At 70.4% G+C, this 111493-nt stretch carries 111 protein-coding genes (2 of these 111 cut by a window edge); 48 read left to right on the top strand and 63 right to left on the bottom strand.

The window, feature by feature from the left end; all coding sequences use genetic code 11:
- A protein-coding gene (locus tag A3CE_RS0128120) for an NAD(P)H-quinone dehydrogenase (protein ID WP_020643435.1) crosses the window boundary here: on the bottom strand, window positions 1–921 show its 5' portion. 480 nt of this gene lie to the left of the window's left edge; only the first 921 of its 1401 coding nucleotides appear in the window; its start codon is at window positions 919–921; its stop codon lies beyond the left edge, outside the window.
- Between the two features lie 128 nt (window positions 922–1049).
- Between A3CE_RS0128120 and A3CE_RS0128115 the strand changes: the two genes are divergently transcribed.
- Complete coding sequence (locus A3CE_RS0128115; RefSeq protein ID WP_185839836.1) at window positions 1050–1502, top strand: gamma-glutamylcyclotransferase family protein; 453 nt, start codon at window positions 1050–1052, stop codon at window positions 1500–1502.
- 67 nt (window positions 1503–1569) lie between these two features.
- Here A3CE_RS0128115 and A3CE_RS0128110 read toward each other — a convergent pair whose 3' ends face one another.
- The 6 genes from A3CE_RS0128110 to A3CE_RS0128085 form a co-directional block, all read right to left on the bottom strand.
- Complete coding sequence (locus A3CE_RS0128110; RefSeq protein ID WP_020643433.1) at window positions 1570–2403, bottom strand: endonuclease domain-containing protein; 834 nt, start codon at window positions 2401–2403, stop codon at window positions 1570–1572.
- Window positions 2404–2609: 206 nt separating this feature from the next.
- Entirely contained in the window at window positions 2610–3911 is a 1302-nt protein-coding gene (locus A3CE_RS0128105; RefSeq protein WP_026468942.1) for an amidohydrolase, read from the bottom strand.
- A gap of 196 nt (window positions 3912–4107) precedes the next feature.
- On the bottom strand, window positions 4108–4416 hold the full coding sequence (locus tag A3CE_RS0128100; protein ID WP_020643431.1) for a hypothetical protein: 309 nt from the start codon (window positions 4414–4416) through the stop codon (window positions 4108–4110).
- A 50-nt stretch (window positions 4417–4466) separates the two neighbouring features.
- On the bottom strand, window positions 4467–5450 hold the full coding sequence (gene meaB, locus A3CE_RS0128095; RefSeq protein WP_020643430.1) for a methylmalonyl Co-A mutase-associated GTPase MeaB: 984 nt from the start codon (window positions 5448–5450) through the stop codon (window positions 4467–4469).
- A gap of 3 nt (window positions 5451–5453) precedes the next feature.
- The gene (scpA, locus tag A3CE_RS0128090) at window positions 5454–7640 is read right to left on the bottom strand and encodes a methylmalonyl-CoA mutase (protein ID WP_020643429.1); all 2187 of its coding nucleotides are present in this window, start codon (window positions 7638–7640) and stop codon (window positions 5454–5456) included.
- Complete coding sequence (locus A3CE_RS0128085) at window positions 7637–9472, bottom strand: methylmalonyl-CoA mutase subunit beta (RefSeq protein WP_185839835.1); 1836 nt, start codon at window positions 9470–9472, stop codon at window positions 7637–7639. The genes scpA and A3CE_RS0128085 overlap by 4 nt, the downstream gene beginning before the upstream one ends.
- Window positions 9473–9586: 114 nt before the next feature.
- Between A3CE_RS0128085 and A3CE_RS0128080 the strand changes: the two genes are divergently transcribed.
- On the top strand, window positions 9587–11350 hold the full coding sequence (locus A3CE_RS0128080) for a serine/threonine-protein kinase (RefSeq protein WP_020643427.1): 1764 nt from the start codon (window positions 9587–9589) through the stop codon (window positions 11348–11350).
- Here the strand turns inward: A3CE_RS0128080 and A3CE_RS0128075 are convergent.
- Entirely contained in the window at window positions 11347–11985 is a 639-nt protein-coding gene (locus A3CE_RS0128075; RefSeq protein WP_026468941.1) for a MerR family transcriptional regulator, read from the bottom strand. The two genes, A3CE_RS0128080 and A3CE_RS0128075, sit on opposite strands and share 4 nt — an antisense overlap.
- Window positions 11986–12095: 110 nt before the next feature.
- Here A3CE_RS0128075 and A3CE_RS0128070 point away from each other — a divergent pair, with 110 nt between their 5' ends.
- From A3CE_RS0128070 to A3CE_RS0128060, 3 genes are read left to right on the top strand one after another with little or no spacing between them, the layout of a single operon-like run.
- Window positions 12096–13055 (top strand): hypothetical protein, encoded by a 960-nt coding sequence (locus A3CE_RS0128070; protein WP_026468940.1) that lies wholly within the window; start codon window positions 12096–12098, stop codon window positions 13053–13055.
- Window positions 13052–13471, top strand: coding sequence for an ABA4-like family protein (locus tag A3CE_RS0128065; protein ID WP_020643424.1), 420 nt, complete (start codon window positions 13052–13054; stop codon window positions 13469–13471). Before A3CE_RS0128070 ends, A3CE_RS0128065 begins: the two co-directional genes overlap by 4 nt.
- Complete coding sequence (locus A3CE_RS0128060; RefSeq protein ID WP_020643423.1) at window positions 13468–14247, top strand: purine-nucleoside phosphorylase; 780 nt, start codon at window positions 13468–13470, stop codon at window positions 14245–14247. The genes A3CE_RS0128065 and A3CE_RS0128060 overlap by 4 nt, the downstream gene beginning before the upstream one ends.
- A gap of 118 nt (window positions 14248–14365) precedes the next feature.
- Here A3CE_RS0128060 and A3CE_RS0128055 read toward each other — a convergent pair whose 3' ends face one another.
- Complete coding sequence (locus A3CE_RS0128055; protein WP_026468939.1) at window positions 14366–15517, bottom strand: glycosyltransferase; 1152 nt, start codon at window positions 15515–15517, stop codon at window positions 14366–14368.
- Window positions 15518–15589: 72 nt separating this feature from the next.
- Between A3CE_RS0128055 and A3CE_RS0128050 the strand changes: the two genes are divergently transcribed.
- The 9 genes from A3CE_RS0128050 to A3CE_RS0128010 all read left to right on the top strand — a co-directional run bounded on the left by A3CE_RS0128050 (window position 15590) and on the right by A3CE_RS0128010 (window position 24411).
- Window positions 15590–17191 carry a phospho-sugar mutase gene (locus A3CE_RS0128050; protein ID WP_376741633.1) on the top strand — a complete coding sequence of 534 codons (1602 nt, stop codon included), beginning with the start codon at window positions 15590–15592 and terminating at the stop codon, window positions 17189–17191.
- A complete protein-coding gene (locus A3CE_RS0128045; protein ID WP_020643420.1) occupies window positions 17191–17643 on the top strand; it encodes a flavodoxin family protein in 453 nt (150 codons plus the stop codon). The genes A3CE_RS0128050 and A3CE_RS0128045 overlap by 1 nt, the downstream gene beginning before the upstream one ends.
- A 355-nt stretch (window positions 17644–17998) precedes the next feature.
- Window positions 17999–18403, top strand: coding sequence for a helix-turn-helix domain-containing protein (locus tag A3CE_RS0128040; protein ID WP_020643419.1), 405 nt, complete (start codon window positions 17999–18001; stop codon window positions 18401–18403).
- Window positions 18400–18921 (top strand): hypothetical protein, encoded by a 522-nt coding sequence (locus A3CE_RS0128035; protein ID WP_020643418.1) that lies wholly within the window; start codon window positions 18400–18402, stop codon window positions 18919–18921. The genes A3CE_RS0128040 and A3CE_RS0128035 overlap by 4 nt, the downstream gene beginning before the upstream one ends.
- A complete protein-coding gene (locus A3CE_RS0128030) occupies window positions 18918–20027 on the top strand; it encodes an MAB_1171c family putative transporter (protein WP_020643417.1) in 1110 nt (369 codons plus the stop codon). The genes A3CE_RS0128035 and A3CE_RS0128030 overlap by 4 nt, the downstream gene beginning before the upstream one ends.
- Before the next feature lies 1 nt (window position 20028).
- Entirely contained in the window at window positions 20029–21195 is a 1167-nt protein-coding gene (locus A3CE_RS0128025; protein ID WP_020643416.1) for an amidohydrolase family protein, read from the top strand.
- Between the two features lie 150 nt (window positions 21196–21345).
- Window positions 21346–21735: a hypothetical protein gene (locus A3CE_RS0128020; RefSeq protein ID WP_020643415.1), complete on the top strand. Its 390-nt coding sequence runs from the start codon at window positions 21346–21348 to the stop codon at window positions 21733–21735.
- 23 nt (window positions 21736–21758) lie between these two features.
- Window positions 21759–23048, top strand: coding sequence for a histidine--tRNA ligase (gene hisS, locus A3CE_RS0128015; protein WP_020643414.1), 1290 nt, complete (start codon window positions 21759–21761; stop codon window positions 23046–23048).
- A gap of 58 nt (window positions 23049–23106) precedes the next feature.
- Window positions 23107–24411, top strand: a complete 1305-nt coding sequence (locus A3CE_RS0128010) for a HEAT repeat domain-containing protein (protein WP_020643413.1) — start codon at window positions 23107–23109, stop codon at window positions 24409–24411.
- Window positions 24412–24553: 142 nt separating this feature from the next.
- Here the strand turns inward: A3CE_RS0128010 and A3CE_RS0128005 are convergent, their stop codons facing one another.
- The 8 genes from A3CE_RS0128005 to A3CE_RS0127970 form a co-directional block, all read right to left on the bottom strand.
- The gene (locus A3CE_RS0128005) at window positions 24554–25747 is read right to left on the bottom strand and encodes a sensor histidine kinase (RefSeq protein WP_020643412.1); all 1194 of its coding nucleotides are present in this window, start codon (window positions 25745–25747) and stop codon (window positions 24554–24556) included.
- Complete coding sequence (locus tag A3CE_RS0128000; RefSeq protein ID WP_020643411.1) at window positions 25744–26391, bottom strand: response regulator transcription factor; 648 nt, start codon at window positions 26389–26391, stop codon at window positions 25744–25746. The genes A3CE_RS0128005 and A3CE_RS0128000 overlap by 4 nt, the downstream gene beginning before the upstream one ends.
- A 64-nt stretch (window positions 26392–26455) precedes the next feature.
- The gene (locus A3CE_RS0127995; protein WP_020643410.1) at window positions 26456–27736 is read right to left on the bottom strand and encodes a cation:proton antiporter; all 1281 of its coding nucleotides are present in this window, start codon (window positions 27734–27736) and stop codon (window positions 26456–26458) included.
- Window positions 27733–28989 (bottom strand): cytochrome P450 family protein, encoded by a 1257-nt coding sequence (locus A3CE_RS0127990; RefSeq protein ID WP_020643409.1) that lies wholly within the window; start codon window positions 28987–28989, stop codon window positions 27733–27735. Before A3CE_RS0127990 ends, A3CE_RS0127995 begins: the two co-directional genes overlap by 4 nt.
- Complete coding sequence (locus A3CE_RS0127985; RefSeq protein ID WP_020643408.1) at window positions 28986–30056, bottom strand: alpha-hydroxy acid oxidase; 1071 nt, start codon at window positions 30054–30056, stop codon at window positions 28986–28988. Before A3CE_RS0127985 ends, A3CE_RS0127990 begins: the two co-directional genes overlap by 4 nt.
- Window positions 30056–31591 (bottom strand): NAD(P)-binding domain-containing protein, encoded by a 1536-nt coding sequence (locus A3CE_RS0127980; protein WP_020643407.1) that lies wholly within the window; start codon window positions 31589–31591, stop codon window positions 30056–30058. The genes A3CE_RS0127985 and A3CE_RS0127980 overlap by 1 nt, the downstream gene beginning before the upstream one ends.
- Before the next feature lie 224 nt (window positions 31592–31815).
- Window positions 31816–32739 (bottom strand): aldo/keto reductase, encoded by a 924-nt coding sequence (locus A3CE_RS0127975; protein ID WP_185839837.1) that lies wholly within the window; start codon window positions 32737–32739, stop codon window positions 31816–31818.
- A gap of 50 nt (window positions 32740–32789) precedes the next feature.
- The gene (locus tag A3CE_RS0127970) at window positions 32790–33191 is read right to left on the bottom strand and encodes a MerR family transcriptional regulator (protein ID WP_020643405.1); all 402 of its coding nucleotides are present in this window, start codon (window positions 33189–33191) and stop codon (window positions 32790–32792) included.
- Between the two features lie 83 nt (window positions 33192–33274).
- Here A3CE_RS0127970 and A3CE_RS0127965 point away from each other — a divergent pair, with 83 nt between their 5' ends.
- A complete protein-coding gene (locus A3CE_RS0127965; RefSeq protein WP_020643404.1) occupies window positions 33275–33892 on the top strand; it encodes a TetR/AcrR family transcriptional regulator in 618 nt (205 codons plus the stop codon).
- Here the strand turns inward: A3CE_RS0127965 and A3CE_RS0127960 are convergent.
- Genes A3CE_RS0127960 through A3CE_RS0127940 form a run of 5 tightly spaced genes read right to left on the bottom strand, consistent with a single transcriptional unit; the run spans window position 33865 to window position 37493 of the window.
- Entirely contained in the window at window positions 33865–35130 is a 1266-nt protein-coding gene (locus tag A3CE_RS0127960) for a hypothetical protein (protein WP_020643403.1), read from the bottom strand. The genes A3CE_RS0127965 and A3CE_RS0127960 overlap by 28 nt on opposite strands.
- Window positions 35127–35696: an RNA polymerase sigma factor gene (locus A3CE_RS0127955; protein WP_026468936.1), complete on the bottom strand. Its 570-nt coding sequence runs from the start codon at window positions 35694–35696 to the stop codon at window positions 35127–35129. The genes A3CE_RS0127960 and A3CE_RS0127955 overlap by 4 nt, the downstream gene beginning before the upstream one ends.
- Before the next feature lie 5 nt (window positions 35697–35701).
- Window positions 35702–36616, bottom strand: a complete 915-nt coding sequence (locus A3CE_RS0127950; RefSeq protein ID WP_051183939.1) for a pentapeptide repeat-containing protein — start codon at window positions 36614–36616, stop codon at window positions 35702–35704.
- A 32-nt stretch (window positions 36617–36648) separates the two neighbouring features.
- Window positions 36649–37272 (bottom strand): uracil phosphoribosyltransferase, encoded by a 624-nt coding sequence (gene upp, locus A3CE_RS0127945; RefSeq protein ID WP_020643400.1) that lies wholly within the window; start codon window positions 37270–37272, stop codon window positions 36649–36651.
- Window positions 37273–37277: 5 nt separating this feature from the next.
- On the bottom strand, window positions 37278–37493 hold the full coding sequence (locus tag A3CE_RS0127940) for a hypothetical protein (protein ID WP_043791104.1): 216 nt from the start codon (window positions 37491–37493) through the stop codon (window positions 37278–37280).
- A gap of 93 nt (window positions 37494–37586) precedes the next feature.
- Between A3CE_RS0127940 and A3CE_RS0127935 the strand changes: the two genes are divergently transcribed.
- Together A3CE_RS0127935 and A3CE_RS0127930 are read left to right on the top strand one after the other, a co-directional pair.
- On the top strand, window positions 37587–38456 hold the full coding sequence (locus A3CE_RS0127935) for a helix-turn-helix domain-containing protein (protein WP_020643398.1): 870 nt from the start codon (window positions 37587–37589) through the stop codon (window positions 38454–38456).
- Window positions 38453–38638, top strand: a complete 186-nt coding sequence (locus A3CE_RS0127930) for a DUF397 domain-containing protein (RefSeq protein ID WP_020643397.1) — start codon at window positions 38453–38455, stop codon at window positions 38636–38638. Before A3CE_RS0127935 ends, A3CE_RS0127930 begins: the two co-directional genes overlap by 4 nt.
- Here the strand turns inward: A3CE_RS0127930 and A3CE_RS0127925 are convergent.
- Window positions 38613–39044, bottom strand: coding sequence for a protein-tyrosine phosphatase family protein (locus A3CE_RS0127925; protein WP_020643396.1), 432 nt, complete (start codon window positions 39042–39044; stop codon window positions 38613–38615). The genes A3CE_RS0127930 and A3CE_RS0127925 overlap by 26 nt on opposite strands.
- 85 nt (window positions 39045–39129) lie before the next feature.
- Here A3CE_RS0127925 and A3CE_RS0127920 point away from each other — a divergent pair, with 85 nt between their 5' ends.
- From A3CE_RS0127920 to A3CE_RS0127905, 4 genes are all read left to right on the top strand, one after another.
- Window positions 39130–39744 carry a DUF1707 SHOCT-like domain-containing protein gene (locus A3CE_RS0127920; protein ID WP_051183938.1) on the top strand — a complete coding sequence of 205 codons (615 nt, stop codon included), beginning with the start codon at window positions 39130–39132 and terminating at the stop codon, window positions 39742–39744.
- Window positions 39745–39828: 84 nt separating this feature from the next.
- Window positions 39829–40803, top strand: coding sequence for a deoxyribose-phosphate aldolase (deoC, locus tag A3CE_RS0127915; protein WP_026468934.1), 975 nt, complete (start codon window positions 39829–39831; stop codon window positions 40801–40803).
- Window positions 40803–42236, top strand: a complete 1434-nt coding sequence (locus tag A3CE_RS0127910; protein WP_020643393.1) for an aldehyde dehydrogenase family protein — start codon at window positions 40803–40805, stop codon at window positions 42234–42236. The genes deoC and A3CE_RS0127910 overlap by 1 nt, the downstream gene beginning before the upstream one ends.
- Window positions 42229–43095 (top strand): aldehyde dehydrogenase family protein, encoded by an 867-nt coding sequence (locus A3CE_RS0127905; RefSeq protein ID WP_020643392.1) that lies wholly within the window; start codon window positions 42229–42231, stop codon window positions 43093–43095. The genes A3CE_RS0127910 and A3CE_RS0127905 overlap by 8 nt, the downstream gene beginning before the upstream one ends.
- Before the next feature lie 63 nt (window positions 43096–43158).
- On the opposite strand, the gene A3CE_RS0127900 is transcribed toward A3CE_RS0127905, so the two are convergent.
- Together A3CE_RS0127900 and A3CE_RS0127895 are read right to left on the bottom strand one after the other, a co-directional pair.
- On the bottom strand, window positions 43159–44025 hold the full coding sequence (locus A3CE_RS0127900) for a GH12 family glycosyl hydrolase domain-containing protein (protein WP_020643391.1): 867 nt from the start codon (window positions 44023–44025) through the stop codon (window positions 43159–43161).
- Between the two features lie 85 nt (window positions 44026–44110).
- Window positions 44111–44749 carry a TetR/AcrR family transcriptional regulator gene (locus tag A3CE_RS0127895; protein ID WP_020643390.1) on the bottom strand — a complete coding sequence of 213 codons (639 nt, stop codon included), beginning with the start codon at window positions 44747–44749 and terminating at the stop codon, window positions 44111–44113.
- A gap of 179 nt (window positions 44750–44928) precedes the next feature.
- On the opposite strand from A3CE_RS0127895, the gene A3CE_RS0127890 reads away from it, so the two are divergent.
- Genes A3CE_RS0127890 through A3CE_RS0127880 form a run of 3 tightly spaced genes read left to right on the top strand, consistent with a single transcriptional unit; the run spans window position 44929 to window position 47582 of the window.
- On the top strand, window positions 44929–46149 hold the full coding sequence (locus A3CE_RS0127890) for a cytochrome P450 (RefSeq protein WP_020643389.1): 1221 nt from the start codon (window positions 44929–44931) through the stop codon (window positions 46147–46149).
- 10 nt (window positions 46150–46159) lie between these two features.
- Window positions 46160–47350 (top strand): cytochrome P450, encoded by a 1191-nt coding sequence (locus A3CE_RS0127885; RefSeq protein WP_020643388.1) that lies wholly within the window; start codon window positions 46160–46162, stop codon window positions 47348–47350.
- 37 nt (window positions 47351–47387) lie between these two features.
- Window positions 47388–47582: a ferredoxin gene (locus tag A3CE_RS0127880; RefSeq protein WP_020643387.1), complete on the top strand. Its 195-nt coding sequence runs from the start codon at window positions 47388–47390 to the stop codon at window positions 47580–47582.
- Between the two features lie 61 nt (window positions 47583–47643).
- Here the strand turns inward: A3CE_RS0127880 and A3CE_RS0127875 are convergent, their stop codons facing one another.
- From A3CE_RS0127875 to A3CE_RS0127860, 4 genes are read right to left on the bottom strand one after another with little or no spacing between them, the layout of a single operon-like run.
- Window positions 47644–48477: a carbohydrate ABC transporter permease gene (locus A3CE_RS0127875; protein WP_020643386.1), complete on the bottom strand. Its 834-nt coding sequence runs from the start codon at window positions 48475–48477 to the stop codon at window positions 47644–47646.
- Window positions 48474–49406 carry a carbohydrate ABC transporter permease gene (locus A3CE_RS0127870; protein WP_020643385.1) on the bottom strand — a complete coding sequence of 311 codons (933 nt, stop codon included), beginning with the start codon at window positions 49404–49406 and terminating at the stop codon, window positions 48474–48476. Before A3CE_RS0127870 ends, A3CE_RS0127875 begins: the two co-directional genes overlap by 4 nt.
- A complete protein-coding gene (locus A3CE_RS0127865; protein ID WP_020643384.1) occupies window positions 49406–50746 on the bottom strand; it encodes an ABC transporter substrate-binding protein in 1341 nt (446 codons plus the stop codon). The genes A3CE_RS0127870 and A3CE_RS0127865 overlap by 1 nt, the downstream gene beginning before the upstream one ends.
- Window positions 50733–51737 carry a zinc-dependent alcohol dehydrogenase family protein gene (locus A3CE_RS0127860; RefSeq protein ID WP_020643383.1) on the bottom strand — a complete coding sequence of 335 codons (1005 nt, stop codon included), beginning with the start codon at window positions 51735–51737 and terminating at the stop codon, window positions 50733–50735. The genes A3CE_RS0127865 and A3CE_RS0127860 overlap by 14 nt, the downstream gene beginning before the upstream one ends.
- A 128-nt stretch (window positions 51738–51865) precedes the next feature.
- Between A3CE_RS0127860 and A3CE_RS0127855 the strand changes: the two genes are divergently transcribed.
- Window positions 51866–52849, top strand: a complete 984-nt coding sequence (locus A3CE_RS0127855; protein ID WP_026468931.1) for a sugar-binding transcriptional regulator — start codon at window positions 51866–51868, stop codon at window positions 52847–52849.
- Between the two features lie 175 nt (window positions 52850–53024).
- Here the strand turns inward: A3CE_RS0127855 and A3CE_RS57480 are convergent, their stop codons facing one another.
- Both A3CE_RS57480 and A3CE_RS0127845 read right to left on the bottom strand, forming a co-directional pair.
- Window positions 53025–53171: a hypothetical protein gene (locus A3CE_RS57480; protein WP_020643381.1), complete on the bottom strand. Its 147-nt coding sequence runs from the start codon at window positions 53169–53171 to the stop codon at window positions 53025–53027.
- 82 nt (window positions 53172–53253) lie between these two features.
- Complete coding sequence (locus A3CE_RS0127845) at window positions 53254–55758, bottom strand: DEAD/DEAH box helicase (protein ID WP_020643380.1); 2505 nt, start codon at window positions 55756–55758, stop codon at window positions 53254–53256.
- 151 nt (window positions 55759–55909) lie between these two features.
- Here A3CE_RS0127845 and A3CE_RS0127840 point away from each other — a divergent pair, with 151 nt between their 5' ends.
- On the top strand, window positions 55910–57172 hold the full coding sequence (locus A3CE_RS0127840; RefSeq protein ID WP_020643379.1) for a hypothetical protein: 1263 nt from the start codon (window positions 55910–55912) through the stop codon (window positions 57170–57172).
- Between the two features lie 261 nt (window positions 57173–57433).
- On the opposite strand, the gene A3CE_RS0127835 is transcribed toward A3CE_RS0127840, so the two are convergent.
- Both A3CE_RS0127835 and A3CE_RS0127830 read right to left on the bottom strand, forming a co-directional pair.
- The gene (locus tag A3CE_RS0127835) at window positions 57434–58645 is read right to left on the bottom strand and encodes an MFS transporter (protein WP_043792627.1); all 1212 of its coding nucleotides are present in this window, start codon (window positions 58643–58645) and stop codon (window positions 57434–57436) included.
- A 111-nt stretch (window positions 58646–58756) separates the two neighbouring features.
- Entirely contained in the window at window positions 58757–59851 is a 1095-nt protein-coding gene (locus A3CE_RS0127830) for an adenosine deaminase (protein WP_026468930.1), read from the bottom strand.
- A gap of 213 nt (window positions 59852–60064) precedes the next feature.
- Between A3CE_RS0127830 and A3CE_RS0127825 the strand changes: the two genes are divergently transcribed.
- A complete protein-coding gene (locus A3CE_RS0127825) occupies window positions 60065–61189 on the top strand; it encodes a coiled-coil domain-containing protein (RefSeq protein WP_020643376.1) in 1125 nt (374 codons plus the stop codon).
- Between the two features lie 331 nt (window positions 61190–61520).
- Here A3CE_RS0127825 and A3CE_RS0127815 read toward each other — a convergent pair whose 3' ends face one another.
- The 8 genes from A3CE_RS0127815 to A3CE_RS0127780 all read right to left on the bottom strand — a co-directional run bounded on the left by A3CE_RS0127815 (window position 61521) and on the right by A3CE_RS0127780 (window position 72480).
- Window positions 61521–62798, bottom strand: coding sequence for a thymidine phosphorylase (locus A3CE_RS0127815; RefSeq protein WP_020643374.1), 1278 nt, complete (start codon window positions 62796–62798; stop codon window positions 61521–61523).
- Complete coding sequence (locus A3CE_RS0127810; protein WP_020643373.1) at window positions 62795–63187, bottom strand: cytidine deaminase; 393 nt, start codon at window positions 63185–63187, stop codon at window positions 62795–62797. Before A3CE_RS0127810 ends, A3CE_RS0127815 begins: the two co-directional genes overlap by 4 nt.
- Complete coding sequence (locus tag A3CE_RS0127805; protein ID WP_125592061.1) at window positions 63187–64416, bottom strand: ABC transporter permease; 1230 nt, start codon at window positions 64414–64416, stop codon at window positions 63187–63189. The genes A3CE_RS0127810 and A3CE_RS0127805 overlap by 1 nt, the downstream gene beginning before the upstream one ends.
- Before the next feature lie 32 nt (window positions 64417–64448).
- Window positions 64449–65540 (bottom strand): ABC transporter permease, encoded by a 1092-nt coding sequence (locus tag A3CE_RS0127800; protein WP_020643371.1) that lies wholly within the window; start codon window positions 65538–65540, stop codon window positions 64449–64451.
- Entirely contained in the window at window positions 65537–67108 is a 1572-nt protein-coding gene (locus A3CE_RS0127795) for an ABC transporter ATP-binding protein (protein WP_020643370.1), read from the bottom strand. Before A3CE_RS0127795 ends, A3CE_RS0127800 begins: the two co-directional genes overlap by 4 nt.
- A gap of 81 nt (window positions 67109–67189) precedes the next feature.
- Complete coding sequence (locus tag A3CE_RS0127790; protein WP_020643369.1) at window positions 67190–68332, bottom strand: BMP family lipoprotein; 1143 nt, start codon at window positions 68330–68332, stop codon at window positions 67190–67192.
- Between the two features lie 288 nt (window positions 68333–68620).
- Window positions 68621–70477 (bottom strand): glycoside hydrolase family 97 protein, encoded by a 1857-nt coding sequence (locus A3CE_RS0127785; RefSeq protein WP_026468928.1) that lies wholly within the window; start codon window positions 70475–70477, stop codon window positions 68621–68623.
- Between the two features lie 11 nt (window positions 70478–70488).
- On the bottom strand, window positions 70489–72480 hold the full coding sequence (locus tag A3CE_RS0127780) for an NPCBM/NEW2 domain-containing protein (RefSeq protein WP_084641814.1): 1992 nt from the start codon (window positions 72478–72480) through the stop codon (window positions 70489–70491).
- Between the two features lie 394 nt (window positions 72481–72874).
- Between A3CE_RS0127780 and sdhC the strand changes: the two genes are divergently transcribed.
- The 5 genes from sdhC to A3CE_RS55405 all read left to right on the top strand — a co-directional run bounded on the left by sdhC (window position 72875) and on the right by A3CE_RS55405 (window position 77411).
- The gene (gene sdhC, locus A3CE_RS0127775) at window positions 72875–73318 is read left to right on the top strand and encodes a succinate dehydrogenase, cytochrome b556 subunit (RefSeq protein ID WP_063714214.1); all 444 of its coding nucleotides are present in this window, start codon (window positions 72875–72877) and stop codon (window positions 73316–73318) included.
- A 1-nt stretch (window position 73319) separates the two neighbouring features.
- Window positions 73320–73733 (top strand): succinate dehydrogenase hydrophobic membrane anchor subunit, encoded by a 414-nt coding sequence (locus tag A3CE_RS0127770; RefSeq protein ID WP_020643365.1) that lies wholly within the window; start codon window positions 73320–73322, stop codon window positions 73731–73733.
- Between the two features lie 18 nt (window positions 73734–73751).
- The gene (gene sdhA / locus A3CE_RS0127765; RefSeq protein ID WP_020643364.1) at window positions 73752–75506 is read left to right on the top strand and encodes a succinate dehydrogenase flavoprotein subunit; all 1755 of its coding nucleotides are present in this window, start codon (window positions 73752–73754) and stop codon (window positions 75504–75506) included.
- Window positions 75506–76276, top strand: a complete 771-nt coding sequence (locus A3CE_RS0127760) for a succinate dehydrogenase iron-sulfur subunit (protein ID WP_020643363.1) — start codon at window positions 75506–75508, stop codon at window positions 76274–76276. The genes sdhA and A3CE_RS0127760 overlap by 1 nt, the downstream gene beginning before the upstream one ends.
- Before the next feature lie 229 nt (window positions 76277–76505).
- On the top strand, window positions 76506–77411 hold the full coding sequence (locus A3CE_RS55405; protein ID WP_245589601.1) for a hypothetical protein: 906 nt from the start codon (window positions 76506–76508) through the stop codon (window positions 77409–77411).
- 78 nt (window positions 77412–77489) lie between these two features.
- Here the strand turns inward: A3CE_RS55405 and A3CE_RS0127755 are convergent, their stop codons facing one another.
- Window positions 77490–78881, bottom strand: a complete 1392-nt coding sequence (locus tag A3CE_RS0127755; RefSeq protein ID WP_026468926.1) for a S8 family peptidase — start codon at window positions 78879–78881, stop codon at window positions 77490–77492.
- A 63-nt stretch (window positions 78882–78944) separates the two neighbouring features.
- Entirely contained in the window at window positions 78945–79181 is a 237-nt protein-coding gene (locus A3CE_RS0127750) for an SCO4848 family membrane protein (protein WP_020643361.1), read from the bottom strand.
- A gap of 41 nt (window positions 79182–79222) precedes the next feature.
- Here A3CE_RS0127750 and A3CE_RS0127745 point away from each other — a divergent pair, with 41 nt between their 5' ends.
- On the top strand, window positions 79223–80467 hold the full coding sequence (locus A3CE_RS0127745) for a D-alanyl-D-alanine carboxypeptidase family protein (RefSeq protein ID WP_020643360.1): 1245 nt from the start codon (window positions 79223–79225) through the stop codon (window positions 80465–80467).
- Here A3CE_RS0127745 and A3CE_RS0127740 read toward each other — a convergent pair.
- The 6 genes from A3CE_RS0127740 to A3CE_RS0127715 all read right to left on the bottom strand — a co-directional run bounded on the left by A3CE_RS0127740 (window position 80464) and on the right by A3CE_RS0127715 (window position 85346).
- Window positions 80464–80916, bottom strand: a complete 453-nt coding sequence (locus A3CE_RS0127740) for a winged helix-turn-helix transcriptional regulator (RefSeq protein WP_020643359.1) — start codon at window positions 80914–80916, stop codon at window positions 80464–80466. The genes A3CE_RS0127745 and A3CE_RS0127740 overlap by 4 nt on opposite strands.
- Window positions 80913–82037: an acyl-CoA dehydrogenase family protein gene (locus A3CE_RS0127735; protein WP_020643358.1), complete on the bottom strand. Its 1125-nt coding sequence runs from the start codon at window positions 82035–82037 to the stop codon at window positions 80913–80915. The genes A3CE_RS0127740 and A3CE_RS0127735 overlap by 4 nt, the downstream gene beginning before the upstream one ends.
- A gap of 31 nt (window positions 82038–82068) precedes the next feature.
- Window positions 82069–83076, bottom strand: coding sequence for an inner membrane protein YhjD (gene yhjD / locus A3CE_RS0127730; protein ID WP_020643357.1), 1008 nt, complete (start codon window positions 83074–83076; stop codon window positions 82069–82071).
- Between the two features lie 65 nt (window positions 83077–83141).
- Window positions 83142–84173: a tryptophan--tRNA ligase gene (gene trpS / locus A3CE_RS0127725; RefSeq protein WP_020643356.1), complete on the bottom strand. Its 1032-nt coding sequence runs from the start codon at window positions 84171–84173 to the stop codon at window positions 83142–83144.
- A 46-nt stretch (window positions 84174–84219) separates the two neighbouring features.
- The gene (locus tag A3CE_RS0127720; protein WP_020643355.1) at window positions 84220–84600 is read right to left on the bottom strand and encodes a hypothetical protein; all 381 of its coding nucleotides are present in this window, start codon (window positions 84598–84600) and stop codon (window positions 84220–84222) included.
- A 245-nt stretch (window positions 84601–84845) separates the two neighbouring features.
- Window positions 84846–85346 carry a MarR family winged helix-turn-helix transcriptional regulator gene (locus A3CE_RS0127715; RefSeq protein WP_020643354.1) on the bottom strand — a complete coding sequence of 167 codons (501 nt, stop codon included), beginning with the start codon at window positions 85344–85346 and terminating at the stop codon, window positions 84846–84848.
- A gap of 80 nt (window positions 85347–85426) precedes the next feature.
- Between A3CE_RS0127715 and A3CE_RS0127710 the strand changes: the two genes are divergently transcribed.
- A complete protein-coding gene (locus A3CE_RS0127710) occupies window positions 85427–85918 on the top strand; it encodes a cupin domain-containing protein (RefSeq protein WP_020643353.1) in 492 nt (163 codons plus the stop codon).
- On the opposite strand, the gene A3CE_RS0127705 is transcribed toward A3CE_RS0127710, so the two are convergent.
- Complete coding sequence (locus A3CE_RS0127705) at window positions 85915–86733, bottom strand: exodeoxyribonuclease III (protein WP_020643352.1); 819 nt, start codon at window positions 86731–86733, stop codon at window positions 85915–85917. The genes A3CE_RS0127710 and A3CE_RS0127705 overlap by 4 nt on opposite strands.
- 589 nt (window positions 86734–87322) lie before the next feature.
- On the opposite strand from A3CE_RS0127705, the gene A3CE_RS0127700 reads away from it, so the two are divergent.
- Together A3CE_RS0127700 and A3CE_RS0127690 are read left to right on the top strand one after the other, a co-directional pair.
- Window positions 87323–87904, top strand: a complete 582-nt coding sequence (locus A3CE_RS0127700; protein WP_043791098.1) for a TetR/AcrR family transcriptional regulator — start codon at window positions 87323–87325, stop codon at window positions 87902–87904.
- A 79-nt stretch (window positions 87905–87983) separates the two neighbouring features.
- Window positions 87984–88532: a hypothetical protein gene (locus A3CE_RS0127690; RefSeq protein WP_020643350.1), complete on the top strand. Its 549-nt coding sequence runs from the start codon at window positions 87984–87986 to the stop codon at window positions 88530–88532.
- Window positions 88533–88562: 30 nt separating this feature from the next.
- Here the strand turns inward: A3CE_RS0127690 and A3CE_RS0127685 are convergent, their stop codons facing one another.
- Window positions 88563–88862 (bottom strand): hypothetical protein, encoded by a 300-nt coding sequence (locus A3CE_RS0127685; protein ID WP_020643349.1) that lies wholly within the window; start codon window positions 88860–88862, stop codon window positions 88563–88565.
- Between the two features lie 193 nt (window positions 88863–89055).
- Window positions 89056–90279: an NADP-dependent isocitrate dehydrogenase gene (locus tag A3CE_RS0127680; RefSeq protein WP_020643348.1), complete on the bottom strand. Its 1224-nt coding sequence runs from the start codon at window positions 90277–90279 to the stop codon at window positions 89056–89058.
- Between the two features lie 253 nt (window positions 90280–90532).
- Here A3CE_RS0127680 and A3CE_RS0127675 point away from each other — a divergent pair, with 253 nt between their 5' ends.
- The 3 genes from A3CE_RS0127675 to A3CE_RS0127665 all read left to right on the top strand — a co-directional run bounded on the left by A3CE_RS0127675 (window position 90533) and on the right by A3CE_RS0127665 (window position 92204).
- Entirely contained in the window at window positions 90533–91042 is a 510-nt protein-coding gene (locus A3CE_RS0127675) for a hypothetical protein (RefSeq protein ID WP_026468924.1), read from the top strand.
- Between the two features lie 127 nt (window positions 91043–91169).
- Window positions 91170–91550: a DUF2203 domain-containing protein gene (locus A3CE_RS0127670; protein WP_020643346.1), complete on the top strand. Its 381-nt coding sequence runs from the start codon at window positions 91170–91172 to the stop codon at window positions 91548–91550.
- A gap of 9 nt (window positions 91551–91559) precedes the next feature.
- On the top strand, window positions 91560–92204 hold the full coding sequence (locus A3CE_RS0127665; protein WP_020643345.1) for a class I SAM-dependent methyltransferase: 645 nt from the start codon (window positions 91560–91562) through the stop codon (window positions 92202–92204).
- On the opposite strand, the gene A3CE_RS0127660 is transcribed toward A3CE_RS0127665, so the two are convergent.
- Entirely contained in the window at window positions 92179–92592 is a 414-nt protein-coding gene (locus A3CE_RS0127660) for a DUF2000 domain-containing protein (protein WP_020643344.1), read from the bottom strand. The two genes, A3CE_RS0127665 and A3CE_RS0127660, sit on opposite strands and share 26 nt — an antisense overlap.
- 49 nt (window positions 92593–92641) lie before the next feature.
- Between A3CE_RS0127660 and A3CE_RS0127655 the strand changes: the two genes are divergently transcribed.
- From A3CE_RS0127655 to A3CE_RS0127645, 3 genes are read left to right on the top strand one after another with little or no spacing between them, the layout of a single operon-like run.
- Window positions 92642–93418: a helix-turn-helix domain-containing protein gene (locus A3CE_RS0127655; RefSeq protein WP_020643343.1), complete on the top strand. Its 777-nt coding sequence runs from the start codon at window positions 92642–92644 to the stop codon at window positions 93416–93418.
- A 21-nt stretch (window positions 93419–93439) separates the two neighbouring features.
- Window positions 93440–93943, top strand: a complete 504-nt coding sequence (locus A3CE_RS0127650; protein ID WP_020643342.1) for a DUF2165 domain-containing protein — start codon at window positions 93440–93442, stop codon at window positions 93941–93943.
- 4 nt (window positions 93944–93947) lie between these two features.
- Window positions 93948–94529: an HhH-GPD-type base excision DNA repair protein gene (locus tag A3CE_RS0127645; protein ID WP_020643341.1), complete on the top strand. Its 582-nt coding sequence runs from the start codon at window positions 93948–93950 to the stop codon at window positions 94527–94529.
- Between the two features lie 74 nt (window positions 94530–94603).
- Here the strand turns inward: A3CE_RS0127645 and A3CE_RS0127640 are convergent, their stop codons facing one another.
- Complete coding sequence (locus A3CE_RS0127640) at window positions 94604–95038, bottom strand: TrmH family RNA methyltransferase (RefSeq protein WP_020643340.1); 435 nt, start codon at window positions 95036–95038, stop codon at window positions 94604–94606.
- A 196-nt stretch (window positions 95039–95234) separates the two neighbouring features.
- On the opposite strand from A3CE_RS0127640, the gene A3CE_RS0127635 reads away from it, so the two are divergent.
- Window positions 95235–95423: a DUF1918 domain-containing protein gene (locus A3CE_RS0127635; protein ID WP_026468923.1), complete on the top strand. Its 189-nt coding sequence runs from the start codon at window positions 95235–95237 to the stop codon at window positions 95421–95423.
- Here A3CE_RS0127635 and A3CE_RS0127630 read toward each other — a convergent pair.
- The gene (locus A3CE_RS0127630) at window positions 95420–96595 is read right to left on the bottom strand and encodes an MFS transporter (RefSeq protein WP_020643338.1); all 1176 of its coding nucleotides are present in this window, start codon (window positions 96593–96595) and stop codon (window positions 95420–95422) included. The two genes, A3CE_RS0127635 and A3CE_RS0127630, sit on opposite strands and share 4 nt — an antisense overlap.
- Window positions 96596–96704: 109 nt before the next feature.
- Between A3CE_RS0127630 and A3CE_RS0127625 the strand changes: the two genes are divergently transcribed.
- Both A3CE_RS0127625 and A3CE_RS0127620 read left to right on the top strand, forming a co-directional pair.
- Window positions 96705–97028 (top strand): ArsR/SmtB family transcription factor, encoded by a 324-nt coding sequence (locus A3CE_RS0127625; RefSeq protein WP_026468922.1) that lies wholly within the window; start codon window positions 96705–96707, stop codon window positions 97026–97028.
- A gap of 183 nt (window positions 97029–97211) precedes the next feature.
- Entirely contained in the window at window positions 97212–98399 is a 1188-nt protein-coding gene (locus A3CE_RS0127620; protein WP_020643336.1) for an MFS transporter, read from the top strand.
- On the opposite strand, the gene A3CE_RS0127615 is transcribed toward A3CE_RS0127620, so the two are convergent.
- Window positions 98396–98719, bottom strand: a complete 324-nt coding sequence (locus tag A3CE_RS0127615) for a DUF3017 domain-containing protein (protein WP_020643335.1) — start codon at window positions 98717–98719, stop codon at window positions 98396–98398. The genes A3CE_RS0127620 and A3CE_RS0127615 overlap by 4 nt on opposite strands.
- Window positions 98719–99573: a bifunctional methylenetetrahydrofolate dehydrogenase/methenyltetrahydrofolate cyclohydrolase gene (locus tag A3CE_RS0127610; RefSeq protein WP_026468921.1), complete on the bottom strand. Its 855-nt coding sequence runs from the start codon at window positions 99571–99573 to the stop codon at window positions 98719–98721. Before A3CE_RS0127610 ends, A3CE_RS0127615 begins: the two co-directional genes overlap by 1 nt.
- A gap of 223 nt (window positions 99574–99796) precedes the next feature.
- Here A3CE_RS0127610 and A3CE_RS0127605 point away from each other — a divergent pair, with 223 nt between their 5' ends.
- Window positions 99797–102637, top strand: a complete 2841-nt coding sequence (locus tag A3CE_RS0127605; protein WP_020643333.1) for a glycohydrolase toxin TNT-related protein — start codon at window positions 99797–99799, stop codon at window positions 102635–102637.
- Between the two features lie 55 nt (window positions 102638–102692).
- Here A3CE_RS0127605 and A3CE_RS0127600 read toward each other — a convergent pair whose 3' ends face one another.
- Window positions 102693–103280 (bottom strand): pentapeptide repeat-containing protein, encoded by a 588-nt coding sequence (locus A3CE_RS0127600; RefSeq protein WP_020643332.1) that lies wholly within the window; start codon window positions 103278–103280, stop codon window positions 102693–102695.
- A gap of 24 nt (window positions 103281–103304) precedes the next feature.
- Window positions 103305–103526: a hypothetical protein gene (locus A3CE_RS58070; protein WP_211231859.1), complete on the bottom strand. Its 222-nt coding sequence runs from the start codon at window positions 103524–103526 to the stop codon at window positions 103305–103307.
- A 12-nt stretch (window positions 103527–103538) separates the two neighbouring features.
- On the opposite strand from A3CE_RS58070, the gene A3CE_RS0127590 reads away from it, so the two are divergent.
- The gene (locus tag A3CE_RS0127590; protein WP_020643330.1) at window positions 103539–104261 is read left to right on the top strand and encodes a class I SAM-dependent methyltransferase; all 723 of its coding nucleotides are present in this window, start codon (window positions 103539–103541) and stop codon (window positions 104259–104261) included.
- A gap of 1 nt (window position 104262) precedes the next feature.
- Here A3CE_RS0127590 and A3CE_RS0127585 read toward each other — a convergent pair whose 3' ends face one another.
- From A3CE_RS0127585 to A3CE_RS0127570, 4 genes are all read right to left on the bottom strand, one after another.
- Window positions 104263–107574 carry an error-prone DNA polymerase gene (locus A3CE_RS0127585; protein WP_020643329.1) on the bottom strand — a complete coding sequence of 1104 codons (3312 nt, stop codon included), beginning with the start codon at window positions 107572–107574 and terminating at the stop codon, window positions 104263–104265.
- Complete coding sequence (locus tag A3CE_RS0127580; RefSeq protein ID WP_020643328.1) at window positions 107575–108111, bottom strand: hypothetical protein; 537 nt, start codon at window positions 108109–108111, stop codon at window positions 107575–107577.
- Window positions 108112–108113: 2 nt separating this feature from the next.
- Window positions 108114–109676: a DNA polymerase Y family protein gene (locus A3CE_RS0127575; protein ID WP_026468920.1), complete on the bottom strand. Its 1563-nt coding sequence runs from the start codon at window positions 109674–109676 to the stop codon at window positions 108114–108116.
- 289 nt (window positions 109677–109965) lie between these two features.
- Window positions 109966–110706 carry a hypothetical protein gene (locus A3CE_RS0127570; RefSeq protein ID WP_020643326.1) on the bottom strand — a complete coding sequence of 247 codons (741 nt, stop codon included), beginning with the start codon at window positions 110704–110706 and terminating at the stop codon, window positions 109966–109968.
- A 302-nt stretch (window positions 110707–111008) separates the two neighbouring features.
- Here A3CE_RS0127570 and A3CE_RS0127565 point away from each other — a divergent pair, with 302 nt between their 5' ends.
- Window positions 111009–111493, top strand: partial view of a GNAT family N-acetyltransferase gene (locus A3CE_RS0127565; protein ID WP_020643325.1) — the 5' portion only. Its footprint extends 22 nt past the window's final position; only the first 485 of its 507 coding nucleotides appear in the window; its start codon is at window positions 111009–111011; its stop codon lies off the right edge, out of view.

Genomic DNA, 111493 nt, shown 5'->3' with positions numbered 1-111493 from the left:
GATCCCGGGAACGGAGGTGCGCGAAACGCGGTCGACGGTGATGAACCCGCCGGGGCCGGGCGAGATGCCGACCTTGTCGAGGCCGATGTCCTTGGTGTTCGGGACCGACCCGACGGTCATCAGCGCGTGGCTGGCTTCGATCACGCGGCCGTCGGCGAGGTGGATCTCGACGCCCTTCTCGGTGCGCTCGACGCGGTCGGCGCGCGCCTGCTTCGCGACGGTCGTGCCACGCTGCGAGAAGACCTCCTCGAGCACCGCGGCGGCGTCGGCGTCCTCGTGCGGCAGCACGCGGTCGCGGCTGGAGACGACGGTGACCTTGACACCCATCTCGGTGTACGCGGACGCGAACTCGGCGCCGGTGACGCCCGAGCCGATCACGGCGAGGTGCTCGGGCAGCTCGTCGAGCTCGTAGAGCTGGCGCCAGTCGAGGATGCGCTCACCGTCCGGCACCGCGCCGGGCAGGACGCGCGGGGTGGCGCCGGTGGCGATCAGGACGACGTCGGCGGGCAGCTTCTCGGTGCCGTCCTTCGTCGTGACGGCGACCTTGTGGGTCGCGAGGCCGGGCTCTTCGTCGCAGAAGCGGGCTTCGCCGATGACGACACGGACGCCTTCGCGCTGGACGCGGGCGCGGATGTCGGCGGACTGCGCGAGCGCGAGCCCCTTCACCCGGCCGTGGACGGTCGGGAGGTCGACGCGCGTGTCGGCCATGTCGGTGTTGATGCCGAGCTCGCCCAGGTCGTGCATCTTGGCCAGCGCGCCCGAACTCGCGATGAACGTCTTCGACGGGACGCAGTCGTAGAGCACGCAGGCGCCACCCAGGCCGTCCCGCTCGACGATCGTGACGTCGGCGCCGTGCTGGGCTGCGACCAGCGCGGCTTCGTAGCCGGCCGGCCCCCCGCCCATGATCACGATCCTGGTCACCTGAGTCCTCCTCGAAGTGCGTGCGTGCGGTGGTCTCACCGTACGCGGCGAAGGTGACCGGACACTGAAGTGGGCGAACACGGCGAGTGCGTCCACTCGGGTGAGGAAGGTGTCGCTACGCTGTCGGCGTGCCGTTGTATGCCGCGTACGGATCGAACATGGAGCCCGCCCAGATGCTGGAGCGCGCGCCGCACTCTCCGATGGCCGGCTCCGGCTGGCTGGAGGGGTGGCGCCTGACCTTCGGCGGCGAGGACCTCGGCTGGGAAGGTGCCCTGGCCACGATCGTCGAGGACCCGGGATCCCGGGTGTTCGTCGTCCTCTACGACGTGACGTCGCTGGACGAGACCGGGCTGGACCGCTGGGAAGGCGGCGAGCTGGGCATCCACAACAAGATCCGGCTGAGAGTCCAGACCATGGACGGCTCGGTCCTGGCCTGGCTGTACGTCCTGGACGCCTACGAAGGCGGCCTGCCCTCAGCGCGTTACCTGGGAGTCCTGGCCGACGCCGCCGAAGCCGCCGGCGCCCCCGCCGACTACGTCGACGACCTGAGAACCCGCCCCTGCACCGGCATCACCGGCTGACGAGTTCCGCCTCCAATCACGCGAGTTACGTCTCCAATCACGCGGGTGACGGGCTCGAACACGCGAGTTACGCGGCTCGTCTGGCGAAGTGTGTCTCCAGCTCGGCGAGCACGCGGCTGGGATCTCGGAGGTCGGCCGCCGTCGCCCGGATCGTGGCCCATCCTCGACCGGCCAGCCGCTGGTCCCGCACGGCATCGCGTTCGTGCCGCTCCTCGTGGGCCGCGTAACCGTCGTACTCCAGTGCGATGCGCAGCGTCGGCCAAGCGATGTCGAGCACGTACAACTTGCGGCCGTCGATGTCGGCGATCTCCAACTGCGCCTCCGGCACGGGGAACCCGGCCTCGACCACGATCAGCCGGAGGACGCTTTCCGGCGGTGATTCGGCCTTGCCGGTGGCAAGCGCCAGGAGCATCTGCGCCCTGTGGATACCTCGCTTGCTCCGGCGGTCCAAAATCCGGTCTCGGACGTTGTCCCGAAGCCTCTGGCAGTGGTCGGCCGCGAGCCCGCGCATGGCCTCGTCGAGCGCGGCGAAAGCCATGCGCTTGTCCCCGTCGCAGAGGAAATCGGCGAGGGCGAGGTCGAGTGAGAACGCCGCCAGCCCCTCGAGTTCGATCACATCGTGCGGCATGAATTCGGCCCGGTGGATGACCAACCCCGGCCTCGACTCCACCCGGCGGGCATAGGGCACGGTGAGGTGCACATCGGTGTCGCTGACAGCCGAAATCCCGTGCAAGGCAAGGGAAGTCGCGCCGGACAGGGCCGCAGGCGGACCGACCGCGATCAGTGCGGCCTGAGCTCGTGTCGCGAGATTGAGCGCGTCGGCCGCGTGAATGACCACGCCACGCCAGGGCTGTGCGAGGACGCCGGTCGCCAGCCCCTCGAGTACCGCTCGTCGCCCCAAGACCTTGTCGGCTTCACGGCGTGAAACAGCTCCATGTCGTCCTCCCCAAGTGATCACATAGTCGAGGATGAGGCCCTTCGACGATCAAGGGAAGAGCCTCATCCTCGGCCTGTGGATAACTCGGCCAGCCTGTGGACAACTTGTGTGCGGAAACCCGGAACTCGCGTGATTGCGGCCGGAACTCGCGTGATTGGAGCCGGAACTCGTCAGGCGAGGGTGGTTAGGGCTGTGTGGACCAGGGTTCGGACTCCGCACAGCAAGGCGCGTTCGTCGAGGATGAACGTGGGGCGGTGGATGTCCGATTGGGGGACTGAGGGGCCGGACCAGACGCCCAGGCGGGCGAAGGCTCCCTGGACGTGCTCCAGGTACCAGCCGAAGTCCTCGCCGCCGGAGGACTGTTCCGTGGGGGCCACCGCGCCCTCGCCGAGGGCGGCTTCGACGCCCGCGCGCATCAGGGCCGTCGAGTCCGGGTCCGAGACCACCGGGGGGACGCCGCGGCGGTAGTCCAGCGAGAAGCCGACGCCGGTGGGGGCCAAAAGCGACTCCACCGAGGACGCCACCAGCGGCTCCAGCGCCGTCCAGACCTCGTGGTCCGCCGTGCGCAGGGTGCCGCGCAGGACGCCGTCCTGGGGGACGGCGTTGGCCGCCTGGCCCGCGTGGACCGCGCCCCACACCAGGACCGTGCCGGAGCGGGGGTCGACGCGCCGGGAGAGCAACGCGGGCAGCGACGTGATGACCGTGCCCAGCGCGTGGACCAGGTCCGCCGTCAGGTGCGGCCGGGACGTGTGGCCGCCCGGCGACGTCAGGCGCAGCTCGATCAGGTCCGCGGCCGACGTCAACGCGCCGACGCGCATCCCGACCGACCCCACTTCGAGACGCGGGTCGACGTGCAGGCCGTAGATCCGCTCGACGCCGTCCAGCACGCCCGCCGCGATCATGTCCAGCGCGCCGCCGGGCATGACCTCCTCGGCGGGCTGGAAGATCAGCCGGACGCGGCCGGGCAGTTCCGGCGCGCCGGCCAGGGCGCGGGCCGCGCCGAGGAGGATCGCCGTGTGGGCGTCGTGGCCGCACATGTGCGCCGCGCCCTCCACGGTCGAGGAGTACGGCAGGCCGGTCGCCTCCGTGAGCGGCAGCGCGTCCATGTCCGCGCGCAGCGCCACGCACCGCTCGCCGCTGCCGATGTCGCAGACGACGCCGGTGCCGCCGGGCAGCACCCACGGCTTGAGCCCGACCGAGCGCAGCAGCGTGACGACCAGTTCCGTGGTCGCGAACTCGTGCCGCGACAGCTCCGGGTGCGCGTGGATGTGCCGCCGCCAGGCGAGCACGTCGGTCGCGTTGGCGCGCAGCCAGTCGTCGAGCCAGAACGGGCCGCGGCCCGCGCCAAGGTCTTCCACGGGAGCCATGCTTACGCCGGCTTCGGAAATGAGCGCCTCGGGCCCCTCCATGGGGTTGATGATGCGCCCTTGGGGGTCGCCTGGAACGTCCGGTCGTGAGTCGAGCACCGTCACGCCGCACCTCCTCCCGCAACACGGGCAACCCGCGCAGCGGCTGGGGTCACGCGTCGTGCCGATCGATCTGTCGTACGCATTTGCAGACGATCGTGCACCATGCAGGCGGCAAGCCGCGCCTCGAAATCAGCGGTCCTAGATGGCCGGTACCGGATCTGCGTTGAACGGTGTGCGCCAGTTCGGCAAAGCCGAAACCTCAGGACTTCTTGGCTTTCTTCGAACGGATCTTGCGGCCCCAGATCACCGTGCCGAGCAGGACGGCCGCGATGAACCCCGCGATCAGCTTGTTCTTGGTCTTCTCGGTGTTCGCCTTGTCGGTCTGGGCCGGGTCGAGGACCGGGCCGGGCGGCTGGGTCTGCGCCGGGACCAGCACCGGGGAAGCGTGCGCCACGGTCATCGTGACGACGGCCGGCCGCACCGGCTCGGCGAAGGCGGACGCCGGCGAAGCGGTGAACAGCACCGCGCCCAGCACTCCGACCAGGACCAGACCCCGCAGTTTCCCCATGTCATCCTTTCGCCACGACCAGGCATTCTGCCCGCGGAACCCCGCGCCCGTCAGCCACCGAACGCGTCGAGGATCCGCTGAGCACCGAGGGTAGCCGTCAGTTCACCGTCCCGCACCGCCCGCTCGACGTCGGGAACGACCGTTCGCACGTCCGGATGCACCGCCAGGCGACTGAGCAGCTGCTCACGCACCATCGCCCACGTCCAGTCGACCTGCTGCCGGCGCCGTCGCGCGTCGAGCTCGCCGGACGCCGTGAGTGTGTCGCGGTGCTTCTCGATGGCGCCCCAGACCTCGTCGAGGCGCAGGTTGTGCAGGCCGCTGCAGGTCAGCACGGGTGGTGTCCACGACGCTTCGGGCCCGTAGAGCATCCGCAGCGCGCCGGCCAGCTCCCTCGCAGCCCGCCGCGCGTCCCGCTCGTGATCGCCGTCCGCCTTGTTGACGGCGATCACGTCGGCCAGCTCCAGCACGCCCTTCTTGATGCCCTGGAGCTGGTCGCCGGTGCGGGCCAGGGTCAGGAACAGGAAGCAGTCGACCATGTTGGCCACGGTCACCTCGGACTGCCCGACGCCGACCGTCTCGACCAGCACGACGTCGTAACCGGCGGCCTCCATCAACACGATCGTCTCGCGCGTCGCCCGCGCGACGCCGCCCAGCGTGCCGGACGTCGGCGACGGCCGGATGAAGGCACGCGGGTCGACCGCCAGCCGGGCCATCCGGGTCTTGTCGCCGAGGATCGACCCGCCCGTGCGCGTCGACGACGGGTCGACGGCCAGCACGGCGACGCGGTGCCCGGCCGCGGTCAGGTCGGTGCCCAGCTGGTCGATGAATGTCGACTTGCCGACACCGGGCACGCCGGTGATGCCGACACGCCGCGCGCCACCCGAAGCAGGCAGCAGCTCGACCAGCAGCTCCTGCGCCGAAGCCCGGTGGTCTTCACGCTGCGATTCGACCAGCGTGATGGCCTTCGACAGCGTCCCGCGGTCCCCGGCGAGCACTCCCTCGGCGTACGCGGTGACGTCGATCTTGCGTGGCAAGGGTCAGGACTCCTGCGCCGACAGCTGGCCGAGGAGGTCGATGGCCGCGTCCGCGAGCACCGTGCCGGGACCGAAGATCGCCGCCGCGCCGGCCTCACGCAGCGCCGGGTAGTCCTGCGGCGGGATGACGCCGCCGACGACGACCATGATGTCCTCGCGGCCCAGCTCGGCGAGCTCGTGCCGCAGCGCGGGCACCAGCGAGAGGTGCCCGGCGGCCAGCGACGAGACTCCGACGACGTGCACGTCCGCCTCGATGGCCTGCCGCGCCACCTCGCCCGGGGTGGAGAACAGCGGGCCGACGTCGACGTCGAAGCCGAGGTCGGCGAAGCCGGTGGCGATCACCTTCTGGCCGCGGTCGTGGCCGTCCTGGCCCATCTTCGCGACGAGGATGCGGGGACGGCGGCCCTCCTCCGCGGCGAACTCTTCGACCAGCTGACGGACCCTCTCTATGTGCTGTGTTTTTCCCGTCTTCCCCACCTCCTCGCGGTACACCCCCGAGATGGTCCGGATCTGGCCCGCGTGGCGGCCCCAGATCTTTTCGAGCGCGTCGGAGATCTCGCCGACAGTGGCCTTCGCGCGGGCCGCGTCGATGGCCAGTTCCAGCAGGTTGCCGTCGTTCTGCGCGCCCTCGGTGAGCCGCCGCAGCGCGTCTTCCGTCGCCGAAGAGTCGCGCTCGGAGCGCAGCCGCCGCAGCTTTTCCAGCTGCTGCGCCCGCACCCCCGCATTGTCCACTTTTCGCACTTCAACTGCGGCATCGTCCACGTCACCGGTGACCTGGTACTTGTTGACGCCGATCACCGGCTGGCGCCCGGAGTCGATGCGCGCCTGGGTGCGCGCGGCGGCCTCCTCGATGCGCAGCTTGGGGATGCCCGCGTCGATCGCCTTGGCCATGCCGCCGGCCTGCTCGACCTCGGTGATGTGGCCCCACGCCTTGCGCGCGAGGTCGTAGGTCAGCTTCTCGACGAACGCGCTGCCGCCCCACGGGTCGATGACGCGCGTGGTGCCGGACTCCTGCTGCAGCAGCAGCTGGGTGTTGCGGGCGATCCGCGCGGAGAAGTCGGTCGGCAGCGCCAAGGCCTCGTCCAACGCGTTCGTGTGCAGCGACTGCGTGTGCCCCTGGGTCGCGGCCATCGCCTCGACGCAGGTCCGCACGACGTTGTTGTAGACGTCCTGCGCGGTCAGCGACCAGCCGGACGTCTGGGAGTGCGTCCGCAGCGACAGCGACTTCGGCGACTGGGGGTTGAAGCCCTTCACGAGCTTCGCCCACAGGAGACGCGCCGCGCGCAGCTTCGCGACCTCCATGAAGAAGTTCATGCCGATCGCCCAGAAGAACGACAGCCGCGGCGCGAACTTGTCGACGCCCAGTCCGGCGTCGACTCCGGCGCGGAGGTACTCGACGCCGTCGGCGAGCGTGTACGCCAGCTCCAAGTCGGCCGTCGCCCCGGCTTCCTGCATGTGGTAGCCGGAGATGGAGATCGAGTTGTACTTCGGCATGTGCTGCGAAGTGAAGGAGAAGATGTCGGAGATGATCCGCATCGACGGCTGTGGCGGGTAGATGTAGGTGTTGCGGACCATGAACTCCTTGAGGATGTCGTTCTGGATGGTCCCCGCGAGCTGCTCGGGTTTGACACCCTGCTCCTCGGCCGCGACGACGTAGAGCGCCAGCACCGGCAGCACAGCGCCGTTCATCGTCATCGACACCGACATCTTGTCCAGCGGGATGCCGTCGAAGAGCTGCCGCATGTCGTAGATCGAGTCGATCGCCACGCCCGCCATGCCGACGTCGCCGGAGACGCGCGGGTGGTCGGAGTCGTAGCCGCGGTGGGTGGCCAGGTCGAAGGCGACCGAAAGCCCTTTCTGCCCGGCGGCGAGGTTGCGCCGGTAGAACGCGTTGGACTCCTCGGCGGTGGAGAACCCGGCGTACTGGCGGACGGTCCAGGGCTGGTTGACGTACATCGTCGGGTACGGCCCGCGCAGGAAGGGCGCGATCCCGGGGTAGGTGGCCAGGAAGTCCACATCGGACAGATCGCCGGCGGTGTACACCGGCTTGACGCCGATGCCCTCGGGCGTCTCCCAGGCCAGTGCGTCCGGGCCCTTGCCGGTGGCGTCCTCCACCGCACGGGCCCAGGTGGCACGGTCGCCCGGCGAAGGCGTGCCGAGGTCGAGGTGGGCGAAGTCGGGGATGGTCACAGCGCAACTCCCAGCTTGGCGTGCAGGCCGTTGAGGACTTCCAGGGCGTCGCAGCCGGTGAAGATGGTGGCGTCGACGCCGTCGTAGGACCCCTTGCCCGCCAGGAGCACGTACTCGGCGCCGAGCGACGCGGCGACGTCGGCCGCCTGCGCCTCGTACGCCGAGTCAGAGCCGCAGAGGCAGGCGATGCGGGCGCCGGACGCGCGGAACGCGCCCGGCAGGTCGTCGGTCGCGCCCGGGTTGACGGCTTCGAGCCCGCCCGCCTGGAAGAGGTTGGCGGCGAACCCGGCTCGCGTGGTGTGCGCGGCGACCGGGCCCAGCGTGGCCAGGAAGACCTTGGGACGCTCACCGTGCGAAGCGAGGTACGCGTCCGACGCGTCTCGCAGCGCTTCGAAGCCTTCGGCGTACCGGTGCCGCGGCAGCCCACCTTCCACAGTGGACTCCACCGGCGTCCGGACGACCGGCTTCTCGGTCAGGTTCGGGAACTCGCTGACGCCGGTGAGCGGGTCGCGCCGGGTGGCGATCCGCGACGAACGCTTCTCCCACGTCGCCGCGAGCCGTCCCGCGAGCGCGCCGGACGCCAGCTCGGCGACCAGGCCGCCCGCCGCCTCGATCGCGGTGAACTCGGCCCAGGCGGCGTGCGCGAGGTCGTCGGTGAGCTTCTCGACGTACCAGGAGCCGCCCGCCGGGTCGGCCACGCCGGCCAGCTTGGACTCCTCCAGCAGCACGGCGTGCGTGTTGCGGGCGATCCGCGCGGAGAAGGCGTCGGAACGGCCGATCGCGGCGTCGAACGGCAGCACGGTGACCGCGTCCGCGCCGCCGACGCCCGCGCCGAAGCAGGCCACGGTCGTGCGCAGCATGTTCACCCACGGGTCGCGCCGGGTCAGCATCGCCGGTGACGTCACGGCGTGCTGGCGCATCGGCGAGGAGAAGCCGCACACCTCGGCGACGCGGGCCCACAGGCGGCGCGCGGCCCGCAGCTTGGCGATGGTGGAGAACTGGTCGGCGGTCGCGGCGAGCCGGAACTCCAGCTGCCCGGCCGCGGCCTCGACGGCCAGCCCGGCGTCGGTCAGCGCCCGCAGGTAGGTGACGCCGGCCGCGACCAGCGCGCCCAGTTCCTGCGCGTCCGAGCCGCCGGCTTCGTGGTACGGCAGGCCGTCGGCGACGACCGTGCGCACTTTCGGGTACTTCGCGGCGACACGCACGGCGAGCGCGGCGGCCGGTCCGAGGTCGACGGCCGAGCCGGTGCGCGCCGCGAGCCCGATCGGGTCGGCGCCGAGCACGGCGGTGGCTTCGCTCGCCGGGATCTCGCGCTCGGCGAACAGCGCCAGCAACTCCGAAGCGGCGGCTTCGTACGCAGGACCCGCGTCCAGCACGACGGGCGCCAGGTCGACGTACACCTCGTTCAGCGCGTCGGCCAGGGATGAAGGCGGCACCGAGAGCCAGATCGACGTCACGCCGCCTTCGAGGTCGGCGAGGATCGCCTTGTTGACCTCGCGGGCGTCGTCGCCGGTGAACCGGGCCCGGACGTCCCAGCCCGTGCTGACCTGGCCTTCCGGACGCGCGCCGCGCACGAACGGCGGCAAACCCGGGAAACCGACGTCCCACGGCACGTCTTCCGCCGTGTAGAGCGGCTGGATCTCGATCCCGTCGTAGGTCCGTGTGACGAGCTTGCTCTCCGGGGCGCCCGCGAAGTCCTCCGGCAGTTTGCCGCTTTTGCGCAGCACCCCGGCGACCAGCTCCTGCCACTGCTCACGAGTCGCCTGGGGAAACTCGGCCGCGAGGTCGAGTTCGGAGATCGGCGCTGACTCCGGACCGGCCACTTCAGTCATACCCAGTGATGGTAGAGGCACTCGCCGCGTCCGACCTGTGAGTCTGGTCGCCCTCGCGGCCGGTACCCGCACGCTGCGTCGGGGACTGTCGGTCGCGTACGCCACAATTGACGCGTGCCCCCCTCCAGCGAAGAGACACGACTGGTCGCCGGTCGCTACCGGCTGCGTTCGGTGCTCGGCTCCGGGTCGATGGGCACCGTCTGGTCGGCCTACGACGAGTTCCTGCACCGGCAGGTCGCCGTCAAGGAGATGAAGGTGCCGCCGGGCATCCCGGCGTCGCAAGCGGACGAGCTGCGGGAGCGGACGCTGCGCGAGGCGCGCGCGATCGCCGTGCTGTCCCACCCGAACGTGATCATCCTGCACGACGTCGCCCGCGAGGACGACCAGCCGTTCGTGGTCATGGAGCTGCTGCCCTCGCGCAGCCTGGCGCACATCCTGCGCGACCACGGTCCGCTGACCGTCGAGCAGGCCGCCGCCGTCGGCATCGCCGTGGCGTCCGCGCTGGAGGCCGCGCACGCCGCCGGGATCACCCACCGCGACGTCAAGCCGGGCAACGTCCTGGTCGCCAGCGACGGCCGGATCAAGCTGACCGACTTCGGCATCGCCCGCAACGTCTCCGAGGCGACCATGACCCGCACCGGGATCATGCTCGGCTCGCCCGCCTACATCGCGCCGGAAGTGGCCTCCGGCGGGGCCGTCACGCCGTCCGCGGACCTCTGGGGCCTCGGCGCGACGCTGTTCGCCGCGGTCGAGGGCGCGCCGCCCTACGACGCCGACGGCGATCCCCTGGAGACCGTCGGCAAGGTCGTCAACGGCAAGGTGCCCCAGCCGAAGGCCGGCCCGCTCGCCGACGTCATCGGCGCGCTGATGAAGAAGGAGCCCGGCCGGCGGATCACGCTGCGCGAGGTCCGGCACCGGCTGTACCCGCTGCAGACCAAGACGCCGCTCGACCTGTTCGGGCACGAGCTGTTCCACACGCCGGACGGCAAGAAGACGTCCGCGCAGCCGGACGCGACCGACACGCAGGTGATCAAGACCGTCCTGCCCGCGAAGGACAGGCCGGAGAAGAAGGCCGAGGCGTCGAGCAGCGAGCTCGCTACCGACCCGGGCCCGCTGCCGTTCCTGCGCCCGCCCGGCCCGGCGCCGGCGCCCGCCACCGAGCCGCCGACGTTGTTCGTGCCGCCGCCGCCGCGGCCCGCGCAGCGCAGCGCGGCGGCCACGGCCGTGCTGCTCGTGGCGGCGATCCTGCTCTTCCTCCTCGCCGCGGGCGGCGGGTTCGCGCTGGCCAGGACGGTCGGCGGGGAGTCGCTGCTGCCCCCGGCCGCCGAACCGGGCGGCACCACGAACGAGCCCACCAACGTGCCGCCGCCCGAGCTGGTGCAGCAGTCCGGCGACGCGAGCTACGCGACCGGCAACGGCGGGCAGTTCGGTCTGGCCGTGCCGAAGGGCTGGCAGAAGTTCGTCGCCCCGCACAACACCAACAAGTTCGGCGCGAGCGTCGCCGTGCAGTACGTCTCGCCCGACGGCCGCCGGTCGCTGCGGGTGGAGCGCCTGGTGAACTACTTCACGCAGTACCCGGACGACGCCGAGTACATCGTCTGGCTGAAGCAGACCTACTCCGGCGAGGGGTCCGTGTTCTTCCCCCCGACGCCGCTGCCGGACGGCAAGGGCACCACGCTCACGTACCGCATCCCGGAGAGCGGGCTGCTGCCGGGCAACAACGACGACCACCGCATCGCGCGGTCGACGTTCACGAACCTGGTCCGGGCGGGGACCAGCCTCTGGATCCTCTCGCTGACCGTGCCGATCGAGCAGGAGATCGCGGCCCGGCGGGACGTCTTCGACCCCGTCGCGTCGAGGTTGAGCGTGCAGGACTAGTCGCGGGGCAGCCCGCCGAGCACCTCGCGGGACACCTGCTCCTGGGCGAGGTGGCGCAGCCCGGCGAAGATCCGGTCGCCGAGCACGGTGGTGACCAGCCCGGCCTCGATGATCTTGTCCACCGACTCCCACCCGGCCAGCACCTCGACGTCGATCGCCGCGACGCGCATCGCCAGGTCCGCCTGCTCGTCGAGCCGTTCGACCAGTTTCTCGTGCCCGAGCTCCTTCGCCGTGGCCAGCGCGGCGATCAGGTTGGCGACCGCCCGGTTCTCGGGCGCGTGCCACTTCCAGCCGGTGCGGCGGACAAGGTCCTCGAGCCGTCCGGACGCCCACTCCGCGGCCTCCTCGGACACCTTCGGCGCGGGCCCGGCCAGCTCCTGCTGGACGACGCCCATCGTCCGGTGCGGGGTCTCGTCGCCGTCGATCGCGCTCAGCACGACCCCGATCGAGGCCAGCGACAGGCCGCCGACCTCGGCGAGCGCCTTGATCAGCCGCAGGCGCTGGACGTGCGCCGCGGAGTACCGCGCCTGGTTCGGGCTGGTGCGCTCGCCGGGTGGCAGCAGGCCTTCGCGCAGGTAGTACTTGACGGTCGCGACCGGCACCCCCGACTCGGCGCTCAGTTCGGCCATCCGCATGCACGCACTCCGATCCCAGGGTCGGTTCCGGGGCGACCCTGAAGATTTCTCAGCATGGATAGTTTAACTTCCCATAACGGAGAGCTTGACTATCCATTCTGGGAGGAACCATGACCATCCTTGCCGATCTCCGGAGCAGAACGAACAGGTGGCACCGGCCGTCCGTGCTCGCGGCCGCCGCCCTGGGGGTGGTGGCGGTGCTGTGCATCGCCGCCATGCTCCTCGACCAGCGGACCTTGGCGGGCGCGCCGATCTGGGCGAAGCCGTTCAAGTTCGCGGTGTCCGGCGCGCTCTACTTCGCCACCTGGAGCTGGCTCGTCTCGCTGCTGCCGCGGTTCCGCCGCACAGCGGGGTGGCTGACGAACCTCCTGGTCGTGATCTTCGGCGCCGAGTACGTTCTGCTGGTGTTCCAGGCAGCCCGCGGCCGCGCGAGCCACTTCAACACGGCGACCCCGCAGGACGCCGCGATCTTCGGCACCATGGCCGTGATGATCGCCGTGCTGTGGGTCGCCACCCTGGCTCTCACGGTGCTGATGCTGTTCACGAAGGTGCCCGACCGCGCGTCGTACTGGGCGGTGCGGACCGGGGCGGCGCTCTCGCTGGTGGGGCTCACGCTCGGCCAGCTGATGACCAGCCCGACCGCGCAGCAGCTCGCGCAGTGGAAGGCCGGCGGACGGCCGGACATGGTCGGCGGGCACACCGTCGGGCTCGCCGACGGCGGCCCCGGCCTGCCGATCCTCGGCTGGAGCACGGTGGCGGGCGACCTGCGGATCCCGCACTTCGTCGGGATGCACGCGCTGCAGGCGCTGCCGCTGCTGGCCATCGGGCTCCTGGCGCTCACCTCGCGATTCCCCCGCCTGCGCGACGACGTCGTCCGCGCGCGGCTCGTCCTGGTCGGCGCGGCCGGGTACGCGGGACTGATCGCGCTGGTCACCTGGCAGGCGCTGCGGGCACAGTCGATCGCGCACCCGGACGCGACGACGCTGGGGGCGTTCGCGCTGCTCGTCGCGGCGGTCGCACTGGGTGCACTGGCCGTCGTCCGCACCCAGGACCGGCCGGCGATCCGATGACTCTCTTCGCACTGGCCTTCCCGCTGGCGGCGCCGTTCTGGGCGCTGATGATCCTGGCGCCGAAGTGGCGGTGGACGGCGCGGGTCATGGCGTCGCCGTGGGTGCCGCTGTTGCCGCTGGTCTGCTACTTCGTGCTCGTGCTGCCGCACTTCGGCGAGTGGGGGCGGGCGATGCTCCAACCCGACCTCGGCGTCCTGCAGACGCTGCTGGCCACGCCGTGGGGTGCCGGGCTCGTCTGGGCGCACCTCATCGCCTTCGACCTGTTCATCGCGCGGTGGATGTACTTCGAGGGACGCGCGGTGGGATTGTCGCCGTGGATCGTGAGCCCGATCCTGGCGCTGACGATCTTCCTGTCGCCGTTCGGGCTGGTGGCGTTCCTCGTGGTGAGAGCCGTCCGGATACGCTCCCTCGCATGAGTGAACACGAGGCCGCGGCCGCCATCGCCCACCGCACCGGGGTGGACGCGCACGACATCGCGGTGGTCCTGGGGTCGGGCTGGCGCCCGGCGGCGGACGTCATCGGGGACTGCGAGACGGAGATCCCGTTCGCCGAACTGCCCGGCTTCACCACGCCCGGCGCGGTGGGCCACGGCGGCACCATCCGCTCGCTGAAGATCGACGGCAAGAACGTCCTGGTCATGCTCGGACGGACGCACTTCTACGAGGGCAAGGGCATCGACCCGGTGGTGCACAACGTGCGCACCGCCGCGGCGGCCGGCGTCCGGACGGTGCTGCTGACGAACGCCGCGGGCGGCCTGCGCGAGGGTTTCCAGGTGGGCCAGCCGGTGCTCATCTCCGACCACCTGAACCTGACCGCGCGCTCGCCGATCGTCGGCGCGAACTTCGTCGACCTGACGGACCTGTACTCGAAGCGGCTGCGGGACATCGCCCGCGAGATCGACCCGTCGCTCGAAGAAGGCGTCTACGCGGGCCTGACCGGGCCGCACTTCGAGACGCCGGCGGAGATCCGGATGCTGCGCACGCTGGGCGCGGACCTGGTCGGCATGTCGACGGTCCTGGAGGCGATCGCGGCCCGCGCGGCCGGCGTCGAGGTCTTCGGCCTTTCGCTCGTGACGAACCTCGCCGCGGGCATGACGGGCGAACCGCTGAACCACGAAGAGGTCCTGGAGGCCGGTCGCGCGGCCGCCACGAGGATGGGCTCCCTGCTGCGCGAACTCGTCACCCGCGCCTGACATCGTGTCGACCCTTCAATCACGCGTGTCGACGCTCCGCGCACGAGGTTCGTGTGCGGAAAACGCCGACTCGCGTGATTAGAGGGTCGACACGCGTGGTTAGAGCGACGACACGGCGTCAGGCGAAGGTGGGGAGCTGGACGGCGACGTCGGCCGGGGACGGCATTGCCGCGACTTCGGCGGCCAAGGCCTGGGCCGCGTCGCGGACTGAGGTGTCGGTCAGGAGCGTGCGGGCTTTCGTGGCGACGGCGTCGGCGGTGACTTCGGCGCCGAGCAGGCGGTCGCCGGCTCCGGCCGCCAGCACCGCCGCCGCGTTGCTGAACTGGTCAGCGCCCTGCGGCAGGAGCAGCTGGGGCAGGCCCGCGCCGAACGCGCCGAGCGTCGTGCCGCTGCCGCCGTGGTGGACCACCAGGTCGACGTGCGGGAGCAGCGCTGCCTGCGGGACCCACGCTTCGAGCCGGACGTTCGGCGGGACCTCGCCCAGCGCGTCGTCGGCCAGGGACGGGCCGGTGGCGACCAGGACGTCGACGTCCAAACCGGACAGACCGGCGATCGCCTCGGTGAGCACGCCCGCGTGCCCCATCGCCGTGCCGAGCGTCAGGTAGACCAGCGGCCGCGAACGGTCCAGCACGCCCGGCGGCAGTTCGCCCGGCTCGCTCCAGCCGACCGGGCGCAGCGGCACCCGATTGGTCCGCGCCATGAACCCCGGTTCCTGCACCGACTCCGGGCAGATGTCGATGAACGGGCCGCCGAACGTCAGGTCCTCGCTGATCTCGATGCCCAGCTCCGCGCCGTGCGCGCGGATCACGTCGCGGATCCTCGTGGCCAGCGGGTCGCCGGTCGACACCCGGCCGAAACCGTGCGCCACCACGGGAAGCCCGGCCTTGAACGCGGCGAAGACACCCCCCGAATTGGCAGACTCGCTCACGACCAGGTCGGGCCGGAAGTGCTCGAACAGCGGCAGCAGGTCGGCGATGAACCGCCCTGGCATGAGCTGCCCGAACACCTTCGCGACGATCGGCAGCATGACCTCGAACGGGATGTCGCCGGGCGGACCGGGCGGACCGGACTCGCCGAACGCCTGGCCGAAGGCGTCCTTGATGCCGAGCCCGGCGGCCGCTGTCTCGAGCCCCGCTTTCGTCAGCTGGGGCAGGAAATCTTCCGAGGTGGCGAAGACGACGTCGTGGCCCGCGTCGCGCGCGGCGACCGCCAGCGGGACGAGCGGGAACGTGTGACCGAAGGACCCCAGAGAGGTGAAGAGCAAGCGCACTCACCCGACCCTAGCCCGTAGGCTGGCGCGGTGACAGTGAACTCCACCCTTCGCGACGCCGCGTTCCGCTGGATGGCCGACGACCCCGACGACGGCTCCCGCGCCGAACTGCAGGACGTCGTGGCGAAAGCGATGGGTGGCGACGCCGATGCCGCCAACGCCGCAACTGAACTGGCCGACCGGATGGCGGGCCCGCTGGAGTTCGGCACCGCCGGCCTGCGCGGCCCGGTGCGCGCCGGGCCGAACGGGATGAACGTCGCCGTCGTCACCCGCACGACGGCCGGCGTGGCGGAGTGGTTGAAGGCGCACGGGCACGCCGGCGCGCTGGTCGTCGTCGGCCGCGACGCGCGGCACGGCTCGGAAGCCTTCGCGACCGCCGCCGCCGAGGTGCTCACCGCGGCCGGTTTCGACGTCAAGGTGTTCGCCCGGCCGCTGCCCACGCCAGTACTCGCGTTCGCCGTCGGCAGGCTCGGCGCGGTGGCCGGGATCCAGATCACCGCGTCGCACAACCCCCCGGCGGACAACGGGTACAAGCTCTACGACGCCACCGGCGGGCAGATCGTGCCGCCGTCGGACGGCGAGATCGAACGCGCCATCGAGGCCGCGCCCGCCGCGGTGAGCGTGCCGCGGGCGCCCGGCGCCGAGGTCGCCGACCTGCTGGACCGCTACCTCGACGAGGTCGCGGCGCTGCCGTTGGGCCACGAGCGGGCGGTGCGGGTGGCCGCGACGGCGTTGCACGGCGTCGGCGCCGACACGCTGCGCGCGGCGTTCGAGCGGGCCGGGTTCACCGATCTGCACCTGGTGGACGCCCAGGCCACGCCGGACCCGGACTTCCCGACGGTGTCCTTCCCCAACCCGGAGGAACCGGGCGCGACGGACCTGCTGCTGGCGCTGGCGTCCGATGTGGACGCCGACCTGGCGATCGCCCTCGACCCGGATGCCGACCGGTGCGCGCTCGGCGTCCGGGAACGGGACGGGCGGTGGCGGATGCTGCGCGGTGACGAGACCGGCGTGCTGCTCGGCTCGTACGTCCTGTCCACAGTGGATCGCACGCTGCTGCCGGACCCGCTGGTGGCCACCACGATCGTGTCGTCGTCGATGCTCGGCGAAATCGCGAAGGCCGAGGGTGCCCGCTACGCCGAGACGCTGACCGGCTTCAAGTGGCTGGTGCGCGCCGGTGACGGGCTGGTGTTCGCCTACGAAGAGGCGCTCGGCCTGTGCGTGAACCCGGGCTTCGTGCGCGACAAGGACGGCATCGCCGCCGCCACGCTGGCCGCGGGGCTGGCCGCACAGCTGAAGAAGCGGGGCCGCACGCCGCTGGACGTGCTCGACGATCTGGCGCAGCGGCACGGCGTCCACCTGACCGACCAGGTTTCGCTGCGCGTCACGGATCTGGCCGTCCGCGGGCAGCTGATGGCGAAGGTGCGGAAGACGCCGCCGTCACGGCTCGGCGGGGTCGAGGTGGTTCTCGAGGACCTGCTGCCGGACGCCGACGTGGTGCGCCTGACCGGCGACGGCGTGCGCGTGGTCGTGCGGCCGTCCGGGACCGAGCCGAAGCTCAAGGCGTACCTGCAGGTGGTCGCCCCGGTGCCGGATTCACTGACCGACGCGCGCGGCGCGGCGCAGGAACGGCTGACGGCGTTGCGGGCGGACGTCGAGGAACTGCTCGCCTGATGCCCAGACTGCTGATCGTGCACCACACGCCGTCGCCGTCGACGCAGGCGCTGTTCGAGGCGGTACTGGCGGGCGCGACGCACCCGGACATCGAAGGGGTGGAAGTGGTCCGTCGCGCGGCGCTGGCGGCCACGGTCCCCGACGTGCTCGAAGCGGACGGCTACCTGCTGGGCACGCCGGCGAACCTGGGCAGCATGAGCGGTGCCCTGAAGCACTTCTTCGACACGATCTACTACCCGTGCCTGGACGCGACGCGCGGTCGCCCGTTCGGGTACTGGATCCACGGCAACAGCGACACTTCGGGCACGGAACGGCAGCTGCTGGCCATCACGACGGGCCTTTCGTGGGCAAAAGCGGCCGAACCCGTCATAACGACCGGAGATCCGGACAAAAAGACGCTGGAAGCGTGCACGGAATTGGGTGGCACCCTGGCGGCCACTCTGCTGAACTGAAGCCGCTGAACTGAAGCCGCTGAAATGCTGAGCCGCCCCGAATTAAAGAGGCCTGTCACCGGAAGCCCTGGGGGTCGACCTCCGGCAACAGGCCGATACCAAGGGTTCGCCTCGAGGGCGATCGACCTTGGCTCATGAAGCGTACTACAGACGGCCGATCATGACGAGCCGGAGGCACGACAAGCCTCTCGCCCTGGCCGTTCCGTACACCCCCAGGGCACGGACCGCCAGGCGAGAGGCGAGCCAACTGTAAACCACTGCATACGCGCGCTGTCAACATGTGCGTACAGTGCTTCTTGGGTGCGGCGGAGATTCCCGGCTAGAATTTTCCGGGTCGGGAACCCAGGGGGCGGATATGGCACGGGAACGCACCTTCGCGGAGCGTCTGAGCACCCTGATCGAGGCCGCTCGGGTGAATGGCCGCGCACCGCACAGCTACCGGGAGATCTCCACCGCCGTCGAGCGGGCGGGCGGCCCGGCGATGTCGCCCGCCTACCTCCAGCAGCTCGCGACGGGCAAGCGGGTCAACCCCAAGATCCACTACGTCGAGGCGCTGGCGAAGCTGTTCGGCGTGCCGGTGACGTACTTCTTCGACGAAGAGGCCGCCGCGGCCCCGGCGGGCGAAGCCCAGCTGATGGCGATGCGGGCGCAGGAACTTTCGCCGCAGGGACGGCGGCAGGTGATGGACCTGCTGGAGCTCGTCGAACGCTACGAACGGGCCGAACGCGAGGGCCGGGGCCCGGGGGACACGGCGCGATGAAGGAGCGGGAACTGCGCAGCCGCTGCCGGAAACTGCTCAAGGAACTCGACATCGGACCGCCGCTGGACGTCGAAGTGCTGTGCGCGCGGCTGGGCGAGCGGCGCGGGAAGCCGATCCGGCTGATGGCGTACCCGCTGGAGGTGCCGGGCCCGTTCGGCTGCTGGATCGCGACGTCGTCCGCGGACTACATCTTCTACCAGGCCGAAACGACGAAATCGCACCAGGACCACATCATCCTGCACGAACTCGGCCACATGCTCGCCGACCACCACCCGCACGGCGACGCCGAGCCCGCCGACTTCCTGCGCGGCCCCACTCCGGATCTTGACCCGGATGCCGTACACCGCGCCCTGCGCCGCTCGTCCTACGATGACGCGCACGAGTGGGAAGCCGAAACGGTCGCGACGATCATCCTCGAATGGGCGTCCGTCCTGAACTACACGATCCCCCGGCGCGCCGCTGACCGGGATCTCCGCCGGATCCAGGGGGCGCTCGGCGATCACCAAGGGTGGTTGTGAGCACACTTTTCAGCCCCATCAACCTGATCGCCATGGTGCTGTTCGCCGCCGCGCTGGCGTGGCGGATCTACCAGGTGACGCGCGCGCCGACGGTGCCGAACTGGGCCGTGACGGCGTGCGTGGCCGGCTTCGCGGCGGCGTTCCTGCTGCAGCAACCGGTGATTTCCGGTGAAGTGGACGCGCTCCTCGGCCGGGGCGCGGCGCGAGTGGCGAACAACGCGCTGCTGGCGTGCGGCCTCTGCGCGCTGGTCGTCTTCTTCCTTCGCTCGGCGCTGGGCCCGCGCCGGAACCGCCGCGTGGCGATGGAGCTGGTGCCGCTGGCGGCGGCGATCGCGCTGATGGTCGTCGCGATGGCGCTGACGCCACCGGAGCTGCGCGGGCTCCCGCTGGGGCCGGCGACGATCCACGACAGCGGCGTCGCGGTGTTCTACCTCGGCGCCGGGTTGTACCTGATCTACGGTCTCGTCGCCTGCACGGCCTGGATCGTGCGGTATCTGCGGGTGGCCGACCGGAACCTGCGGATCGGCCTGCGGATCGGCGCGATCGGCCTGGCCTGCGCGGCGGCCGGCAGCATCTCCCGCGCGCTGTACATCGTGGTGGCGTGGGTGTTCGGCCCGCTGGTCAAGGTCCTGCTGCTGCTCGGCGTGCCGTTCGTGATCGTCGGCACGATGTTGTTCCTCGCCGGCGTCACCTACCCGGGGATCCGGGCGCGGATCGCGGCGCTGCGGCGGCGACGGCAGCACCGGCGCGAACACGAGGCGCTAGCTCCTTTGTGGACGGTTCTGGTCCAGGCGTTCCCCAGCATCGTGCTGCGGACACCGCCGCGACAGCGAGGCGGTGCCCACCGCGGGCACTACCGCCGGGTGATCGAGATCCGGGACGGCCTGGTGCAGCTGTCGCCGTACCTGGACGCGGACTTCGGCGAAGTCGTCGCCACCGATCCCGGCGCCGCGGCGGCCGCGTTGAAGACGGCGCTGGAGCGGCACGCGGCGGGCGAAGAGAACGACCGCCGCGCCAAGCAAGTTCTGCCCGCGGGGGCCGACGACATCGAATCCGACGTCCGGCCGCTGCTCGCGCTTTCGGCCGCGATGACGAACGGGGCGTGACGTGGACATCCTGATCACCGCCGGCCGGGTGCTGCCGCGGCCGTCGGCACCGGTGCGCGACGGCGCCGTGCTGGTGCGCGACGGCGTGATCGTCGCCGCGGGCCCGCGGGCGGACGTCGTCGCGCAGGCCGCGCCGGACGCGCGGCGGCACGACTTCCCCACCGGCACCGCGCTGGCCGGGCTGTTCAACGTCCACGTCCACCTGGCGTTCGACGCGACGCGCGAGATGTTGCCCCACTTCGAAGCGGACCCCTCGCCGTTGGAGGGCGCGCGTTCGCGAGTCCGGCAGCTGCTGCGCAGCGGCGTCACGACCGTGCGGGACCTCGGCGACCGCGGGCACCTCGGCGCCGCCGTGCGTCGCTCGTTCGAAGGTTCCGCGGCACCGCGGCTGCTCGTGTCGGGCCCGCCGATCACCGTGCCGGGCGGACACTGCCACTTTTTCGGTGGCGGAACGGCTTCCGACGACGAAATCCGGGCCCTGATCGACGCGAACGCGGCCGCGGGTGCGGACGTGATCAAGGTGATGGCCAGCGGCGGCCAGATCACCGAGGGCGGCGCCGACATGTGGGAGTCGCAGTTCGACGCCCGGCAGCTGTCCTTGATCGTCACGCACGCGGCGTCACACGGGCTGCCGGTCGCCGCGCACGCGCACGGCGCCGACGCGATCGAGGCCGCCGTCGAGGCCGGCGTGTCGACGATCGAGCACTGCAGCTTCATGACCGGGCCGCGGTCGTTCGACCGCCGCTCGCACGTGGCGAAGCGGATGGCCGCCGAGGGCGTCTCGGCGTGCTCGACGAGCAGCCGCAACTGGCGGACGATCGTCGAGCGGCTCGGCGAGGAACTCGGGCTGGCGATCTACGGACGGCTGCCGTGGCTCGAGGAGCAGGGCGTCCGGCTGCTCGCCGGGACGGACGCGGGCCTGTCCGGCTCGGTGTTCGGCGACCCGGCGGGCGCGCTGGAGCTGTACGAATGGCTCGGCTTCTCCCGGCGCCGGATCCTGGAGATCGCGACCGAGGACAGCGCGGCCGGCCTGGGCCTCGCCTCGGTGACCGGCCGGCTCGCGCCCGGGCTCGCGGCGGACGTCCTGGTCGTCGAAGGCGACCCCCTGGCGTCGCTCGCCGCCCTGCGCAACCCACTGCTGGTGCTGGCCCGGGGCCGCGCCGCCTAGGCTCTCCCGAGGTCCGTGAATGGCACATTGAGGGACTTAGAGTCCCTCAATGTGCCATTCACGGACCTTCACGATCGGGGAATGCCGAGTTGGGTGACAGTGTTTTAAAACAGTGTTACAGTCGCGGCAACCCCATCGAAGGAGTCCCCGATGCACGGACCCACCCAGCTGTTCACGGTGATCGCCCTGGTCTCCCTGCCGACCGTGATGTACGGCGGCTACGCGCTGATGGGCGTCATGCGCGACCGCAAGCTCACCGAGCACCAGCGCGCGATGTTCCGCGCCGGCCACGCCCACGCCGGCGTCCTGCTGATCCTCGCCCTGGTCGCACTCCAGATCCTCAGCCGCACGACGCTGTCCGACACGACGCTGTGGATCACCTGCTTCCTGCTGCTGTTCGGGATCCTCGCCCAATCCGGCGGGTTCTTCCTCCACCTGATCCCGAACCGCGGCAAGCTCGCCGGGCGCGTGACGTCGGTCGGCGCGGTGCTCCTGGCGGCGGCCACGCTGCTCACCGCGTACGGGGTCGCCTTCGCCTGAGCGCCGGTCGTTAAGCTGACGACGTGCCTGAATACCTGCCGACCGCGCCCTACAAGGGGACCCGGGACTTCCTGCCCGCCGAAATGTCCGTGCGTACCCAGGTGTTCGGTCATCTCTACGACGTCCTCGAGCGCCGCGGCTTCCTCCGCTACGACGGCCCGATCCTCGAGTCGGCCGAGATCTACGAGCGGAAGTCCGGTCAGGAGATCGCGGACAAGCAGCTCTACACCCTCACCGACAAGGGCGGGCGGCGGCTGGCGCTGCGGCCCGAGATGACGCCGTCGGTGGCGCGGATGATCGCCGGGAGCGCCAAGTCGCTGTCGTTCCCGGTGCGCTGGTACAGCCACCCGAACTGCCACCGGTACGAGGCGCCGCAGCGCGGCCGCGTGCGCGAGCACTGGCAGATCAACGCGGACATCTTCGGCTCGGACAGCGCCAACTGCGAGATCGAGATCTTCGAGCTGGTGCACGACATGATGGCCGCGCTGGGCGCGACGCCGGACATGTTCGTGCTGCGCGTCAACGACCGGAACCTGCTGACGTCGGCGCTCACCGACGTCGCCGGGGTGTCGGAGGACCACCTGAGCCAGGTGTTCGCGCTGGTCGACCGCTGGGAGAAGTACCCGCGGGAGAAGCTGGCCGAGAGCGCCGGGGAGATCGGGCTCTCGGACAAGCAGTTCGACAAGCTCGCCGAGACGCTCGACGCGGGCGAGGCGCTGCTCGACGAGCTGCCGGCCGAGGTGCGGGAGCAGTCGAACCTCGTGCGGGTGCTGAACAGCAGCGCCGGTTCGCTGGTGAAGTACGAGCCGATCATCGTGCGCGGGCTGGCGTACTACACGTCGACCGTGTTCGAGGTCTTCGACACCTCGCCGGAGAACCGCCGTGCCCTGTTCGGCGGCGGCCGCTACAGCGACCTGGCGTCGATGTTCACCCCGCAGCAGATCCCGGGCATCGGGTTCGGCATGGGCGACGTCACGCTGATCGACTTCCTCGACACGCACGGCCTGACGCCGTCGCCGCGCAGCGAGGTCGACGTCATGGTGATCCCGGTGACCGAGGACCTCTCGGACGCGGCCCGATCGGTCGCGCGTTCGCTGCGCGCGGCGGGCCTGCGGACGTCGACGCCGATCGAGCACCGCAAGCTGGGCAAGGAACTGACCCGCGCCGACAAGGCGGGCGCGGCCGCGGTGGTCATCATCGGCCAGGACGACTGGGCCGCCGGGAACGTGACCGTGCGCAGCCTCGCGACGCGGGAGCAGAACCCGGTCGCGATCGCCGACGCCGCGTCGGCGGTCCAGGCGCTGCTGGCTTAATCGGCTCGACTCCCCCTCGGCGCCCGGGCATCCTTGGGCGCCGAAGAGGGGGAAGCCGATGTTCGAAAGAGAGATGCCCGATCTCGACGCGTTCGCCGCGGGTGACGTCCGGCGGTGGGCGGAGTTCGACATCGAGGTCCGCACCGCGTGGTGGGCGAACCAATCGTGGTACCTCTTCCGCGGCCACGAGTCGCGCGATCTCGGCCGGAGCCCGTCGCGGGAGGTGCTGGCCGAAGCCGCGTGCCACGGCAACGGGCGCATGCGCGAGGCCGCCGTCGAACGGCTGGCGGTCAGTACCGATCCCGAGGCGGTGCCCCTGCTGCTGGTCCGGTGCGTGGACTGGGTCCGGCCCATCCGGGACATCTCGCGGACGCTGGTTCTGCCCAAATTGGACGAATCGGCGTTCCGCGCGATGCTGCCGCTGATCGGCGTGCTGCGGCGGCGCGAGGTCGACGACTGGATGACCACGCTGTTCCGGCGAGCACTGACACCGCGGCTGCTCGACGACGCGTTGGCACTGGAGGACCGGGAAACCCGCCGCTGGGTCCACGCGGAGGCGGTCGGGCTTCTGTCGCGCGAGCGGCTGCTGGAGATCGCGTCCACGCACCCCGACTTCGTCGTGCGCGCGATCTGCGGCAACGCGCTGCTCGACCGCGGCGAATGCGCCGAGGAGCTGCTGGCGGCCGGGGCGCCGAAGATCCGGATGCGGGCGTTGACGCTCCTCGGTCTCGACGCCGCGGTGGCCCACCTCGCGGACCGTGCGTCGGCGGTGCGGTCGATGGCGCAGGCGCTGGTGCTCAAGGCGGGCGGCGACCCGGCGGCGCACTACCGCACGCTGCCCGTCTCGTTCGGCATGCTCGCCGGACTGGGTGAAACCGGCACGGCCGCCGACGCTCCGCTCCTGGAGCGTCACCTGACCGACGAGCGTCCCCAGATCCGGCGGGTAGCCATCCGCGGCCTGCGCCGGGTGGCGCCGGAGTCGGCGGCGGTGTGGCCGCTGCTGACGGACCCGTCGCCCGCGGTGGCCCGTCAAGCGGTGGAGTTCCTGCGCGGCAAGCCGGCCCTGGTCGACGTCCCGGCGCTCCGGGAGCTGCTGGCGCCGGAACGCCCGGTCCGGACGAGACGGGCGGCCGCGGCGTTGCTGCGCGACCAGGACACCTGGCTGCGTCTGCACACCAACCTCGCCCTGCTGTCCGACCCGGACCTGGCCGCCGGCGCCCGTCACGACTTCCGCGCCTGGCTCCAGCACTCGGCGGCGATCTACACCACGCCGTCCCCGAGCCTGGCCGCCGAAATCGAGGCACTCCTCCCCCGCGTACCCCCGAAGGAAGCCCGCGAAATCCGCTTCGCCCTCCCCCGCTGACGTGCGGGAAGGGTCGACACGCGTGATTGAGAAGCCGACACGCGTGATTGGAGGGTCGACACGACGAAGCCAGCGCCGCCTCGCCGTGTCGTCTCTTCAATCACGCGAGTCGACCCTCCAATCACGCGAGTTGACCTACTGATCACGTGGGGTCGGCGCGGAGGAGGCGGAGGGTGAATGTTGCGCCGGCTCCGGGGTGGCCGGCGGCCGCGATCGTGCCGCCGTGGCCCGTCACCACTTCGCGGACCAGGGCCAGGCCGATGCCGAAGCGGCGGCCGTCGCCGTCCGGGCCGCGGGCGAACCGCTCGAACAGGCGGTCCGCGTCGGCCGCCGGGAAGCCGACGCCCGTGTCGCGGACGCGCAGCTCCACGTGCCGTTCGTCGGGCACGCCCAGCCACACCTCGATCGAACCGCCGGGCGGGGTGTGGCCGAGGGCGTTGTCCAGCAACGCCGACAGCACGCGACGCAACGCCGTCGGGACGCCCTGGACGACGTACGGCCGCCGCTCGCGTGTCACCGCCAGCCGGACCCGGCCCTCCCCCGCGCGCACCGCTTCCGCCGCGACCGCTTCCTCCGCGAGCAATCCGAGTTCGACCGGTTCCAGCGACGGCCGTTCCCCGCACGCCCGCGCCGACAGCAGCAGATCCTCGACGACCTCGCCGAGCTCCCGCGTACCGCGCACCAGCTGGTCGAGGTCCTCCGCGTCACGTCCCGAAGCCCGCCGGGCCAGCAGCTGCGCGCGCGTGTGCAGCCGGGTCAGCGGGGCGCGCAGCTCGTGGGACGCGTCGGCGACGAACGTCCGCTGCCGCCGCAGCGCGTCCTCCAGCGGCCGGATCGCCCGTGTCGCCAGCACCCGCCCGCAGAGCACGGCCCCGAGCAGGGCGAGCACTTCGGCGACGCCGAGCCCGAACACCAGCGACGAACGGTCCTGGATCTGGTACCGCTCTTCGAAGAACGCCTGCGAGACGACGCCGCCGCGGTTCTCCACCCGGATCGTGTACGTCATGCCGCCGAAGGAGCGCCGTTCGGTGTGGACGTCGCCGGGCGAAGGCACCGTGCCGTCCAGGGCGGGCAGCGGCATCCCGGCCGGTGGCGGCCCCGCCGGCGCGTGCGCCCCCGGCGTGAACAGCCAGACGCAGCCGGGCGGGATCGTTCCCGGGCCGAGCTGGATGGTCCGGGCGAGCGTCCGGTCGGCGTCGGCGTGCTGCCCGGACAACAGCATCCCGTACGCGATCGCGCCCGCGAGGGCCACGAGCAGCGAAACCACGACGGCGATCTGCGCGGTGATCGCCCACCGCGCCCGCCACAGGGCCCGCTCTTCGGGGGCGGGCCTCATACCGCGCCGATCTGGTAGCCGAGGCCGTGCACGGTCCGCACGACGTCCCGGCCGAGCTTGCGCCGCAGGTAGTAGACATACGTGTCCACAATGGACTCACCGGTCGAGTCGGCGAACACGCGCGTGCGCAGCGCGGCCCGCGGGTGGATGGCCTTCGGCCGTTGCGCCAGCGTCCTGAGCAGCTCGAACTCCCGCCCCGACAGCGTGATCCGCTCGCCGCGCGGCAACACGACCTCGTGCCGCAGCAGGTCGAGAGCCGCCGCACCGAGCGGAAGGCTCTCCGCCCCTTCGAGGTCACGGCGGCCCAGCGCGCGCAGCCGGGCCAGGAGCTCCTCGGCCTCGAACGGCTTGACGAGGTAGTCGTCGGCGCCGGCGTCGAGCCCGGCGACGCGGTCGGCCACCTCGCCCAGCGCCGAGAGCACCAGGACCCGCGTGGTCACCGCCCGGGCCCGCAGCCGCCGGAGCAGCTCCAGGCCGTCGAGCACGGGAAGCCGCCGGTCGATGATCATCACGTCGTACTGCCCGGTGAGCCCGAGGTGCAGCCCGCGCTGACCGTCGTGGGCGGCTTCGGTTTCGTAGCCGGAATCGGCGAGCAGCTCCGCGAGCATGCCCGCCAGTTCCCGGTCGTCTTCGACCAGCAGCACTCTCGGTTTCGTCGCCGCATCGCGCACGACTCCATACTGGCAGTGATTTTCCGAAATTGAAGAATCAACTTTTCCCGGTCACCGGAACGGCTTCGGCCGTCAGGAGTATCTCCGTGCTCCCCTTGCGGGCATCGCGGCGGTCGAGCCAGCTGAGCGCCGGCGCGGTCATGATCGTGGTGACGAGGGCGACCAGCACCAGCACGGTGAACAACGCCGGCGAGACGATTCCCGCGGCGAGCCCGACGTTCAGCGCGATCAGCTGCATCAGCCCGCGCGCGTTGACCAGCACCCCGACGCGCGAGGCGATCGACGGCGGCTCCCCCGCCAGCCGGGCCGCGCCCCAGGACGCGCCGAGCTTGCCGATGATCGCGACGACCACGCACAACACCGCGAACGCGAGCAGCTTCGGGTCGGCGAGCAGCGCGAACCGCGTGTTCAGGCCGGAATAGGTGAAGAACAGCGGCAGGAACACGATCCGCCCGATCGGCATGATCTTCGCGAGCACGGCGTCGGCGGCGGGCGTGCGGGGAAACGCGATCCCGACGCAGAAGGCGCCGAACACCGCGTACAGGCCGATCACGTCGGTGAACCAGGCGGCGGCGAACAACGTCATCGCGGTGACCAGCACCCGCTGGTCGACACCGAGCCGGTCACTGCTCATCGCCCTCGCCAGCAGCCGCCGACCGACGACGAACACCAGCCCGGCGAACAGCACGCCACCGCCCAGCGCGAGCGCCACCGGCCCGGCCGACCCGGCGTGCATGCCCAGCACCACGGCCAGCAGCAGCCACGCCAGGACGTCGTCGAGCGCGCCGCAGGCCAACGCCAGCGAGCCGAACCTCGTGGCGGCGATCCCGCGCTCGGTGATGATCCGCGCCAGCATCGGGAACGCCGTGATCGCCAGCGCCACGCCGACGAACGCGGCCGACGTCACCGGCGAAACACCCTCCTTGCCGATGCCGATCCACGCCGAGCCGAGGACCGCGACCCCGACCCCGAGCGTGAGTGGCACCAGCGTCCCGGCCGACGAGATCGCCGCGACCGACTTCCGCGACTGCTTGATACTGCCCACGTTGAACTCGTACCCGGCACCGAACATGTAGATGACCAGGCCGATCTGGCCACCGACGTAGAGCAGCGACCGGATGCCGTCCGGGAACAGCGCCGCCTGCACACCCGGAAGCAGCAAGCCGAGCAGTGAGGGACCGAGCAGCACGCCGGAGATCATCTCCCCGACCACCGGCGGCTGGCCGAGCTTCACCGCGACCAGGCAGACCAGCCGGACCGCCACGAGGATCACCACGACGGCAAGGAAGAAAACGGGCGCCGCTTCGGACGGGCTCATCGATTACCTCCGGCGAAGTAGGTCGAGCAAAGGGCCTGGCGACGGGCATCGAGAACCATGTAGGTGCCGAAGACGAGCTGCGCGAGGCTGCGCCAGACGTCTTCCCAGCGGTCACGCACCGCCAGCCACACCAGTGGCAAGCGCTTGCGCCGGGCACCGCGCCGCGTGAGCAGCGCCGGGCCGCGGTTGGGGATCGAGCGGGTGTGGCCGGCCGTCGAGGCGAGGCTGAAGCGGCGCAGCACTTCCCGCGTCACGACCCGCATGGTCAGCGGGGCCAGCCCGCGAGCCGGGCACGCGCGGTTCTGCGCGACCCCGAACGGGATGAAGTCGTCCTTCCCGGACTGGGCGGCGAAGTCCGGGTAGCTGAAGCACAGCACCGTCCCGGCCGGGATCGTCAGGTCCGCCAGTTCGATGTCCGCGGTGGAAATCCGGTGCGCGATGCCGAACAGCGGGTACGCGCGCAGCCCGTCGTCGATGACAAGGTCGATATCCTCCGGGTGGTCGACGAGCCGCTGCTGGATGTCGGCGTTCTGCGCGATGATCATCAGCAGGTGCGCCATCGCTTCGGACATCTGCACGACGGCGGTGTTGAAGAACGTGCCCTGCAGGTAGTAGGCCTGTTCCTCGGGGGTCAGGGATTCCGGCAGCGGATGCGGGACGTCGGCGAGCCGCCGCCGCAGGTACTTCGTCAGCCGGGCCCGGCGCCGCATGTTCCGCGGCCGCACGCACTTCAGCGCCGAGACGACGTCGTCCGCGTGCGCCACGATCAGCTCCCGCGCCTCGGGCGGGCACGGCTCGTCGAAGACCAGCTCGTGGTACAGCTCCGCCCAGATCGGCATCATCGCGTCGCGCAGCCGGACGAGCCCGGGTTCGAGACCGTCGAGGACGTGCGCGGCCACCCGCCGGGTCAGCTCCTCGGAGTCCCTTTTGGACCGGACGAGAATGTGCCGGGTGCACTTGGCGACCTCGTCGTAGCGCGGCCCCGGTTCGAGGTGCTCCTGGTGCACCTCCGGCCCCGGCGCGAGCCAGTACCAGAACAGGTCCGACAGCGCGGCGCCGCGGCTGCGGCCGTTCGCCGCCGGGTCGGCGTAGACGCGCCGGAAGTCGGCGGCGCCGACCTGCTCGCCCGGGACCGTCACCGCGTCCTGGCCGTTGACCAGCGCGAAGATCTTCATCCGCAGCGCCACGACCCGGCCGGGCAGCCAGACCGGCGCGGCCGCCACCGCCGTCGCGGCCAGTACCTTGCCGATCATCGCCGCACCTGGTCCGGGGTGAGGTCGGCCGGCTGCCGGCCACCGCACATGGCCAGCGCCTGGTCGAAGTCCGCCCGCAGCAGTTCGAGCACCTCCGAGACACCCTCGCGCCCGCCCGCGGCCAGCCCCCACACCACCGGGCGGCCGACGCCGACCGCGTCCGCGCCGAGGGCGAGGGCCTTGACGACGTCGGTGCCGCGGCGGATCCCGCCGTCGAGCAGCACCGGCATCGCCCCGCCGATTGCGGCCGCGATCTCGGGCAGCACGTCGATGGTGGCCGGCACGGTGTCGAGCTGACGGCCACCGTGGTTGGACACGACGATCCCGGCGACGCCGTGGTGCACGGCCAGCCGCGCGTCCTCGGCGTGGAGCACGCCCTTGATCAGCACCGGCAGTTTCGTTTTCGACTGGAGCCAGGCGATGTGGTCCCAGTTCAGGCCGGCCGACATGACGATGTCGCGGACATGGCTGGCGTTGCCGCCGCTGCGGTTCTCACCGATGTTACGGAGGTTTTCCACGGCCAGCCCGGGCGGCAGGTCGTGGAAGTCGTTGCGATCGTCGCGCTCGCGGCGGCCGAGCACGGGCGAATCGACGGTCACGACGAACGCCTTGACGCCCGCGTTTTCGGCGCGGCGCACGATCGCCTCGGTGAACTCCAGGTCCGGCTGCAGGTAGAGCTGGAACCACAGGCCCGGGTCCGGCGCGACCTCGCGGGCCGCCGCGGCGATGTCCTCGATGGCCGTGGTGGCGGCCATGCTGACGATCATGATCGTGCCGGCCCGCGCCGCCGCGCGGGCCGTGGCGAGCTCGCCGTCGGCGTGCGCGAGCCGGTGGAACGCCGTGGGCGCGATCAGGATCGGCATGGATGACGGCGTCCCGAGCAGCTCGATGCTCAGGTCCCGTTTGTCGCTGCCGCGCAGCACCCGGGGCACCAGCCGCAGCCGTTTGTAGGCGCTTTCGTTCTCCCGCAGAGTGATCTCGTCCTGCGCGCCGCCCGCGAAGTAGTCGTAGTGTGCCGGGTCGAGGCGTTGCCGGGCGGCCGCCTCGAACTCCGCGACCGTGCGCATCACAGCTCCCGGGTGAAGAACGCGGTCAGCGGCTCGACGTGCACCTCTTTGTCCCACTCGTTCTCGAGGTTCTCGGTGACGTGGTGGGTCGCGACGAGCTCGCCGCGGCGGTAGTGCCGGACGATCGGGTGCAGGTAGTGGCCCTCGCCGTGGTCGTTCGCCTTGTCCTGCGCGGCCCGGGCGACGAAGTCGAACGGGTCGACCTTGTCGTGGTCGGGGCCGTAGTCGAGGGTGACGGCGAAGGCGTCGTCCGGCGGGTCTTGGAGGACGCGGTCGACCGGCACTTCCTCGAAGTAGCGGGCGGTGTCGCCGTCCACGACGACGACGTCGGCGAGGAAGCCGAACTGCTGGTACAGCGCGGAAGTCCGGTTGATCCGGGTGATCACGGCGTCGGTCAGCGCGTCCGGTTTGGCGGGCAGCTCGGCGTGCGGCCACGGGACGTCGTGGTAGCGCTCGCCGAGGATCTTGACCAGCGCGCGGGCGCCGTAGCGGAAGCCGTGGATGAACGCGCTGGTGGCCTTCTTGAAGTCGCGGACCTGGGTGATCGTGCCGGCGAAGTAGAGGCCGGGCACGTTGACCGACTCCCAGCTCGGCGTCTGCGCCGGGAAGCGGTCGTTGATCGTGAGTTCCGGACGGCAGTCGTCGTCGAACAGCGACGCGTCGAACCGGAAGCCGGTGCAGCAGATCACGCGGTCGTAGCGGACCTCCTTGAACACCTCGTCGGCGCGGGCGAAGGCGAACTTGACGTGGTAGCCGTCGTCGTCCTGGCGGATCTCGCGGACGTCGCCGTCGAGGATCGCGTGCTGCAGCTTGAGCTGGTACATGTCGAGGATGCCCGCGTTGTACGCGCGGAGGTGGCCGACGAAGTGCGTGCGCCAGGCCAGCTTCACCGGCCGCGGGCCACCGACGTGCACGACCGCGGCCGTCTCGATCAGGTTGTCGGCGGTTTCGAAGGCGGAGTTCCCCTTGCCGAGCACCAGGACGCGCCGGCCGGTGAAGCTCTTCGGGTCGACGTCGACGTCCACGTACTGGTCGATCAGCTCTACGCCGGGGAACTGCGGGATGTGCGGTTTGGTCACGCCGGTCGCCATGATCAGCCGGTGTGCCCGGTATTCGGCGTCACCGGCGGTGAGGACGAAGATCTCCTGCTCACGGCGGATGCGCGTCACGCGGGTGCCGTAGCGGACTTCGACTTCGTGCTTCGCCGCGTAGTCGGCGAGGTAGCGGAGGAGGTCCTCGGCGTCCGGGAAGAGTTTCTCGCTGTAGTCCGTGAAGAGCAGCGGGTCGGCGTCGCCGTCGGCGAGGATCGAGTTCCAGTCCATCCGGAGGTTCAGCTCCGGGTCGGTGTACCCGGTGTGCTTCTTGTTGATGGAGATGAGGGTCCGGTGCCGCGGGAAGGTCTCGAAGAAGTGGCCGGGTGCGGAGCCGCCCTCCAGCACCAGGTACCGGTGCCCGGCGCGGCCGAGGAACTGCCCCAGCTGCAGCCCGGCCGGCCCGGCCCCGACGACCAGATAATCGAGCACTTCCTCCGCCACGACGACCTCCTGGGGCTCGGCACCGATCGCATGATCGGCGCCGAGCCTGCTCCGGAGATCTCAGAAAAGCCTCAGAAGTAAGTTACCGGCCGGCTCGCGTGCTCGAAGCCGGAAGTCGCGTGAGCAGAGCCGGAACTCGCGTGATGGGAGCCGTGACGGCCCGGATCACGCGAGTTCCGGCTCCCATCACGCGAGATACGTCTTCGATCACGCGAGATACGGGCTTACCGGCCGGCGGCGCGGGCCAGACGCTCCGGATAGCGCTCTCCGGCGATCGCGTCGGCGGGCGCCGCGGCCGCGATGGCCGCGAGGTCGGCTGCGGTCAGCTCCAGCGAAGCCGCCGCGACGTTCTCCTCGAGGTACTTGCGGCGCTTGGTGCCCGGGATCGGCACCACGTCCTCGCCCTGGGACTGGACCCACGCCAAGGCCAGCTGCCCGGCGGTGACGCCCTTGTCCGAGGCCAGCTTGCGCAGCGCGTCGACGATGGCCATGTTCCGCTCGAAGTTGCCCTCGGCGAACCGCGGCAGCCCGCGGCGCATGTCGTCCTCGGGCAGGTCCGCGACCGACTTCACCGCGCCGGTCAGGAACCCGCGGCCCAGCGGGGAGAACGGCACGACGCCGATGCCCAGCTCCCGGCACGTGTCCAGGATTTCGCCCTCGATGCCGCGCGTCCACAGCGACCACTCGCTCTGCAGCGCCGTCACCGGGTGCACCGCGTGCGCGGCGCGGATCGTCGCGGCGCTCGCCTCCGAAATCCCCGCGTACCGGATCTTCCCGGCCTCGACGAGGGAAGCCAGCGCGCCCCACGTCTCTTCGATCGGCGTGTCCGGGTCGACGCGGTGCTGGTAGTAGAGGTCGATGTGGTCGACGCCCAGCCGTCGCAGCGACTCGTCGCAGCTTTGCCTGACGTACTCGGCGTCACCGCGGGCGCCCATCACGCCGTCGTTCCACACGATGCCGAACTTCGTCGCGAGCACGACCTCGTCGCGGCGGCCGGCGATCGCGCGGCCGACCAGCTCCTCGTTGACGCCGTTCGCGTAGACGTTCGCGGTGTCCAGCAGCGTCACGCCGAGGTCGAGAGCCTTGTGGACCGTCGCGATCGACTCTTCGTCGTTGTCGCGGACGCCGTAGGCCTGGCTCATCCCCATGCAGCCCAGCCCCTGAGCACTGACTTCCAGTTCGCCGAGCTTCCTGGTCTTCACGCGGAAATCTCCTCCATACCGGGTTCCACGCCGAGCACCTTCCGCTCGACCTGGGCGTAGTTCTCGATCTTGTAGTCGAGGACGTCGAGGCAGCCCTGCAGCTCGGCGATCCGTTCGGCGACCGACCGCCGCTGCTCCACCAGCAGCGCCTTGCGGCGGCCCGCGCTCGCGACGCCGTGACGGCGCAGCGACGCGTACTCGCGCATGCTCTTGATGGGCATGCCGGTGGTGCGCAGCTTGGTCAGGAACCCCAGCCAGCCGAGGTCGTCGTCGGAGTACGCCCGGCGGCCCGCGGCGTCCCGGGCGGGCGGGTCGAGCAGTTTGATGCGCTCGTAGTACCGGAGGGTGTCGATGGACAGCCCGCTACGTCGAGCGGCTTCCGCTATCGAGTAGCTCATGGTCTCGACAGTACGACCTGGAGTGCACTCCAGGTCAAATCACCGAGGCTGCAAAAATAACAGCGTTGTACTACGCTGGGTAGATGGCGCGACCACGCACGCACGACGAGGCGCTCCGGCTCAAGCTGCTCGACCGGGCCGGGGAGCTCATCGCCGCCGACGGGCCGAAGGCGCTTTCACTGCGGAAGCTCGCCGCCGACGCCGGGACGTCGACCACCGCCGTGTACTCGCTCTTCGGCAGCAAACCCGACCTGGTCAACGCGCTCTACACCGAAGGCTTCCGCCGCTTCGGCGCCCGGATGGCCCACACGCCACTGACCGGCGACACCGTCGAGGACCTCGTCGCGCTCGGCAGCGCCTACCGCGCGAGCGCCCTGGCCGACCCGCACCTGTACGGGATCATGTTCACCAGGTCGGTCCCCGGGTTCGAGCCGAACGAAGCCGCCGAGAAACTCGCCCGCGAAACGCTCAAGCCCCTGGAACTGATCATCCGCCGCGCCATCGCCGACGGCGTCTTCCTCGACGTCCCGCCCGAGACGATCGCGGTCGGCTGCTGGGCCATCGTGCACGGCCTGGTCTCGCTGGAATTGACCGGCAACCTGCCGGAGGAGTTCGACGTCACGAGCTCGTACGAGCGGGCCCTGCGCGCGAACGCCTCCGGCTGGCTGAGTCCTCAGGCCAGCGGCAACGACCCGTCGTAGAGGATCGCGCCGAGCGCGTCCCGGACCACTACGTGCACCTTCACGTCCGGGACGACACCGAGTTCCTTCGGGATCCAGGTCAGGGCCATGCCGTCGGCGACTTCGGCTTCGACAGCAGTCCCGACGCCGAAGTCGATGGTCGTCTTCGCCGCGTTCACGGGCACCGCGACGGCGTACGGCGTCCGCGACTTCCCTGGCTCGCCGCCCGCTTCGGTCGCCCCCAGGGTGCTCACCCTCAACAGCCGCACCGGCGCGACCGGCCGCGGGACGAAATCGGGGTACACGCGCGACTTGGTCTTCCCCGGCCGCTGGTAGTCGGGCTCGGTCGTGCAGACGACGACCCGGTCACCGCGGCGGCCCAGGACCACCCGGTAGCCGCCGGTCTCGAGCAACGGCCCGGGCACGTAGGCCGTGGCGTCGGGGAGCACCTCCTCGGCCGCGGCCAGGCACTCGCCCAGCGCCCGCCCCGCCGGGGACGTCCGGTCGGCGGCCACCGGCCGGTCGACGACCGAAAGCAGGGGCGGCGGCGCCTCGGGCAGCACGAACCCCTTCGGTTCCGGAGGATTGGCGAGGGTGAGCGTCGTCCGCGCCGGGTCGGTCCGTGTCATCACCACGAACTGGCGGGAGACCGGGGAGAACTTGATGTCCTGGGACGAGGAGTCCCCGCCTTCGGTGTGCGACGCGAGGAAAGCGCCCTCCGTCCCGGGGCCGAGGATCCCGCCGACCGTGCCGGTGGCACTGTGGAACAGCAGCTCGAAGTTCGCCCCCGGCACCGTGGTGGGTTCGAAGCTCGGATCCGACAACGTCACGGTCGTTTCCGTGGTCTCGCAGAACAGCGGCTTGCCGTCCGCCGTGGCCGCGACCACCGAATCCCCCTCCTGGACCTGGGTGAACAGCGGGACCCATTCCTCGTTCACGAGGTAGCCCGCCCGGTCCACCGACTTGTTCGCCGCTTTGAAGGCCGCCCGGCAGCGGTCGAGCGACGACTTCGCCACGCGGGCGTCCAAGGTCAGCCCGCCACCGGCGACCGGCGCGGGGCCGACGTCGGCGGGCTGCCGGAAGACCTGCGTCGCGACGACCGCGCCCGCGGCCAGCACGACGACGGCCGCCGCGGCGGCGTACCAAACCCGAGAGGACGGCCGCCGCTTCGCGATGCCCCGGCGGAGTTCGGCACGCAGCAGCTCACGGACGTCGTCCGGCAGGGCGCGCCGGGGCGGGAGACCGAGGTCCTCGCTCATTTCTCCTCCAGCAACGTGCGCAGCCGGGCACGGGCCCGGGACAGGTGGGCGCGGACGGTGACCTCGGCGACCGTCAGCAACGCGGCGGCGTCGGCGACGCTCACGTCCCCGAGCAGGCACAGCTCGACGACGTCCCGCTGCGACTTCGGCAAGGTCCGGACGGCGTCGACGACCTCGCGCAGCCGCTGCTCGCCGTCGAGCCGCTCGGCCACCGCGTCGGCGTGATCGGACACCACCGGCGGGTCCGGGATCTTCCGGAGCAGCCGCAGCCGCCGTCGCGCGCCGCGGTATTCGTCACGGGCGGCGTTTCCGGCGACCGTGTAGAGCCACGGCAGGGCGCTGTCCCGCACGAGCGTCACGTCGGCGCGGCGGCGCCAGGCGGTCAGGAACGTCGTCGACGTCAGGTCTTCGGCGCCGGCCCACGAGCCGGTCAGCCGGTAGGCGTGGTTCCAGACGGCCTCGGCGTGCCGCTCGAAGAGCTCGCTGAACGCCGCCTCGTCGCCGCCGGAAGCCCGGTCCCACAGTGCCCGGTCGTCCACCGGCGCCCCCGTCGCATGGCTGGTCACACTCCTCAGTGGCCGGCATCGGCCGGGACGTTGCCGTCCGGCGGGAACTGCGCGTCCGCCAGGTCGAGCTCCTGGTGGTCGCCGCCCTCGAAGTGGGCTCCCTCGTCGAAGACCGCGCGCGAGAACTCGAACCGGCCCCCGGATCGGACCCGGGTGAAGCGGACATCCGCGGCGAAGTGTGCCCGGGAGAAGAACGCGCCTTCCTCGAAGACCGACCGATCGAAGTTCACGATGTCGCGGAAGTCCGTGCCGTAGAACCCCGCCTGGCGGGTGAAGCGCGTGCCGCGGATGTGGAGCTGACCGATGAACCGGGCGCGGCTGAAGTCGGCGGCGGTCACAGTGCACCCGCTCAGCCGGAAGTCGACGAGAGTGGCTCGCTGCAGATCAATCGACATCCCCGGCCAGTAGCCTCCGGCGTCGTGGCTCAGGTGCGTCTTGAGCATTTCCTGCACGGCCAGCCGGACGAGGAGTTCGCTCTCCTCGGGGTCGTCGGCCAGGTCGAGGGCCGCGCTGCCCCTGAGCCCCACGACCGGGGCCTTGAACGGCATCCGCAGGTACGCGCACCACACGTTGACGATCGTCTGGCGCTGCTTGGGGTTGTCCTGCCCGAGCCGCTCCAGCGCGTACAGCCCGCCCAGCCGGACCGGCGCCTTGTCGCTGCCGAGCTGCTCGACGGCCTTCGTGTACAGCTCGGTGACCCGGCGTTCCTCCAGGTCCCGCGTCGTCTCGGTCAGCTGCAGTTCGAGGGTGCGCTGGCGGCGCGTCGCCAGCCACAGCGCGAACACCCCGCCGGCGCCCGCGCCGACGCCGAACGCCGTCTTGACCGCGTCGATCCGCACCGGCGCGGTCGGCTCCCCGGACCAGGCGAGGAACAGCCACAGCAGCCCGGCGGTGACGGCCGCGACCGCGGCGGCGGTCACGGCGATCCACCGCCACTTCAGGACCGGCAAGGCTAGACGGCGCCGTACTGACGGTCACCCGCGTCGCCGAGGCCCGGCACGATGAAGCCCGAGTCGTTGAGGCGCTCGTCGATGCTCGCCGTCACCACCCGCACCGGCAGGCCGGCCTTCTCCAGGTGGGCCAGGCCTTCCGGCGCGGCCAGCGCGCAGATGGCCGTGACGTCGTCGGCGCCGCGATCGGTGAGCAGCCGGATCGTGTACTCCATCGAGCCGCCGGTGGCGAGCATCGGGTCGAGCACCATGACCGGCCGGTCGGCGAGCGATTCCGGCAGCGACTCCAGGTACGGCGTCGGCTTCAGCGTCTCCTCGTCGCGCGCCAGGCCGACGAAGCCCATCTGCGCGTCCGGGATCAGCTTGTGGGCCTGGTCGGCCATGCCCAGCCCGGCCCGCAGCACCGGTACCAGCAGCGGCGGCTTGGCGAGGGTGTAGCCGTCGGTGCGGGCGACCGGCGTGTGGATCCGCGCGGTCTTCACCGGCAAGTCGCGCGTGGCTTCGTAGACCAGCATGACGGTCAGCTCGTGCAGCGCGGCCCGGAACGCGGCGCTGTCGGTGCGCGCGTCACGCATCGTGGAGAGCCGGGCCTTCGCGAGGGGGTGATCGACGACGTGCACATCCATGCGGGTCAACTTAGCCGGTGGAGCTGTTCCGCGTCCCTTCCGAGTTCGTAGAGGTTGACGGATTCGAAGAAGTGCTCGACGACCGGGGCCAGCTTCTCCCCGGGCCACTCGGGCACGTCGTAGGCGTACTCGCCCGGCTCGATCACGATGGTGAGCTTCCAGTTCGCATACACACCGTCGAGCGTCCAGGTCCGGTCCATGCGCTTGTCCTTCTCGAGCATGACCAACCCTGGGTTCTTGCCACGGACGCACGCAACTGTTCAACCGGGTGAGCGATCTTCCTTGCCTCGGTGGCAAGCGGTGAAGGTGTCCGCATGGCCAAGAACAAGCGGGTGTCGGTGCGGCAGCGGAGGGTCTCGGCGGAGCTGCGGACCCTCCGCATCGCAGCGGGCCTGACCTGCCTGGACGTGGCGAAGGCGCTCGACTGCTCGGAGAGCAAGATCAGCCGGATGGAGACCGGCGATCGGGGTCTGTACGCGGACGATGTATCGGCGATCCTGGGACTGCTACGCGTGCCGGCGACGAAGCGGACCGAGCTGTTGGCCCTGGTCAGGGAGGGTGAGGAGAGGAACTGGCACGAGATCCATGGCAAGCTGCCCACCAACTGGAAGGACCTGATCCGCTTCGAGAACGAAGCTATCGGTATCAAGAACTACGAATCACAGGTCGTTCCCGGCCTCGCCCAAACCCCCGAATACGCGCGTGCGCTCCTGCACGGCGGCGATCCGAGGCTGACCGAAGCCGAGGTCGAGAGCTTGGTTTCGGCCCGGCTCACGCGCCAGCTCATCCTGAGCCGCCGCAGCGCCGCTTCCGTGCAGCTGATGGTCGATGAAATGGTGCTCCACCGCCCGATCGGTGATTCCGAGACCATGCGCGCACAGCTCCACCACCTTCTTCTCCTGGGCCGCCGGTCCAATGTCACGTTCCGCGTCGTGCCCTTCTCCGCGGGCGCGCACCCCGGCCTACGGGGGCCGTTCGTCATTCTCGAATTCGGGCATGAGCCCTCCTTGGTCCATGTCGAAAGCCGAGGCACGAGCAGCTTTCTGGAGGAGGATCACCATGTGGCCATGGTCAAGACAGCCTGGCGCGAAATCTGTGCCATCGCGCTGTCACATGAAGACTCGGCCCGGCTGGTTGCCAGTACCATCGGCGAGCCGGTCCCAGCTGAGGAGCACGAACCATGAACGCCGCGAACGCTTGGCGCAAGAGCAGCTACAGCACCAACGATTCCAACTGCGTCGAGGTGGCCACCTCCACCGCTGGCACCGTCGGCATCCGGGACACCAAGGACCGCGAAGGCGGCCACCTCGCCGTCCCCGTGTCCGCGTGGGCCGCGTTCCTCAACTCTGCCGCGCGAACCAGCTGACCCAGCGTCGCTGCCAGGGCGTCTCGACCGCCCGTTCGTGGTAATGCTTCCGCACCCACGCGACGGCGTCCTCGGCCGGGACACCGGACAGCGTGGCCAGGCAGGCCATCACGGTGCCGGTTCTTCCCGCGCCGCCGTAGCAGGCGACTTCGACCGTCTCGGTCTTCGCTCGTTCGTGGAGGGCCTTGATCTGCCCACGCGCCCTTTCGGGGTCCAGCGGCAGCAGGAAGTCCGGCCAGGTCACCCATTCGTGCGGCCAGGTGAGGCCGCCGCCGTGCTTGCGCCGCAGCCGGCTCGTCCCCAGGTAGAGCCCGAAATCCGGCTCGGTCTCAGCGGGCCGCGGGCGCCCCAGGCCGCGGCCGCGGACCCGGACGCCGTCCGGGAACTCGACGGTTGTTGATCCCATCGGGTCAGTGTCCTCCGGAAGGTGGACACACAGGGTGGTTTTCGCCGATAAGCTGCGCCGGGTGAGCGAACTGACGCCCGACCAGATGCGGGCCTCCGACGCCGACCGCGAGCGCGTCGCCCAGGTGCTGCACAACGCCCTCTCCGAAGGCCGGATCACGATCAACGAGCTGGAAGAGCGGCTGTCGACGGTCTACGCGGCGAAGACGCTTGGCGAACTGAAGCCGGTGACGATGGACCTGCCGTCGTCTTCGGGGACGCTCGAACCGGCGACGACGCGGGCCTTGGGCTACCCGGACCAGCGCATCGGCGGTCACCCGGGTTCCCCGGTGTCGATCGGCGTGATGTCGGGCGCCGTCCGCAAGGGCAGCTGGGTCCTGCCCCCGCAGCACAACAGCTTCGCGTTCTGGGGCGGCGCGGAGATCGACCTGCGCCAGGCCCGCTTCGCGGACAAGAACTGCACGATCACCGCGGTCGCCATCATGGGCGGCATCCAGATCACGGTCCCGGACGACATCAACGTGGACGTCACGGGCCTCGGGCTGATGGGCGGGTTCGTGCTGGAGGACAAGTCGGGCGCACCCCCGGCCCCGCCGACCGCGCCGACGGTGAAGATCAACGGGCTGGCCTTCTGGGGCGGGGTCGTCGTGTACCGGAAGCCGGCCAAGCGCGCGGAGCCGCCGCAGATCGAGGGGTCCTGACCTCGGCAACGTGACGCGCGAGGCACTGAGCGTCACAACCAACGGGGGCTCACACTGCCGGGGGCGCCGCCTAGACTCAGACCCATGACAGCCACGACCAGCACGTCAGCGGCGCCGGCCACCCCGGCACCGCTGGTGGACGCGGCTCGCGACGACGCGAGCCTGCGCCGCTTCCTGCTCGGGCTGCCCGGTGTCGACCAGGTCGGCGTCGAGCAGCGCGCGGCGGGCCTCGGCACGCGCAGCATCAAGAAGGACGCCAAGCGGTGGGCCATCGACACCGCCATCTCCATGGTCGACCTGACCACCCTGGAGGGCGCCGACACCCACGGCAAGGTCCGGGCGCTCGCCGCGAAGGCAGTCCGGCCCGATCCCGAACGCCAGGACACCCCGCGCGTCGCCGCCGTCTGCGTGTACCCGGACATGGTCGCCACCGCCGTCGAAGCGCTCAAGGGCAGCGGTGTGCACGTCGCGAGCGTCGCGACCGGCTTCCCCGCCGGGCGGACGAGCCGTGAGATCAAGCTGGCCGACACCAAGATCGCCGTCGACGCGGGCGCGCACGAAGTCGACATGGTGATCGACCGCGGTGCCTTCCTCGAAGGCCGGTACATGGCCGTCTTCGAGGAGATCCAGGCGATCAAGGCCGCCTGCGGCGACGCGCACCTGAAGGTCATCCTCGAGACCGGCGAGCTGGCGACCTACGACAACGTGCGGCGCGCGTCGTGGCTGGCGCTGCTGGCCGGCGGCGACTTCATCAAGACCTCCACCGGCAAGGTCTCCCCCGCCGCGACGCTGCCGGTCACCCACATCATGCTGCAGGCCGTCCACGACTGGCACGCGCAGACCGGCGAGCTGCGCGGCGTCAAGCCCGCGGGCGGCATCCGGACGACGAAGGACGCGATCAAGTACCTGGTCGCCGTGCACGAGGTCGCCGGCGAGCAGTGGCTGACCCCGGACCTGTTCCGCTTCGGCGCGTCCAGCCTGCTCAACGACCTGCTGCTGCAGCGCCGCACCCAGGTGGACGGCCACTACAGCGGCCCCGACTACGTGACGGTGGACTGATGCCTGTTTTCGAATACGCGCCGGCGCCCGAGTCGCGCGCCATCGCGAACCTGAAGGACTCCTACAAGCCGTTCATCAACGGCGAATTCGTCGACGGCTCGGGTGAGCCGCTCAAGACGATCAACCCGGCCACCGAAGAGGTCCTGGCCGAGGTCGGCACCGCCTCGAAGTCCGATGTGGACATCGCGGTCAAGGCCGCGCGCAAGGCCTACGCGGGCGTCTGGTCCAAGATGCCGGGCACCGAACGCGCGAAGTACCTCTTCCGCATCGCGCGGCTGATCCAGGAGCGTTCGCGCGAACTGGCGGTGCTGGAAAGCCTGGACAACGGCAAGCCGATCAAGGAGTCGCGCGACTCCGACGTCCCGACCGCGGCCGCGCACTTCTTCTACCACGCGGGCTGGGCCGACAAGCTGGAGTACGCCGGGTACGGCGCGAATCCGCGTCCCCTGGGTGTCGCGGGCCAGATCATCCCGTGGAACTTCCCGCTGCTGATGCTGGCCTGGAAGATCGCTCCCGCGCTGGCCACCGGCAACACCGTGGTTCTCAAGCCGGCCGAGACGACGCCGCTGACCGCGCTGGTCTTCGCGGAGATCTGCCAGCAGGCCGAACTGCCGCCGGGCGTGGTCAACATCCTGCCGGGCGCCGGCGACATCGGCGCGTCCATTGTGGACCACGCCGACATCGACAAGATCGCGTTCACCGGCTCCACCGAGGTCGGCAAGGCCATCCAGCGGCAGGTCGCGGGCACGCCGAAGAAGCTGACGCTCGAGCTGGGCGGCAAGGCGGCGAACATCGTGTTCGAGGACGCGCCGCTCGACCAGGCGATCGAGGGCATCGTCAACGGAATCTTCTTCAACCAGGGCCACGTCTGCTGCGCGGGCTCGCGACTGCTCGTGCAGGAGTCCGTCGCCGAAGAGGTGCTGGAGAAGCTGCGCTACCGCGTCTCGACGCTGCGCATCGGCGACCCCCTGGACAAGAACACCGACATCGGCGCGATCAACTCGGCCGAGCAGCTGGCGAAGATCCGCGGGCTCGTCGAGTCCGGCGACGCCGAGGGCGCGCAGCGCTGGACCAGCCCGTGCCCGGTGCCGGACCGCGGGTTCTTCTTCGCCCCGACGGTGTTCGCGAACGTCCAGCAGTCGATGCGGATCGCCCGTGAGGAGATCTTCGGCCCGGTGCTGTCGGTGCTGACGTTCCGCACGCCGGACGAGGCCGTGGCGAAAGCGAACAACACGCCGTACGGGCTTTCGGCGGGCATCTGGACCGAAAAGGGCTCCCGGATCCTGTGGATGGCGAACCAGCTGCGCGCCGGCGTGGTCTGGGCCAACACCTTCAACCGCTTCGACCCCGCCGCTCCCTTCGGCGGCTACCAGGAATCCGGCTTCGGGCGCGAGGGCGGCCGCACCGGGCTGGAGGCGTACCTGAATGTCTGACCGAATCTCCGTCGCCAAGACGTACAAGCTGTACATCGGCGGCAAGTTCCCGCGTTCGGAGTCCGGCCGGGTGTACCCGGTGACGGACGCGAAGGGCAAGTTCCTGGCCAACGCGGCGCACGCGTCCCGCAAGGACGTCCGCGACGCGGTGGTGGCCGCGCGCAAGGCGTTCCCCGGCTGGTCGGCGGCCACGGCGTACAACCGCGGCCAGGTGCTCTACCGGGTGGCCGAGGTGCTGGAGGGCCGTCGCGACCAGTTCATCGCGGAGGTTTCGGCGTCCGAAGGCCTGGCCGCGAAGAAGGCCGAGTCCCTTGTGGACGCCGCGATCGACCGCTGGGTCTGGTACGCGGGCTGGACGGACAAGATCGCGTCGGTGCTAGGTTCGGCCAACCCGGTGGCGGGCCCGTACTTCTCGTTCACGATGCCGGAGCCGACGGGCGTGGTGGGCGTCCTGGCGCCGCAGCAGTCGTCCCTGCTGGGCCTGGTCGAGGTGCTGGCCCCGGTCCTGGCGACGGGCTCGACGGCGGTGGTGGTCTCGAGCGCGGAACGGCCGCTGCCGGCGATCACGCTGTCGGAGGTCCTGGCGACCTCGGACGTCCCGGGCGGCGTGGCGAACATCCTCACGGGTCACGCGCCGGAGCTGGGCCCCTGGCTGGCCTCGCACGGCGACGTCAACGCCCTGGACCCGACGGGAGCCGCCCCGGCGGACCGCCCGGGCCTGGCGCGTGAAGCGGCGAACACCGTGAAGCGGGTCTTGACGGTCCCCGCGACGGAACCGGACTGGACGACGTCCCCGGACCTCACGCGGCTGCGGAGGTACCTGGAGGCGAAGACGGTCTGGCATCCGCTGGGCGTCTGAGTTGTTCCATGAGGGGCACCTTCATGGACATAAAGTCGATGAAGGTGCCCCTCATGACACCGGCTAGCTCATCGTCACCGAGAAGTCCGTCAGCGTGAACCGCGCCTTCCCCCCGCCGGTCGAGCAGAACTCGATGCCGTAGCCGATCTGGTTGACCGTCGGGTTCGGCGGGATCAGGCCCTTGCCGATCGACCACGCGATCATCGCCTTCAGGTCGAGGCTCCCCGAGTACTGCGCCGACCGCGAAACGAACGCCACGTACCCGTCGGTGTCCGCCCAGACGTCGTACGTCGAGCCGCCGGCCGTGTAGGTCGTCAGCTTGTCGCCGGACGGGACCTGCTTGAGGTTCTCCGTCCACACCATCAGCTCCGAGACACCCTTGCCGTCGCCGACGCCGTTCAGCCACAGGTCGTACGCCACGTCGTACACGCCGACGCCCGGGCCACGGCCCGCGAAGGTCGTTTTGATCACCGAATAGTCGTTGAACGGTTTCCCGTTCTGGTTGTTGATGTCCTTGTGCACGTTCGGATAGGTTTTCACCGACGACGAATCGGGTTGGACGGATTCGACGTACCAGTTGTCGTACGCGCACGCGCGCAGCGTTTCCGGGCCCGCTTCACCGGCGTTCCACATGTTGTTGTGGACGTAGTAGCCGCCGTCCGACCAGCCGCCGTCGGGGTCGGTCGTCGTGAACTCCGGGCTGCGGCAGTTGCGCACAGGGGTGGTCGACGGCGGCGCCGGAGTCGACGGAGGCGCAGGTCGGGACGCGGACGTGGGCGGAGTGGCCGATCCGGCGGACGTGCCGGGGACAGCCGTGGACGAGGTCGTGGCGACCGGCGGCGGCGCCGGAGCGGCGGCCACGCCGTCCACCGGCACGTCGCCGCAGCCCGCGACCGCCAGAAAGGGAATCGCCAACAACAAGGCCAGCATTCTTCGTCGCATTTTCCCGCCCGCAGCTGCAATTCCGGCAGAACGAGGCGGAACCTTACACGAAATTCGGCGAAGTCAGCCGGGGTCAGTCGGGGTCGAGGTCACCGGACATGATCGGACGCCCCGGCAGCTCGCTGCCGGGCCGGCAGCTGAGGCCGTCGATCATGATGCCGACGCACCGGCGTGCCGCCATCTCCGCGACCTCCGGCGACTTCGCGCGCATCTGGCGCAGCAGCGTCGCGAACAGGATCGCGATGTCCCCGGCGCCGACGTCCTCGCGGAGCTTGCCCTCGGCCTTCGCACCGGCGACGAAGCCGTCGAGGACCGCCAGGATCTCGTCGCGCAGCCGGCGGACTTCCGGGTCGTTCTTGAGGATCACCAGCGCCCGGTGCGACACCATGGCCAGCTGCACGCTCAGCTGCAGCGCCACCGACTGCCGCAGCAGCCGCTCCAGCGCGTGCCACGACGACGTCTCCTCGGCGGCGATCGCGCGAGCTTCGACCAGCACCCGCTCGAAGTTGTCCATCGCGACGGCGCGGACCAGCGCGTCCCGGTCCGGAAACCGCCGGTAGAGCGTGCCGACGCCGACGCCGGCCGCGCGGGCGATCTCCTCCATCGGCACCTCGGCACCGGAGACGGCGAAGATGCTCCTCGCGGCGGCCAGGATCTGGTCGCGGTTGCGCCGCGCGTCCGCCCGCAGGGTGGTGTCGGGGTCTGCCGTCATGCCGTTCGCCTTCCGCTGGATCGCGCGGCCTGATTCTCGCATGGTCAGACGGCCACCGACCGGATCCGCACCCCGTCACCCGTTAGCTAGTGGACGATGTCCTTCCGCTTCGGTACGTTGGATCTGAGAACCGGAATGTAATCCTCCGCATACTTTCCGTCCGATTCAGGGGGTCCGAAATGACCGAAGTAGCCGAGCCCGCCACCGTCGACGACGTCTTCCCGCTCGAACGCAGCTGTCCGTTCGCCCCGCCGCCCGCCTACGAGAAGCTGCGCGAAGCGGGCCCGGTCCAGCGCGTCGGCCTGCCCGACGGCTCGGAAGCCTGGGCCATCACGCGCCTGGAAGAGGTCCGGCAGATGCTGACCGACCCGCGGTTCAGCTCCGACCGGTTCAACCCGGGCTTTCCGACCCTGGTGAAGAACGGCCGCCCGCAGCGCCGCCGCTTCGGCGCGTCGCTGATCAACATGGATCCGCCGGAACACGGCGCCGCCCGCCGCGAGGTCGTCGGCGAGTTCACCGTGAAGCGGATGAAGGCGCTGCAGCCGCGGATCCAGCAGATCGTCGACGAGCACATCGACGCGATCCTGGCCGGCCCGAAGCCCGCCGACCTCGTCTCGGCGCTGGCGCTACCGGTGCCGTCGCTGGTCATCTGCGAGCAGCTCGGCGTCCCGTACGCCGACCACGACTTCTTCCAGTCGCGCAGCTCCATCTTGCTGAACCGGGAGGTGACGCAGGAGGTGCGCGTGCAGGCCGTCGAAGAGATGCAGGACTTCCTCGACAAGCTCGTCGCCGCCAAGGAGGCCGACCCGACCGACGACCTGCTCGGCCGCCAGATCCTCAAGCAGCGCGAGGAGCACGGCGACGTCGACCACGACTCGCTGGTCTCACTGGCGTTCCTCCTGCTCCTCGCCGGGCACGAAACGACGGCGAACATGATCTCGCTCGGCACCGTCGCGCTCCTGGAGAACCCGGACCAGCTCGAGATCATCAAGAACGACCCCGGCAAGACGCTCGACGCCGTCGAGGAGCTGCTGCGGTACTTCACGATCGCGGAGTTCGCGACGTCGCGAGTGGCCACCCAGGACGTCGAGATCGGCGGGCAGCTGATCCGCGAAGGCGAGGGTGTGCTCGGGCTGAGCTACTCGGGCAACCGTGACGAAACCGCGTTCGAGGACGCCGACAAGCTCGACCTCGAGCGGGGCGCGCGGCACCACGTCGCGTTCGGGTTCGGGCCGCACCAGTGCCTCGGCCAGAACCTGGCCCGGATGGAACTGCAGATCGTCTTCGACACGCTCTTCCGCCGCATCCCGGAGCTCAAGCTGGCCGCGCCGGTGGACCAGCTGCCGTTCAAGCACGATTCGGCGATCTTCGGCCTCTACTGCCTGCCCGTGACCTGGTGAGGAGGACGCCATGACCACGCTTCACGAGTTCCCGATGACCCGTACGTGCCCGTTCGCACCGCCCACCGCGTACGAGGAAATCCGGGAGAAGGACCCGATCACCCGCGTCGGGCTGCCCGACGGCAGGCAGGCCTGGGTGGTCAGCAGGCACGAGGACGTCCGGACGGTGCTGAACGACCGGCGGTTCAGCGCCGACCGGCAGCACCCGGACTTCCCGCAGCTGGTGCCGGGGTTCCGGCGGCCGGACGACGAGCGAACCATGATCACCATGGACGCGCCCGACCACGGGCCCGCCCGCAAGGCCGTCCTCGGCGAGTTCACCGTGCGCCGGATGGAGGCGCTGCGGCCGCGGATCCAGGAGATCGTCGACGAGCGGATCGACGCGCTGCTGGCCGGCCCGCGGCCGGGCGACCTGGTCGAGATGCTGTCGCTGCCGGTGCCGTCGCTGGTCATCTGCGAGATGCTCGGCGTGCCGTACGCCGACCACGGCTTCTTCCAGACCCACACGGTGAAGCTGATCAAGCGGGACACGCCCCCGGAGGAGCGGCGAGCGGCCGTCGAGGCCGTGCGCGAGTACATGAGTGACCTCATCGCCGGGAAGGAGGCGAACCCGCCGGACGACCTGCTCGGCCGGCAGATCGTCAAGCTCCGCGAAGAGGGCACCTACCGGCGGGCCTCGCTCGCCGCGACCGGCTTCTTGCTGCTGGTCGCCGGGCACGAGACGACGGCGAACATGATCTCGCTGGGCACCGTCGCGCTCCTGGAGAACCCGGACCAGCTCGCGCTCGTCAAAGACGACCCGGGCAAGACGCTCGACGCCGTCGAGGAGATGCTGCGGTACTTCACGATCGTCGACGCGGCCACCGCGCGGCTGTGCGTCGAGGACATCGAGGTCGGCGGGCAGCTGATCCGCGCCGGCGAGGGCGTGCTGGCGCTGGGCTATTCGGCCAACCGCGACCCGCGGGCGTTCGAGAACCCGGACGACCTCGACATCGACCGCGGCGCGCGCCACCACGTCGCGTTCGGCTTCGGCCCGCACCAGTGCCTCGGCCAGAACCTCGCCCGGATGGAACTGCAGATCGTCTTCGACACGCTGTTCCGGCGGGTGCCTTCTTTGGAGTTGGCCGCTTCGGTGGACGACCTGCCGTTCAAGGACGACGCGAACATCTACGGCCTGTACCGGCTGCCGGTGACCTGGTAGAGAACGAACTGCCATCCCACCACAGGAGAGAAGGACCATGAAGATCATCGCGGACACCGGCAAGTGCGTCGGCGCCGGTCAGTGCGTGCTCACCGAGCCCGCGCTGTTCGACCAGAGCGAGGACGACGGCACCGTCATCGTGCTGAACGACCAGCCGGAGGGCGAGCTGGTCGAAAAGGCCCGCGAAGCGGTGCACGTCTGCCCCAGCCAGGCCCTCTCCCTGCAGGAGTAGCCCCAGGTCCGTGAATGGCACATTGAGGGACTCTACGTCTCTCAATGTGCCATTCACGGACTTACTTGACTGCGCCCATGGACAGGCCGCGGACCAGGTGGTTCTGGGCGATCCAGCCGACGATCATCACCGGCAGCGAGGCCAGCAGCGCGGCGGCGGACAGCTGCGCCCAGTACAGGCCCTCGCTGGTGATGAACCCGACCAGGAACACCGGGACCGTGCCGGCCCGGGCCGCCGTCAGGTTGACCGCGTAGAAGAACTCGGTCCAGGAGAAGATCACGCAGATCAGCGCGGTCGCCGCGATCCCGGGCGCGACCACCGGCATGATGATCTTGCGCAGCAGCGTCGGCAGGTTGGCGCCGTCGATCCGGCCCGCCTCGATCATCTCGTGCGGTACCTCGAGGAAGAACGACCGCATCATCCAGATGGCCAGCGGCAGGTTCATCGACGTGTAGAGGATGACCAGCGCCCACACCGTGTCGAGCAGCTCGGTGTTCTGCGAGATGATGTACAGCGGGATGATCGCCGCCACGATCGGCAGCATCTTCGTCGACAGGAAGAACCCGAGCGCGTTCGAGGTGCCCTTCACCGGCGCCAGCGACAGCGCGTACGCCGCCGGGACGCCGAAGAGCAGCACCAGCGCCGTCGAGAGGATCGTGACGAACGCCGAGTTCGACAGGTACGGCAGGAACCCGCCGCTCAGGACGTTGCCGAGCTGCTCGAACGTCGGCGTGAAGAACAGCTTCGGCGGGTCGGTGTAGGCGTCCGCCTCCTGCTTGAACGCCGTGAGGATCATCCACAGCAGCGGGAAGACGAACAGGATCGCGATGATCCAGGTCGCGACGGTCAGCGAACCCTTGCCATAAGCCCGCTTGCGCGGAGCAACAGTCGTCACTTGATCCCTCCGCTCACCGAGAACGTGCGGAACATCAGGCGCAGCGCGAAGGTCGCGACGATCATCGTCAGGATGACCACGATCACGCCCATCGCGGACGACTGACCGACGTCGAAGCCCTCGAACGCGCGCTGGTAGATGTAGTACGGCAGGTTGGTGCTCGCCGTGCCCGGGCCGCCCTGGGTCATCAGGAAGATCGCGTCGAAGCTGTTCACGATGTAGATCGCGCCCAGCAGCGTGGCCAGCTGCAGGAACCGGGACAGGTGCGGCAGCGTGATCGAGACGAACGTCCGCCAGCGGCCCGCACCGTCCACATTGGCCGCTTCGAGGATGTCCTTGGGCTGGCTCTGCAGGCCGGCCAGGATGAGCAGCATCATGAACGGCGTCCACTGCCACACGATCTGGGCCATCACCGACGCCAGCGGGAACTCCGAAAGCCAGTCGACGTCGGTGCCGAAGACGAAGTGCAGCAACCCGTAGGTCGGGTCGAACATCGTCGTCTTCCACAGCAGTGCGCCGGCCGCCGGCAGGATCAGGAACGGCGTGATCAGCAGCGTCCGGACCACGCCGCGGCCGAGGAACTTGCGGTCGAGCAGGATCGCCAGGCCGAGGCCGAGCAGCAGCGCGACGAACACGCACACCACGGTCAGCACCACGGTGTTGAGCAGCGCGACCAGGAACGTCGTGTCGCTGAAGACGTCGATGTAGTTGTCCAGGCCGACGAAGTGCCGCGAGCCGGGCCGGACCAGGTTCCACGACTGGAACGAGTAGAACACGGTGAGCAGGAACGGCAGCTGCGTCACCGCGATGACGAAGATCAGCGCGGGCAGCAGCGGCAGCCGCCGCCTGGCCGCGGTGCTCAGGCCTTTCTTTTCCTCGACCTTCGCGTGGGAGCGGGAGGTGGGGGTATCTACGGAGAGCGTGGACATCACTGCACCGCCTTGTAGGAGTCGCCCACCGTCTGGGCGTAGTCCTGGGACTGCTTCAGGGCGTCTTCGACGGACTCGCGGCCGGCGATCGCCGCCGACAGCTGCTGGCTCACCCGGGTGCCCAGGTCCTGGAACTCGGGGATGCCGACGAACTGGAGGCCGGGGTAGGGCACCGGGTTCGCCATGACCTTCTGCTGGTTCGCGTCCGCGATGCCGTCGAGCGTGGGCTTCGCGTAGGCCGCCGCGGCCTTGGCGTAGTCGGGGATGGCGTAGGTCGACTGGCGCACGCCCGGCGGAACGCGGTTCCAGCCGTAGGTCTGGCCGACCTTCTGCACGTACGCCTTGTCGGTCATCCAGGCCATGAACTTCCAGGCCGCGTCCTTGTCCTTGGCGACCTTCGGGATGCCGAGCGCCCAGGTGTAGAGCCAGCCGCTGGCCTGCGTCTTGACGACCGGCGCGGGCGCGTAGCCGGACTTGCCGACGATCTTGCTGCTGGAGGGGTCCTCGTTGGTGCCCGCCATGACCGTCGCGTCGTACCACATCGCCGCGTTGCCTTGGGTGTAGCGCGTGCCGCACTCGGAGAACCCGGCGCTGGAGGCACCGACCTCGCCGTGCTGACGGATGAGGTCGACGTAGAAGTTCGCGGCCTCGGTGAACTCCGGTGAGGTCAGCTTGGCGTTCCAGTCCTTGTCGAACCACTGCGCGCCGAAGGTGTTGGCCACGGTCGTGAACGGCGCGAGGCTCTCGCCCCAGCCGGGCTTGCCGCGCAGGCAGATGCCCGCGACGCCGTTGGCCTTGTCGTCGAGCTTCGCGGCGAAGTCCGCGATCTGCTGCCAGGTCGGCTTGGCCGGCATGGTGATCCCGGCCTGCTGGAAGAGATCCTTGCGGTAGGCCAGGAACGACGACTCGCCGTAGAACGGCACCGCGTACATCTGGTTCTGGTACGAAAGCGACTGCTTGATGCTGGGGATGAAGTCGCCTTCGTCGTAACCCGGGGTGGCCGCCATGTGCGGTTCGAGGTTCTCGAGCCAGCCGTTGGCCGCCCACTGCGGGGCCTCGTAGTTGCTGATCATGACGACGTCGAACTCGCCGCCCTCGGTGGCGGTCGAGGCGGTGATCTTCGCGCGGGCCTGGTTTTCCGGCAGGGACACGAACTTCAGGGTGATGCCGGTGGCCTTCTCGAACTCCGGCGCGAGCGAGATCGCGTCCTTCATCTGCGGGTTCGACACGATCGCGATGACGAGCGTGCTGCCTCCGGTGCCGATCGAGCCCGCGCCCGCGCAGCCCGTGACCAGCAACGACGTCGAGGCGAGGAGAGTGAGGAGCTTACGCACGGCCACCTCCGGGGAGTACCTGCACCTTGAGGCCCGAGCCGCTGCGCATCTTGGCCAGCGCCTCGGGATACTGCTCCAGCGGCAGGGTGTCCGTGAGCAGCGCGTCCGTGTCGATCGCGCCGCTCGCGACGAGGTCGAGCGCGGCGCCGAAGCTGTGCAGCACGGCCATCGACCCGACGATGGTGATTTCGTCGTTGTAGATGCGGAACGGCGAAAGCGCGACGCGGGCTTCGGCCGGGGCGACGCCGAAGACCAGCAGCCGTCCCCCGCGCCGGATCGCGTCGAAGGCGGCTTCGATGGCGGGCGCGGCGCCGGTGCAGTCGACCGCGACGTCGAACTTCTCGCCGTTCAGGTCGCTGACGTCCGTTGCGGTTCCGACGGCACCGAGACCGGCTGCTCGCGGCAGCCGGGCTTCGTTGCGGTCGACGACCGTGACCTGCGCGCCCGAACGCTGCAGCAGCTGCTGCATGATCAGGCCCATGGTTCCGGCGCCGACGACGAGAAAGCGTTCACCGGCTTCGACGCCGACGCGGCGGACCCCGTGCACCGCACAGGAAACGGGTTCGACCAGCGCACCCTGTTCCCAGGTCATCGAGTCAGGCATGCGGTAGCAGGTGGACGACGGGACGGCGACGTACTCGGCGAAGGCGCCGTTGACGGTGTCGCCGGTGGCGCCCCAGTTCGCGCAGAGGTTGCCGTGGCCGGCGCGGCACGGGCCGCAGTAGCCGCAGAACAGCGACGGGTCGACGGCGACGCGGTCGCCGATCTTCCACTCGCCCGGCACGTCCGCACCGAGCTCGACGATCTCCCCGGCGAATTCGTGCCCGGGGACGATGGGATACGGCGTGGGCGGGAAGTGCCCGTCCGCGATGTGCAGGTCGGTGCCGCAGATCCCGCACGCTCCGACCTTGACGACGACCTGACGTTCTCCGGGTTTCGGATCGGGCACCTCGCCGACCCTGATCTCACCGGGCCGGTCGACGATGGCGGCACGCATGCCTTGCCCCTTTCTCGCGCTCAAATGAGCAACATTGACCTATGGCGTCGAGAACATGTGAAGGCATTACAGGTCTGACGTCGGTAGTACGTCAACCTTTCGGGGAGATTTCGCGCTATTATGCTCATATGAGCGCATCTCGTAAGAGCGCTTCGCTCACTGAAGCGATGCTGCTCGCCACCGTCGCCCGGCGCTTCTACGTGCAGGGACGCTCCAAGCTGGAGATCGCCGACGAGTTCGGCGTCAGCCGGTTCAAGGTGGCGCGGATGCTCGACACCGCCATGGAGTCCGGCCTGGTCAGGGTGGAGTTCTCGCTGCCGGCGCCGGTGGACCTGGCGTTGTCCGACGAGGTGCGCTCGGCCTACGGCCTCGAGCGCGCGCTGGTGCTCGAACGCTCAACAGAGCGGGACCCGAAGGAGGTCGTCCGGGCGAAGATCGGCTCGCTGGCGGCGCGGCTGCTGGAGGAGATCGCGACGCCGTCGGACGTCATCGGGCTGTCGTGGGCGCGGTCGGTGAACGCGATGACCGAGGCGATCCGGTCGCTGCCGCGGTGCCCGATCGTCCAGCTCTGCGGGGTGCAGGCCGGGATGGACATGCGCGGGCGGTCGGTCGAAACGGTCAGCCGCGTGACGGCGGTGTCCGGCGGCGACGCGTACCCGATCTTCGGCCCGCTGGTGCTGCCCGACCGCCGCACGACCGAGACGCTGCGACGTCAGCCGGGCATCGCGGAGACGTTCGGCCAGTTCCGCAACCTGACGAAGGCGGTGGTCAGCATCGGCTCGTGGCAGCCCGGCGAGTCGACGGTGTACGACGCGCTGGACGAGACCGAGCGCGCGGCGATCGCGGCCCGCGGCGCGACGGCGGAGGTCGCGGCCCGCCTCTTCGACGCGTCAGGAAACGCTCTCTCCACCGGCTTGGCCCACCACGTCCTGGCGATCAGCCACGAGGAGCTGATGGCGGTCCCGGAGGTGATCGCCCTGGGCTACAGCCGCCCGAAAGCGGCCGCGGTGGACGCGGTCCTCCGCTCAGGCATGGTCTCCACCCTGATCACCGACGCCGCAGCCGCCGTCCCCCTCCTCGCCCTGGCCACCAAAAACCCTCCCCGGCCGTGACCAAAGGGTCGACACGCGTGATTGAAGGGTCGACACGGCGGCAACTCGCCGATCCGGCGTGTCGACTCCCCCATCACGCGAGTCGACCCTCCAATCACGGGTGATGCCCCCTCAATCACGCGAGATCCGCTTCCAATCACGCGAGATCCGGCTCTGATCACCGGTGAGCTGAGGCTCAGAGGCCGTATTCGATGGCGGTCGCGTTCGGGCTCGCCAGCAACGCGTATTCCACCATCGATGCGGCCGACGCGGCCGGTGCGACGGCCACGACCACCGCCGCGGCGACGAAGATCCCGGCCAGCACGCGCTTGAAGTTCCCCATGGTCCCTCCCAGGTTCCGGAGCCTCCACGCTAACCCCGGAACCATGCCGCCGGGTTGCGCCGTTGGGCGCAACGAGTGCGGCTCAGTGCGCGCCCACCGCGGTCACCCGCACCACGGCCATCCCGGCCTCGTCGGACGCCGCCAGGTCGACCTCGGCGCTGATGCCCCAGTCGTGGTCGCCCGCCGGGTCGTCGAAGATCTGCCGCACCTTCCAGACGTCCGGCTGCTGGTCGATCATCAGCAGTGCCGGGCCGCGCGCGTCCGGGCCGGTGCCGAGCGTCTCGTACTCCTCGAAGTAGTCCTCGATGGCGTCTTCCCACGCTTCGGCGTCCCAGCCGGACGCCGCGTCCAGCTCGCCGAGCACGTTCCACGCCCGGCGCCCGAACAGCTCGACCCGGCGGAACAGCTCGTTGCGCACCAGGACGCGGAACGCGCGCTCGTTGCGGGTGACGGCCGGTGGCAGCTCCGGCGGCCGCGTCGACACCGGACCCTCTTCGTCCGGGTGCCGCAGCGCCTCCCACTCGTCCAGGAGGCTCGAGTCGACCTGCCGGACGAGCTCGCCGAGCCACTCGATGAGGTCCTGCAGCGGCTCGGTCTTCGCCTCGTCCGGCACCGTGTGGCGCAGCGAGTCGTAGACGTCGGTGAGGTAGCGCAGCACCAGGCCTTCCGACCGCGCGAGCTGGTAGAAACCGACGTACTCGACGAAGTTCATCGCGCGCTCGTACATGTCCCGCACGACCGACTTCGGCGACAGCTCGTAGTCGTCGACCCACGGATGGCCCTGCCGGTAGCTGTGGAACGCGCCCTGCAGCAGCTCTTCGAGCGGCTTCGGGTAGCTGACGTTTTCGAGCAGCTCCATGCGCTCGTCGTACTCGATGCCTTCGGCCTTCATCGCGTTCACGGCCTCGCCGCGCGCCTTGAACTGCTGCTGCGAAAGCACCGGCCGCGGATTGTCCACTGTGGCCTCCACAGTGGACACGACGTCGAGCGGGTAGCTCGGCGACTCCAGGTCGAACAGGTCGATCGCGGCCAGCGCGAACGGCGAAAGCGGCTGGTTGAGCGCGAAGTCGAACTGCAGGTCGACAGTGAGCCGGATGATCCGGCCCTGTTCGTCCGGTTCGGACAGTCGTTCGACGACACCGGCGGCGAGCAGCGCGCGGTAGATCGCGATGGCCCGCAGGATGAGCTTGCGCTGCGACGCGCGGTCCTCGTGGTTGTCCTCCAGGAGGTGCCGCATCGAGTCGAAAGCGTTGCCCGGCCGCGAAATCACGTTGAGCAGCATCGAGTGCGTGACCTTGAAGCTGGACGTCAGCGGCTCGGGTTCGGCCGCGATGAGCCGGTCGAACGTGCTCTCGGTCCAGTTGACGAAACCCTCCGGCGCCTTCTTCCGGACGATCTTCTTTTTCTTCTTCGGGTCGTCGCCGGCCTTCTCGAGGGCCTTGGCGTTCTCGACGACGTGGTCCGGCGCCTGCACGACGACGTAGCCGTCGGTGTCGTAACCCGCGCGCCCGGCCCGGCCGGCGATCTGGTGGAACTCGCGTGCCTTGAGGTGCCGCTGGCGGACGCCGTCGTACTTCGTCAGCGCGGAGAAGACCACGGTCCGGATCGGCACGTTGATGCCGACGCCGAGGGTGTCGGTCCCGCAGATCACCTTGAGCAGCCCGGACTGCGCGAGGGTCTCGACCAGCCGGCGGTACTTCGGCAGCATGCCGGCGTGGTGGACGCCGATGCCGTGGCGGACCAGCCGCGAGAGCGTCTTGCCGAAGCCGGCGGCGAACCGGAAGTCGCCGATCAGCTCGGCGATGGCCTCCTTTTCGGCCTTCGACGTGACGTTGATGCTCATAAGCGTCTGCGCCCGCTCGATGGCCGCGGCCTGCGAGAAGTGCACGACGTAGACCGGCGCCTGGCCGCCGTTGAGCAGCTCGGACATCGTCTCGTGCAGCGGCGTCAGCGCGTACCGGAAGGTCAGGGGCACCGGGCGCTGCGCCGACGTGACGACCGCGGTCGGCTTGCCGGTGCGGCGGGTGAGGTCCTTCTCGAAGAAGGAGACATCGCCCAGGGTCGCCGACATCAGGACGAACTGGGCTCCTCGCAGCTCCAGCAGCGGTACCTGCCACGCCCAGCCACGGTCGGGCTCGGAGTAGAAGTGGAACTCGTCGGCCACGACCTGCCCGACCGGCGCTTCCGACCCGAACCGCAACGCGATGTTCGCCAGGATTTCCGCCGTGCAGCAGATGATCGGGGCGTCCGGGTTGACGCTGGAGTCGCCGGTCATCATCCCGACGTTCTCGGCGCCGAAGATGTCGATGAGCTGGAAGAACTTCTCCGAGACAAGGGCCTTGATGGGCGCGGTGTAGTAGCTGCGGCGGCCCTGGGCGAGCGCGGTGAAGTGCGCGCCGACGGCGACGAGGCTCTTCCCGGAACCGGTCGGCGTCGACAGGATGACGTTCGATCCGGAGACGACCTCCATCACCGCCTCCTCCTGCGCCGGGTACAGCTCGATGCCCCGTTCGGCCGTCCAGGTCGTGAAGGCTTCGAAGAGGGCGTCGGGGTCGGGATCCGCAGGCAGGAGGTCTGTGAGAGTCATCAGACGCCTATCGTGCCATCCGCTCGCCGCAAAGTCGGCAGGGGCGATCGCATCGCGAGTGGGAAACCCGTAGGCTTCGCGGTACCGCGCACCGACCGGAGCATACTTCCGGTCTCGCGCGCACACGGGCGGTAATCCGGAGGGCTTAGGAATGGCACAGGACATCATCCCGATCGAACTCGGGCTGCCGCAGGGCGACGTCGTCACCCTGTGGGCCCCGCGCTGGCGGGAAGACGGCGAGGAGTGGGAAGCGTTCCTCGGCGACGAGGACGACCTGTACGCCTTCCCGGACGCCGCTCACCTGGCCGCTTTCGTCCGCACGTCCGAGCGGCACGACCTGCTCGACCACCCGGCCTGGGATGCCGTGCCCTCGCTGAACGTGCCCGAACTGATCCCGGACGAGGACCACACGTACGACCTCGTCGGCGTGCCGGAGCTCGTCGCCGAGGAGCCGGACGTCTGGCACATCGCGGAGCTGGCCGAGATCGTCGGCATCGTGCGCTCGCTCGCCGACGTCTGCGACCTCGAAGAGGTCCACGAGATCCTCGACTCGACCGAGGGCTTCTCGCTGCTCGACCAGGGCACGCTGCCGTTCACCGGGGGCGTCGGCGTGCAGGTGTGGAACGACCTGTCCGAGACGGTGTCGCAGAAGTGGGACACCATCCTCGACGCGATCGACGGCCTGGTGACCCAGCCGGAGGTCGACGAGAAGGTGCTGGAGCAGACCGCCGAGGAGCTGGCGGCGTTCCACGAGGAGTCCGCGGAGGCCGAGGCCGGCGCCGACGGCGTAGAGGACCTCGAAGCGATCGACACCGATTCGGACGACGACTCCGATGACGAGGAAGACGACGCTCCGGTCGGGTTCTGGGCCGAGGTCGGCATCGACCCGGTCAAGATCATCACGTCCGGCGCGGAGTACTACACGCTGCGCTGCTACCTCGACGACGCGCCGGTGTTCCTCGGCAGCGAGGGCGAGATCGACGTGTTCACCTCTCCGGGCGCACTCGCCAGGGCCCTCGCCGACGGCAAGGACCTGGCCGACACCGACCTCGCCGACGTGTCCACGTGGGACGAGGTCCTGGCGAAGGCGACGGCGGGCGAGCTCGAGATCGAGGTCGACCCGGAGAACACGTACGTCCTTACGGGCCTGGACGCGGACATCGCGGAGGGCCCGGAGGCGATCGACCCGACCCAGCTGGAACTGGCGGTCGAGCTGATCACGGACGCGGCGGACTGGGCGGGCGACGACTCGGCCGAGACGGCGCTGGCGGGCAACGAGAGCCTGGGCTGGCTGGTGTCGTTCGTGCTCCGCCCGGACCCGACGCGCCTCGAGCCGTCGGCGCCGTTCGACGCGGAGCAGAGCGCGTGGCGCAAGCTGGTGGAGACGTTCGAGAACCGCCTCACCGTCGCCTGACGTTCCTTCCGGCGAAGGCCGTCTCCCGGAGTTGGGGAGGCGGCCTTCGCCGTGTCCGGGGCCGGTCGCCGGACGTCATGAAAGAGTCGTTCTGACGTCCGACGCCAGGAAAGAGTCGTTCACGGCATCGGCCCGGCGGATCGCTCCACAGCCTCCGCCGGTTGTGGACAACCTGGCCCTGCGGCGGCTTCGGCGGCCGGTTCGTGTCGGACGCGAGCGATACGCTGGAGACGGGGGGCGCCCCCGCGGGCGCGGCTGGTTTCAGTCGTCCGCAGTGTGCTCCGCGCGGATCGGGACCACCGCGATCGCCAGGGCCGGGAAAACCGCCGCGACGCAGAACGCCAGCGCGTACCTGCTGTCGCCGATCACCAGGCCCAGCAGCGGCGGCGTGAGCGAGGCCGCGATGTTCTGGCCCGTGTTCTGCGTGCCCATCGCGCGGCCCGACCACGCCAGGCCCGCCAGTTCGGCCGACGCCGTGAAGCCCAGGCCGTTGTCCGCCACCGTGATCACCCCCGCCAGGGCCAGCGCCGGCAGCACCAGCCACGGCCAGGTCGTGTCGCCGAGCGCCACCAGCAGCATGACCGCGCAACTGGCGAAAGCCAGCTGCCGCATCGGGCGCAGGCGGCTGCCGACCCGGTCCGACCACCGGCCCGAGCCCAGCCGGCCCGCAGCGCCCAGGACCTGGACCACCGCCAGGTACCAGCCCGCCGTCAGGGGACTCCAGTGCTGCACCGCCACCAGGTACACCGGCGCGAACGCCGACACCGCGAACTGCGGCACCACCAGCAGCGCGCTCGCGCCGTGCACCCGCCACAGCGTCGCGTGCCGGTACGGCGAAGGCGGCTTGACACCGTTCGCCGGGCGAGGCGGCCGCGGCGGGTCCGTCACCAGCCACGCCACCAGGAGCGCGACGACGATCGCGAGCCCGGCCGGCAGCAGGACGGCCGCGCGGAACCCGAACTGCGAAGCCAGCGGCGGCAGGCCCAGCGCGGCGACGCCGACCCCGAGCGGCTGGGCCGTCTGGCGGATCCCCATCGCCACGCCGCGCTCGGACTTCGCGAACCAGCCCATCACGACGCGACCGCTCGCCGCGTTCACCGAAGCCGTACAGGCGCCGGCCGCCAAAAACACCCCAAAGAGGAGCCCGACCGGGTGAGTTCCCACCCCGGCGTACACCAGGAGTAACCCCGAAAGGCCCAGGCCGAGGGCCATGATGAGGCGCTCTCCGTAACGGTCCGCAGCCGCGCCCCACACGATCAGGGTAAACAGCAGTCCGATGCTCGGCGCCGCGACGACCGTGCCGGCCTCGGCCAGCGTCAGCTGCTCCGCGGCCCGCATGGCGGGGACCAGGAACGGAAGGCCGTAGAGGAACGAGCAGCTCGCGGTCTGCGCGGCGAGGCCGAGCGCGAGGATGAGCCACCGCCGGGAACTCGTCTGCACCTGCTCACCCGAACCGCTCGCGACCTGCGCCATCTTCGCCACCGTCTCAAATTATGAGAACAACTTCCTATATGGTGAACGATAGTTGGCGTGCCTAAGGACCGCAACTGCCTTAGTGGGCGGTTGCGGTCCTGGCAGCGGGAGTCAGCTCAGGGCGGCGTACCCGGGCTTGATGACGCCGTCGATCAGCGCGATCCGGGCGTCGAAATCGATGAACGCGGATTTCATCGCGTTGATCGTGAACCAGCGGAAGTCGTCGATACCATAGCCGAACGCCTCGTGCAGCGCGGCGAATTCGCTGGTCATCGTGCATCCGCTCATCAGCCGGTTGTCCGTGTTCACGGTCACCCGGAACCGCAGCCGCTCGAGCAGGCCGATCGGGTGCTCGGCGATCGAGCGCACGGTGCCAGTTTGGACGTTCGACGTCGGGCAGATCTCCAGGGGGATGCGGCGGTCGCGGACGTACGCGGCCAACCGTCCAAGGTGGACCGTGCCGTCCGCGTCCGTCTTGATGTCCTCGATGATGCGCACGCCGTGCCCGAGCCGCTCCGCCCCGCAGTGCTGAATGGCCTCCCAAATGGACGGTAAACCGAAGGCTTCCCCGGCATGAATGGTGAAATGCGCATTGTTCTGACGCAGATATTCGAACGCGTCGAGATTGCGGGTCGGCGGGAATCCGTCCTCGGGCCCGGCGATGTCGAAGCCCGCGACACCGGCGTCGCGGTAGCGGACGGCGAGGTTCGCGATCTCGAGCGCGCGGGCGTGCTGGCGCATCGCGCAGAGCAACGTCCCGACCCGGATGCTGCCGCCGTTCGCGGCCACCCGCCGTGCGCCCTCCGTGAACCCCGCCTGGACAGCCTCAACCACCGCATCGAGTGACAGACCGCGTTCGACGAACAACTCCGGTGCGTAGCGCACCTCGGCGTAGACGACGCCGTCGGCGGCCAGGTCCTCGACCGCCTCCGCGGCGACCCTGACCAGCGCTTCCTCCGTCTGCATCACCCCGCAGGTGTGCGCGAAGGTCTCCAGGTAGGAAACGAGTGAGCCGGAGTCGGCCGCACGGCGGAACCAACTGCCCAGCTCGGCCGCGTCGGTGGTGGGCAGACCGGCGTAGCCGGTCGCGTCGGCGAGCTCGGCGACGGTGGCCGGGCGGAGGCCGCCGTCGAGGTGGTCGTGCAGCAGCACCTTGGGTGCGCGGCGGAGTGTCTCGATGGGCAGAACAGGGCTTTCGTCAGGCATCCCCCAACGGTAACCTCGATGTCATTCCCCTACATGGCGGTAACTCTCAGGCTCGGGTCAACGCTCAGCGTTGACGATCATGTGACGAATCGGCCATCCGGGGGCAGCCTCCGTAATACGCGCTTCACGGGGGCCATACGCACAGCAATTTCGCAATCGTTAAGCTTCGTGGCACGTCCCTCCCATTTCCCCGCCGACGAAGGACACACAGCAGTGACCACTGACAACCACATTGCCGCCCCGTCCTTCGACCGGATGCGCAACATGCTGGTGCGCGCGGCCGAAGTGCGTGAGAGCGAGCAGCAGCAGATCTTCGACGCGCTCGACGACATCTACGCCCGCCTCGCGCCGGTGGACTCGCTGGGCGCGGTCCGCAAGCGGCTCTCCGAGATGCCCGACCGCACCGAGGTCAGCGTCCTCGCCGAGCGCCTCGACGAGACGATGTCCCGCCTCGAGTCCCAGGACAACGCGATCGCCGCGCTGACCCGCGCCGTCGAGAGCATCGTCGACAAGCTCGCCAAGCCCTTCGCGCAGCTCGACGGGCGGCTGGACGGCATGGCGGCGCGCCTCGAGGGCGTCGGCGGCCGGATGGACGGGCTCGAGGACAAGCTCCAGAACATCCACCGCCGGATCGACGAGGTCGGCGGCCACCTCGACAAGCAGGACGCGAAGCTCGAGTCGATCCCGCAGTCGGTGCACGGCCCGGTCCGCGAGCGGATCGAGCAGGCCGAGTCGGCGCTGCGCGACCGCGTCGACCACGCCGACCACGAACTGCGGAACAAGGTCGACGAGCTGAGCCGCGTCACGAACGAGCGCTTCGGCGAACTGGGCCGCACCACGCACGAGCGGATCGACGCGAACACCGAGGCGCTCAAGGTCGCGCTGACCGAGACCGGCGAGATGATCGACGCGTCCGACCGGCTGGAGAACCTGGGCAACCGGCTCGAAACGGTCACCACCCGCCTCGACGACCTGGCCTCCCGCCTCGACAAGGTGGAGGACGGCTTCCTCTCGGGCATCGGCGACCTCGACGGCGCGCTCAAGGCCGGGCTGTCCAAGGTCGAGGGCACGCTGTCGAAGCAGCCGGACACCGACTCGGTGGACACGCTGGTCCGCAAGAGCAACGACGAGAGCGTCCGCCGCATCGGCGGCCAGCTCGACGAGGCGATGGCGACGTTCGCGGAGCTGATGCTCGGCGGCGGCCCGGCGGTCCAGCAGATCTCGCCGCCCCCGCCCGCCCCGCGCCAGCCGCGGCGCAGCTCCCGCAACGGCCGCGCCCCGAAGCCGGCCGACGCGAAGGCCAAGGCGGGCGAAGGCTCGGAAGAAGCCACGGAGTAACCCCAGCCCCATGAAGAGGGCCCCCGCCGGTTCGCCGGCGGGGGCCTCTTCATGGGTCATGAGGGGCACCCTCATGGCTCTTAAGTCCATGAGGGTGCCCCTCATGACCTCGGCCAGGCGGCAGGCGACCTGGTGATCAGAGCCGGAACTCGCGTGATCGGGGCCGGGTCCGGCGTGACTGGAGCCGGAACTCGCGTGATCGGGGCCGTGACGGGCTTGATCACGCGAGTTCCGGCTTCAATCACGCGAGTTCCGGGCTTGATCACGCGAGTTACGACCTGCGAGGTCACTCGGGTGGGTGATCATCTTCGCGATGATCATCACAGTCGAGCTAGGCGCGGATGGTCTCCACGACGATCGGGCCCGGGGCGGGGGCCGAGTCGGCGATCGTGAAGCCGCCCTCCAAGGCCTCCAGGGCCGCCGGGATCGCGTCGGGGGTGTCCGTGTGCAGCTCCAGCAGCGGCTCACCCTCGGTCACGGAAGAACCGGGCTTGGCCAGGCACAGGATGCCCGCCGCCGCCTGGACCGGGTCCTCCTTGCGGGCCCGGCCCGCGCCCAGCCGCCAGGCTGCGACACCCACCGCGTACGCGTCCAGCGAAGCCAGTACGCCCGACGAAGGCGCCGTAACCACGTGCACGTGGGAAGGCGTCGGCAAAGCAGCCAAAGGGTCGCCGCCCTGGGCCGAGATCATCCGGCACCAGACCTCGTACGCCTCCCCCGAAGCCAGCACCGCCGCCGGGTCCACGTCGAGACCGGCGAGAGCCAGCATCTCCCGCGCCAAGGCGAGAGTCAGCGCAACCACGTCCGACGGCCCACCGCCCTGAAGCACCGCGACCGACTCCGCGACCTCCACCGCGTTGCCGACCGCCCGCCCCAACGGGACGTTCATGTCGGTCAGCAACGCCGTCGTCGGGACGCCGTGGTCCGCGCCGATCGACGTCAAAGCACCGGCCAGCACCCGGGCCTGGTCCAGAGACTTCATGAACGCGCCCGACCCGAACTTCACGTCCAGGACCAGCCCGGACGCGCCTTCCGCGATCTTCTTGCTCATGATCGAGCTGGCGATCAGCGGGATCGACTCCACCGTCGAGGTGACGTCCCGCAGCGCGTACAGCTTCTTGTCCGCCGGGGCCAGCCCGGACGTCGCCGCGCAGACCACCGCGCCGACGTCTTCGAGCTGCGCCTGAATCTCCGAAGTGGACAGTGAAGCCCGCCAGCCGGGGATCGACTCCAGCTTGTCGAGCGTCCCGCCGGTGTGCCCGAGCCCGCGCCCGGACAGCTGCGGCACCGCCGCGCCGCACGCGGCCACCAGCGGCGCCAGCGGCAGCGTGATCTTGTCGCCGACCCCGCCCGTCGAGTGCTTGTCCACCGTCGGGCGGGACACCGACAGCGACAGCCGCTCCCCCGACGCGATCATCGCGTGCGTCCAGCGGGAGATCTCGGCCGAGGTCATCCCTCGCAGGAAGATCGCCATCGCCAGCGCCGACATCTGCTCTTCGGCGACGACACCGTGGGTGTAGGCGTCGACGACCCAGTCGATCTGCTCGTCGGAAAGCGTGCCGCCGTCCCGTTTCGTCCGGATGACGTCGACCGCCGCAAACCCGCTCACGGCAGGTCGTCCGGACCGAACGCGTCCGGCAGGACGTCGGACATCGGCAGCACCCCGCGCGGAGTGTCCACCAGGCACGCGGAGCCGCCCAGCTCGAACAGGATCTGGCGGCACCGCCCACACGGCATCAGCAGGTCACCCGCACCGCTGCGGCACGCCACGGCGACCAGCCGCCCGCCGCCCGACAGCCGCAGCTGCCCGGCCATCGTGCACTCCGCGCACAGCCCGAGCCCGTAGGAAGCGTTTTCGACGTTGCACCCGGTCACGACCCGGCCGTCGTCGACGATCCCGGCCACCCCGACGTGCAGGCCCGAATAAGGCGCGTACGCATGGGAAGCCGCTTCGATCGCCTGAGAACGCAGAGCGTCCCAATCCACTGTGGACGTCATCAGTCCTCACCCCGTCGGTACGGCTGGCCGTCGGCCTTCGGCGGCCGCAGCCGCTGCGAAGCCACCGCCAGCACGATCAGCGTCACGAAGTGCGCGGTGTACGGGATCAGGTCCGACGGCAGCGTGTCGTTGGCCCAGTAGATCGCGTACAGCACGCCCGCGCCGACGACGCCGAGCCCGGCCGCGATCCACTGCTTCCGGAACAGCTGCACGACGACGATCACGGCGACCAGGATCACCGCGCCGTACAGCAGCGCGAGCACCGCTTCGCCGCCGCCGGCGAGCTGCAGGCCGTCCGCGTAGCCGAACAGCGCCGCGCCGCCGAGCAGGCCACCCGGCCGCCAGTTGCCGAAGATCATCGCCGCGAGGCCGATGTAGCCACGGCCGTTCGTCTGGTTCTCCAGGTAGTCCGCGCCGCCGCGCAGCAGCACCAGCGACGCGCCGCCCATCCCGGCGAACGCGCCGGAGATGATCACGGCCACGTACTTGTGCAGGTACACGTTGACGCCGAGCGACTCGGCGGCCACCGGGTTCTCGCCGCACGACCGCAGCCGCAGGCCGAACCGGGTCCGCCACAGCACCCAGAAGCTCACCGGCACCAGGATGATCGCGATCATCGTCAGCGGCGCCACCTCGGTGACCAGGCCGCGCAGGATGCCCGCGACGTCGGAGATGCCGACGCGCTGCTGCTTCTCCAGGTCGCCCAGCCAGTCCGAGAGGAAGCTCGCCGAGTACGTGTCGAACTTCGGCACCACCGGCGACTGCCGCGGGTTGCCCGAAAGCGGCGCGAAGATCAGGTTCGCCAGGTACTTCGTGACGCCCAGGCCGAGCAGGTTGATCGCGACGCCGGAGACGATGTGGTTGACGTTGAACGTCACCGTCGCCACCGCGTGCAGCAGCCCGCCGAGCGCGCCGAAGACGAGCGCGGCCACCAGGCCGGCCCAGACACCGCCGTTGTACGAACCCCAGGCGGCGCCCCAGGTCCCGAGGATCATCATGCCCTCGAGGCCGATGTTGACGACGCCCGCGCGTTCGGCCCAGAGGCCGCCCAGCGCGCACAGCAGGATCGGCAGGGCCAGCCGCAACGCCGTCGACGCGGTGTTCGACGACGTCAGCGCGGCGACGCCGGTCGAGTAGGACGCCGTCGAGACGACGGCGATGGCGATCACGGCCCAGATCACGCCGCGCAGCCAGCCGGGGACCCGGCCGCGCTTGCGCTGCACCGGCATGGTCGAGCCGGATTCGGGGGCGACGTCGGTGATCACACCGCACCCCCTTCGGCGACCGAGGAACCCTTGCGGCCGGCGAGCGCGCGCCCGACTCTGCGTTGTTCGGCCGCCAGGTCGGCCCGGCGCACGATCTCGTACGCCACGACGACCGACAGCACGATGATGCCCTGCATGATCGTCGCGATCTCCTTGGACACGTTGATCTGCTCCAGCGACACCGCGGAGGTGTCGAGGAACGCCCACAGCAGCGCGCCGAGCGCGATGCCGCCGGGGTGGTTGCGGCCGAGCAGCGCGACCGCGATGCCGGTGAAGCCGTACATCTGCGTCGCGGTGATGCCGTAGCTGTAGTCGCGGCCGAGCAGCTCCGGCATGGCGACCATGCCGGCGACCGCGCCGGAGAGCAGCATCGCGATCAGCGTCATCTTCTTGGCGTTGACGCCACCCGCGGCGGCCGCGGTGGTGGACTCGCCGGACGCCTTGAGCTCGAAGCCGAACCGGGTGCGGTTGAGCATGAACCAGTAGGCGCCGCCAATAACGCCCGCGACGATCACGAAGCCGAACAGCGTGCCCGAGCCGAGCGGGATGCCCGGGATCCGGCCGGACGGCTCGATCACGCGGGTGCCGATGTTGTTGCCGGTCTGCACGCCGAACTGGTCGGCGTTGATGAGGAAGGCGATGATCCCGGCGACGATCGCGTTGAGCATGATCGTCGAGATGACTTCGCTGACCCCGCGGGTGACCTTGAGGATCGCCGGGACCGCCGCGTAGGCCATGCCCGCGACGACCGCGACCACCAGGATCGCGAGCACGTGGATGACCGGCGGCAGCTTCATCGCGCCGCCGGCGATGGCGGCGACGACGGCGGCGAACCGGTACTGGCCCTCGACACCGATGTTGAACAGGTTCATCTGGAAGCCGATGGCGACCGCGAGCCCGGACAGGTAGTAGACCGTCGCCAGGTTCACCGTGTCGACCGCGGTCGAGCCCTTGAACATCTGGCCGATCATCGTGCCGTACGCGTTCAGCGGGTCGGCCCCGGAGATGATCAGCGCGATCGCCGACAGCAGCACGGCGAAGACGATCGCCAGCAGCGGAGGCAGCAGTTTCGTGCGCCAGGACGTCATTCTTCGTCACCCTCCCCAGCGCCGGTCATCGCGGAGCCCAGTTCCTGCGGCGTCACCGTGGCGGGGTCGGCCTCGCTCACGAGGCGCCCGCGCAGCATGACGCGGATCGTGTCGGACAGGCCGATCAGCTCGTCGAGGTCGGCGGAGATCAGCAGCACCGCGAGCCCGGCGGCGCGGGCCTGGCGGATGTTCTCCCAGATCAGCGCCTGCGCACCGACGTCGACGCCGCGCGTGGGGTGCGACGCGATGAGCAGCACCGGGTTGCCGGACAGTTCCCGCCCGACGATCAGCTTCTGCTGGTTGCCGCCCGAGAGCGCCGCGGCCGGGACGTCGATCCCGGGCGTGCGGACGTCGTACTCGCGCACGATCCGCTCGGTGTCCGCGCGTGTGCCCGCGATGTCGAGCAACTGTCCTTTGGAAACCGGTTCGCGGGTCTGGTACCCGAGCATCCGGTTGACCCACAACGGTTGCGTGAGCAGCAGGCTGTGCCGGGTGCGGTCCTCGGCGATGTAGCCGATGCCGGCCTCGCGCCGCGCGAGCGTCCCGGCCTTGGTGAGGTCACGGGCCTGGCCCTCGGCGTCGACCAGTTCGATCGTGCCGCCGGAGGGCTTGCGCATGCCCATGATCGTCTCGACGAGCTCGGTCTGGCCGTTGCCCTCGACGCCGGCGACGCCGAGCACTTCGCCCGCGTGCACGGTGAAGGAGACGTCGTCGAGCGCGTTGCGGTCGGAACCGTCGGCGCGGAGCGTCAGCCCGGTGAGCCGCAGCACGTCCCGGTCGGTCACGGTGGACTCGCGGGTCTCCGGGCTGGGCAGCTCGGACCCGACCATCATCTCCGCGAGCTGGCGGGAGGTGATCGTCTTCGGGTCGGCCGTGCCGACGGTGGTGCCGCGCCGGATCACCGTCACGGTGTCGGCGATCGCGCGGACCTCGTCGAGCTTGTGCGAGATGAAGAGGAACGTGTAGCCGCCGTCCTTCATCTCCCGCACGGTCGCGAACAGCGCGTCGACCTCCTGCGGCACGAGCACCGCGGTCGGCTCGTCCAGGATGATGATCTTCGCCCCGCGGTAGAGCACCTTGACGATCTCGACGCGCTGGCGATCGGCGACGCCGAGCTCCTCCAGCAGCGTCTCCGGCTTGGCGTGCAGGCCGGTCCGCTCGGCGAGCTCGGCCAGCCGGGCGCGGGCGGCGCGGCCGATGCCGTGCAGGCCCTCGGCGCCGAGGAAGACGTTCTCGCCGACGGTCAGGTTGTCGGCGAGCATGAAGTGCTGGTGCACCATGCCGATGCCGGCGCGGATGGCGTCCTGCGGGTTGCGCAGCTTCACCTCTTCGCCGTTGATCGCGATGGTGCCCTCGTCCGGCGGCTGCATGCCGTAGAGGATCTTCATCAGGGTGGACTTGCCGGCGCCGTTCTCGCCACAGATGGCGTGCACCTCGCCGGCGGCGACGGTGAGGTTGACGTCGGAGTTGGCCACCACGCCGGGAAAGCGCTTGGTGATCCCGGTCAGCTGGACGGCGGGCACGCCCCGGTCGGGGACGGCCTCGGCCGGGGCCTCGGCTGTGCTCATGGGCGGGAGAATTCCATCTCTGTCAAAACACGTGAGGGCTCGGAGGGGAACATCCCCTCCGAGCCCTGTCCGCGTTGTCAGTTACTTCTGCGGCTTGTCCGAAACGGTGACGGCGCCCGAGATGATCTGGGCCTTGTACCCTTCCAGGACGTCCTTGATGTCGTCGACCTTGCCACCCGAAGTGGCGTAGCCGACGCCGTCGACCTTGAGGTCGAACCGCTTCGGCAGGACGGTCAGGTCGCCCTTCGCGACGGCCTGGATGTAGTCGAACACCGCGACGTCGACGCGCTTGAGCATGGACGTGATGATGACGTCCTTGTCGGCCGCGACGGTCTTCTGGTTGTACTGGTCGGAGTCGACCCCGATGGCCAGCGCGTTGCCCGCCTTGGCGGCGTCGAAGACACCCTTACCGGAGGCGCCGGCGGCGTGGTAGATCACGTCCGCGCCCTTGGCGATCTCGGCCGCGGCCTTCGCGTTGCCCTTCGGCGGGTCCTGGAACCCGGAGAAGTCACCGGCCGGGGTCAGGTACTCGTCCTCGATCTTGATCTTGGACGAAACCGTCTTCGCGCCCTGCAGGAAGCCGGCCTCGAACTTCTGGATCAGCGGGGTGTTGACACCGCCGATGAAGCCCACGTGGCAGCTCTTGCTCTTGTACGCGGCGGCGACGCCGGCCAGGAACGAGCCCTGCTCCTCGGCGAAGACCAGCGGCGTCACGTTCGGCAGCGTGATCGAGTCGTCGTCGACGATGGCGAACTTGGTGTTCGGGTACTTGGCCGCGATGGCCTTGACCGCCGGCGCGTAGGCGAAGCCGACCGCCACGATCGGGTTCAGGCCCTGGCTCGCCATCTGGTCGAGGCGCTGCTGCTTGGCCGACTCGGCCTCGCTGGCGGAGGCGGTGCTCTCGCTGACCGTCGTCACGCCGAGGTCGGACTTGGCCTTGTCGGTACCCGCGGCGGCGGCGTCGTTGAACGACGCGTCACCCCGGCCGCCGACGTCGAAGGCCAGGCCGACCTTGAGCTTGCTGCCGTCGACCTTGCCACCGGCGGCGGCCGTGCTGCTCGACGCGGCAGGCGCGGCGGGCGGCTTCTGCGCGGTCACGCAGTCCGAACCACCCGACGAAGGCGCGGCGCTGTTGTTGCTGCTCCCACCGCTCGAGTCCTTGGCGCACCCGGCCAGGACGAGCACCCCGGCCATGGCCGCGGCGGCCAGCGCGGTTCCACGCATGCGACGCAACGTGTTTCTCCCTCCCCGCTGATCCAGCGGATGGTCAAGGGCACGACCCGGCCCTACTGCCGGGTCGACCGCCAGACCGTACCCGGCGGACAGGAATGCGCCATAGGAAAGGCACGCTACGTAACACAAACGTTTACTCAGCAGTCTCTCGCGCGACGAACTGGATACCGCCCGTGATCATCCGATCGGCCCAGTCCGCCGGGCGAAAACCCGCGTCCGAAGGCCACCATCAGGGCATTCAAGGCCCCGATGGTGGCCTTCGGCGGCCATTCGAGGTACTCAGGGGCAGGCGGACGCCCCTGCCGGGGCGAGGCAGAGCCGGGCGGTGAATCCGCCGTTCGCGGCCACCGGGACGGTGAGAACGCCCCCGGATGTCACGCGCTGTGTCGTGACCTGGAGCTTCCCGTCGGCTCCGTCGCCGTAGACCTCGGCCAGCCAATCACCCGGTGGGAGGAACCCCAGCGGCGCGTCGAGCCGCGTGGCCGGCCCCGCCGCCAGCGCCCCGACGTACCACTGCGCGCCGCCGCGGCGGGCGAGCACCGCGAGCTTCCCGGGGTCGCCGGCCAGCAGCAGCGTGTCGTCCCACGCCGTCGGGATGCCCTTGAGCAGCCGCTCGGCGGCCGGGTGGGCGTCGTAGCTCGCGACGCTGTCCGCGAAGTGCTGGACGCCGGATTCGAACAGCACGCTCAGCGCGAGCTCGCCGCCGTCGCTGGTCGGCCGGACGCCGGTGAACGTGACCGGCGTGAAGTCCATCGAGCCGGAGAGGTTCCGCGTGAACGGCAGCGTCAGGTAGTGGCCGATCGGGAACGGCTCGCGTCCCGGCTTCGGCTTCGTGCCTTCGGCGCCCCGCACCGCTTCGACGCTCATCACGTTCGGCCAGGTCCGCTGGATGCCGCGCGGGATCGGCGCGCCGTGGAAGTTCACCATCAAGTGGTACTTCGCGGCCGCCGCGAGCACGGCGTCGTACCAGCGGGTGCGGTCCTGCCGCTCGGACTCGACGAAGTCGATCTTCAGCCCGACGACGCCCCAGTCGGCGTACTGCTTGAAGTTCTTTTCGCGCTCGCTGTCGGTGTCGGTGATCTTCGCGTCGGCCCAGAGCCAGATGCCGATGCCGCGTTGTTTGGCGTAGGCGACCAGATCGGGCACCCAGGCGGCGTTCCAGCCCGCGTCGACGAGGTTGTACGCCCAGCCCTCCTTCGCCGCGAGGTCGACGTACTTCTCCTGCAGCGCGAGGTCGCCGGTGCCTTCCGACCACCACGACCACGCGCCCGCGCCGGGCTTGATCCACGAGGTGCCGGCGATCTTGGACGGGCTCGCGAGGTCGGTGCTCAGGTCGGACTGCGTGACGGTGGCGAGGTCACCGACGATCATCGCGCGCCACGGCGTGGCCAACGGTCCTTTCGCGACTTCCGCGGGGTCGCCGAGGGTGAGCTGGAAGCGGTGCTGCGGGGTGAGCGTCAGCCGGGAACCCGCGTAGCTGCCGTTCAGGTCGGATTCGAGGACCGACAGCCAGGTGTCGCCGACGTGGAACAGCGCCGGGTAGCCGTACTCGGCCGGGTCCTGCTGAGCGACCGGCTTGTGGACGTGGATGCTCTCGTAGTCGCTGCGGCCGTTGTCGAACGGCAGCAGGAAGGAGTCGGCGGTCTGCGGGACGGCGTACTCCGACGCCTCGCGGATCACTGTCACCCACTTCGGGGTGTCGAAGACGTACCGGTAGGCGACGCCGTCGCGGGAGACCCGGAAGACGACGGCGAAGGCGCCGCCGGGGCCCTTGACGTCCAGCGTGGTTTCGGCGGCGTCGTAGGTGTGCCGCAAGCGTTTGCCGGTGGTGGTCGTGTACTCGTCGTGGACCGGCCGCTGGCTGAACCCGGTGACCTCGAGGCCGCGGGTCAGGTCGCCGTTCTCCGTCTCGACGCCGAGGGCGGACGGCTCGAGCACCGTCGTCGCGCCCCGGGTGACCGAAAGGGTGAGTTTCCCCTGGTCCAGGGCGATGTGCGCCTCGGGCGCCGGCGCGAAGGACGTCCCCGGCGCGGTCAGCGTCCAGGACGTCACCGGCGCGGGCTGCCCGGCCGCCGGCAACCCGACCAGCGCCACCCCGACGGCCAAGACGGCCGCCCTTCCCACTCGCTTCCTCATGCGGGGTCCCTTCACGCGCAGGTGAGCCGGGCCGCGGCCCAGTCGCTGCGGTCGTAGGAGTTGCCGTCGCCGCCGTCGGTGACGACGAGCCGGAGGTACTGGGCGCCGTGCAGGTCCGCGGCCAGGGACAGGGCCGGGTCCTGCCAGGTCCGGACGCCCGTCGAGGCCGCCTTCGCGCCGTCCGCGTAGACCTCGAACGTCGCCGAGCCCTGCTTGTTCGTCGCCTCGCGCTCGTCGTCGACGCCGACGTCCGCGGTGAACGCCGTGCAGCGTCCGCCCAGGTAGAAGACGACTTCGCTGGGCGCGTGGGCGCCGAGGCCCTTCGGGTAGACGACGCCGTTGATCGTCAGCGGCTTGCCGTCGCCGGCCGGGATGCTGCCGTTGGACATGTCCCGTTCGACCGGGCCGTAGCCGTTCTTCTCGGCCGCCCAGCGCAGGTCGCTGGCCCACGCGGTGGCCGTCGGCGGCGCCACGGGCACGGTGAGCCGCTGCTCGCCGGCCCAGCTCGCCTGGCCGAACCCGAGGGCGGTGTACGTGACGCCGCCGCGCAGGACCGCCGTCGTGCCTTCGGTGCCGGCCGGCGGAGTCACCCGCCAGCGTCCGGCGGCGGTGTCGCCGGTGCCGAGCACGAACTTCCGCGGCCGGGCCAGCTGTTCGACGCGCCAGCCGTCGGGTGCGGTGAGCGTGACGCGCGGGTCGAACACCGGGACGCGGGCTTCGTCGGTCGCGGACACCGTGACCTCGAAGGGCTTGCCGGCGGGCGTGATCTCGCCCGGCACGCCCGGGACCGGCGCGGCCAGCTCGATGCCCGTGCTCACCAGGGGCGCGTTCCGCCACCAGGCGCCGCCCGCGTGCACGCGGTAGACCACCGTCGCGTGCGGCGGGACGACCGCGGAGAGCCGGCCGGCGGTCTGGAGGTCGCGGTGGGCCCAGAGGTCACGCGCGGAGTACCCGAAGGCTTCCGGGAGGCCGGCGGCGGCCGCGGTGGTGCCGATCGTGGCGGACGACGTCGTCTCGTTGAACAGCGCGACCGCGACGTCGCCGTTCGCCAGTGGCTTGGCGAACACCCAGTGTCCGTCCTGGTTGGACAGCACGCGCGCCTGGACACCGCGGCGGTCCTGGTCGAGCGCGATGACCTCGGTGTTGCGCAGGACGTCGAAGTTCTCCGGCGACACCTTGCGCAGGTCGGCGCCGATCAGCAGCGGCGCGGCCATCATCGCCCACAGCGAGAAGTGGGAGCGGTACTCCTCGGTCGTCATGCCGCCGTTGCCGACCTCGAGCATGTCGGGATCGTTCCAGTGCCCCGGCCCGGCGTACGGCGCGAGCGGCGCGTTCGCCTTGAGGATCTGGAGCATCTTGGCCCAGTTGTCCTTGATGTCGCCGGTGGTGCGCCACAGGTGCCCGACATCGGCGCCCCACGTCCACGGCTTGTTCTCGCCCCACTCGCAGAGCGAGTACACGATCGGGCGGCCCGTCTTCGTCAGCGCGTCGCGCATCTTCGTGTAGCGCTCGAGCGCGGGCCGTCCCTGGTTGTTGCAGTTGTCGTACTTGAGGTAGTCGACGCCCCAGTCCGCGAACGTCTGCGCGTCGACGTCTTCGTGGTCGAGCGCGCCCGGCTGGGTCTTCGCGCAGGTCAGCGTGCCCGCGCTGGTGTAGATGCCGAACTTGAGGCCCTTCGCGTGGACGTAGTCGGCGAGTGCCTTGATGCCGCTCGGGAAGCGGGCCTTGTTGGCCTGCATGCGCCCGTCGGCGTCGCGCGCGGGTTCGGCCCAGCAGTCGTCGACGTTGACGTACTCGTAGCCGGCGGCCTTGAGGCCCTTGGCGACGAAGATGTCGGCGGTGTCGCGGATGATCTGCTCGTCGACGGCGCAGCCGGTGGTGTTCCAGTTGTTGAAGCCCATCGGCGGCGTCAACGCCTGTCCGTCGGGCAGTGCTTGCGCGGGCGTGACCGACACCACGGGCAGCAGCGCCGCGACGGCGATCACCAAGCCGAGTCGTCTCACCAGAACGTCACCCCATCGTGAGAGATCCGATGTATGTGCCGGTGACAGTAGGAACGACACGATCATCGGTCAACGATTAACCGACTGCACCAGCCTTTTGGCGTAGCGCATCAGATATCAGACTCCGCAGAGATCAGACCTCCGGCGGTTCCGATGATCGGTACCACCGCGCCACCGAGTGCGCCACGCCACACCGCCGGGTGGCGGTGCGGGAATACCGGTGTCTGGTCCATCACAGAGGGGAACCCGGAGGTGAGCCGCGTGCCGGGTCCGGGTCTAGCATCCGATTCATCCAGGCTCGATGACGTTGATCTCGGCAAGCTCGACCGCTCATGGCGACTGCGGACCTCACCGGCCACCGGGCGCACAGTCAGACGTTGGAGGCCGTTCACCGATGTCCACCACGGCGAGCACTGCCCCGCAGGCAGGCGCGAGCGATCGGGCGGGTGCCTCACGCCGGCAGGGGACCTTCTACCGGGGTGACCCCGGCATGTGGTCCTGGGTCCTGCATCGCATCACCGGCGTGCTCACATTCTTCTTCCTGTTCGTGCACGTGCTCGACACCGCGCTGGTGCGCGTGTCGCCGAACACCTACGACCAGGTCATCGAGACCTACAAGACCCCGATCGTCAACCTCCTCGAGGTCGGCCTGGTCGGCGCGGTGCTCTTCCACGCGCTGAACGGCATCCGCGTCATGCTGGTCGACTTCTGGTCGAAGGGCCCGAAGTTCCAGAAGACGATGCTCTGGGTGATCGGCGTGGTCTGGGTCGTGGTGATGGTTCCCGGTGCCTTCTTCATGCTGAAGCGCACCGCCGAAATGCTCTTCGGGGGTAACTGACATGGCCGACCTCGCCCTCGCGAACCCGCGCGCGCCGAAGCGCCCCGCCGCCCGCCGGAGCAACTTCGAGCTCTACAGCTGGCTGTTCATGCGGATCTCCGGACTCGCCCTGATCATCCTGGTGCTCGGGCACCTGCTGATCATGAACATCCTCGACGGCGGTGTGCACCGGATCAACTGGGGCTTCGTCGCCGGCCGCTGGGCCTCGCCGTTCTGGCAGTTCTGGGACCTCGCGATGCTGTGGCTGGCCGAGATCCACGGCGGCAACGGGCTGCGCACCATCATCGACGACTACGCGCGCAAGGACAGCACGCGGTTCTGGCTGAAGATCGTGCTCTACGTGTCCATGGCGCTGATCCTGGCCGTCGGCACGATGGTGATCTTCACCTTCGACCCGAACATGCCCGCGAACTGACTCCGGAGACTTCCTGCCATGCAGTTCCACAAGTACGACGTGGTGATCGTCGGCGCCGGCGGCGCCGGGATGCGCGCGGCCATCGAGTCCGGCCAGCGCGCCCGCACCGCGGTCCTCACCAAGCTCTACCCGACCCGGTCCCACACCGGCGCGGCCCAGGGCGGCATGTGCGCCGCGCTGGCGAACGTCGAAGAGGACAACTGGGAGTGGCACACCTTCGACACGATCAAGGGCGGCGACTACCTGGTCGACCAGGACGCCGCCGAGATCATGGCGAAGGAGGCCATCGACGCGGTCCTCGACCTCGAGAAGATGGGCCTGCCGTTCAACCGCACGCCCGAGGGCAAGATCGACCAGCGCCGCTTCGGCGGGCACACGCGTGACCACGGCAAGGCCGCGGTCCGCCGCGCCTGCTACGCCGCGGACCGCACCGGCCACATGATCCTGCAGACGCTGTACCAAAACTGCGTCAAGTACGGCACGGAGTTCTTCAACGAGTTCTACGTGCTCGACCTCGTCACCACCCCGGACGAGAACGGCAACCCGGTCGCCTCCGGCGTCGTCGCCTACGAGCTGGCCACCGGCGAGCTGCACGTCTTCCAGGCGAAGTCGATCGTGATGGCCACCGGCGGCGCGGGCAAGATCTTCAAGACGACGTCGAACGCGCACACCCTCACCGGCGACGGCCTCGGCATCATCTTCCGCAAGGGCCTGCCGCTGGAGGACATGGAGTTCTTCCAGTTCCACCCGACCGGCCTCGCCGGCCTCGGCATCCTGATCTCCGAAGCCGTCCGCGGCGAGGGCGGGATCCTGCGCAACGCGTCCGGCGAGCGGTTCATGGAGCGCTACGCCCCGACGATCAAGGACCTCGCGCCGCGGGACATCGTCGCCCGCTCGATGGTGCAGGAAGTGTTGCAGGGCCGGGGTTGCGGGCCGAACAAGGACTACGTTGTCCTGGACGTCACGCACATCCCCGAGGAGACGCTGAACGCGAAGCTCCCGGACATCATGGAGTTCTCCCGGACCTACCTGGGCGTCGACCCGGTCAAGGAGCCGGTGCCGGTGTTCCCGACGTGTCACTACGTGATGGGCGGCATCCCGACCAACATCCACGGCGAAGCGTTGCGGGACAACGAGAACGTCATCCCCGGCCTGTACGCGGCGGGCGAGGTCGCGTGCGTGTCCGTGCACGGGTCGAACCGGCTCGGCACGAACTCGCTGCTGGACATCAACGTCTTCGGCCGCCGCGCCGGCATCGCGGCCGCGGAGTACGCGCTGGCGCACGAGCACGTCGAGCTGCCTTCGGATCCGACCACGTTGGTCGAGGAGCAGCTCGCGGGCCTGCTGTCGGAGCACGGCGACGAGCGCGTCGCCGACATCCGCAAGGAAATGCAGCAGACGATGGACTCGCACGCTTCGGTGTACCGGACCGAGGACACGCTGAAGCAGGCGCTGACCGACATCCAGGCACTGAAGGAGCGGTACCAGCGGATCACCGTGTCGGACAAGGGCAAGCGGTACAACACCGACCTGCTCGAAGCCGTCGAGCTCGGCTTCCTGCTGGAGCTGGCCGAGGTCCTGATCGTGGGCGCGCTGGCACGCAAGGAATCCCGCGGCGGCCACGCCCGCGAGGACTACCCGACCCGCGACGACACGAACTTCATGCGCCACACCATGGCCTACAAGCAGGGCGCCGGCCTGTCGTCCGACATCCGGCTGGACTACAAGCCCGTGACCTTCACCCGCTACGAACCGATGGAGCGGAAGTACTGATGACCACCGCTACGGAAGCTCCGGCCGCTTCGTCCGACTCGGACCACACGCCGATCACGGTCACGCTGAAGATCCTCCGGTTCAACCCGGAAGTGGATTCGGAGCCGCACTGGGAGTCCTACGACGTCCCGGCCCAGCGCACCGACCGGCTGCTGAACCTGCTGTTCTACGTCAAGGACTACATCGACGGCACGTTCTCGTTCCGCCGCTCGTGCGCCCACGGCGTGTGCGGGTCCGACGCGATGCAGATCAACGGCATCAACCGCCTGGCGTGCAAGGTCCTGATGAAGGACCTGCTGTCGCCGTCCGGCAAGCCGACGGTGATCACGATCGCCCCGATCAAGGGCCTGACGACGTTGAAGGACCTCTACGTCGACATGGACCCGTTCTTCGAGGCGTACCGCGCGATCAAGCCTTATCTCATCACCTACGGGAACGAGCCGACCCGGGAGCGCATCCAGTCCCAGGCGGACCGGGATCGCTTCGACGACACGACGAAGTGCATCCTGTGCGCGTGCTGCACGTCTTCGTGCCCGGTGTACTGGAACGACGGGTCTTACTTCGGGCCTGCCGCGATCGTGAACGCGCACCGGTTCATCTTCGACTCCCGCGACGAGGGGGCGGAGGAGCGCCTGGACATCCTCAACGACGGCGAGGGTGTTTGGCGCTGCCGCACGACGTTCAACTGCACGGACGCCTGCCCCCGCGGCATCCAGGTGACCAAGGCAATCCAGGAAGTGAAGCGCGCCCTCCTCTTCAAGCGCGTCTAACACTCCACTTCCGCTCAGCTGCAGGGCCGTGAATGGCACATTGAGGGACTTAGAGTCCCTCAATGTGCCATTCACGGCCCTTTGAGTTATCCACATAGGGTGGGTTATCCACAGGTTCGATGATCGGGGCTGGCGTGGCCTGACGTGGCGGGCTCAAGATTCGATCATGCCTCGACGAGGGAGATGGGCTGAGCATCCCGAACTGCTGAGAGAACGAAGCCGAGAAGGCGTGATCAAAGCGCTCACGCTGGAATCCTTGGGCTTGAGCAGCAAGGTCATCTACCGTCGGTGCTTGCCCGGTGGTCCCTGGCAACGCCTATTGCCCGGCATCATCGTTCTGCACAACTCTGAACCTTCGAGTCGTGAGCGGCTCTTGGCCGCCCTGTTGTACGCGGGGCCAAGCGCCATGATCACCGGGGCCGCGGCCTGCCGACAGTACGGGCTACGTGTGCCTGCGACGTTCTCAGCTGACGACGTACACCTGCTGCTTGCGCAACGACACAAGGTCCTGAGCAGCGAGTACGTGACCATCGAACGGACCTGGCGACTGCCGACGCCCCACATGCGTGATGACTTGCCGCTGGCACCGCTGAGACGAGCTGTCACCGATGCCGTCCGCCGGATCCACACCGAGGAACCTATCGGCGAGCTGCTGGTCGAAGCGATCCAGCGTGGGCGATGCCCTCCCGAGGCGATCACTGGAGAACTGGATACGGGTACGAAGCGCGGAACTGCGCTACCTCGAAGGCTTCTGGCGGAATGGCTCGATCTTCGCTCGGTGGCCGAAGCCCGCGCCAAGGAGCTGAGCAAGCGACTGCCGGTTCCACCTTCCCATTGGAATCCCACGATCCAAGCTCCAGGCGGAGCCTACATCGGGCGACCCGACGGCTGGTGGGACGACGTCGCATTGGCTTGGGAAATCGACTCGGTCGACTTTCACTTTTCCAAGGACAGCTACGCCAGAACGTTGCGGCGGAACACCCGGTACGCCGCGGCAGGCATCACGGTGGTTCCGACTCTCCCATCACGCCTGCGAGATGATCCTGGTGGAGTCTTGTACGAACTCGAAGCCGCCTACCAGGCAGCTTCAGCTCGACCACGTCCTCCCGTCGTTCTGGCAAGGGAAGCGGCTTAATGTCCGTGAATGGCACATTGAGGGACTCTACGTCCCTCAATGTGCCATTCACGGACAAGCTGTTGTCGGACAAGTGGGCTAGCGCACCGCGTCCAGGGCGTTGACCAGGCCGTGGCCGTAGTACGAGTTGTTCTTCGACGGCCCTGTGCACTCCGTCTCGGTGGCCGCGCACTTCACCACGTCCGCCTCGCCCTCCAGCAGGTGGGCCAGCAGCTGCGGCGGGATCCCCTGGAACCGGGACGCGATCAGCGCCGCCACGCCTGCCGCGTGCGGGGACGCCATCGAGGTGCCGCACTTCGAGCCGTACTGGCCGCCGAACACCGTGGCCGACAGCGGGCACGACGGTCCGGCGCCCGGCGGGGGCGTCTGGACGAAGTCGCCGCCAGGGGCCGTCACGTCGATCTTGCCGTAGTTGCTGAACGACGACTTCGTGCCCGCGTAGCCGACCGCCGACACCTTCACGACGCCGTCGATCGCCTTCGGGAGGATGCCGCACGTCGAGTCCACCGGGTGCGGGCGGTTGGGGTCCGTCGTCTGCGCCGTCGTGTCGAAGCCCGAGTTGCCCGCCGCCGCCACGTTCAGCACTCCGCGGCGCGTCGAGAGCTCCACTGCCCGGCGGACCGCTTCGAACGCCGCCGCGTCGCCCGGCTGCTTCGGGCAGTAGAACATGCCCGGGTCGATGTAGTAGCTGTTGTTCGTCACCGCGAACCCGTGCCGGGCCGCCCACACGAATCCGCAGACCGCCGACTCCGGGAAGATGTAGCCGGCGTCGTTGACGACCTTCACCGAGGCCAGCCGCACGCCCGGCGCGATGCCCGTGAAGCCGGCCGCCGGGTCCTTGCCCGCGATCGTGCCCGCCACGTGCGTGCCGTGGTCCGACGTCGTGGGTGCCCAGGACGCCGGGGAAAGGTCCGGCGCACCCGTCACGCAGCCCGCCGACGAGCGAGCGTCGACGGCGCTGCGAAGGGCCGGGTGCGTCGCTTCGATGCCCGAGTCGAGCACGCCGACCGTCACCGCGCGGCTGCCCTGGTAGATCTTGTTCGCTTCCGGCGCGTGGATCGCCTTCATGTCCCACTGCTGCGCGGACAGATCACCGGCCGCGGCGACCGACTGGGTGTCCTCCAGCGTCCGCACCGCGCGCAGGGACCGGGCGGAAGCCGCCGAAGCGACGTCCTTTTCCCCTGAGTACGCCCGGTAGACGCCGATCTTCTGCTGGAAGTCCGCGTTGCGCGAGCTGGCGATCGCGACGGCGATCTCCGGGTAGTACGCCACCTTCGTGCCGCACTTCGCCGCCAGTTCCTTGTCGACGGCCGAAGCGCGCGTCCCCGGCTGGTAAGTCACCACGTACGTGTACGGCGTGCTCGTCGTGTCGCAGGCGGCCGGCGCGGCCTCCGCGGCCGGCGCTACCGCGAACAGGCTGCCCCCGGCGGCCAGCACGAGCGGAGCCGCTATTCGGCGTAAACGGGACATTCCACCTCCAGGTTCGGTGGCGTCAACCTAAACCGGCCCACCGGACCGCGCCACCGACCAAAGTCAGGAGACCCGCGCGGAAGAGCGCACCCCGCGCCAGCCCAGCACGCCGATGGCCGTGCCGAGCACGAACGACACGACCGTCAGCACGGCGTGCACCACGAAGTAGGCGGTCGGCGAGCCGTCCGGCGCCCACGCCCGGTCGCTCTCCCAGAGGTTCTTGGCGAACGTGATCCAGATGATCCACGACCACACGCCGAAGGCCAGCAGGAACAGCGAGGTGCCTCGGGAAATGCGCATGCCCCAGTATGCGGCGCCGGTCGCGGCGCTAGATTGCGTGGGTGCACTCTGTTGTCTCCCGGTCGCTCAAGGTTTTCACGACGACGCTCGCCGCCGCCCTCCTGGCCCTGAGCACGCCAGCGCTGGCGGCCGCGGCCCCGCCGCAGACGGCGTGCGCGAACCGCCAGGTCCCGCCCCCGCCGGTCGACACGTCGGAGAAGCCCGCGCCGGGCAGCCAGGTCCCGGCGCCGCCGGCCGTGCCCGCGGTCCCGGCCGGCGGCCCGCGGATGGCCGAATGCGGCCTGGTCACCCCGAACGGCGCGCTCAACCCGCCGGACGGCAACACCGCGGCGTCGTGGCTGGTGCAGGACCTCGACACCGGCGCGGTGATCGCGGCGAAGGACCCGCACGCCCGCCAGCGGCCCGCGTCGCTGATCAAGACCCTGCTCGCGCTGGTCGTCGTCGACGAGCTGAAGCCGGAGCAGGTGATCGTCGCGTCGAAGGAGGACGCCGAGCAGGAGTGCACCTGCGTCGGCCTCGTCGCCGGCGGCCAGTACACCGTCGACCAGCTGCTGCACGGCCTGCTGATGCACTCGGGCAACGACGCCGCGCACGCGGTCGCCACGGCGCTCGGCGGGGACGCCGCCGCGGTGGCGAAGATGAACGCGACGGCGGCGAAGATCGGCGCGCTCGACACGCGCGCCGCGACGCCGTCGGGGCTGGACGGGCCGGGCATGTCGACCTCGGCCTACGACCTGAGCCTGATCTTCCACTACGCGATGAAGCAGCCGGAGTTCGCGAAGGTCGTCGCGACGAAGAACTTCGAGCTCCCGCCGGCCGGCGGCAAGCCGGCCGTCCCGGTGCTCAACGACAACAAGCTGCTCGGCGTCTACCCGGGCTTCCTCGGCGGCAAGACCGGCTTCACCAACGACGCCCGCCACACCTACGTCGGCGCGGCGGAGCGGAAGGGAAAGCGGCTCCCGGTCGTCATGGTGCGCGCCGAGCAGAAGCCGACGAAGGTGGTCGACCAGGCGGCGAAGCTGCTCGACTACGGCTTCGCGCTGGAGGACGACCGGGCCGAGCCCGTCGGCCAAATCACCTACCAGGCGCCGGGGGCCACATCCGAGAACGGCGACTCGTCCGCGCTCGGCGACAACGGCACCGGCAACAGCGGCACCTCGTCGGCCGCGGCCGCGGCGAAGGCGGACCCGTTCGGCGTCACCGGCTGGATCATCACGCTGGTGGTGTTCCTGATCATCGTCGGCGGGTTCGTGGTCGGGCACGCGCGCAGGAAGGCCGCGAACTAACCGTCCACTTCGGACACATAGGCCGGGCCGGGCTCGGGCGTGACGCGGTCCGTCGCGATCTCGCCACCGCAGTGCCGGCAGGCGACGTAGCTCTCGGCGATCTCGCCGCAGTCCTTGTGCCGCAACAGGATCGACGGTCCGTCTGGCCCCGCGAGGTGCCGGTCGCCCCACTGCATGAGTGTGACGACGGCGCCGAAGAGGTCCCGCCCGGCCCGCGTCAGCACGTACTCCGGCACCGGGTCGACGCGCTCCAGCACGCCCGCGTCGACGAGGGTCTTCAGCCGGGCGGACAACGTCGGGCGCGGGATCGACAGGTTGCGCGCGAACTCGCCGTAGCGCCGCACGCCGAAGAACGTCTCCCGCAGGATGAGCAGGCTCCACCGCTCGCCGACCAGGTCGAGCGCCCGCCCGACCGAGTCCGCCGTGAACCGGTGGCCGAGGTCGTTCACAGCTGTTCCGTGCGGACCGGGACGCCCAGCAGCAGCTTGCCGGACAGCTCGTAGCTGGCCGGGTTGACCTGGAAGTGGGCTGTCGCGGTGTGGGCGTCGCGGAACCGGCGCTGCAAGGGTGACGTCTCGTAGATCGCCGCGCCGCCGCCGAGGTCGTACATGCTTTCGGCGACCTTCGCGGCGGTGCGCGTGACGTGCGTGGCGGCCAGCCGCAAGCCGAGCTTGAGCGCGTCCGGCACGGGTTCGGCGCCCTGCGCGGCCTGCCAAGCGTCGTCGATACTGGCGTAGAACAGCAGCCGCGCCGCGCGCAGAGCCGCTTCTGCCTCAGCGACGGCGGCCTGGGTCTGCGACCGTTCGGCCAGCGACCGGCTGGAGCCGAGCGGCTTGCGCGTCGAGGCGAGCTCGACGAGGTCGTCGATCGCGCCGCGCGCGTTGCCCAGCGCGGCCGCCGCGACCGACAGCGCGAAGAACCCGAAGAGCGGAAACCGGTGCAGGGCAACGGCTTCCGCGGGCGGCCCACCCATCACTGAGAAGACGCGGTGGTCCGGGACGAACAGCTCGTCGGCAACGCAGTCGTGGCTGCCGGTGCCGCGCAGGCCGTTCGTGTGCCAGGTGTCGAGTACCTCGATCTCGGCCTTCGGCAGTGCCGCAACGTAGTGCACGCTTTCGTGCACGAACCCGGCGAAGAGCCAGTCCGCGTGCGGGATGCCACTGCAGAACGCCCAGCGCCCGGTCACGACGTAACCGCCGTCCACCGGCCGGCCGGTGCCTCGCGGCGCCCAGACGCCGGCGGCGACTGTGCGCGGGTCACCGAAGACCTCTTCGGCGCACTTCCGCGGGGCGTAGGCCGACAGCAGGCTGCTCGTCACGGCGATCGAGACGCACCAGCCGGCGGACGCGTCGCCCCGCGCGATCGTCTCGGCGGTTTCGAGGCTGACCGCGGGCGGCGCTTCGGGGCCGCCGAGGTAGCCGGGGACGCCGGTGCGGAAGAGCTGCGCGTCGGTGAGTTTCGCGACCAGCTCGGGTGGGAGGGCGCGGTGCCGCTCGGTGACCGGTGCAAGGGACTTGGCGAGGTGGGCACACTCGCGGGCGGCGTCCAGCAACTCTTCGGGCGTCGGCACCGGTTCAGTTTCTTTACCGACGTTGCGGCTGTCAAGGCTTGCGGCGCCCCAGCCAGGCGAGCAGCGCCCCGGCACCGAAGGCACCCGCGACGGCACCGAGGCCGGGCCCGCGCCGCACGGTGACGTGCTGTTCGAGCCGCACCGGCGGCGGGGGCTGGACGATCTCGTGCTGGTTCTCCTTCGCCGTCGCCGTCCACGCGGTGACGAGCAGGAGGAAGCGGGACACGAGGTTGGCGAACACGAGCAGGCCGATGACCGGGCCGAACAGCGCGGCCGACGGCGACTTCGTGACGCTGGCCAGGTAGACGGTGGCGACCTGCTGCAGGATGACGAACCCGACGGCGGCGAAGACGGCCCCCTTGACGGCGCTGCGCAGCGCGACCTGCTCGCGTGGCAGGCGCGCGATGACCCACAGGAAGACGAGGGTGTTGGCGAGCAGGCCGAGGACGATCGTCGCCACGCGGAGCAGGAAGATCGCCCAGGTGGCGTGTTCGAGCCCGACGAGTTCGAGCAGGAACTGCCCGACCCCGCCCCCGACGGCGGTCAGCGCGAAGGAGACGATGAGCGCGACACCGAGCCCGATCAGCGCGACCAGGTCCTTCGCCGTCTGCTTGAGAAACGGCTGCGGCCGCTTCTCCTGGCCCCACTGCGCGGTGAGCGCGTCGCGGAGGTTCGACATCCAGCCGATGCCGGAGTAGAGCGCGATCAGCAGACCGAAGATCCCGACACCGCTGCCGGAGTCGAGGGCGCCGCTGACGATGCCGTTCACGAGCTCGCGCAGCCCCGCCGGCACGGAGTTGTTGATGCCGTCGGTGATCTTGGCGATGATCGCCTTGTCGTGGTTGACGGCCAGCCCGACCACGGCGAAGGCCACCATGAACAGCGGAAAGACCGACAGCACGCTGAAGAAGGTGATGGCGGCGGCGTAGTGGTTGCCGTACCGCTCGGTGAAGGCCTCGTTGGCCCGGATCAGGTGATCGAGCCACGGATACTTCCGCCGCAACCGCGGCAGGAGCTTTTCCTTCTCTTCTTTCGCCACCGTGAAACGCTAACCACGCGCAGTGAACACCGCAACGCGAGCGCGTCCCGTGAGGGATGCCTGGCTCACCGCACCGGCGAGAGGAACCCGATCCGCTGGTACGTCTTCGCCAGCGTCTTCGAAGCCACTTCGCGCGCCCGCTCGGCGCCCGCGGCCAGGATCTTGTCCAGCTCCGCGACATCGTCCAAATAGGACTTGACGCGATCCTGGATCGGGGTCACCCAGTCGACGAACACCTCGCCGAGGTCCTTCTTCAGGTCGCCGTAGCCCTTGCCCTCGTAGGCGGCCTCGAGATCGGCGATCGTCCGCTCGGTCAGCGCCGAGTAGATGGTCAGCAGGTTCGAGACGCCCGCCTTGTTCTCGGCGTCGAACACCACCTCGCGGCCGGTGTCGGTGACCGCCGAGCGGATCTTCTTCGCCGATCGCTTCGGGTCCTCGAGCAGCTCGATCAGGCCGTTCGCGGTGGCCGACGACTTGCTCATCTTGCTCGTCGGGTCCTGCAGGTCGTAGATCTTCGCCGTGTCCTTGATGATGTACGGCTCGGGCACGACGAACGTCTTGCCCAGCCGGTTGTTGAAGCGCTGCGCGAGGTCGCGCGTCAGCTCCAGGTGCTGGCGCTGGTCCTCGCCGACCGGGACGGCGTCGGCCTGGTACAGCAGGATGTCCGCGGCCTGCAGGATCGGGTAGGTGAAGAGGCCGACGCTCGAGCGGTCGGAGCCCTGCTTCGCGGACTTGTCCTTGAACTGCGTCATCCGGCCGGCCTCGCCGAAGCCGGTCTGGCACTCCAGCACCCAGCTCAGCTGGGCGTGCTCCGGTACGTGGCTCTGCACGAACAGGGCGCTGCGCCGCGGGTCGATGCCGATCGCGAGCAGCTGCGCGGCCGAGACGCGGGTGCGCTGCCGCAGCACCTTCGGGTCCTGCTCGACGGTGATCGCGTGCAGGTCGACCACGCTGTAGAACGGCTCGTGCGTGTCCTGCAGCCGCACCCACTGGCGCAGCGCGCCGAGGTAGTTGCCGAGATGGAACGAGTCGGCGGTCGGCTGGATCCCGGACAGGACCCGCGGGCGGCGCTCTGCGACGGTCTGCTCTTCGGACACGTCAGGATTCTTCCAGGCCGGGACGTACGGCGGCCGGCGAGGTCCCTCAGGCGTGCGGGCGCGGGGTGAGGAACGGGCGCGTCGGCACGGTGTCGGGGTCGGCGAGGACGGCTTCGGCCATCGCGGTGACCGGGCCGGGAACCTCCGGCACGACGGGGGCGGCGGAGACAATGGGGGCGGCAGGGGCGAGCGCCGCGGCGGCGCGGGTCTTGCGGCGCTGGCGCAGCACACCCAGCGTCATGCCGACGATGCCGAGCGCGACCGCGACCAGCCCGACGGGGCCGAGCACGCCGAAGGTCTCCGCGTTGGAGTCGGCCCGCGCGGTCGTGACGTCGGCGAAGGCGCTTCCGCCGGCGGCCAGGAGCAGGCCGGCCGGGACGAGCGCGACCACCGCGGCCGCGCGGAATCCGCGCAGCGTGGACCGCAACAGGGTTTGACCTGGGTTGCGCACCGGAGTGCCTCCCGCGAGTGACGAGCGCTGTGTTTCACCCATTCGAGTGAGACGCTGCATGCTACTGGTCAAAAAACTACCGAGCGTGTCAAGACCTGTCGGTAGTGATCGACTCGGGAGCCGAGACTAGCGCCCAACCAGGGATACGGCCCGGGCGCCCCCGGAGTTCACTCCGGCCACCGTTAACTCGATAGTGGTCGGCCCGGCACCTTCAGTAGCGCCTACGCCGAAGGATCGAGCCCGCGGAGGAGCTTGCGCAGGATTTCGTCGAGCAGGGCCAGCTCTTCGCCGGAGAGGCCGGACAGCAGCTCCGACACGTTCGCGGTGTGCTCGGTCATCGCGGCGTCGACGGCCTCGAAGCCCTTGCCGGTCAAGCGGACGCGGAAGCTGCGCCGGTCGTTCGGGTCGAGCGCGCGCTCGACGAACCCGGCCTTCTCCAGCCGGTCGAGACGGCTGGTCATGCCGGCCCGGGACAGCATCAGCGTCGTCGACAGCTCGGACGGGATGAGCGTGTAGGGCGGCCCGGACCGGCGAAGCGCGGCCAGGACGTCGAACTCGCCGCGCTGCAGGCCGAACTTGCCGAACACCCGCTCCTGGGCCGGGCCGAGCACGAGCGCCAGCCTGCCCATCCGGCCGGCGACGCCGATCGCGGTCAGGTCCAGGTCGGGGCGTTCGCGGTGCCACGCCGACACGACGGCGTCGACAGCGTCTTCGTCAGTCACCCACGCAGTCTATTCGACGCAGCACTATTCGACAGGAGATAGTTTGACAGCGAACTATAAGCCGTGGAATCATCCTTCCCATGACGACGAACCTCGAAACCCTGCTGGTCCGCCACGACGAAGCCGAGCAGCTCGGCTCGACGCCCGACACGATGACGCTGCTCGCCGACGTCTCCCAGACCGGCGGGCACCTCAGCACGACCCGCACCACCCTGAGCCGGGGACGCGACGGCGCGACGCCGCACTTCCACACGTCGTCGGCGGAAATGTTCTTCATCGTCGACGGCGAGCTGCAGATCCTCAGCGACGAGAAGGTCGTGACGGCCGGCACGGGCGACATGCTCTTCGTGCCGCCGCACACGACGCACGCCTTCGGCGCGACCGAGCGGTCGGGCGCGGACGTGCTGATCGTGTTCACACCCGGCGTCGAGCGCTTCGAGTACTTCCGGATGATCGACCGGATCCGGCGGGGCGAGGCCGCGCCGGAGGAGATCCTGGCGTCGCAGGACCGGTTCGACAACCACTTCGTGGACAGCGCGACCTGGCGCGCCGCCCGCGCCGTCTCCGTCTAGCCGGGGAAGTCGATGTCGTAGGTGGCGGTGACCGGCGCGTGGTCGGACCAGCGCTGGTCGTAGGCGGCCGCGCGCTCGACCACGACTTCGACGACCTTCTCGGCGAGACCGGGCGTCGCGAGCTGGCAGTCGATGCGCCAGCCGGAGTCGTTGTCGAACGCCTGGCCGCGGTAGGACCACCAGGTGTAGGGGCCGGGGCCTTCGGGGTCGAGCCGGCGCTGGACGTCGGTGAAGCCGGCCTCGGTGTAGACCCGGCCGAGCCAGGCGCGCTCCTCCGGCAGGAAGCCGGAGTTCTTGCGGTTGCCGCGCCAGTTCTTGAGGTCGACGGTGTCATGGGCGATGTTCCAGTCCCCGGCGACCACGACCTCCCGTCCGGCCGCGGCGGCCTTCGCCCGCAGCTCGACGAGGTAGGGCAGGAACGCGGCCATGAAGCGTTCCTTCTCGTCCTGGCGTTCGGTGCCGACGTCGCCGCTGGGCAGGTAAAGGCTCGCGACGACGACGTTCGGCAGGTGGACCTCGAGGTAGCGCCCGCTGTCCTCGAACTCGGGCTCCCCGAAGCCGACGCGCACCTCTTCGGGCTCGACGCGGCTGTACACGGCGACGCCGTTGCGCCCCTTCACGGCCGACGGCGCGTGCACCGAGAACCACCCGCCGGGCTCGACGACCTCCGCGGGCAGCTGGCTCGCTTCGGCGCGCACCTCCTGGCAGGCGACCACGTCGGCCTTCGTGGCGGCGAGCCACTCGACGAAGCCCTTCTTGGCGGCGGCGCGGAGGCCGTTGACATTCACGGTGGAGACGGTCAGCACGCCGTGCACGCTACGGCCGGGCCGGCGCTTCCGCGGCATCGGGGCCGGGTGCGGCGGCTGGACGGCGGCTGGACGGCGAAACCCGGTCGCCGGCCCTGCCACGCCCGGCTCATGAGCCGGGCGTGGCACTACACGGTCCAGGCCACAGCACCGGAAGGCTCACCAGGCTCGGCTCCGGAGACCCCTCGCCCCCGGAGCGCCCCGGAGCCAGCGGCGACCACCGGCAACTCCCCCGCGCTCCGACCCCCGTCAGAACGCATCCCCGGAAAGATCCCGGCCTCACACGCCACCCGGCCCGCCCGAAGCCCGGCTCGGACCCCCGTCCGAGCCCGGCCCTGCCACGCCGATCCCCCGGCACCGCCGCCCGGCCCACCTGCCCGCGGAACTCCCCCTGGAGACCCCGCGGACACCGCCTCGCACCCGTGCCGCATTCAGTTGCCGCCCGCCCCCGGACGTCTCCTCCTCTCCCGCGGCCAAGCCGCCCACCTGCACTTTCAGACGTGATCAGTTCTAGCACCCACCACCGACAAAAACGGTGCCTTGACGCCCGAAGCTACGAGTAATAGCTTTAAAGCTATGACCAGTAGCTATCACACCGATGTCCCCTAGAGCCGGCCTGACCACCGACGCCGTGGTCGATCTCGCGCTGACCCTCGTCGACGAAGCCGGCCCGGACGCGCTCACCCTGGCCAAGGTCGCCGAACGCGCCGGGGTTGCCGCGCCCTCGCTCTACAAGCACGTCAAGAACCTCGCCGATCTCCGGCGGCTGATCGACCTCAAAGTCGTCAAAGAGATGACCGAAACGCTCCGCACCTCGGCCACCGGCCGCGAGGGCGGGGACGCCGTCGCCGCCATCGCCGACGCCTACCGCGCCTACCTGCGGCGGCACCCGAACCGCAGCCAGGCCCTCGTCACCGCTCCGGACGAAAGCGACACCGAACTCAGCCGGGCCACCCACGCCGTCGCGGAAGTCGTCTTCGCCGTGCTGCGGCCGTTCGGCTTCGACCACGCCCAGGCCGTGCACGGAACCCGGTGCCTCCGCGCCGCCGTCCAGGGCTTCGCCGGGCTCGAAGCGTCCGGCGGCTTCGGCCGCCCGGAAGACGTCGACAAGAGCTTCGAAGTCCTCAAAACCATGCTCGTCCAAGGCCTCACGGCCTACGCAAGGAAAGCAGAAAAATGACCTTCATCCTCGCCGTACTCCTCTTCACCGTCGGACTGGGCGTGCTCGACGCCCGCTTCCCCTGGACGGAGGCGCACCGATGATCGCCGGGCACTTCGGGCTGGCGGCCGCGGTCAAGGCCGGCCGGCCGGCGATTCCCGTGTGGGCACTCATGCTCGCCACGGCCTGGCTCGACGTCGTCTTCGTGCCGCTCTACCTGAGCGGCATCGAGACGATCGACGGCGAAGGCTACGGCGGTGGCGTGATCCACGCCGACTACACGCACTCGCTCGTCGGCGCCCTCGTCCTGTCCGCGCTGTTCGGGGCGGTCGCGGCGTGGCGGCTCGGCCGCGAGGCCGGGCTGGTCCTCGGCGGCGTCGTGTTCTCGCACTGGCTGCTCGACCTCGTCGTGCACCGCGCCGACCTGCCGATCCTGCCCGGCAACGCGGGCGACCTGCCCACGTTCGGCTTCGGGCTCTGGCGGCTGCCGGTCGTGTCGGCCGTCGCCGAACTGCTGATGCTGGCCGTCGGGATCGGCCTCTACTGGCGCGCGGCGGCGAAACGCGACCCGAAGCGCGCACGCACGCTCGGCCTGTCGGCCGCGGCGTTCGGTGTGGTCACCCTCGCGGCCGACCTGATCGGCGTCTGATTCACCCCGCCGGGACTCAACCGGCGGGACTCAACAGGCGGAACCGGCGACCGGCTGGGTGAACTCGGCGGCCACCCACTTGGCGTCGGCCACCTTCCGGAAGCCGTTCTGCACACCGGGCAGGGTGTCGAACTGGGCGTCACGCAGGTACTTGCCGACGACCTTGGCGTTGCCGTCCGCCGTTTCGCGGGCGTTCAGGACGTCCGCGGTCACCGTCACCTTGCAGCCGGTGGCCGAAGCCCCGGAGGCCTGCTGCTTTCCGTCGTTCAACGCGAAAATGACGATGATCGCGATGACGGCACCGACGACGAGCGCCGTCTTCTTCGACATACCGAGGATCACGTCTTCCTCCCACCGCGTATCCCGTCCCCTTGTCAGGGTAGGCAATCCTTTACCCGGACCGACAGCGCCGAACGCCGCAACCACCCGGAGGCGCCAGCGAAGTCACTCGCCGATCACGCACTGTGCCCAGACAAAGGGCCCCTTCCCGGCAAACCGGGAAGGGGCCCTTTCGAACCGGGACTCAGCCCTGGGCGATCTTCTTCGCCAGGTTGTCGTCCAGCGTCGCGAGGAACTCCTCGGTCGTCTGCCACGGCTGGTCCTTGCCGATGAGCAGCGCGAGGTCCTTCGTCATCTGGCCGCTCTCGACGGTCTCGACGACGACCTGCTCCAGCTTGTTCGCGAAGCCGATCAGCTCCTGGTTGCCGTCCAGCTTGCCGCGGTGCTCGAGGCCCCGGGTCCAGGCGTAGATCGACGCGATCGGGTTCGTCGACGTCGGCTTGCCCTGCTGGTGCTGGCGGTAGTGCCGGGTGACCGTGCCGTGCGCGGCCTCGGCCTCGACGGTCCGGCCGTCCGGCGTGCGCAGCACCGACGTCATCAGGCCGAGCGAGCCGAAGCCCTGCGCGACCGTGTCGGACTGGACGTCACCGTCGTAGTTCTTGCACGCCCAGACGTAGCCGCCCTCCCACTTCATCGCCGCGGCGACCATGTCGTCGATCAGGCGGTGCTCGTAGGAGATGCCCTTGGCGTCGAAGTCGGCCTTGAACTCGGCCTGGAAGATCTCCTCGAACACGTCCTTGAACTGGCCGTCGTAGGCCTTGAGGATGGTGTTCTTGGTGGAGAGGTACACCGGCAGGCCGCGGTCGAGGCCGTACTGGAGCGAGGCGCGCGCGAAGTCCTCGATGGACTTCCTGAAGTTGTACATCCCCATGGCGACGCCGCCGCCCTCGGGGAACTGCGCGACCTGGAACTCCATCGGCTCGGAGCCGTCGTCCGGGGTGTAGCTGATGGTCAGCTTGCCCGGGCCGGGCACCTTGAAGTTGGTGGCCTTGTACTGGTCGCCGTGGGCGTGGCGGCCGATGATGATCGGCTTCGTCCACGTCGGCACCAGCCGCGGGATGTTCTGGATGACGATCGGCTCGCGGAAGATCACGCCACCGAGGATGTTGCGGATGGTCCCGTTCGGGGACAGCCACATCTTCTTGAGGCCGAACTCTTCGACGCGTGCTTCGTCGGGGGTGATGGTGGCGCACTTGACGCCGACGCCGTGCTTCTTGATGGCGTTCGCCGAGTCGACCGTGACCTGGTCGTCGGTGCGGTCCCGCTCCTCGATGCCCAGGTCGTAGTAGTCCAGGTTCACGTCCAGGTACGGGTGGATCAGCTTGTCCTTGATGAACTGCCAGATGATTCGGGTCATCTCATCGCCGTCGAGTTCGACGACGGTGCCCTGGACCTTGATCTTGGCCATGAGCAGCGGTGCTCCTTCCGCGGATCTTCGCGTTGCTTCATACGTCTCGCCGGTAGCGGTACAAGCGTACTGCTTGACGGAGCTTGATGGTTCCAGTAGTGGTCGGCATCAAGTCTCCACCCGCGCTTTGTGGTACGGATCACCGGGCGCCGCCCGGTCCGCCGAGACGACCGCTCGCCGAGCGGGCATCGCGCCCGGCGGTGAACCGAGGCACGATGCCACCCGTGAATTCAGCATGCGGGAGGTGACGGCCATGTCGACCCATCGGTACGCCGAGTACGAAGACGACTACGAAGAGTACGAAGAGACCCCGGACGTGCTCGACGAGCGGCCGCGCCGCGGCGTCGCGCACCTGGTCAGCGCGCTGGGCGGGCTCCTGCTCACCCCGGTCGGCCTCGGCTTGCTGAGCTGGGGCGGGCTGCGCCAGCAGCAGCTGATCCAGGCGACGCTGAGCACCAACCGCGACCCGCTGGGCATCGCGCTGCTGGCCGGCGGGGCGATCCTGCTGCTCGTCGTCGCCGCGCTCGGGGCGCTGTCGGCGGCCGGCCCGATCCTCGGCGGACTGTTCTACGGCGTGCTGCCCGGCGTCGCCGCGATGGCCGTCCCCGAATGGGGATTCCGGCTGGTGAACCTGATGCCGAAGAGCGACATCGCGTACGGCGTCATGGACTTCCTCTTCATCGGCGGCCTGCTCGGCGTGGGCTTCCTCCTGGTCGGCAGCGGGCTGGCCAACGCGCTGGTCCGGCGGCGGCGCGAAGCCTGAGTCCGCGCCGGTGGGTTACCGATCCGGCCGAAAGTAGGCGGACACGGTCGGCGAGTCACCCGCGCACCGGCACCCGTTCCGCCGTGACTGCCGGTCGGATTGGTAACGATCGGTAGAGTATCGGCGGATGGGACTGTTCACCGTCGCGGAGGCACGGGACGAACTGGCGCGGCTGCGGCCGGCCCTCGACGAACTGGTGCGCGTCCGCGCCGACGCGGCCGAACTCGCGGCGTCGCTGCGGCCGGGTGGACGCGCCACCGGGCTGGGTGGCCTGCCGGAGTGGAAGGCCGCGCAGGCCCGCCTCGACGACCTGATGACGACCGTCCAGCGCACCGGCGCCGAGCTCAAGGGGTTCGCGCCGCTGCTGATCGACTTCCCCGCCGAACTGGACGGCACCGACGTGCTGCTGTGCTGGCTCGAAGGCGACCGCGAACTGAGCTGGTACCACCGCGCGGACCTGGGTTTCCCGGGCCGCCGTCCGCTGAAAATCGCTGGTCGGCCCGGCTAGGTTGAGTTCGTGAACGACGAATCCCGGGCCGCCTTCTTCGACAGCACGGCCGAGCACTACGACGAAGACACCTTCCACGCCTCGGTGGCGGAGGCCCTGGTCGAGCCGCTCCCCGACGCACCGGGACTCGTGCTCGACGTCGCCACCGGGACGGGCTTCGCGGCGTACGCGGCGCTACGGCTGAAACCCGCACGCGTGCTGGCTGTCGACCTGTCGCCGGCCATGGTCGCGCGGGCCGAGGCGAAGACGCCCACGCAGGACCCGGACGGGCGGATCGAGTGGCGTGTCGGGCCGGCGGTGCCGATGCCGGCCGAGGACCACTCGGCCGACGTCGTGCTGTGCGCTTCTTCGCTGCATTTCCTGGGCGCGGTGGCGTTCGCCGACTGGCTGCGGGTGCTGAAGCCGGGCGGACGGCTGGCGTTCTCGGTCGTGTCGGGAGCGCGGTTCAAGCCGTCCGGGCCGTTCGCGGGCTTCGTGCCGAGGGACCTGTCGTTCCCGCTCGACGAGGCCGGGGCCGCCGCGCTGGCCTCGTCGGCGGGGTTCGCGGACGTCTCGGCGCGGACGTTCACGGTCGACGGCGGCGATCGGGTCCGCAGCGTCTTCCTGGTGCACGCCACGGCTCCCGACCTCAGCGGTGCAGCGACGCCCCTTTGAGGATCTTGTCGACGGCGTTCTTCGGCCCGTGCACCGCCAGCCCGGCGAGCGCCAGCTTCTCCCCCGGCACCGCGCGGACCGCCGCCCGGTTGTCGGCGTCGTTGCCGGTGCGGAACAGCTCGTCGGTGAAGATCGAAAACCGCAGCCCGCGGCCCAGCGCCCGGCCGTGCGCCGCGGTCAGGACGTCCGCGCCGCCGGCGAATACCATGATCGGCTGGCCGAACATCGGCAGGTACTCCGTGCCGTCGGCGTCGAGGTACGGCTCGCCCATCAGCTCCGGCGTCACGTGGGCGATTCCGCTCACCAGGAACGCGGTGACGTTCAGCCGCTGCCAGGACGCCAGGTCGTCGCGGAGCAGGACGGCGATCTTCGTGTCGAAGGAACTCATGCCGCCAGACTCGCCCGGCCGCGACGCCCGCGTCTTGTACGTTCTTGACATGGCCCACGTGGAAGCTTGGCGGCCGGCGGTCCCGGGGATCGCCGAGGTCTTCCACGCCCGCTTCACCACGCACGCCTACCCGCTCCACACGCACGACACGTGGACGTTGCTGATCGTCGACGACGGCGTCATCCGCTACGACCTCGACCGCCACCACCACGGCGCGCTCGGCCCGGCCGTGACGCTGCTGCCGCCGAACGTCGCGCACGACGGGCGGGCCGCGACGAGCCACGGCTTCCGCAAGCGCGTGCTGTACCTGGACACGTCCGTGCTGGGCGAAGACCTCGTCGGCGCCGCGGTCGACCGGCCCAGCGTCGCCGACGGGCTGCTGCGCACCCGGATCCACCAGCTGCACGAGTCCCTCGTCGAGCCCGGCGACGCCCTGGAAGCCGAGAGCCGGCTCGTGCTGGTCGCCGACCGGCTGCGCACCCACCTCGGCCGGCCGGCCGCCCACGAGCCGAAGCGCGGCCTCGCCGACGACCTGAGGGAACTTCTCGACGCTCGCCTGCCGGACGCGCTGACGCTGGCCGAAGCCGGCGAGGCGCTCGGCGCGCACCCGGCGTACCTCGTCCGCTGCTTCGGGGCGCGGTTCGGCCTGCCGCCGCACCGCTACCTGACCGGCCGGCGCGTCGACCGCGCGCGCCGCCTGCTGCTCGACGGCGCCCCGGCCGCCGAGGTCGCCGCCACCGCCGGGTTCACCGACCAGGCCCACCTGACCCGGCACTTCAAGCGGTACCTGGGCACGACGCCGTCGCGGTACGCGAAAACCCGGTGACGGCGCCGTTACGATCCGGAGATGGGGTTCCTCGCCAGGATCGGCGGCCTGCGGTTCGCGGTCACCGTCCTCACCGCCATGACCGCGCTCCAGATGACGCTCATCGCGTTCGGCAACATCACCGGCTTCGGCACGAACCAGGCCTTCGTGCAGCACGTGCTCGCGATGGACACGACGTTCCGCTCGCCGGACATGACGTGGCGCGCGATCACCAGCCCGGGTCTGCAGGACACGGCCTACATCGTGATCATCGCGTGGGAGACGCTGACCGCGCTGGTGCTGATCGCGGCGCTGGTGGCGTGGTTCCGCGCGAGGGACGCGACAGCGCGGCGCCTCTCGACACTCGGCTGGGTGATGTGGGTGCTGCTGTTCGGCGTCGGCTTCCTCGCCATCGGCGGCGAGTGGTTCCAGATGTGGCAGTCGGACAAGTGGAACGGGCTGCAGCCGGCGCTGCAGAACTTCCTCGTCGCGACCGTCGCGCTGGTCGTCGCCCACCTGCCGGAACGGGAAGCTGTGTCAAGATGACGGCATGCTGCGCGAACTGCACCTGACCGGCGACCCGGCGGCCGACAAGCTGCTGAACGACGACCCGTTCGCCCTGCTCGTCGGGATGCTCCTGGACCAGCAGTTCCCCATGGAGCACGCGTTCGCCGGCCCGCGGAAGATCGCCGACCGGATGGACGGCTTCTCCCTGGCGAAGATCGCCGCGACCGACGTCGAGAAGTTCGTCGAGATGTGCGTGGTGCCGCCGGCGATCCACCGCTACGGCGGTTCGATGGCCCGCCGCGTCCACGCGCTCGCGCAGCACATCATCGAGACGTACGACGGCCGCACGGAGGGCATCTGGCTCGACGGGCGCCCGAAACCCGACGGCCCGGAAGTCCTGAAGCGGCTGCGGGCCCTGCCCGGGTTCGGCGAGCAGAAGGCCAAGATCTTCCTGGCCCTGCTGGGAAAGCAGCGCGGCATCCAGCCGAAGGGCTGGCGCGAGGCGGCGGGCGCGTACGGCGACCGCGGCTCGCGCCGGTCGATCGCGGACGTCACGAGCGCCGAAACCCTCGGCGAGGTCCGCGCGTTCAAGAAGGCCGCCAAAGCCGCGGCCAAGCCGGGCTGACGCACCCAGCTCGGCGACGGCGCACACCAGGTCGCACCACGCCGCGTTTTCCGCGACCGTCCACTCGAGACTTCTCACAGCAGACCGGCGAGCTTGTACAGCACGAGACTGCCCGCCACGGCGACGTTCAGGCTGGCGCCGGTGCCCACCATCGGGATCTCCACGACGGTGTCGAGCAGGTCGAGGGCTTCCGGTGGGATCCCGGTCTGCTCGTGGCCGAGCACGACGATCGTGCGGCCGCGGGCCGCGGGCAGGTCGGCCAGCCGGACCGCTTCCTCGGCGAGTTCGACGCCGACCACCTTCGTGCCCGCCGCCCGCTCGCGCGCCAGCCACCCCGGCGGGTCGTGGACCCAGTGCACGCATGCCGGGCGCCGCAACGTGTTTCCTCTCCGCAACGCTTCGGGCACCCACGGGTACCGCGGTGCGGCGAGGCACGCGCCGACGGCGTCGCACGTGCGCAGGAGGGTGCCGAGGTTCGCGCCGTGCAACGGCCACAGCGGGGCGGCCACCAGGTGACCCCAACAGGAATGTGCCTTGCTCCGCCGGGTGTTCCGCAGCTCACTGGGCGTACGGACCCGGACCGAAGGGCTCACCGGCGCCGAGGCGCGGCGCCTCCGAATTCGCTGACCATGTCCCGAGTCTAACCCGTTCGCGGGGGTCCCCGTGGCCGGTTTCGCTCTTACCCTGGACACGGAGGTGAAGCCCATGCACGCAGGAGTAGGAGACGAGATCCAGGTGCACGGCCGGACGGTCGGCTCGGCCGAGCAGCACGGCGAGATCCTCGAGGTCCGCGGGCCCGATGGCGCGCCGCCCTATCTGGTGCGGTTCGCCGACGGGCACGAAGGACTCGTCTATCCCGGGCCCGACTGCGAAGTCCTGACGCACGCCGACTAGACCGCGACCTGTTCCCGGGGCTCGCGGGCGCGCCCCCACGCCACGCCCACCAGCAGCAGGGCCACGAGGGTCAGCGCGGCCGCGACCTCGGGCAGCAGCAGCGGCCCGCCACCCGCCAGCACCGCGCCGCCGACGACGCCGGACAGGCCGACGCCGAGGTAGATCGCGGACGCGTTGAGCGAGAGCACCAGACCGGCGTGTCCCGGCGCCAGCTCGATCAGGCGGTGCTGCACCGGCGGGTTGAACGACCAGGTCGCCAGGCCCCACACGAACAGCGAGATCCCGGCCGCGACCGGCGTCACCGTCGTCAGCGGCAGCAACGCCATGATGGCGGTGATGGCCACGGTGACCACGAGCAGCGGCGTCCGCGAGCCCCAGCGGTCGGTCACCCGGCCGCCCGCGAAGTTGCCGACCGCGCCGCCGACGCCGTAGCAGAAGAGCAGCACCGTCACGGTCGTGCCGTGCACGCCCGCGGTCGCGGCCAGCAGCGGCGAGACGAACGTGTAGACCATGAACGCGGCCAGGCAGGCGAGCACCGTCGTGGCCAGCATGACGAGCACCCGCGGGTCGCGGCCCGCGGCGAACCGCTCGGCGAGACCAACCCGCGGTGGGGCGGCGACCGGAGGCAGCGCGAACCGCACGGCCAGCGCGCTCGCCAGCGAGAACACCGCGACCAGCGCGAACGCCGTCCGGTAGCCGAGGTGCTGCGAAATGAGGCTGCCGAGCGGGACGCCGAAGATGAGCGCGACCGTCAGGCCGCCGAACACCAGCGCGACGGCGCGGCCACGGCGTTCGGGCGCGGTCAGCTCGGCCGCCACCGCGCTCGCCGCCGGGGTGAACACCGCGGCGCCGACCGCGGTGACCACCCGGGCCACCAGCAGGGAGCCGTAGCCGGGCGCGAGCGCGGCGAACAGGTTGCCGGCGCCGGTGACGGCGAGCGCGGCGACCAGCAGCGTCCGGCGTTCCCAGGTGCCGGTGGCGGCGGCGAACAGCGGCGAACCGATCGCGTACGCGATGGCGAAGGCGGTCACGAGCTGGGCCGCCGCGGTGGCCGAGACGTGCAGCTCGCCGGTCAGCGCGGGCAGCAGCCCGGCGACGATGTAGCCGCTGGTCCCGACACCGAAGGCGCCGAAGGCGAGGACCGAAATCCTCGGCGAAGCAGGTGCGGACATGGGCTGAGCCCCCAAGCGAGCAGGCGATTGGTTCGACGGACATCGTAGTTCGACAGTCACCGTACTACGGTGCTGCCATAATTTCGACCACCGTCGTACAATGGACGCCATGGCCAAGCACGGAACCCTGCCGCCGCTCTACTACCCGGCGCAGGAGGAGATCACCGTCGAAGGCGTGCTCCGCGCCCTCGCCGACCCGGTGCGGCTGGCCATCGTCCGCCAGCTCGCGGCGGCCGATCGGGAAATCTCGTGCAGCGGCCTGACCGTGCCGGTGACGAAGTCCACAATCACCCACCACCTCAGCATCCTGCGCCAGGCCGGCGTCGTCGCCGGCCGCCAGGAAGGCACCACGCGGTTCAACTCGTTGCGGCGCAACGATCTTGACGCCCTGTTCCCGGGCCTGCTGGACGGCGTTCTGGCCGCTCGGCGCTGATCACGGCGTTACGGTGTGGATCGTCACGCGATATCGGGATGACAACAGCCCCCTTCGCTTGTTGAACTAGGACGTAGGCAGCTCACGGCGCTGGGGCCGGATGACTGCCTCTCTTTATGCCCCCTTACTGAACCGATCCAGAGATCGGCCCAGTAATCGTTTACCCACCCTGGAAGGAGTGCCGTGCCCGTCGCGCTGCTCGCGCTCGCCATCGGAGCTTTCGGCATCGGGACCACCGAGTTCGTCATGATGGGCGTGCTGCCCCAGGCGGCCGCCGACTTCGGCGTCGACATCCCGACCGCCGGCCACCTCATCTCCGCTTACGCCCTCGGCGTCGTCGTCGGCGCCCCGCTGCTCACCGCGGTCGCCGTCCGGCTGCCGCGCAAAACCATGCTGCTGGCCATGATGGGCCTGTTCACGGTGGGCAACGCCCTCTTCGCGCTGTCCCCGAACCAGGAGTTCGGCATCGCGTTCCGGTTCCTCGCCGGCCTGCCCCACGGCGCGTTCTTCGGCGCCGGGGCCGTCGTCGCCTCGAGCCTCGTCGGCCACGGCGAACGCGCCAAGGCCGTGTCGATGATGTTCCTCGGCCTGACCCTGGCGAACGTCATCGGCGTGCCGCTGGGCACGCTGCTCGGCCAGCAGGTCGGCTGGCGCGCCACCTTCGGCGTCGTCGCCGTGATCGGGCTGGTCGCCATCGCGGCCATCGCGAAGCTCGTCCCGCACCAGGGCAAGCCCACCGCGGAGGCGTCGCTGCGCAACGAGATCGGTGCGTTCAAGCGCCCGCAGGTGCACCTGGCGCTGGCGATCGTCACGTTCGGACTCGGCGGCGTGTTCGCCTGCCTGTCCTACATCACGCCGATGCTGACCGACGTCGCCGGCTACTCGCCGTCGAACGTCACGCTGCTGCTGTCGCTGGCCGGCGTCGGCATGACGATCGGCAACCTGCTCGGCGGCCGGCTGGCCGACCGCGCGCTGATGCCGAGCCTCTACATCGCCCTGCTGGCGCTGGCGTCCGTGCTGGGCATCTTCACCATCACCGCGCAGGGCAAGGTCGGCGCCGCGATCACGATCTTCTTCGTCGGCGTCGCCGGGTTCATGATCGGCCCGATGATGCAGGCGCGGATCATGGAGAAGGCGGGCGGCACTCCGTCCCTGGTGTCGGCCGCCGTCCAGTCCGCGTTCAACATCGCCAACTCGATCGGGGCCTACCTCGGCGGCCTGGTGATCGCCGGCGGCCTCGGCCTGGTCGCCCCCAACTGGGTCGGCGCGCTCCTCGCCGTCTTCGGACTCACGCTGGCCGTCGTATCGGGCACATTGGACCGCCGCGAAGCCAAGGTGGAGCGCCGACGTGAACTCGCGATGGCGTCCTAAGAGGAGCCGAACGGGCCGCCGATGATCGTCAGGGCCACGTAGAGCACGGCCGCCGCGAGCCCGGTGAAGGTCACGATGTCCACGACCTTGCCGCGGATCGCGAGCAGGCCGGCCCTGGCGGTCGGCAGCACCGCCCGCAGCACCGCGGCGAGGAGGAGCGCGGCGCCGATCAGCGCCGCGCCCTCCCGCCAGTGGTACTGGAAGATCCGCAACGCGGCGACGGCCACCACCAGCAGCACCATCGCGAACGGCAGCTGGGTGAACCGGCCTTGCCCGCTCCGGCGGTCGCCGATGTCCCGCCGGTCCCCGGTCACGGTCATCAGCCTTGAACCGAGCGTTCCGCCGCCTCGACGACGTTGCTGACGAGCATCGCCCGCGTCATCGGGCCGACCCCGCCCGGGTTCGGCGAGATCCAGCCCGCGACCTCGGCGACTCCCGGGTGGACGTCGCCGGTGAGCTTGCCGTCCACGTGGGACACGCCGACGTCGAGCACCGCGGCACCCGGGGCGACCATGTCCGGCGTGATGATCCCGGGTACCCCGGCCGCGGCGACCACGACGTCGGCGCGGCGGACCTCGGCCGCGAGGTCGCGGGTGCCGGTGTGGCACAGGGTCACCGTGGCGTTCTCGCTGCGGCGGGTCAGCAGCAGGCCCAGCGTCCGGCCGACGGTGATGCCGCGGCCGACGACGGTGACACGCGCGCCGTTCAGCTCGACGCCGTGGCGCTTGAGCAGCTCGATGATCCCGTACGGCGTGCACGGCAGCGCGCCGCGCTGGCCGAGCACCAGGCGGCCGAGGCTGACCGGCGCGAGGCCGTCGGCGTCCTTCTCCGGGTCGATCCGCTCCAGCACGCGGTTCGCGTCCAGGTGCTTCGGCAGTGGCAGCTGCACGATGTAGCCGTGGCAGGCCGGGTCGGCGTTCAGGTCGTCGATGACAGCTTCGAGCTTCTCCTGGCTGATGTCGGCAGGCAGGTCACGGCGGATCGAGTTGATCCCGATCTTCCCGCTGTCGGCGTGCTTCATCCGCACGTACGAGTGCGAGCCCGGGTCGTCGCCGACCAGGACGGTGCCCAGGCCCGGCGTCACCCCCTTCGCGGCCAGTGCCGCGACGCGGGGCTCGAGCTCCGCGAATATGGCGTTCTTGGTCGCCTTGCCGTCGAGAATCTTCGCCGTCACGCGCCCCATTCTGGCAAAGCGACCCCCGCGCGTCGCTTCCAGGCGTGACCGGTCGCAGCGCGTAGAGTGCTCGCTACCCCAGACGGTCCATTCGCGACACCGGCCGCGATCAAGCTGTGATCTAAGACATGTCGCATCACGCGAGGTCAGAGCGTGTGCCACCGGGGGGCCGGGCGGCAAAACCCACATGCGGGGTGCACTCACGCGCGCGAACAGTCAAAATGTGCGGGTGGCACAACCGACGACGCAGCTGAACGCGACCGAGCAGGACACCCTGGTCAAGCAGATCGGACTTGCTCTGCTCCGTGCCGCCCCGCGCGACTGGCGCAAGGTCACCGCGGAGTACCGAGCCGTCGGCAGGTACCACGAGCTGACCGGCGAGATCGTCACCGAGGACGGCACGGTGCACGAGTGGCTCGCCACCCATGACATCGCGACCCTCTTCGGCAGGCTGCGCGGGGGCATGTACCGCGACGGCCGGGGCACCTGGTTCAACGCGCGCTACCAGCTCGACCATCCGTCCAGTTACAACCTCGAGTACAACCGCGACGAACCGGTGTGGAACCTCGCGCCACCGCCGCAGGCCTACTCCGACGAGCTGCGGATGTTCCCGCGCACCGAGGAGAACGTCCCCGAATGGCTGATCCGCCGGATGTCCGGGCTCGGCCCGGAGCAGCCGGGGCCGCACTTCCGGATCGCCCGGATCTTCGACACCGTCGGCCCGGCGGGCCGACCCGTGATCAACCGGCCCGACCTCGAGGTCGACGAGCAGGACCGCCTGCTGGAGTACCTGGAGCACGCGCCGCTGGTGGTGCCCGAGCGCGGCTACGACATCGACCGCCTCGCCGCGACGCCGGAGGCCACCGTCCCGGTCGCCTTCCACAGCGACGGCCAGTGGATCTGGCCCGCCGCCGTCAACTTCTACCTGCACAAGTACGGCGTTTCGCCCGAACCGGACCTCGTCGAGCACGTCCGTTCGGTCGGCTTCTCGCTGCCGCCGATCGACGAGCCGACGCTGCAGGCCGCCGCCGCGTACCTGACGCGGGGCAGCCAGCCGCCACCTCAGCAGCAGCGCCCGGCCGGGCCGCCGCCCCAGGGGCCCCCGCCGCAAGGCCTGCCGCCGCAGGGTCCGCCCCCGCAGCAGCTGGTCCCCGCGGGCCCGCCGCCGGCCATGGCCGCCCCGGTCCCGCCCGCCGCGCCGCCACAGCAGCAGCCGCAACAGTCGGAGCCGCCCGCGCCGGTGGAGCCGCCGCTCGCGGCGCACGCCCCCGAGCCGGAGGCCCCGGCCGAAGAGCACGAATACGTCGAAGAGGGTCAGTACGCCGAGGAGGGCTACGACGACCAGGAGTTCGACGACCGCTTCGCCGAGGAGGACTCCTACGGCGAGGAGTACGAGCACCCCGAGCACGCCGTGGGCTCGAACGGCACGTCGCCGGAGCCGGGCCGGGTGCCCGACCTCGACGAGACCGCGGTGTACGTGCCCGACCAGCCGATCGGGCACGAGGAGGAGGCGCCGCGCGACGAGTCCTTCGCGGCCCGGGCGGACGACGAGCACGCCGCGTTCCAGCCGCCGCGCGACGACACCCCGTCACACGGCTTCCAGGCGGCCGAGCCGGCTGGGTTCGATCCGGGTCCGTCCCGGCACGAGGAAGCGGACGAGCCGGCCGCGTTCGACGCCGGGCCGCCGGCCGAGGAGCCGGCGCACGCCGCGTTCGACGCCGGCCCGCCGTCGCACCACGATGACGAGCATGCCTTCCTCCCGCCGCGGCGGGAGGAGCAGCCGGCGTTCGACCCGGGCCCGCCGCCGCGGCACGAAGACGAGCACGCCTTCCAGCCGCCGCGGCGCGACGAACAGCCCGCGTTCGACCCCGGCCCGCCGACCATGATCACCCAGCCCGAGGTGCCGGGCGTGCTGCCGGTGCCCGAGCCGGTGCTCCCCCAGCCCGCCGCCCAGGCGGAGCCGCCCGCACCGCCGCAGGCTCCCCGGTCCGGCCGCCGGGCGCTGCGCCGCGAAACCCCGGACCACCCGGTGCTCGCCGGCCTCCAGACCAAACTGGACGACCTCGACGTGCCCGAAAGCAGCTACAAGCTGGGCGAACCCGCCGAACACGGGTGGAGCGTCGAGGAGGTCGAGGACGGCTGGCGCGTCGGCTGGTACGACGGCAAGCTCAGCAACCCCGCCGTGTTCGGCGACGCCGAAGACGCGGCCGCGTTCATGCTCGGCAAGCTGCTGCTGCACCCGGAGGGCCACGTGCCCGCCGAGGAGCCGCCGGAGCCCGAGCCGGAACCCGAACCCGAGCCGGCGCCGCAGCGGGTCGTCGCGACGCTGTCGCCCGAGATCGCGACCGGGTCGTACCCGGTCCGCAAGCCCGAACCGGTGCCCGCCCAGGAGCAGACGGCGTTCACCAGCGCCGACGAGCTGTTCGGCGACCTCGAGGACGACGAGCCGCCGGCGCCGCCGCGTCAGCCCGCCCCGCCCGCGCCGGTCCCGGCCGGACCGGAACCGGTGCGTGACCGGCAGCAGGCGGGTCCGCCGCCCGCCGCCGGGCCGCCGCCCCGGCGTGAGCCGCCGGCTTCGGCTCCGACCATCCTGGCGCCGGCAATGACACCTGCGGCGCCGCCGGTCCCGCCGCCGGCGCTGCCCGCGCCGCCGCGCCGGGAAGAACCGGCTCGCCCGGGGGTCAACGGCGGCGGAGGCGGTGGCCAGCAGCAGTGGCCGATCGCGCCGATGGGCGGCGAACCGCCGCTGACGCTGTTCCGCGGCAAGGAGCTGCGCGAGCTGCCCGCGGGCAGCGAACTGGACCGCTTCGGCGGCCCGAACGGCAACCTGACGTACGCGGCGGGCACCCCGTTCGCCGAGCGTTCGCTGGTGCCCGAGTGGGTGAACCGCCCGTACCACGTCTACCGGGTGCAACGGCCCCTGGAGGCGCTGGCGGGCGTCGCGATCCCGTGGTTCAACCAGCCGGGCGGCGGGTCGGCGTACCTGCTGCCGGCGTCGATCGAGGAACTCCTCGCCGAGGGTGACCTGATCGAACTCGACCCGGGCGAGCCCCCGGTCGACTGACTCGATCCGGGAAGACCGGCGGCTCCGGCCGCCGGTCTTCCCGTTTCAACGGTTTTCAGCGGATGACGAGGCCGTGGGCGGCGGCGAAGGCGATCGCCGTCTCGACGTCGACCTCGGCACCCCGCAGGTCGGCCTGGACCAGGGCGTTCGCGTCGAGACGCGCGCCGCGCAGGTCGGCGCCCTCGAACTTCGCGCCCTGCAGGCGGGCGCCGGTCAGGTCGCTGCCGCGCAGGTCGGCGCCGGTGAGGTCGGCTTCGGTCAGGTTGGCTTCCCGCAGCCGCAGGCCCGACAGCCCCAGCCGGCGCAGCCGCGCCTTCGCCAGCGACGCCAGGGAGAGATCGCACTCGGTGAGCGCGATCCCGCCGAACCCGCTGTCGGTGAACGACGAGCCCAGCAGCGAACACGCCGTCCAGCGGCTTTCCACCAGCACCGTCCGGTCGAAGGTGCACGAGCGGAACGCCGACGCGTCGTGCCGCGAGCGCGACAGGTCGGCCCGGCCGAACACGCAGTCGTCGAAGGTGCAGCCGCGCGTCCGCAGCCCGCTCAGGTCCGCTCCGGTGAAGTCGCAGCCGGTGAACCGGCGCTTTTCCCACCACTGCCCGGACAACACCGCTTCGCGGTAGTCCTCCCCGGTCTCCAGCACGGCCCCAGGGTGCCACACCTGCGACTAGAGCTTCGCGCCCTGGACGTAGTTCATCGCCTCGACGTACTCGGGCAGCTGCGCGCGACGCGTCATCTCGGCTTCGTCCAGGTTCTCCAGCCGGGTCTGGATCCACCAGAGGTTGCCGAACGGGTCGCGCACCCGGCCGGCGGTGTCCCGGCCGATGACCGATAATAGGTCAGATCCTGGCCGCCGCGAAAACCGGATGAGGCCTCGCGTGGAGATCATTACGGTGACGGAATGCCCGACCACGCGTATGCCGACCACGAGCTCGCCTCGCTGTACGACGCCTTCAACCCGCGGGAGAGCGGCGGCGACTACGAGTTCTACCTCCCCATGATCATGGCCGCCGAGTCCGTCCTTGACGTCGGCTGCGGCACCGGATCGCTGCTGCACTGGGCGCGCGAGTCCGGCCACGCCGGACGGCTCGCCGGCATCGACCCGGCGGCAGGCATGCTCGCCCAGGCCCGCCGTCGCGACGACATCGAGTGGGTGCACGGGGATTTGTCGACCGCGGCCTGGGACGGCGAGTTCGACTTCGCCGTGATGACCGGGCACGCGTTCCAGGTGCTGCTCACCGACGACGAACTGCGCACGGCCTTCGCGGCGATCCGTCGCGCATTGCGTCCCGGTGGCCGGTTCGGCTTCGACACGCGCAACCCCGCGGCCCGCGCCTGGGAGCGCTGGACGCCTTCGAACGTCTGGGAAGCCGGGGAGGTCCGGTCGTGGAACGACGCCGGGGCGTTCGAGGATGGGTACGTCACTTTCAAGACGACGTACGAGAGCCCGAGCTGGGACGCACCCCAGTTCAGCGAGACCACCTTGCGGTTCCTCGACGTCGCGTCGCTGGGCGAGTTCGTCGCGGAAGCCGGGCTGGTGGTCGACGAGCAGTACGGCTACTGGGACCGCGGCCCGGTGACGGAGACCAGCCCGGAGATCATCACGATCGTCCGGCGGCCCTGAGTCACCGGAAGTCCCGCGACTTCGCCTTGATCCGCATCGGCAGTGCCTCGACGCGGTCGGCGAGGACGCTGACGACGCCGTCGGCCTTCTCCACCACCCCGCGGATCAGCAACGCCGGGCTGGCGCGCGCGACGCGGTGGTAGCGCTGCCACAGGCCGAGCGTGCAGATCACGTTGACCATCCCCGTCTCGTCCTCGATGTTGAGGAAGGTGACCCCGCCGGCGGTGGCGGGGCGCTGCCGGTGCGTGACGGCGCCGCCGATCAGCACGCGCGCGCCGTCGTCCAGGGCGGCCAGGCGGTTCGCCGTGACGACGCCGAGCTCGTCGAGGCGGTCGCGGATGAACTCGGTCGGGTAGCTGCCCGGCGACACGCCCGTCGCCCAGACGTCCGCGGCCGCGACGTCGAGGCCGTCCATCCCGGGCAGCACCGGCGCCGGCGCGCCGACCAGGCCGGGCAGCTTCTCCGGGCGTTCCCCGGCGACCGCGCCCGCGGTCCACAGCGCCTGGCGGCGGTCGCCGCCGAAGCCGGCGAACGCACCGGCCGTGGCCAGGGCTTCGATCTGCGGGGTCGTCAGCCGCACGCGGCGGGCGACGTCGGCCATGTCGGTGTAGTGGCCGTGCCCGGTTCGCTCGGCCACGATCCGCTCCGCGACGTCTTCCCCGATCTTGCGCACGGTGCTCAGCCCAGTGCGCACGTCGTGGAACTTCCCGGTGCCCGGTTCCAGGGTGGCGTGCGGCAGGCTGCGGTTGATGTCCGGGCCGTGCACGGTGACGCCGTGGCGCCGCGCGTCGGCGACCAGCGACTGCGGTGAGTAGAACCCCATCGGCTGCGCGCGCAGCAGGCCCGCCAGGAACGCGTCCGGGTGGTAGAACTTGAAGTAGGCACTGGAAAAGACCAGGTGCGCGAAGCTCAGCGCGTGGCTCTCGGGAAAGCCGAAGTTCGCGAAGGCCTTGAGTTTCAGGAAGATCTTCTGCGCGAGTTCGTCGTCGACGCCGTTCGCGACGGCGCCGTCGAGGAACCGCTGCCGCAGCCGGTCCATCTTCCGGTCGGACCGTTTGGAGCCCATCGCGTGCCGCAACTGGTCGGCTTCGGCCGCGGTGAAGTTCGCGACGTCCAGCGCGATCTGCATCATCTGCTCTTGGAACAGCGGCACGCCGAGGGTCTTTCCCAGGGCCGTCGCCAGCAGCGGGTGGTCGAAGTCCCACTCCTCGATCCCCTGCTTGCGGCGGATGTACGGGTGCACCGAGCCGCCCTGGATCGGGCCGGGCCGGATCAGCGCGACCTCGACGGCGAGGTCGTAGAACGTCGTGGGTTTGAGGCGGGGCAGCGTGGCCAGCTGCGCCCGGCTCTCCACCTGGAACACGCCGATCGCGTCGGCGCGGCACAGCATGTCGTAGATGTTGCCGTCGGTGAGGTCCAGCTCGGCGAGGTCGACCTTCTCGCCCTTGTACTCCTCGACGAGGTCGAGCATGTAGTGCAGCGCCGAGAGCATGCCGAGCCCGAGCAGGTCGAACTTGACGAGCCCGGCGGCGGCGCAGTCCTCCTTCTCCCACTGGATCACGCTGCGGTTCGCCATCCGCGCCCACTCGACCGGCACGACCTGGCTCACCGGCTCGTGGCACATGACCATCCCGCCGGAGTGGATGCCGAGGTGCCGTGGGAAGTCCTCGAGCGCGAAGGCGAGCTGGACGACGTCGTCCGGGATGTCGTGGTCGTGGTCTTTTTCCGTGCTGCGCAACGAGCCCCAGCGGTCGATCTGCTTGCTCCAGGCGTCCTGCTGGCCCGGTGAGTAGCCCAGCGCTCTCGCGGCGTCGCGGACGGCGGACCGGGCGCGGTAGGTGATCACGTTCGCGACCTGGGCGGTGCGCAGGCGGCCGTGTTTCTCGAAGACGTACTGGATGGCCTCCTCGCGGCGGTCGGACTCGATGTCGAGGTCGATGTCGGGATAGCCGTCGCGGTCGGGGGCGAGGAAGCGTTCGAAGAGCAGCTTGTTGGCCACCGAGTCGACCTTCGTGATGCCGAGGGCGTAGCAGACGGCCGAGTTCGCGGCCGAGCCGCGGCCCTGGCAGAGGATCTTGTTTTCGTTGCAGAACCGCACGATGTCCCAGACGATCAGGAAGTACCCGGGGAAGCCGAGTTCCTCGATGATGGCCAGTTCGTGCTCGATCTGTGCCTTGGCTTTCTCCTCGTGCTCTTTGCCGCCGAACCGCTCCTTCGCACCTTCTTTTGTTAGATGGCGCAGGTAGGTCGTCTCGGTGTGGCCATCGCGGACGTCGAAGGGCGGCAGCTTCGGGGCGATCAGCTTGAGCGGGAACGCGCATTCCATGCCCAGGAGTGCGGCGCGGCGGACCGCGCCGGGATAGCGCCGGAACAGGACGTCCATTTCGGCGCCGCTGCGCAGGAACGCCGTCCCGGCGGCGGGGAGCCAGCCTTCGAGTTCGTCGATACCGCGGCGCGCCCGGATGGCGGCGAGCGCGTCGGCCAGCGGGGCGCGTTCGGGCCGGGCGTAGTGCGCGGCGGTGGTGGCGACGGTCGGCAGCTTCAGGTCCTCGGCGAGTCGCGTGAGGAGGTCGTTGTGGGTGCTGTCGAGCGGCTGGCGGTGGTCGGTGAGCTCGACGTAGACGTTGTCGTGGCCGAACCGGTCGACGAGTTCTTTCAGCTTGTCGGCGGCCGCCGCCGGGCCGTGCGTGACGAGCGCCGAGCGCACCGCGCCTTTGCGGCACCCGGTCAGCACCACGCACTGCCCGGCGACCTCCTCGGCGACCGCACCGAGGTCGTAGGTCGGTTTCCCCTTCTCGGCCCGCTCGTGGATCTGGCCGGCGGTGATGGCGCGGCAGAGGGCCCGGTAGCCCTGGTCGCCGCGGGCCAGCAGGAGGAGGTGTTCGCCTTCGGGGTCGGCGACGCCGTTCTGCGGGCCGGGGAGCCCGAAGCTGAGTTCGGTGCCGAACACGGTGTTGACGCCCAGTTCCCGGGCTGCCTCGGCGAAGCGCACGACGCCGTACATGCCGTCGTGGTCGGTGAGGGCGATGGCGTCCAGCTCGAGGCGCGCGGCCTCTTCGACGAGCTCCTCGGGATGGCTGGCACCGTCGAGGAAACTGAAGTTGGAGTGGCAGTGCAGCTCGGCGTAGGGCACGCGGACGGCTTCGCCGCCGTCGTCGGTGCTGCGCGCGGGGAGGTCATCGGGCCGCCGGTAGCCCTCGCGGTGACGGCCCCAGGCGGGACTGTCACCGTGATCGCCGGGCGGGAGACCGACGCCACCGGCCAGGGTGCGGGCGAGATCCTTCCACCGGACGGGTGGGTTGTTCCAGCCCATTCACCGGCTCCCGGGGTTGTCTCGCTGCGGCTGGCCGGCTTCGCGGCGGCGGCGGTGCCAGTTCGTCGGGTGGTTCCAGCGGCTGCGAGCCTCGGCTTCGCTCATCGGGCGACGATCGGGCGCGTCTGTCGGTTCTTCGCGGCGGGCCCGGTTCGTCGGGTGGTTCCGCCGGCTGCTGGCTTCGGCCTCGCTCATGCGGCAGCCGTTTTCCCGGGAGGAGCGTGGGACCGGAAGAGCGATCACCGGGCAGATCCACTCTTCGTCGGTGGCGGGGTGTGCGGCAGGCAGTTGCCCGCGGACCGACCAGGTTCCGTCCGAGCCGGGCTCGGAAATCCGCCGGTCGACTGGCCGGCCGGCATCGGCAGCAAGCTCGGTTCCCGGGAGCTGCCGGCCGGGCGGCCGTTCCCGTTCGTCCGCGGCGGAGCCGGGCTCCGGAATTTCCCGTAGCCACTCGCGCTCCTCCGCGGGCCGGCGAGGTGTTGCCCCCGGTTCGGCGCGCAGCCAGTTTCGCAGCTTCCGTGCGTAGTCCTCGTCCATGCTCAGTCGTACACTCCCTCGACCGTCCACAGTGGATTTTCCGTGCCCGCGCAGTACGCCAGCACCGCCTCGGGTGGCTCGCCTTCCTCCGCCGCCAGCACCAGCTGCAACCGTGCGCGCCGTGGGCCCGGGCGACGGCGGCCGGCCGCCGTCGGCCAGGGGCCCGCCCAGGCGACGATGTCCCGGCGCGGCCCGCCGGCGATGCTCAGCCGGTGCGGGGGCGCGGTGACCTGGTCGCGGCCGGTGATCCCGACGGGCCGGCCCTCGGCGTCGAAGACCTGGGCGGGCACCGGCCGATCGAGCACCGTCGCCGGGGACGGGGCCGGCAGCCGTCCCGGCCAGGTCGCGTCCGGTGGCGTCGTCCGCTCGCGCGGGTCGCCCCAGGCCACCAGCCGGACGCGGCCCGCCGGGTCGCGGCCGCCCTCGAGCACCGGCGTCACCACGCCTTCGGGGCCGAGCAGGCCCTGGACCCGGACGAACGCGCGAGCCGCGCGTTCGTCGGCTTCGTCGGAACCGCCGTTCTGCCACAGGTCGAGCTGCAGTGACCGGCCTTCGACGAGTTCCTCGGGCTCCAGCCGCAGCCGCACCACGCCGGACGTCGGGCGCTGCCCCGGCGCGGCGCGCAGCCAGCCCTCGAACTGCCAGCGCACGCGGTCGGCGACGCCGGCGGGGGTCAGCGGTTCCGCGCACCGCCACACCCGGCCGAGGTGTTCGCCTTCTTCGGTGACCGCGTAGATGCCGAGCCGGGTGCAGGCCAGGCCGTGCCCGGCGAGACCGGCGCAGAACCGCGTCGCGAGGCCCTTGGCGAGGAACGCGGCGACGTCGACCCGCTCGACGACCGGGTCGAACTCCTCGGCCAGAGTCAGCTCCGGCGGCGGCCGGCGGCGCAGCGGCGGCCGTTCGGAATGTCCGCGCGCCAGCCGGTGAGCGAGCACCCCGGCCGTGCCGAACCGGTTGGCGACGTCGCGCTCCGAGAGGGCGGCGAACGCACCGAGCGTCTTCAAACCGAGGCGGCGCAACAGGTCGGCCAGTTCCGCACGGTCGCTACCGGGCTGGTCGAGCTCGGTGACGGGCAACGGCGCGAGGAACTCGGCAACGCACCCGGGGTCGACGAACGTGCCCCGCCGGGCGGCGAGCGTCGCGGCGAACAGCCCCTCGGCGACACCCGCTTGACTCTCGACGCCGGCCGCGGCGGACACCTCGTCGACGAGCCGCTCGACCAGCGCGTGTTCACCACCGAAGTAGCCCGCGGCGCCCGCGACGGGCACCGCCACCAAGCCCGGCCGAACGACCTCGACGCCGACAACGAGCGCCTCGACGGCCCGCGCGACGGCTTCGAAGAGCCGCGCGTCCCGGCCGTCGTCCGCGCTGAAGACGGCCAGTTCCGGACAGTTCGACTGCGCCTCCCGCCGCCGCATCCCCCGCCGGACCCCACCCCGCCGCGCGACGGCGTTCGAGGCAACGACCCGGTTGGCGCTGAAGACAGCGGCGGGCTGGGTCGCGGGTGCCCCACCGGCAGCCGCGGCCGCGACGACGGGCCAGTCGGGGCACCACAGGACCAGCATCCGGGTGGGGGTGTCGGCGGCGGCGCGTTGAGCCGGGACGGTCATGTGGCCTCCCGGAGCCGGCCCCGAACGCAGCCAGTGCTGCGGTGACGGAGTGAACCGCGGCCGCACCCAGACGGTCGGCTCGCGCACTCGGACCGCCGGATCGCGCACCCCGGAAGCGAACTCGCGTGATCAGACCGTCGACTCGTGTGATTGGAGAGCCGACACGCGTGATTGGGGGGACGACACGGCGTCAGGCCGCAGTGGCGGGAAGCGGTGACTGTCCTGTTTGGACGAAACTGGGGCGTCATGCCGTGGCCTCCTCGTGGAGCTGGAGGCGCGGGACCGCTTGGGTCACCGAGCCGTCCGCGGCCGGGAGGGAGAGCTCCGCCGTGACCGGACGGGCCGCCGCGCCGCGGCCTCGGGCGCGGACCAGGGCCCGGCGCTCCCGGAGGTGGCCGTAGCCTATGTTGGGACCCGAGCCGCCCTCGGGACCCGACCACGACTCGCGGCGGCACGACAGCTCGACGTCCGCGCCCGGCCAGGCGCCGAATGCCAGCAATACCGCGCCACGGTGGCGGGCCCGTGCGGACAGCCGCCGCGCCACCGCCGGCTGCAGTGTGGCGTGCACCGTCTCCGAGTGGACCGCCACCAGGTCCACGCCGTCGAGCAACGCCGCGACCACCGCCGGGAGCTCCGCGCCCGGCCGCGGCACCAGCGCCACCCTGGTGAGGTCCACGCCGTACTCGGCCGCGGCCGCCAGCCCCAGTGACGGCATGCCGACCACCGCCGCCCACGACCCCGTGGCGGTGGCCTCGGCGAGCAGCGCGAGCAGCAGCGACGTCCCCCCGTGGACCGCCACCGTGCTCCCGCGCCGGAGCCCGGCGGCGGGCAGCAGCCCGGCCAGCGCCGGGGCGACCGGGAGCACCCTTCCCGTCGCCCGGGCCCGCTCGGCCTGGGCCGCCACCCGGCTCGCCGTGCTGACCCCGGGCAGGGCCGCCAGCCGGGCCACCGGCGGCTCTGTCAAAGCGGCCGCCACAGCGGTCACCGCACGCACCTCCCCACCACGGACAAGGCCGGCGGTCGAGCCTCTCCCAAAAACGCGACCGACGGCGCTGGTTCGCCGCGGGGAAGGCGGCGGTTCCTTGTCGAACACTTGTTCGACAAGGAACAGTCAACCGTGAACCGCTCGGAGTGTCAAGTCACCCGGTAGTGGGGTCTGCGGCCCGGAAAGCCGGCCGCGCCCAGCCTTGCGGCAGGGGAGCGAACCCAGGCGCAGCAAGGCAAGCCGGTCACCCCGCCACCGTAATGAAGTTGCCGTCGCCCGGGCCGGTCGATAGACACACCGGCGTGGAGCTCACCGAAGCCCGGCCCGGAGACTGCCCGGAACTGCTGGTCCTGCAACGCTGTTGCTGGGTCGAGGAGGCCGTCCTCAACGACACCCTCGACGTCCCCGCCCTGCACGAAACGCTCGAGGACGTGCGCGACTGGGTGAAGACGTGGTCGGTGTGGGTCCTGCGGCACGACCACCGGCTCGTCGGCGCGGTGCGCGCCCGGCTGGACGGCGACCGCTGGGAGCTCGGCAGGCTGATGGTCGCGCCGGACCTCGCCGGGCGCGGGCTGGGCCGGCGGCTGCTCGCGCACGCCGAAGCGCCGGCACCCGCCGAAGCCCGCCGGTTCACCCTGTTCACCGGGTCCCGCAGCGCCCGCAACATCGCGCTGTACCAGCGGGCCGGCTACCGGCTCACCCACGCCCCCGCGACCGGCGGCCACATCCGCGGCGCGGTGCACCTGGAGAAAGCGGTGCCCCTGGACAAGGACGTCACGCTGCGCGA

The sequence above is a fragment of the Amycolatopsis balhimycina FH 1894 genome, from assembly GCF_000384295.1.
Taxonomy (GTDB): Bacteria; Actinomycetota; Actinomycetes; order Mycobacteriales; family Pseudonocardiaceae; genus Amycolatopsis; species Amycolatopsis balhimycina.
This window is presented reverse-complemented; position numbering and strand designations above follow the sequence as displayed.

What these genes read in the sequence shown, in the direction of transcription:
- A3CE_RS0128100 (WP_020643431.1), bottom strand. Translation starts at nt 4,416, where the DNA reads ATGGGGAAACTGCGGGGTCTGGTCCTGGTCGGAGTGCTGGGCGCGGTG.
- A3CE_RS0128085 (WP_185839835.1), bottom strand. Translation starts at nt 9,472, where the DNA reads ATGACTGAAGTGGCCGGTCCGGAGTCAGCGCCGATCTCCGAACTCGAC.
- A3CE_RS0128075 (WP_026468941.1), bottom strand. Translation starts at nt 11,985, where the DNA reads ATGCGGATGGCCGAACTGAGCGCCGAGTCGGGGGTGCCGGTCGCGACC.
- A3CE_RS0128070 (WP_026468940.1), top strand. Translation starts at nt 12,096, where the DNA reads ATGACCATCCTTGCCGATCTCCGGAGCAGAACGAACAGGTGGCACCGG.
- A3CE_RS0128065 (WP_020643424.1), top strand. Translation starts at nt 13,052, where the DNA reads ATGACTCTCTTCGCACTGGCCTTCCCGCTGGCGGCGCCGTTCTGGGCG.
- A3CE_RS0128060 (WP_020643423.1), top strand. Translation starts at nt 13,468, where the DNA reads ATGAGTGAACACGAGGCCGCGGCCGCCATCGCCCACCGCACCGGGGTG.
- A3CE_RS0128050 (WP_376741633.1), top strand. Translation starts at nt 15,590, where the DNA reads ATGGCCGACGACCCCGACGACGGCTCCCGCGCCGAACTGCAGGACGTC.
- A3CE_RS0128045 (WP_020643420.1), top strand. Translation starts at nt 17,191, where the DNA reads ATGCCCAGACTGCTGATCGTGCACCACACGCCGTCGCCGTCGACGCAG.
- A3CE_RS0128040 (WP_020643419.1), top strand. Translation starts at nt 17,999, where the DNA reads ATGGCACGGGAACGCACCTTCGCGGAGCGTCTGAGCACCCTGATCGAG.
- A3CE_RS0128035 (WP_020643418.1), top strand. Translation starts at nt 18,400, where the DNA reads ATGAAGGAGCGGGAACTGCGCAGCCGCTGCCGGAAACTGCTCAAGGAA.
- A3CE_RS0128020 (WP_020643415.1), top strand. Translation starts at nt 21,346, where the DNA reads ATGCACGGACCCACCCAGCTGTTCACGGTGATCGCCCTGGTCTCCCTG.
- A3CE_RS0128010 (WP_020643413.1), top strand. Translation starts at nt 23,107, where the DNA reads ATGTTCGAAAGAGAGATGCCCGATCTCGACGCGTTCGCCGCGGGTGAC.
- A3CE_RS0128005 (WP_020643412.1), bottom strand. Translation starts at nt 25,747, where the DNA reads ATGAGGCCCGCCCCCGAAGAGCGGGCCCTGTGGCGGGCGCGGTGGGCG.
- A3CE_RS0127995 (WP_020643410.1), bottom strand. Translation starts at nt 27,736, where the DNA reads ATGAGCCCGTCCGAAGCGGCGCCCGTTTTCTTCCTTGCCGTCGTGGTG.
- A3CE_RS0127990 (WP_020643409.1), bottom strand. Translation starts at nt 28,989, where the DNA reads ATGATCGGCAAGGTACTGGCCGCGACGGCGGTGGCGGCCGCGCCGGTC.
- A3CE_RS0127985 (WP_020643408.1), bottom strand. Translation starts at nt 30,056, where the DNA reads ATGCGCACGGTCGCGGAGTTCGAGGCGGCCGCCCGGCAACGCCTCGAC.
- A3CE_RS0127975 (WP_185839837.1), bottom strand. Translation starts at nt 32,739, where the DNA reads ATGGGGATGAGCCAGGCCTACGGCGTCCGCGACAACGACGAAGAGTCG.
- A3CE_RS0127970 (WP_020643405.1), bottom strand. Translation starts at nt 33,191, where the DNA reads ATGAGCTACTCGATAGCGGAAGCCGCTCGACGTAGCGGGCTGTCCATC.
- A3CE_RS0127965 (WP_020643404.1), top strand. Translation starts at nt 33,275, where the DNA reads ATGGCGCGACCACGCACGCACGACGAGGCGCTCCGGCTCAAGCTGCTC.
- A3CE_RS0127960 (WP_020643403.1), bottom strand. Translation starts at nt 35,130, where the DNA reads ATGAGCGAGGACCTCGGTCTCCCGCCCCGGCGCGCCCTGCCGGACGAC.
- upp (WP_020643400.1), bottom strand. Translation starts at nt 37,272, where the DNA reads ATGGATGTGCACGTCGTCGATCACCCCCTCGCGAAGGCCCGGCTCTCC.
- A3CE_RS0127940 (WP_043791104.1), bottom strand. Translation starts at nt 37,493, where the DNA reads ATGCTCGAGAAGGACAAGCGCATGGACCGGACCTGGACGCTCGACGGT.
- A3CE_RS0127935 (WP_020643398.1), top strand. Translation starts at nt 37,587, where the DNA reads ATGGCCAAGAACAAGCGGGTGTCGGTGCGGCAGCGGAGGGTCTCGGCG.
- A3CE_RS0127930 (WP_020643397.1), top strand. Translation starts at nt 38,453, where the DNA reads ATGAACGCCGCGAACGCTTGGCGCAAGAGCAGCTACAGCACCAACGAT.
- A3CE_RS0127925 (WP_020643396.1), bottom strand. Translation starts at nt 39,044, where the DNA reads ATGGGATCAACAACCGTCGAGTTCCCGGACGGCGTCCGGGTCCGCGGC.
- A3CE_RS0127920 (WP_051183938.1), top strand. Translation starts at nt 39,130, where the DNA reads ATGCGGGCCTCCGACGCCGACCGCGAGCGCGTCGCCCAGGTGCTGCAC.
- deoC (WP_026468934.1), top strand. Translation starts at nt 39,829, where the DNA reads ATGACAGCCACGACCAGCACGTCAGCGGCGCCGGCCACCCCGGCACCG.
- A3CE_RS0127910 (WP_020643393.1), top strand. Translation starts at nt 40,803, where the DNA reads ATGCCTGTTTTCGAATACGCGCCGGCGCCCGAGTCGCGCGCCATCGCG.
- A3CE_RS0127905 (WP_020643392.1), top strand. Translation starts at nt 42,229, where the DNA reads ATGTCTGACCGAATCTCCGTCGCCAAGACGTACAAGCTGTACATCGGC.
- A3CE_RS0127900 (WP_020643391.1), bottom strand. Translation starts at nt 44,025, where the DNA reads ATGCTGGCCTTGTTGTTGGCGATTCCCTTTCTGGCGGTCGCGGGCTGC.
- A3CE_RS0127895 (WP_020643390.1), bottom strand. Translation starts at nt 44,749, where the DNA reads ATGACGGCAGACCCCGACACCACCCTGCGGGCGGACGCGCGGCGCAAC.
- A3CE_RS0127890 (WP_020643389.1), top strand. Translation starts at nt 44,929, where the DNA reads ATGACCGAAGTAGCCGAGCCCGCCACCGTCGACGACGTCTTCCCGCTC.
- A3CE_RS0127885 (WP_020643388.1), top strand. Translation starts at nt 46,160, where the DNA reads ATGACCACGCTTCACGAGTTCCCGATGACCCGTACGTGCCCGTTCGCA.
- A3CE_RS0127880 (WP_020643387.1), top strand. Translation starts at nt 47,388, where the DNA reads ATGAAGATCATCGCGGACACCGGCAAGTGCGTCGGCGCCGGTCAGTGC.
- A3CE_RS0127870 (WP_020643385.1), bottom strand. Translation starts at nt 49,406, where the DNA reads ATGTCCACGCTCTCCGTAGATACCCCCACCTCCCGCTCCCACGCGAAG.
- A3CE_RS0127860 (WP_020643383.1), bottom strand. Translation starts at nt 51,737, where the DNA reads ATGCGTGCCGCCATCGTCGACCGGCCCGGTGAGATCAGGGTCGGCGAG.
- A3CE_RS0127855 (WP_026468931.1), top strand. Translation starts at nt 51,866, where the DNA reads ATGAGCGCATCTCGTAAGAGCGCTTCGCTCACTGAAGCGATGCTGCTC.
- A3CE_RS57480 (WP_020643381.1), bottom strand. Translation starts at nt 53,171, where the DNA reads ATGGGGAACTTCAAGCGCGTGCTGGCCGGGATCTTCGTCGCCGCGGCG.
- A3CE_RS0127845 (WP_020643380.1), bottom strand. Translation starts at nt 55,758, where the DNA reads ATGACTCTCACAGACCTCCTGCCTGCGGATCCCGACCCCGACGCCCTC.
- A3CE_RS0127840 (WP_020643379.1), top strand. Translation starts at nt 55,910, where the DNA reads ATGGCACAGGACATCATCCCGATCGAACTCGGGCTGCCGCAGGGCGAC.
- A3CE_RS0127835 (WP_043792627.1), bottom strand. Translation starts at nt 58,645, where the DNA reads ATGGCGCAGGTCGCGAGCGGTTCGGGTGAGCAGGTGCAGACGAGTTCC.
- A3CE_RS0127830 (WP_026468930.1), bottom strand. Translation starts at nt 59,851, where the DNA reads ATGCCTGACGAAAGCCCTGTTCTGCCCATCGAGACACTCCGCCGCGCA.
- A3CE_RS0127810 (WP_020643373.1), bottom strand. Translation starts at nt 63,187, where the DNA reads ATGACGTCCACAGTGGATTGGGACGCTCTGCGTTCTCAGGCGATCGAA.
- A3CE_RS0127805 (WP_125592061.1), bottom strand. Translation starts at nt 64,416, where the DNA reads ATGCCGGTGCAGCGCAAGCGCGGCCGGGTCCCCGGCTGGCTGCGCGGC.
- A3CE_RS0127800 (WP_020643371.1), bottom strand. Translation starts at nt 65,540, where the DNA reads ATGACGTCCTGGCGCACGAAACTGCTGCCTCCGCTGCTGGCGATCGTC.
- A3CE_RS0127795 (WP_020643370.1), bottom strand. Translation starts at nt 67,108, where the DNA reads ATGAGCACAGCCGAGGCCCCGGCCGAGGCCGTCCCCGACCGGGGCGTG.
- A3CE_RS0127790 (WP_020643369.1), bottom strand. Translation starts at nt 68,332, where the DNA reads ATGCGTGGAACCGCGCTGGCCGCCGCGGCCATGGCCGGGGTGCTCGTC.
- A3CE_RS0127785 (WP_026468928.1), bottom strand. Translation starts at nt 70,477, where the DNA reads ATGAGGAAGCGAGTGGGAAGGGCGGCCGTCTTGGCCGTCGGGGTGGCG.
- sdhC (WP_063714214.1), top strand. Translation starts at nt 72,875, where the DNA reads ATGTCCACCACGGCGAGCACTGCCCCGCAGGCAGGCGCGAGCGATCGG.
- A3CE_RS0127770 (WP_020643365.1), top strand. Translation starts at nt 73,320, where the DNA reads ATGGCCGACCTCGCCCTCGCGAACCCGCGCGCGCCGAAGCGCCCCGCC.
- sdhA (WP_020643364.1), top strand. Translation starts at nt 73,752, where the DNA reads ATGCAGTTCCACAAGTACGACGTGGTGATCGTCGGCGCCGGCGGCGCC.
- A3CE_RS0127760 (WP_020643363.1), top strand. Translation starts at nt 75,506, where the DNA reads ATGACCACCGCTACGGAAGCTCCGGCCGCTTCGTCCGACTCGGACCAC.
- A3CE_RS0127755 (WP_026468926.1), bottom strand. Translation starts at nt 78,881, where the DNA reads ATGTCCCGTTTACGCCGAATAGCGGCTCCGCTCGTGCTGGCCGCCGGG.
- A3CE_RS0127750 (WP_020643361.1), bottom strand. Translation starts at nt 79,181, where the DNA reads ATGCGCATTTCCCGAGGCACCTCGCTGTTCCTGCTGGCCTTCGGCGTG.
- A3CE_RS0127710 (WP_020643353.1), top strand. Translation starts at nt 85,427, where the DNA reads ATGACGACGAACCTCGAAACCCTGCTGGTCCGCCACGACGAAGCCGAG.
- A3CE_RS0127700 (WP_043791098.1), top strand. Translation starts at nt 87,323, where the DNA reads ATGTCCCCTAGAGCCGGCCTGACCACCGACGCCGTGGTCGATCTCGCG.
- A3CE_RS0127690 (WP_020643350.1), top strand. Translation starts at nt 87,984, where the DNA reads ATGATCGCCGGGCACTTCGGGCTGGCGGCCGCGGTCAAGGCCGGCCGG.
- A3CE_RS0127685 (WP_020643349.1), bottom strand. Translation starts at nt 88,862, where the DNA reads ATGTCGAAGAAGACGGCGCTCGTCGTCGGTGCCGTCATCGCGATCATC.
- A3CE_RS0127680 (WP_020643348.1), bottom strand. Translation starts at nt 90,279, where the DNA reads ATGGCCAAGATCAAGGTCCAGGGCACCGTCGTCGAACTCGACGGCGAT.
- A3CE_RS0127675 (WP_026468924.1), top strand. Translation starts at nt 90,533, where the DNA reads ATGTCGACCCATCGGTACGCCGAGTACGAAGACGACTACGAAGAGTAC.
- A3CE_RS0127670 (WP_020643346.1), top strand. Translation starts at nt 91,170, where the DNA reads ATGGGACTGTTCACCGTCGCGGAGGCACGGGACGAACTGGCGCGGCTG.
- A3CE_RS0127660 (WP_020643344.1), bottom strand. Translation starts at nt 92,592, where the DNA reads ATGAGTTCCTTCGACACGAAGATCGCCGTCCTGCTCCGCGACGACCTG.
- A3CE_RS0127655 (WP_020643343.1), top strand. Translation starts at nt 92,642, where the DNA reads ATGGCCCACGTGGAAGCTTGGCGGCCGGCGGTCCCGGGGATCGCCGAG.
- A3CE_RS0127650 (WP_020643342.1), top strand. Translation starts at nt 93,440, where the DNA reads ATGGGGTTCCTCGCCAGGATCGGCGGCCTGCGGTTCGCGGTCACCGTC.
- A3CE_RS0127645 (WP_020643341.1), top strand. Translation starts at nt 93,948, where the DNA reads ATGCTGCGCGAACTGCACCTGACCGGCGACCCGGCGGCCGACAAGCTG.
- A3CE_RS0127635 (WP_026468923.1), top strand. Translation starts at nt 95,235, where the DNA reads ATGCACGCAGGAGTAGGAGACGAGATCCAGGTGCACGGCCGGACGGTC.
- A3CE_RS0127630 (WP_020643338.1), bottom strand. Translation starts at nt 96,595, where the DNA reads ATGTCCGCACCTGCTTCGCCGAGGATTTCGGTCCTCGCCTTCGGCGCC.
- A3CE_RS0127625 (WP_026468922.1), top strand. Translation starts at nt 96,705, where the DNA reads ATGGCCAAGCACGGAACCCTGCCGCCGCTCTACTACCCGGCGCAGGAG.
- A3CE_RS0127615 (WP_020643335.1), bottom strand. Translation starts at nt 98,719, where the DNA reads ATGACCGTGACCGGGGACCGGCGGGACATCGGCGACCGCCGGAGCGGG.
- A3CE_RS58070 (WP_211231859.1), bottom strand. Translation starts at nt 103,526, where the DNA reads ATGATCTCCACGCGAGGCCTCATCCGGTTTTCGCGGCGGCCAGGATCT.
- A3CE_RS0127590 (WP_020643330.1), top strand. Translation starts at nt 103,539, where the DNA reads ATGCCCGACCACGCGTATGCCGACCACGAGCTCGCCTCGCTGTACGAC.
- A3CE_RS0127585 (WP_020643329.1), bottom strand. Translation starts at nt 107,574, where the DNA reads ATGGGCTGGAACAACCCACCCGTCCGGTGGAAGGATCTCGCCCGCACC.
- A3CE_RS0127580 (WP_020643328.1), bottom strand. Translation starts at nt 108,111, where the DNA reads ATGGACGAGGACTACGCACGGAAGCTGCGAAACTGGCTGCGCGCCGAA.
- A3CE_RS0127575 (WP_026468920.1), bottom strand. Translation starts at nt 109,676, where the DNA reads ATGCTGGTCCTGTGGTGCCCCGACTGGCCCGTCGTCGCGGCCGCGGCT.